Origin of the sequence: [Scytonema hofmanni] UTEX 2349 (assembly GCF_000582685.1) — a bacterium.
Classification (GTDB): Bacteria; Cyanobacteriota; Cyanobacteriia; order Cyanobacteriales; family Nostocaceae; genus Hassallia; species Hassallia hofmanni.
In genome coordinates this window covers 4,057,077-4,172,419 of sequence record NZ_KK073768.1, presented here as the reverse complement: position 1 = coordinate 4,172,419, position 115,343 = coordinate 4,057,077, and the positions used below count along the sequence as shown (strand labels likewise).

Annotated in this window: 91 protein-coding genes and 2 pseudogenes (1 of these 93 only partly in view); 55 read left to right on the top strand and 38 right to left on the bottom strand. The window is 40.3% G+C overall.

The window, feature by feature from the left end; all coding sequences use genetic code 11:
* Nucleotides 1-1,645, bottom strand: the 5' portion of a protein-coding gene (locus tag TOL9009_RS0123755) for an HDIG domain-containing metalloprotein (RefSeq protein WP_029635185.1). Its footprint begins 962 nt before the window's first position; the window shows 1,645 of its 2,607 coding nt (coding positions 1-1,645); it begins with the start codon at nt 1,643-1,645; its stop codon lies beyond the left edge, outside the window.
* Between TOL9009_RS0123755 and TOL9009_RS47680 the strand changes: the two genes are divergently transcribed.
* Complete coding sequence (locus TOL9009_RS47680) at nt 1,630-1,794, top strand: hypothetical protein (protein ID WP_186227634.1); 165 nt, start codon at nt 1,630-1,632, stop codon at nt 1,792-1,794. The two genes, TOL9009_RS0123755 and TOL9009_RS47680, sit on opposite strands and share 16 nt — an antisense overlap.
* Nucleotides 1,795-1,937: 143 nt before the next feature.
* Here TOL9009_RS47680 and TOL9009_RS0123745 read toward each other — a convergent pair whose 3' ends face one another.
* The 4 genes from TOL9009_RS0123745 to topA all read right to left on the bottom strand — a co-directional run bounded on the left by TOL9009_RS0123745 (nt 1,938) and on the right by topA (nt 6,464).
* Complete coding sequence (locus TOL9009_RS0123745) at nt 1,938-2,882, bottom strand: ADP-ribosylglycohydrolase family protein (protein WP_313770074.1); 945 nt, start codon at nt 2,880-2,882, stop codon at nt 1,938-1,940.
* A 22-nt stretch (nt 2,883-2,904) separates the two neighbouring features.
* Complete coding sequence (aroQ, locus tag TOL9009_RS0123740) at nt 2,905-3,402, bottom strand: type II 3-dehydroquinate dehydratase (protein ID WP_084763294.1); 498 nt, start codon at nt 3,400-3,402, stop codon at nt 2,905-2,907.
* On the bottom strand, nt 3,380-3,517 hold the full coding sequence (locus tag TOL9009_RS47675) for a hypothetical protein (RefSeq protein ID WP_186227633.1): 138 nt from the start codon (nt 3,515-3,517) through the stop codon (nt 3,380-3,382). The genes aroQ and TOL9009_RS47675 overlap by 23 nt, the downstream gene beginning before the upstream one ends.
* Nucleotides 3,518-3,794: 277 nt before the next feature.
* Complete coding sequence (gene topA, locus TOL9009_RS0123735; protein WP_029635180.1) at nt 3,795-6,464, bottom strand: type I DNA topoisomerase; 2,670 nt, start codon at nt 6,462-6,464, stop codon at nt 3,795-3,797.
* Nucleotides 6,465-6,711: 247 nt separating this feature from the next.
* Between topA and TOL9009_RS47670 the strand changes: the two genes are divergently transcribed.
* From TOL9009_RS47670 to TOL9009_RS0123700, 7 genes are all read left to right on the top strand, one after another.
* Nucleotides 6,712-6,960: a hypothetical protein gene (locus TOL9009_RS47670; protein WP_186227632.1), complete on the top strand. Its 249-nt coding sequence runs from the start codon at nt 6,712-6,714 to the stop codon at nt 6,958-6,960.
* The gene (locus TOL9009_RS0123730) at nt 6,861-7,301 is read left to right on the top strand and encodes a hypothetical protein (RefSeq protein WP_260675984.1); all 441 of its coding nucleotides are present in this window, start codon (nt 6,861-6,863) and stop codon (nt 7,299-7,301) included. Before TOL9009_RS47670 ends, TOL9009_RS0123730 begins: the two co-directional genes overlap by 100 nt.
* Nucleotides 7,267-8,307, top strand: coding sequence for a DUF6745 domain-containing protein (locus TOL9009_RS0123725; protein WP_242055120.1), 1,041 nt, complete (start codon nt 7,267-7,269; stop codon nt 8,305-8,307). Before TOL9009_RS0123730 ends, TOL9009_RS0123725 begins: the two co-directional genes overlap by 35 nt.
* 225 nt (nt 8,308-8,532) lie before the next feature.
* On the top strand, nt 8,533-8,838 hold the full coding sequence (locus TOL9009_RS0123720; RefSeq protein ID WP_029635175.1) for an RNA recognition motif domain-containing protein: 306 nt from the start codon (nt 8,533-8,535) through the stop codon (nt 8,836-8,838).
* A gap of 339 nt (nt 8,839-9,177) precedes the next feature.
* The gene (locus tag TOL9009_RS0123715) at nt 9,178-10,740 is read left to right on the top strand and encodes an NAD(P)H-quinone oxidoreductase subunit N (protein ID WP_029635173.1); all 1,563 of its coding nucleotides are present in this window, start codon (nt 9,178-9,180) and stop codon (nt 10,738-10,740) included.
* Between the two features lie 1,620 nt (nt 10,741-12,360).
* Entirely contained in the window at nt 12,361-13,365 is a 1,005-nt protein-coding gene (locus TOL9009_RS40275; RefSeq protein ID WP_051503008.1) for a terpene synthase family protein, read from the top strand.
* Between the two features lie 276 nt (nt 13,366-13,641).
* Entirely contained in the window at nt 13,642-15,030 is a 1,389-nt protein-coding gene (locus TOL9009_RS0123700) for a cytochrome P450 (protein ID WP_029635169.1), read from the top strand.
* On the opposite strand, the gene TOL9009_RS0123695 is transcribed toward TOL9009_RS0123700, so the two are convergent.
* Together TOL9009_RS0123695 and TOL9009_RS0123690 are read right to left on the bottom strand one after the other, a co-directional pair.
* Entirely contained in the window at nt 15,019-20,658 is a 5,640-nt protein-coding gene (locus TOL9009_RS0123695; RefSeq protein WP_029635167.1) for a trifunctional serine/threonine-protein kinase/ATP-binding protein/sensor histidine kinase, read from the bottom strand. The genes TOL9009_RS0123700 and TOL9009_RS0123695 overlap by 12 nt on opposite strands.
* Nucleotides 20,659-21,096: 438 nt before the next feature.
* Nucleotides 21,097-21,687, bottom strand: a complete 591-nt coding sequence (locus TOL9009_RS0123690) for a response regulator (protein ID WP_029635165.1) — start codon at nt 21,685-21,687, stop codon at nt 21,097-21,099.
* Nucleotides 21,688-21,995: 308 nt separating this feature from the next.
* On the opposite strand from TOL9009_RS0123690, the gene lipA reads away from it, so the two are divergent.
* Nucleotides 21,996-22,901, top strand: a complete 906-nt coding sequence (gene lipA / locus TOL9009_RS0123685) for a lipoyl synthase (RefSeq protein ID WP_029635163.1) — start codon at nt 21,996-21,998, stop codon at nt 22,899-22,901.
* 228 nt (nt 22,902-23,129) lie between these two features.
* Entirely contained in the window at nt 23,130-23,291 is a 162-nt protein-coding gene (gene psaX / locus TOL9009_RS0123680; RefSeq protein ID WP_029635161.1) for a photosystem I protein PsaX, read from the top strand.
* A gap of 100 nt (nt 23,292-23,391) precedes the next feature.
* Here the strand turns inward: psaX and TOL9009_RS0123675 are convergent, their stop codons facing one another.
* Nucleotides 23,392-24,264, bottom strand: coding sequence for a branched-chain amino acid ABC transporter permease (locus TOL9009_RS0123675; RefSeq protein WP_029635159.1), 873 nt, complete (start codon nt 24,262-24,264; stop codon nt 23,392-23,394).
* Nucleotides 24,265-24,659: 395 nt separating this feature from the next.
* Here TOL9009_RS0123675 and hrmK point away from each other — a divergent pair, with 395 nt between their 5' ends.
* Nucleotides 24,660-26,423 carry a hybrid histidine kinase/response regulator HrmK gene (gene hrmK / locus TOL9009_RS0123670; RefSeq protein ID WP_029635157.1) on the top strand — a complete coding sequence of 588 codons (1,764 nt, stop codon included), beginning with the start codon at nt 24,660-24,662 and terminating at the stop codon, nt 26,421-26,423.
* On the opposite strand, the gene TOL9009_RS47665 is transcribed toward hrmK, so the two are convergent.
* Entirely contained in the window at nt 26,376-26,519 is a 144-nt protein-coding gene (locus TOL9009_RS47665) for a hypothetical protein (RefSeq protein WP_186227631.1), read from the bottom strand. The two genes, hrmK and TOL9009_RS47665, sit on opposite strands and share 48 nt — an antisense overlap.
* Before the next feature lie 155 nt (nt 26,520-26,674).
* Between TOL9009_RS47665 and larE the strand changes: the two genes are divergently transcribed.
* Nucleotides 26,675-27,505, top strand: coding sequence for an ATP-dependent sacrificial sulfur transferase LarE (larE, locus tag TOL9009_RS0123660; protein ID WP_029635156.1), 831 nt, complete (start codon nt 26,675-26,677; stop codon nt 27,503-27,505).
* A 59-nt stretch (nt 27,506-27,564) separates the two neighbouring features.
* On the opposite strand, the gene TOL9009_RS0123655 is transcribed toward larE, so the two are convergent.
* Together TOL9009_RS0123655 and TOL9009_RS0123650 are read right to left on the bottom strand one after the other, a co-directional pair.
* The gene (locus TOL9009_RS0123655; RefSeq protein ID WP_029635155.1) at nt 27,565-28,131 is read right to left on the bottom strand and encodes a Uma2 family endonuclease; all 567 of its coding nucleotides are present in this window, start codon (nt 28,129-28,131) and stop codon (nt 27,565-27,567) included.
* 19 nt (nt 28,132-28,150) lie between these two features.
* Nucleotides 28,151-29,284, bottom strand: coding sequence for an SGNH/GDSL hydrolase family protein (locus TOL9009_RS0123650; protein ID WP_029635154.1), 1,134 nt, complete (start codon nt 29,282-29,284; stop codon nt 28,151-28,153).
* Nucleotides 29,285-29,466: 182 nt separating this feature from the next.
* Here TOL9009_RS0123650 and TOL9009_RS0123645 point away from each other — a divergent pair, with 182 nt between their 5' ends.
* The 6 genes from TOL9009_RS0123645 (at nt 29,467) to TOL9009_RS0123615 (ending at nt 38,626) form a co-directional block, all read left to right on the top strand.
* Nucleotides 29,467-29,709, top strand: coding sequence for a hypothetical protein (locus TOL9009_RS0123645; RefSeq protein ID WP_144238320.1), 243 nt, complete (start codon nt 29,467-29,469; stop codon nt 29,707-29,709).
* A gap of 69 nt (nt 29,710-29,778) precedes the next feature.
* Nucleotides 29,779-30,138 carry a hypothetical protein gene (locus tag TOL9009_RS0123640; RefSeq protein WP_144238319.1) on the top strand — a complete coding sequence of 120 codons (360 nt, stop codon included), beginning with the start codon at nt 29,779-29,781 and terminating at the stop codon, nt 30,136-30,138.
* 170 nt (nt 30,139-30,308) lie between these two features.
* Nucleotides 30,309-31,058: a DUF928 domain-containing protein gene (locus TOL9009_RS40270; protein ID WP_051503007.1), complete on the top strand. Its 750-nt coding sequence runs from the start codon at nt 30,309-30,311 to the stop codon at nt 31,056-31,058.
* Nucleotides 31,059-32,114: 1,056 nt separating this feature from the next.
* Nucleotides 32,115-32,813, top strand: coding sequence for a tetratricopeptide repeat protein (locus tag TOL9009_RS42285; protein WP_029635150.1), 699 nt, complete (start codon nt 32,115-32,117; stop codon nt 32,811-32,813).
* Nucleotides 32,814-33,750: 937 nt separating this feature from the next.
* On the top strand, nt 33,751-35,667 hold the full coding sequence (locus TOL9009_RS0123620) for a ShlB/FhaC/HecB family hemolysin secretion/activation protein (protein WP_084763290.1): 1,917 nt from the start codon (nt 33,751-33,753) through the stop codon (nt 35,665-35,667).
* Nucleotides 35,668-35,797: 130 nt separating this feature from the next.
* Nucleotides 35,798-38,626: a CHAT domain-containing protein gene (locus TOL9009_RS0123615; protein ID WP_029635147.1), complete on the top strand. Its 2,829-nt coding sequence runs from the start codon at nt 35,798-35,800 to the stop codon at nt 38,624-38,626.
* On the opposite strand, the pseudogene TOL9009_RS50580 reads toward TOL9009_RS0123615, so the two are convergent.
* The 9 genes and pseudogenes from TOL9009_RS50580 to TOL9009_RS40260 form a co-directional block, all read right to left on the bottom strand.
* Nucleotides 38,620-38,748, bottom strand: a pseudogene (locus TOL9009_RS50580) (EndoU domain-containing protein); the annotation flags it as partial. The gene TOL9009_RS0123615 and the pseudogene TOL9009_RS50580 sit on opposite strands and share 7 nt — an antisense overlap.
* 92 nt (nt 38,749-38,840) lie before the next feature.
* Entirely contained in the window at nt 38,841-39,011 is a 171-nt protein-coding gene (locus TOL9009_RS47660) for a hypothetical protein (protein ID WP_186227630.1), read from the bottom strand.
* A 234-nt stretch (nt 39,012-39,245) separates the two neighbouring features.
* Nucleotides 39,246-39,446 (bottom strand): DUF6887 family protein, encoded by a 201-nt coding sequence (locus TOL9009_RS0123600; RefSeq protein WP_029635146.1) that lies wholly within the window; start codon nt 39,444-39,446, stop codon nt 39,246-39,248.
* Nucleotides 39,447-39,547: 101 nt separating this feature from the next.
* Nucleotides 39,548-39,715 (bottom strand): DUF6888 family protein, encoded by a 168-nt coding sequence (locus tag TOL9009_RS50575; protein ID WP_398344913.1) that lies wholly within the window; start codon nt 39,713-39,715, stop codon nt 39,548-39,550.
* Between the two features lie 176 nt (nt 39,716-39,891).
* Nucleotides 39,892-40,209, bottom strand: a complete 318-nt coding sequence (locus TOL9009_RS0123595) for a Txe/YoeB family addiction module toxin (protein WP_029635145.1) — start codon at nt 40,207-40,209, stop codon at nt 39,892-39,894.
* A complete protein-coding gene (locus tag TOL9009_RS0123590) occupies nt 40,181-40,486 on the bottom strand; it encodes a type II toxin-antitoxin system Phd/YefM family antitoxin (protein WP_029635144.1) in 306 nt (101 codons plus the stop codon). Before TOL9009_RS0123590 ends, TOL9009_RS0123595 begins: the two co-directional genes overlap by 29 nt.
* Nucleotides 40,487-40,859: 373 nt before the next feature.
* Nucleotides 40,860-41,855: a ketol-acid reductoisomerase gene (gene ilvC / locus TOL9009_RS0123585; RefSeq protein WP_029635143.1), complete on the bottom strand. Its 996-nt coding sequence runs from the start codon at nt 41,853-41,855 to the stop codon at nt 40,860-40,862.
* A gap of 233 nt (nt 41,856-42,088) precedes the next feature.
* Nucleotides 42,089-42,955 carry an aldo/keto reductase gene (locus tag TOL9009_RS0123580; protein WP_029635141.1) on the bottom strand — a complete coding sequence of 289 codons (867 nt, stop codon included), beginning with the start codon at nt 42,953-42,955 and terminating at the stop codon, nt 42,089-42,091.
* Nucleotides 42,956-43,042: 87 nt separating this feature from the next.
* The gene (locus TOL9009_RS40260; RefSeq protein WP_038296551.1) at nt 43,043-43,378 is read right to left on the bottom strand and encodes a DUF1493 family protein; all 336 of its coding nucleotides are present in this window, start codon (nt 43,376-43,378) and stop codon (nt 43,043-43,045) included.
* Nucleotides 43,379-43,571: 193 nt separating this feature from the next.
* On the opposite strand from TOL9009_RS40260, the gene TOL9009_RS0123570 reads away from it, so the two are divergent.
* Complete coding sequence (locus TOL9009_RS0123570; protein ID WP_029634498.1) at nt 43,572-44,456, top strand: DUF4349 domain-containing protein; 885 nt, start codon at nt 43,572-43,574, stop codon at nt 44,454-44,456.
* Nucleotides 44,457-44,717: 261 nt separating this feature from the next.
* Nucleotides 44,718-46,250, top strand: coding sequence for a SagB/ThcOx family dehydrogenase (locus tag TOL9009_RS0123565; protein ID WP_029635139.1), 1,533 nt, complete (start codon nt 44,718-44,720; stop codon nt 46,248-46,250).
* Between the two features lie 128 nt (nt 46,251-46,378).
* On the opposite strand, the gene TOL9009_RS0123560 is transcribed toward TOL9009_RS0123565, so the two are convergent.
* From TOL9009_RS0123560 to TOL9009_RS0123545, 4 genes are all read right to left on the bottom strand, one after another.
* On the bottom strand, nt 46,379-48,085 hold the full coding sequence (locus TOL9009_RS0123560; protein ID WP_029635137.1) for an iron uptake porin: 1,707 nt from the start codon (nt 48,083-48,085) through the stop codon (nt 46,379-46,381).
* A gap of 111 nt (nt 48,086-48,196) precedes the next feature.
* The gene (locus tag TOL9009_RS0123555) at nt 48,197-49,210 is read right to left on the bottom strand and encodes a substrate-binding domain-containing protein (protein ID WP_038296549.1); all 1,014 of its coding nucleotides are present in this window, start codon (nt 49,208-49,210) and stop codon (nt 48,197-48,199) included.
* Between the two features lie 76 nt (nt 49,211-49,286).
* On the bottom strand, nt 49,287-50,870 hold the full coding sequence (locus TOL9009_RS0123550) for a mechanosensitive ion channel family protein (protein ID WP_029635133.1): 1,584 nt from the start codon (nt 50,868-50,870) through the stop codon (nt 49,287-49,289).
* A 106-nt stretch (nt 50,871-50,976) separates the two neighbouring features.
* A complete protein-coding gene (locus TOL9009_RS0123545) occupies nt 50,977-51,525 on the bottom strand; it encodes a hypothetical protein (RefSeq protein WP_144238318.1) in 549 nt (182 codons plus the stop codon).
* A gap of 334 nt (nt 51,526-51,859) precedes the next feature.
* Between TOL9009_RS0123545 and TOL9009_RS0123540 the strand changes: the two genes are divergently transcribed.
* Nucleotides 51,860-53,245: a lysophospholipid acyltransferase family protein gene (locus TOL9009_RS0123540; RefSeq protein WP_029635129.1), complete on the top strand. Its 1,386-nt coding sequence runs from the start codon at nt 51,860-51,862 to the stop codon at nt 53,243-53,245.
* A 309-nt stretch (nt 53,246-53,554) separates the two neighbouring features.
* On the opposite strand, the gene TOL9009_RS0123535 is transcribed toward TOL9009_RS0123540, so the two are convergent.
* Complete coding sequence (locus TOL9009_RS0123535; protein WP_029635127.1) at nt 53,555-54,319, bottom strand: SDR family NAD(P)-dependent oxidoreductase; 765 nt, start codon at nt 54,317-54,319, stop codon at nt 53,555-53,557.
* A gap of 61 nt (nt 54,320-54,380) precedes the next feature.
* On the bottom strand, nt 54,381-55,769 hold the full coding sequence (mnmE, locus tag TOL9009_RS0123530) for a tRNA uridine-5-carboxymethylaminomethyl(34) synthesis GTPase MnmE (protein WP_029635125.1): 1,389 nt from the start codon (nt 55,767-55,769) through the stop codon (nt 54,381-54,383).
* Nucleotides 55,770-56,073: 304 nt separating this feature from the next.
* On the opposite strand from mnmE, the gene TOL9009_RS0123525 reads away from it, so the two are divergent.
* Both TOL9009_RS0123525 and TOL9009_RS0123520 read left to right on the top strand, forming a co-directional pair.
* On the top strand, nt 56,074-56,274 hold the full coding sequence (locus TOL9009_RS0123525; RefSeq protein ID WP_029635123.1) for a hypothetical protein: 201 nt from the start codon (nt 56,074-56,076) through the stop codon (nt 56,272-56,274).
* Between the two features lie 160 nt (nt 56,275-56,434).
* Complete coding sequence (locus TOL9009_RS0123520; protein ID WP_029635121.1) at nt 56,435-56,803, top strand: Crp/Fnr family transcriptional regulator; 369 nt, start codon at nt 56,435-56,437, stop codon at nt 56,801-56,803.
* A gap of 414 nt (nt 56,804-57,217) precedes the next feature.
* On the opposite strand, the gene TOL9009_RS0123515 is transcribed toward TOL9009_RS0123520, so the two are convergent.
* From TOL9009_RS0123515 to TOL9009_RS0123490, 6 genes are all read right to left on the bottom strand, one after another.
* A complete protein-coding gene (locus tag TOL9009_RS0123515; protein ID WP_029635119.1) occupies nt 57,218-57,907 on the bottom strand; it encodes a Uma2 family endonuclease in 690 nt (229 codons plus the stop codon).
* A gap of 196 nt (nt 57,908-58,103) precedes the next feature.
* The gene (locus TOL9009_RS49605; RefSeq protein ID WP_260675933.1) at nt 58,104-58,937 is read right to left on the bottom strand and encodes a CHAT domain-containing protein; all 834 of its coding nucleotides are present in this window, start codon (nt 58,935-58,937) and stop codon (nt 58,104-58,106) included.
* Nucleotides 58,938-59,350: 413 nt separating this feature from the next.
* Nucleotides 59,351-59,575, bottom strand: a complete 225-nt coding sequence (locus tag TOL9009_RS0123505) for a hypothetical protein (protein ID WP_038296546.1) — start codon at nt 59,573-59,575, stop codon at nt 59,351-59,353.
* 49 nt (nt 59,576-59,624) lie between these two features.
* Complete coding sequence (gene panB, locus TOL9009_RS0123500; RefSeq protein WP_029635116.1) at nt 59,625-60,398, bottom strand: 3-methyl-2-oxobutanoate hydroxymethyltransferase; 774 nt, start codon at nt 60,396-60,398, stop codon at nt 59,625-59,627.
* Nucleotides 60,399-60,521: 123 nt separating this feature from the next.
* The gene (locus TOL9009_RS0123495) at nt 60,522-61,652 is read right to left on the bottom strand and encodes a ligand-binding sensor domain-containing protein (RefSeq protein WP_029635114.1); all 1,131 of its coding nucleotides are present in this window, start codon (nt 61,650-61,652) and stop codon (nt 60,522-60,524) included.
* A gap of 56 nt (nt 61,653-61,708) precedes the next feature.
* A complete protein-coding gene (locus TOL9009_RS0123490) occupies nt 61,709-62,263 on the bottom strand; it encodes a GNAT family N-acetyltransferase (protein WP_029635112.1) in 555 nt (184 codons plus the stop codon).
* 798 nt (nt 62,264-63,061) lie between these two features.
* On the opposite strand from TOL9009_RS0123490, the gene TOL9009_RS0123485 reads away from it, so the two are divergent.
* The 3 genes from TOL9009_RS0123485 (at nt 63,062) to TOL9009_RS0123475 (ending at nt 65,484) form a co-directional block, all read left to right on the top strand.
* Nucleotides 63,062-64,492, top strand: a complete 1,431-nt coding sequence (locus TOL9009_RS0123485) for a form I ribulose bisphosphate carboxylase large subunit (protein WP_029635110.1) — start codon at nt 63,062-63,064, stop codon at nt 64,490-64,492.
* A 93-nt stretch (nt 64,493-64,585) separates the two neighbouring features.
* Nucleotides 64,586-64,990 (top strand): RuBisCO chaperone RbcX, encoded by a 405-nt coding sequence (rcbX, locus tag TOL9009_RS0123480; RefSeq protein WP_029635108.1) that lies wholly within the window; start codon nt 64,586-64,588, stop codon nt 64,988-64,990.
* Nucleotides 64,991-65,148: 158 nt separating this feature from the next.
* Nucleotides 65,149-65,484 carry a ribulose bisphosphate carboxylase small subunit gene (locus TOL9009_RS0123475; protein WP_029635106.1) on the top strand — a complete coding sequence of 112 codons (336 nt, stop codon included), beginning with the start codon at nt 65,149-65,151 and terminating at the stop codon, nt 65,482-65,484.
* 371 nt (nt 65,485-65,855) lie between these two features.
* Here TOL9009_RS0123475 and dpdE read toward each other — a convergent pair whose 3' ends face one another.
* Nucleotides 65,856-69,158: a protein DpdE gene (dpdE, locus tag TOL9009_RS0123470; protein ID WP_029635104.1), complete on the bottom strand. Its 3,303-nt coding sequence runs from the start codon at nt 69,156-69,158 to the stop codon at nt 65,856-65,858.
* 301 nt (nt 69,159-69,459) lie between these two features.
* Nucleotides 69,460-70,470 carry an NAD(P)/FAD-dependent oxidoreductase gene (locus tag TOL9009_RS0123465; RefSeq protein ID WP_029635102.1) on the bottom strand — a complete coding sequence of 337 codons (1,011 nt, stop codon included), beginning with the start codon at nt 70,468-70,470 and terminating at the stop codon, nt 69,460-69,462.
* A gap of 532 nt (nt 70,471-71,002) precedes the next feature.
* On the opposite strand from TOL9009_RS0123465, the gene TOL9009_RS0123460 reads away from it, so the two are divergent.
* Both TOL9009_RS0123460 and glsA read left to right on the top strand, forming a co-directional pair.
* Nucleotides 71,003-71,260: a UPF0175 family protein gene (locus tag TOL9009_RS0123460; RefSeq protein WP_029635100.1), complete on the top strand. Its 258-nt coding sequence runs from the start codon at nt 71,003-71,005 to the stop codon at nt 71,258-71,260.
* Between the two features lie 94 nt (nt 71,261-71,354).
* Nucleotides 71,355-72,263, top strand: a complete 909-nt coding sequence (gene glsA, locus TOL9009_RS0123455) for a glutaminase A (RefSeq protein WP_029635098.1) — start codon at nt 71,355-71,357, stop codon at nt 72,261-72,263.
* 121 nt (nt 72,264-72,384) lie between these two features.
* Here glsA and TOL9009_RS40250 read toward each other — a convergent pair whose 3' ends face one another.
* Nucleotides 72,385-73,779, bottom strand: a complete 1,395-nt coding sequence (locus TOL9009_RS40250; protein ID WP_051503006.1) for a hypothetical protein — start codon at nt 73,777-73,779, stop codon at nt 72,385-72,387.
* 553 nt (nt 73,780-74,332) lie between these two features.
* Here TOL9009_RS40250 and psaA point away from each other — a divergent pair.
* From psaA to TOL9009_RS40245, 8 genes and pseudogenes are all read left to right on the top strand, one after another.
* The gene (gene psaA / locus TOL9009_RS0123445; RefSeq protein ID WP_029635097.1) at nt 74,333-76,591 is read left to right on the top strand and encodes a photosystem I core protein PsaA; all 2,259 of its coding nucleotides are present in this window, start codon (nt 74,333-74,335) and stop codon (nt 76,589-76,591) included.
* Between the two features lie 137 nt (nt 76,592-76,728).
* A complete protein-coding gene (gene psaB, locus TOL9009_RS0123440; protein WP_029635095.1) occupies nt 76,729-78,954 on the top strand; it encodes a photosystem I core protein PsaB in 2,226 nt (741 codons plus the stop codon).
* A 400-nt stretch (nt 78,955-79,354) separates the two neighbouring features.
* Entirely contained in the window at nt 79,355-81,061 is a 1,707-nt protein-coding gene (locus TOL9009_RS0123435) for a GMC oxidoreductase (protein WP_029635093.1), read from the top strand.
* A gap of 255 nt (nt 81,062-81,316) precedes the next feature.
* Nucleotides 81,317-82,498 carry a GAF domain-containing protein gene (locus tag TOL9009_RS0123430; protein WP_038296544.1) on the top strand — a complete coding sequence of 394 codons (1,182 nt, stop codon included), beginning with the start codon at nt 81,317-81,319 and terminating at the stop codon, nt 82,496-82,498.
* A 316-nt stretch (nt 82,499-82,814) separates the two neighbouring features.
* Complete coding sequence (locus tag TOL9009_RS0123425) at nt 82,815-83,048, top strand: hypothetical protein (protein ID WP_144238317.1); 234 nt, start codon at nt 82,815-82,817, stop codon at nt 83,046-83,048.
* 513 nt (nt 83,049-83,561) lie between these two features.
* A complete protein-coding gene (locus tag TOL9009_RS0123420; RefSeq protein ID WP_029635087.1) occupies nt 83,562-85,970 on the top strand; it encodes a sucrose synthase in 2,409 nt (802 codons plus the stop codon).
* Between the two features lie 171 nt (nt 85,971-86,141).
* Nucleotides 86,142-89,153, top strand: coding sequence for a beta-phosphoglucomutase (gene pgmB, locus TOL9009_RS0123415; RefSeq protein WP_029635085.1), 3,012 nt, complete (start codon nt 86,142-86,144; stop codon nt 89,151-89,153).
* A gap of 339 nt (nt 89,154-89,492) precedes the next feature.
* Nucleotides 89,493-89,708 (top strand): annotated as a pseudogene (locus TOL9009_RS40245) (KGG domain-containing protein); the annotation flags it as partial.
* Between the two features lie 363 nt (nt 89,709-90,071).
* Here TOL9009_RS40245 and TOL9009_RS0123400 read toward each other — a convergent pair.
* Complete coding sequence (locus TOL9009_RS0123400) at nt 90,072-90,887, bottom strand: carbonic anhydrase (RefSeq protein ID WP_029635082.1); 816 nt, start codon at nt 90,885-90,887, stop codon at nt 90,072-90,074.
* Nucleotides 90,888-91,133: 246 nt separating this feature from the next.
* Nucleotides 91,134-92,684, bottom strand: a complete 1,551-nt coding sequence (locus tag TOL9009_RS0123395) for a YcjF family protein (protein ID WP_029635080.1) — start codon at nt 92,682-92,684, stop codon at nt 91,134-91,136.
* A 302-nt stretch (nt 92,685-92,986) separates the two neighbouring features.
* Here TOL9009_RS0123395 and TOL9009_RS0123390 point away from each other — a divergent pair, with 302 nt between their 5' ends.
* From TOL9009_RS0123390 to TOL9009_RS0123380, 3 genes are all read left to right on the top strand, one after another.
* On the top strand, nt 92,987-93,511 hold the full coding sequence (locus TOL9009_RS0123390; protein WP_029635078.1) for a DUF937 domain-containing protein: 525 nt from the start codon (nt 92,987-92,989) through the stop codon (nt 93,509-93,511).
* A gap of 151 nt (nt 93,512-93,662) precedes the next feature.
* Nucleotides 93,663-93,950 (top strand): hypothetical protein, encoded by a 288-nt coding sequence (locus TOL9009_RS0123385; RefSeq protein ID WP_029635076.1) that lies wholly within the window; start codon nt 93,663-93,665, stop codon nt 93,948-93,950.
* Between the two features lie 297 nt (nt 93,951-94,247).
* Nucleotides 94,248-94,472, top strand: coding sequence for a hypothetical protein (locus TOL9009_RS0123380; RefSeq protein WP_029635075.1), 225 nt, complete (start codon nt 94,248-94,250; stop codon nt 94,470-94,472).
* A 32-nt stretch (nt 94,473-94,504) separates the two neighbouring features.
* On the opposite strand, the gene TOL9009_RS0123375 is transcribed toward TOL9009_RS0123380, so the two are convergent.
* Entirely contained in the window at nt 94,505-97,276 is a 2,772-nt protein-coding gene (locus tag TOL9009_RS0123375) for a CHASE2 domain-containing protein (protein WP_029635073.1), read from the bottom strand.
* An 840-nt stretch (nt 97,277-98,116) separates the two neighbouring features.
* Here TOL9009_RS0123375 and TOL9009_RS0123370 point away from each other — a divergent pair.
* From TOL9009_RS0123370 to TOL9009_RS49600, 16 genes are all read left to right on the top strand, one after another.
* Nucleotides 98,117-98,539 carry a hypothetical protein gene (locus tag TOL9009_RS0123370; RefSeq protein WP_029635071.1) on the top strand — a complete coding sequence of 141 codons (423 nt, stop codon included), beginning with the start codon at nt 98,117-98,119 and terminating at the stop codon, nt 98,537-98,539.
* A 102-nt stretch (nt 98,540-98,641) separates the two neighbouring features.
* Nucleotides 98,642-100,822 carry a GumC family protein gene (locus TOL9009_RS0123365; protein WP_029635069.1) on the top strand — a complete coding sequence of 727 codons (2,181 nt, stop codon included), beginning with the start codon at nt 98,642-98,644 and terminating at the stop codon, nt 100,820-100,822.
* 45 nt (nt 100,823-100,867) lie between these two features.
* The gene (locus tag TOL9009_RS0123360) at nt 100,868-101,434 is read left to right on the top strand and encodes a serine O-acetyltransferase (RefSeq protein ID WP_029635067.1); all 567 of its coding nucleotides are present in this window, start codon (nt 100,868-100,870) and stop codon (nt 101,432-101,434) included.
* Between the two features lie 54 nt (nt 101,435-101,488).
* The gene (locus tag TOL9009_RS0123355) at nt 101,489-102,703 is read left to right on the top strand and encodes a glycosyltransferase family 2 protein (protein WP_029635065.1); all 1,215 of its coding nucleotides are present in this window, start codon (nt 101,489-101,491) and stop codon (nt 102,701-102,703) included.
* 21 nt (nt 102,704-102,724) lie between these two features.
* Nucleotides 102,725-103,648, top strand: a complete 924-nt coding sequence (locus TOL9009_RS40240) for a glycosyltransferase family 2 protein (RefSeq protein WP_051503005.1) — start codon at nt 102,725-102,727, stop codon at nt 103,646-103,648.
* Between the two features lie 264 nt (nt 103,649-103,912).
* Nucleotides 103,913-105,115 carry an O-antigen ligase family protein gene (locus tag TOL9009_RS40235; RefSeq protein ID WP_051503004.1) on the top strand — a complete coding sequence of 401 codons (1,203 nt, stop codon included), beginning with the start codon at nt 103,913-103,915 and terminating at the stop codon, nt 105,113-105,115.
* 5 nt (nt 105,116-105,120) lie between these two features.
* Nucleotides 105,121-106,173 (top strand): Gfo/Idh/MocA family protein, encoded by a 1,053-nt coding sequence (locus TOL9009_RS0123340; RefSeq protein ID WP_029635064.1) that lies wholly within the window; start codon nt 105,121-105,123, stop codon nt 106,171-106,173.
* Nucleotides 106,170-107,213, top strand: a complete 1,044-nt coding sequence (locus tag TOL9009_RS0123335) for an NAD-dependent epimerase/dehydratase family protein (RefSeq protein WP_029635063.1) — start codon at nt 106,170-106,172, stop codon at nt 107,211-107,213. Before TOL9009_RS0123340 ends, TOL9009_RS0123335 begins: the two co-directional genes overlap by 4 nt.
* A 4-nt stretch (nt 107,214-107,217) precedes the next feature.
* The gene (locus tag TOL9009_RS0123330) at nt 107,218-108,357 is read left to right on the top strand and encodes an acyltransferase family protein (protein WP_029635062.1); all 1,140 of its coding nucleotides are present in this window, start codon (nt 107,218-107,220) and stop codon (nt 108,355-108,357) included.
* A gap of 53 nt (nt 108,358-108,410) precedes the next feature.
* On the top strand, nt 108,411-108,569 hold the full coding sequence (locus TOL9009_RS47655; protein WP_186227629.1) for a hypothetical protein: 159 nt from the start codon (nt 108,411-108,413) through the stop codon (nt 108,567-108,569).
* 87 nt (nt 108,570-108,656) lie between these two features.
* Complete coding sequence (locus TOL9009_RS0123325; RefSeq protein ID WP_029635060.1) at nt 108,657-109,922, top strand: glycosyltransferase; 1,266 nt, start codon at nt 108,657-108,659, stop codon at nt 109,920-109,922.
* Between the two features lie 66 nt (nt 109,923-109,988).
* Nucleotides 109,989-111,329 carry an oligosaccharide flippase family protein gene (locus tag TOL9009_RS0123320; protein WP_029635058.1) on the top strand — a complete coding sequence of 447 codons (1,341 nt, stop codon included), beginning with the start codon at nt 109,989-109,991 and terminating at the stop codon, nt 111,327-111,329.
* A 43-nt stretch (nt 111,330-111,372) separates the two neighbouring features.
* Nucleotides 111,373-112,494 (top strand): glycosyltransferase family 4 protein, encoded by a 1,122-nt coding sequence (locus TOL9009_RS0123315; protein ID WP_029635056.1) that lies wholly within the window; start codon nt 111,373-111,375, stop codon nt 112,492-112,494.
* A gap of 137 nt (nt 112,495-112,631) precedes the next feature.
* Nucleotides 112,632-113,423, top strand: coding sequence for a WecB/TagA/CpsF family glycosyltransferase (locus TOL9009_RS0123310; protein ID WP_084763288.1), 792 nt, complete (start codon nt 112,632-112,634; stop codon nt 113,421-113,423).
* 128 nt (nt 113,424-113,551) lie between these two features.
* Entirely contained in the window at nt 113,552-114,979 is a 1,428-nt protein-coding gene (locus TOL9009_RS0123305) for a sugar transferase (RefSeq protein WP_029635052.1), read from the top strand.
* Between the two features lie 204 nt (nt 114,980-115,183).
* A complete protein-coding gene (locus tag TOL9009_RS49600; protein WP_260675932.1) occupies nt 115,184-115,309 on the top strand; it encodes a hypothetical protein in 126 nt (41 codons plus the stop codon).
* Nucleotides 115,310-115,343 lie beyond the last annotated feature (34 nt).

Here is a 115,343-nt window from a genome sequence, read left to right as displayed (position 1 = left end):
TACCTAATATTCCCCCAGCAGCACCACTCCAAAGCACAATCCTACTGATTTCCAGGCTAAATGGTAACTGTAAAGCCAGCAATCCGATAACTGTTATACCTAAATTAGCTCCGTAGAAGCTACCCAACAATAAACCAATGGCGCTCCAGGTCGTATATTGTGTGCCAGCTAGCACTCCAGGCACACTTGTAGCCAGCAACAATATTAACAGGCGATCGCGTTGCCGCGTTTTTGTTTTAATTCGCCGTTCCACTAAACCAAAAATGCCAATAGATGCGCTAACAAAGCCTGCCAGCTTCGTCAAACCCAGCCAGTTAATCTCCCGGCGGATTAAATGATAATGGTCTAGCACCTCAAAGTCCCAAGCAGTAATCGTCTCACCTTTTTTGACAATTACCTCACCTTGCCGCATCGACACCATCACAGGCTTTACACCAGCAGCAGCTTGTACGCCACTTTTTTTGCTTTGTTCTTCATCTTTCTTCAGATTCGGTTTAAGTACAAAGAGCAAAAGTTTCGTTGCTAAAGGCTCCGCTTCTTGTGGTACTGATGTCTGCACTTGTAGCCTCACGGCATCTTGTAAAATATTTGGCGGCAGTCCCGGTGGGATACCTTGGGCGAGAATCCGCTCTACACTTTGTTGAATTCCCGTTTCTGTTTTTCCCCAGTCGTCATCTGATAAGTTTAAAATAAAAGTGTCATTATATACTGTTTCCGGGTTGACAGCGTTAAGCTGTAACAGTTTGGCGTTTGCCTGAGCGTATGCTTTGCGGGCTTGGGAGATTTGATTGGTGAGTGAAGACAAGTTTTGCTCTGAAGTCGTCAAGCGGTAAGTTTCTAATTCTGCCACTGCTTGAGCAAAGTCAGGTTTTTGGGAAGTATTATCAAGTTTGACACCCACAGTCTGTATGGGCATTATATTTTTTTGCGCTAGTGAATCCCCAGTTTTAATTATGGTAATTTTACTGCTTTGCTTTTGAGTCTTGAGTGCAAACTTCGGCTGGATGTTATTATTCTCTAAGGCTTTTAGCAGGGTTTGCCATTCAGAATTAGAACAAGAACGCAGATAACGCTGGGTAGAAAGGGGTAAAACTAAAGTGTCAAAAAAAGGAAAATATCCGGCAGTTGTACGAATTTCGTTACCCGTATCCAGAAATTGTTGCAAATCTTTAACGATTTTTTCGTTAACTTGTGCATCAACCATTAAGACTAATAGGGAACTTTTAGTAGCGTATGAGCGCTGTTGCTGGGTTTTTTTCTTATCTTCGATGTTAGCTGAGTAGGGAGCTTTCATCGTTTGTGGGGCAATAGTCCCTGCTTTTAGCTTTGTCGTGTTGTATAATTTATGTCCCATCACGCCTGTGAGGGAGACTAATGCGATCGCAAAAATAACCGGGGTACGCTGGAAAATATAGCCCAATCTGCTTACACAAGTGCCTCTGTTAGTCTTATAGGCTGCCATCGATCTGGAAGTTCTTAGTTTTTGCCGATCGCATTTATCGCTTGTTTTGAATAATGAGAGCAGAAAATTCTTAATAACACCTCGTGCCCCAAGCAAGTGTCCTTTATGGCACAGCGTCTTGTAACGTTGCCTGAAGTGGGTCAATTTCTTGGTCATGGAGTAAAAAAATGACTGCGTTTTCATTACCTATGACCGCAATTACTTACTTTGATAGCTTAAAACAAGATACCCTGACATTCATGCGATCGCACTCTTCTATCCATAGAAACTTCACTCGCGATAATCAAATTGAAGCCGATTTGCCACAATGGCTATCTAAAGATAAGCTTTAGCGTTTCCCCTACAGTACTTATATAAAATATCACTAAAATTTTCAGGTTGGGGGAATTTGGAGAGGGGGGAGGGGGAAATAAGGGAGATGAGGCAAATAGCTCTTTTTTCCCAATGCCCGATGCCCAATGCCCAATTCTGATGACTAACGCAACCGAATGACGCGAGGAGCTGCACTGACGCATAGCGTACCCTGTTTGTCAGACATTGCACATCCCTCTTGCTGTAAATATAAAGCATATGGGGTAAGGTCATAGGCTCCTGACCATACAGCCACCAGTACATCGGCTAATTCTATCATCTGCTTGCGGTTGCTTAGTCTTGATGTTGCTAAATGTGGTGAAGATAACTTCATCTGCCAACTTACGGGAATGCTGGTTAAACTATTGTAAGCTCCTGATAAAGCACCAGTAATTGCACCTGTAGCGGGCGAGAGTGCATCGCTGTTGTCAGTAGCACGCAAAATTGACAAACGGAAGTCTTCTAAGGTACTCATAAAGCAGTAGAACGCCATAGCAACAGCTTTACTTAGCTTTTCTTCTCGGCTTAATGACTGTTGTACTCTTTCTAATCCAGCACCCTCAAGTAATAAACTATTGACTTTTAATAAACTTTGTGGTATTTTAGTTGGCGTTTCACCAATAAAGTCAATTATTTGGGGTATGAGGGTTTTTATATCTAGTTTTTCTGTCAATGATTTCGCGATCGCATAGCTGACTGCTAGTGTTCCATCTCGCACTACTAAGTCCCGTTCCCAGATTGCGATCGCACAAATCAAGTTTTGTCTTAGCTTAACTGGATCGTCAAAGTAAAACAGCGTTACTGGCAAAGTCGCAATAATCGCTTTTAAGGAAACACCATCCCTAGTATCTAAATGAGGAAATTCTCTTTGCTGACGGCAAATCCAATCATCTAAATTCAGTTGCGAAGTCGTTATTAAACTTTCCACACCTAAAAGCGCAATTTCATGCCAAATTTTCGGCTGTTCTTTACTCCCAGAGGCTAAACCCCCAAGAAACGCCCCGATTATTGTACCTCTAAACCGACTTTCCAGAGAATAGCGCATGAAGGAGGGGCGGGGTTTTCCCACCCATATTCAATAGTCTTAAATTTTAAGTTTTATTTCTGAAATGATGCACTAACGCTTGTAAACCTAGTAAATAGCTTTGGACACCAAAACCACTTATTTGTCCGATCGCCACTGGTGCAATATATGAATTATGGCGAAATTCTTCCCTACGGTAGATGTTACTTAAATGTACTTCTACTGTAGGTAAATTAACAGCAGCGATCGCATCTCGCAATGCCACACTTGTATGAGTATACGCCCCGGCGTTAATTAAAATTCCTTCATGTTGCCCTAACGCCCCATGAATCGCATCTACCAAAACTCCTTCATGATTTGACTGCAAGGGAAAAACTTTCGCCTGTAGTTTTTTTCCTTCTTCTTCTAACAGGCGATTAATTTCCGCCAAACTGAGTGAACCATAAATTCCTGGTTCTCGCTGTCCTAGTAAATTTAGGTTTGGTCCATGTAGTACCAGAACGCTTAAATATTCTAATGTCAATACAACCACTTTTAAGCTTTTAGCGACGACGCGATCGGTCATTTACAGGAATCGGAATTAGTTCCGGTTCTGCCTCAGCCTCTGGACCTAGCAGGGCTTCAATGAGCTTTCGTGCCAATTCTTTCAGCTTCTCCAGTATGTTATCTATATAGTCCATTTAACTGAGCGCTCCTGAGATACTTCCTTAATATTTGATTCACAGTTAAGCAGAAATTGGCGTTATTTCGCTCCTCTGGTTTGAAACTGGATTGATACACATCACTTTATTTTAGGCATAAGCCATTGGTCAAATTTTGTGTTGTGATCCCCCATACTTACTACACTATCACATCAGCAACCTATAGGGTTGCATCATACCAAGGAAACGTATTGTATCACAATCAAATAGAAAATAGGGAATTTTGTTGAGGGGGAAAGGGGAATTAGGTACTTCGTTATTCTCCCTTTCGCTCATTTTTTTTCGCAGTTGTGGTAGACGACTTAGCCGTTGACTTAGCTTTAGTAGTGGTTGATTTGGTTGTAGCTTTACTCGTTGTCTTACGTGTGGATTTAGCCGAAGATGCTTTACTTGCTAACAACTCCAGTGCTGTGGAAAGCGTCACATTTTCCACCGATTGACCTTCGGGGATACTCACGTTTGTTTTGGCGTGCTTGATGTAAGGTCCATAAGGTCCATCGTAGATGTTGATTGGTTCGCCGTCTTCTGGATGTGCGCCCAATTCGCGTAAAGCAGCTTTAGATTTACTGTTGGTGCTACTGCGTCCTTTTTTCGGTTCAGATAACAATTCCAAAGCCCTTTCTAAAGAAATTGTTAAGACATTATCGCTAGCTTTTAAAGAGCGATAATCTTTGCCTTCTTTACCTTGGTCATGAACAACATAAGGACCAAAACGTCCTAAACTTGTTTGAATTTTGCCACCTGTATCCGGATGAACTCCCAATGTCCGGGGTAGTGCTAAAAGACCAACAGCCATTTCCAGAGTGACATTTTCGGGAGTAACACCTTTAGGTAAAGAAGCTTGTTTGGGTTTGGCGTTTTCTTCGGTCTTGTCGCCCAACTGAACGTAAGGACCGTAAGCGCCAATTTTCACATAAATCGGTTCGCCAGTTTCTGGATGGCGCCCTACTTGGTCGGGACCTTCAGTTTTTTGCCGCAGTAAGACTTCTACCTTTTTCGGGTCGAGGTCAGCGGGGGTGAGGTCTTTGGGAATTGAAGCAGTAACAACGCCGTTACCATTTTCGACTTCGATGTAAGGACCGTATTTACCAATGCGGACTTTAGCATCGAGATTTTCTAGTTCTACTGTCCTAGCTTTGGTAGCATCAATTTGGCTGTCTTGTTCTCTAACCAGAGTTTCTAGACCTTTCTCTCCCAAATAGAATTCCCGCAGATAGGGTAGCCATTTAGCTTCGCCGGTAGCAATATCATCTAAAGTTTGCTCCATTTTGGAAGTAAAGCTAGGATCTACGATGTCGGGAAAGTGTTTTTCTAGCAAGTCGGTGACGGCAAAAGCGGTGAAAGTCGGAATCAAAGCGTTACTTACCAATTGGGCGTAACCTTTATCAAGGATGGTGCCGATAATGCTGGCGTAGGTACTGGGACGACCGATACCTTCACTTTCTAAAGTTTTCACCAAAGTAGCTTCAGTGTATCTAGCTGGTGGTTGAGTTTCGTGATCAACTGCCTCTAAGTTGGTGCAATTGGGATGATCCCCCACTTTCATCGGCGGTAAAATTACTTCTTGGTCTTCCAACGCAGCTTCGGGATCGTCTGAACCTTCGACGTAAGCGCGTAAATAACCGGGAAAATCAATTCGCTTCCCAGAAGAACGAAAACCCGCATCCTCAACTTGCAACTGTACGGTAATTTGCGTTTGGCGAGAGTCAGCCATTTGACAGGCTACGGTGCGCTTCCAAATCAAGTCATACAGCGCCAGTTCTCGACCGCCTAAACCAGTTTCTTGGGGCGTGCGGAAGCTGCTACCCGCCGGACGTATGGCTTCGTGTGCTTCTTGTGCGCCTTTGGATTTGGTGGTGTATTGCCTTGGTTGGGGGCTGAGATACGATTTGCCGTAAAGCTTTTCTACACAATCACGGGCGGCGGAAATTGCTTGATCTGACAAATGCACCGAATCTGTACGCATGTAGGTAATATACCCTTGTTCGTACAAATTTTGAGCAATTCGCATCGTATCCCGTGCCGAAAGGCGCAATTTCCGGTTAGATTCTTGTTGCAGGGTCGAGGTGGTAAACGGTGGTGCGGGTTTGCGTGTTACCGGGCGTTCTTCAATTTCTGTAACTGTCCAGGGTTTACCTGTCAGGCGTTCTTTGAGGGCTAATGCTTCTTCTTCACTAAGCAGCACGACTTTGCGCCCAACAATAATTTGACCTGTCGCTGGGTCAAAATCGCTGCCTGTTGCTACTTTGGTTCCTCCCACCGTCACTAACTGTGAGGTGAAAGCAGCTTTTTGATGCTCCAAGTAAGCCTTCAAATCCCAATATGTACCTTCATGGAAAGCGCGACGTTGGCGTTCCCGTTTCACCAAAACCCGCACAGCAACCGATTGCACCCGTCCCGCAGATAATCCCCAAGCGATTTTTTTCCACAGTAGTGGTGACAGCGTATAGCCCACCAGCCGATCTAAAATTCGCCGCGTTTCTTGAGCGCGAACCAACTGCTCATCAATATTGCGGCAGTTTTTCAACGCTTTTTTAATTGCCTCGGAGGTAATTTCGTGAAATACCATCCGCTTGGTCGGAACTTTCGGTTTGAGTAGTTGATATAAATGCCAACTTATGCTTTCACCTTCCCGGTCTTCGTCCGTTGCCAGAATCAGTTCAGTTACGCCTTTCATGGCTTCTTTGAGCTGGGTGACAATTTTCTTTTTGTCTTTGGGGACGATATACAGCGGTTCAAAGTCGGCATCTACATTTACCCCTAGTTGCGCCCATTTTTCCCCTTTGACATTAGCGGGAATATCTGTAGCCGACTGGGGAAGGTCACGTACATGACCCATAGACGCTTCCACTCGATAGTCCTTCGGCAGGTAATTGCGAATGGTACGAGCTTTGGTTGGAGATTCGACGATGACGAGAGTTGACATGGAAATTTCAAAAAAAATAATAGCTGCAAAGCTAGACAGTCAAGTTAACATTACTTCGACGAAAGGATGTGATTTCATCCTCACACAAACTGTCCGTTCAAGATAAAATCTCTGCAAATTCGCTCTTGAGAGCGTAGCCCTTCCCGTAGGATAGTCCTTTTTTGAGGATGTGCCAGGGAAAGCAGAAGTGTAAATTTAGTGTTATCTCAATGATTAACTTATATCTTGCATAATTGACGACTACAGTTTGGAAAAGGAGGAGGGGAGGGGGACAAGGGGACAAGGGGACAAGGGGACAAGGGGACAAGAGGACAAGGGGACAAGGGGACAAGGGGGAGAAATATTTCTTCTTTCTTGCCCAATGCCCGATGCCCAATGCCCAATGCCCAATGCCCAATGCCCGATGCCCGATGCCCGATGCCCAATGCCCAATGCCCAATGCCCGATGCCCAATGCCCATTCCAAAAAGATTGTGCCAAAATTAAAGCAAATTTGAGAGCAACAGCAAAGTGGGATTTTACCTACATTTATAGAGGGAAATCTATGCAACCGATTCGACAAGGTGATGTTATCTTACTGCCTGTGCCGCAAGTTGAAGGAGAAAAGATACCTCACTTGACTTTGGCAGAAGGTGAAGTAACCGGACACAAACACCGCATTACTGTAGGTGAGGCGGAATTATTCAAAAAAAATGACACTCTTTATCTGCGTGTTTTTTCAGATAAGGCGTTGTTGGCACATGAGGAACATAAGCCAATTTCGATTCCTCAAGGTAGCTGGATGGTGCGAATTCAGCGAGAATATGAGCCTGAAGGCTGGCGTTATGTGGCTGATTGAAAAGTTAACGCCTGAACAAGAGGCTTTGATTCCAGTTTATCGCCAGAAGTGGAGGGCGATCGCGCTTTCAACAGAGAAGATAAATAAGAAAAAAGCTGTAAAATCGGTAAATAAAGTCTACGCTTTAAATGATTTAGCTAAACCTGAAATTATATTTATTGATAGTCCTGCTGCTATATCCTCAATCTCGTTTAATGTATGGATAGAACCAAGAGGAGAACTAGATAACTACCTTTCAAGTCAGTTTCGCAATCAACTTGAAAAATCTCTTTGGAACCTAATTTCGGCAAACCTTTTTTGTGCTATCAACACTGACCAAAAAATATTAAGAGATTTATATTCTTCACTAGAATATTTTATTGTACAACAAAGATTTCAAGTAGATGGATATAAAAATTTTGAACCAAAATACTGGTTGGCTTATAGCTGTTTATTTGATTTTTGTATTTCTGTTTTAAATTGTGCTTATCCAGCAAGACATTTGCAAGCTGTGCAGGATGTAGCTGAATATTGTGGCTTAATTTTTTGTTCAGAAAGTCTAGTAGTTATCTGCGATCGCCCTACCAAACTCCACTTCGACAACGAAAATCGCCTGCACGCTGAAGGTAAACCCGCAATAGAATTTGCTGACGGATATAGCCTCTACTCTTATCACGGTGTAACCTTACCGGAAAAATACGGCAAAATCCACCCCCACGCTTGGGAATCTCAATGGCTTTTATCAGAAAATAATGCCGAATTGCGACGAGTGCTAATTCAAGGTATTGGTTACGATCGCATAGCCAAGGAGTTACAAGCGATAGAATTAGATGCTTGGGCTGAATACACTTTGTTAAAAATTGATGCAGATGTTGATGATGAGCCAATTCATTTATTAAAAATGACCTGCCCTAGCACGGGATTCATTCATGCTTTGCGTGTTCCACCTGATACAGAATCAGCACGGGAAGCGATTCGTTGGGTAAATTGGGGAATCGATCCAGAGGAATTTCAGCAGCAAACTTGATTTTGAGCAAGTGAATAATATAAAAAAATTATAAATTTAGTTACTTATAATACATTTTACTAAAAGTTAACATAAATGGGCAAATATACCCTTTCTTATAAAGAACTTATGTTAGGATAAAATCGAAAATGAAGTGAGTTCGGCGATACGGATCTTGTTTTTAGCAATAATTGCAGGCGCCTCTCCGAATGAACATATCTGCATCAATGGATCTTGGAGAATTTCATGTCAATTTACGTAGGGAACCTGTCCTACAGCGTCACAGAAGACGACCTTAGTAAGGTATTTGCAGAGTACGGCACCGTCAGCCGGGTTCAATTACCCACAGATAGAGAAACAGGTCGCGCACGCGGCTTTGGTTTTGTAGAAATGGAATCATCAGCCGCAGAAGATGCCGCGATCGCAGCTCTCGATGGTGCAGAATGGATGGGGCGGGCAATGAAAGTTAACAAAGCAAGACCACGCGAGGAAAAAGGTTCTCGCTCAGGCGGTGGCGGTGGCAATTGGGAGAGAGGCAACAGACGGTATTAAGTCTTCAAGTCAATAAGAGCAATATTGCTGAAAGCATTTATATGCTTTTGTCAAGCCTAATTTAGTCTAAAACAAGCAGTTCAGTAGATAACTGAACTGCTTATTGTTATTTTTATTTTTGAATTACCAAAGGCAAATTTCAACATAATTTAATTAGAGAGCATAGTGCGATGTCTATCGTAGAGACGTTCCGTCGGAACGTCTCTACAATATGTCAAATTTACTAACGTCTATTGTCAAATCTGTAATGCCCCTATTTTTTATGCAACTTTGGGGAATAAAATTGCTAGAGTGAACAGAGTTAGCCTGAATATCTAATCGCCACAACCTATACATATCATGGATTTTGCTAATCTTGCATCCCAGTTGAATGCTGGAACAATTCTGCCAGAGGGGATTGTGATTATCACCCTTATGACGGTTTTGATTGTTGATTTGATTTTGGGGCGTACATCCGCACGCTGGATTGGATATCTGGCGATCGCAGGTTTATTTAGCTCCATTGTCGCTCTATACTTTCAATGGGATAATGTCAATCCCATCTCCTTTAGCGGTGGCTTTAACGGCGACGATCTCAGCATCGTCTTTCGCGGGATCATTGCTTTGTCTGCGATCTCTACCATTCTGATGTCTATTCGCTACGTTGAGCAGAGTGGCACCCCTTTAGCAGAATTCATCGCTATTTTGCTCACAGCTAGTCTAGGAGGGATGTTCCTCTCTGGGGCAAATGAGTTGGTGATGACTTTCATCTCCTTAGAAACCCTGAGTATTTCCTCTTATTTGCTTACAGGTTATACCAAACGTGACCCCCGCTCAAATGAAGCGGCGCTAAAATACCTGTTGATTGGAGCCTCAAGTACAGCAATATTTTTGTATGGTGTTTCACTGCTGTATGGGTTATCGGGTGGACAAACAGAATTTAGTGCGATCGCCGAAGGTATTGCCACAGCCAACCTTGGTCAATCTTTAGGTTTGGTGATGTCGCTGGTTTTCGTAATCGCAGGTATTGGCTTCAAAATCTCTGCCGCACCCTTCCACCAGTGGACACCAGACGTTTATGAAGGCGCTCCCACACCTGTGATTGCCTTTTTATCTGTCGGTTCCAAAGCCGCCGGATTTGCCTTAGCCATGCGCTTGCTAACAACAGTCTTCCCTCTAGCTGTGGACGAGTGGAGATTCGTCTTCATCGCCCTCGCCGTTCTGAGTATGATATTGGGTAACGTAGTCGCCCTCGCCCAAACCAGCATGAAACGGATGCTAGCTTATTCATCTATTGCCCAAGCTGGGTTTGTGATGATTGGCTTGATTTCTGGCACGCAAGCAGGATATTCCAGTATGATTTTTTACATGCTGGTTTACCTGTTTATGAACTTGTGCGGCTTTACTTGCGTAATTCTCTTCTCCCTGCGGACAGGAACCGACCAGATCGCCGAATACTCAGGCTTGTATCAAAAAGATTCACTACTGACTCTGGGATTAAGTGTTTCCCTACTTTCCTTGGGTGGTATTCCACCGCTAGCGGGATTCTTTGGCAAAATTTATTTATTCTGGGCTGGTTGGCAAGCTGGGCTTTATTGGCTAGTCTTGCTAGGCTTAGTTACCAGCGTTGTTTCCATCTATTACTACATTCGCGTAGTCAAAATGATGGTAGTCAAAGAACCTCAAGAAATGTCCGACGCGGTGAAGAATTATCCCGAAGTGCGTTGGGATTTGCCTGGATTTAGACCTTTACAAGTAGGTTTGATAGTAACTTTAATCGCGACTTCTATCGCAGGTATTTTGTCAAATCCCTTGTTTACTTTGGCGAATAATTCCGTTGCTAATACTCCTTTTTTACAACCAGGAATGGTTGTTAAAGCTCAGGTAAGTGCTGTTAATCCTGAGCAGCCAGAAAAGTTGTAAATAGGTAATGGGGAATAGGGAATGAAAAATCGTGTTCTCATTCCCTATTTTTGAGTGTTTCAACAGGTCGCCAAGATTGTTTCCCGGACGGAGAGCGCAGCAAGTCTAACAGAGGAATGGCGCTCCGGGACTGGGGAAAAGGCACTTCCGTTTTCTTTAAAACTCGTGTGTGAGTCCCAATCCTATAAGCAAGTAAGGAAAGTGTCCCTAGTCCCTTTTTCAATGCGTTACATAGAATTGGTATAAGGTATTGCACACTGCGATCGCCCAAAGTAAAAATTCCTCTAGAGCGGGTCATGGGGGAAATCTCCCCCAACACTCATGGAAGAAACTTGCGATCGCCAAAATCAAAAAGTACGATTTTATACGCGTGGAGAGCGCAAGTTTTTTAGAAGACGTTAAATATAACGTCTCTACATTGTCAAATAGCTGAGTTTTGAGCGCAACTAAGAACTGTATTGACTTAAAGGTTGTGCGATCGCGCATTATTTAGCTTGTAATTAATGATCTACTTAAAATTGGTTGATTTGTCATCACCAATTAGAATTATCTTTGGTTATTTTTCATTTCATACTTGCTTGATGTAAAATTTATTACTTTAGGTGTATAACATCGCTTTGCATCTGCTAGTAGGTAGAAAATTTCTAAATCTTAGGTTACATATTCTCTGCTTTTGTTAGATACGAAGAGATTTTGTTATCCTATTTGTCAGGGAACTTTAACTTTTAAGTAAAAATACTTTATTAAAAGTTAAAATCTTTACCATTCTTTTAAATTATCAACTTTCAAGTTGCCGTTTTCAATTGTTGTAAACAGTCCTAACTATTTGAATTCAAGCTTTTTAAGTCAAAAAAATTTTACAACCCTGTTTTTTCTGAAACAAATAGCAGTAGTCTGAGAAAACTTGTGATATTTTATATCAAGTACTATCTTTGAGTATATGTCTTTAATATAACGTTGTATATTTAAATGCAAAATTACATTTACAATTAAGCTTAATTACTGATACGATTTCTAATTAAAACATTAGAATTAAACCAAGGAACTTTTGACATTCAAACACCACATTTAGCACGATAAACACTCCGTTTACGCGCTCACAAAATGCGGCGTAGTTGTTTGACGTCAAAATTAAAATATTGAGCAATAAACCTAAAACAAACCCTCTGATTCAGTGAGAACAAGAGGTAATAGTTTGCCCTATTCTATTACCTAAAATTTGACAATACAAAAACATAAATCTAAAAAGATTAGCTTGTCTTCTCTGCGTTTCTTTATTGCAATGAGTTTCGCACCAGATGAACAAATATTTCTTTTAATTAGGTTCAGTTTTTGTGAACTTCTGTTGTGGCTAAGGAAGATCGTGCATTGCCACGGTTTCAATTTTGGAGATCCACAATTGATAATGCCAGTTTTTAGGATTTTCAATTGTAAAGAGCAAATTACCATCTACCAAGGATTAACAATAAGTTAATTTATTGTGTTTCCCTTCCTAGTATAGGTCGAAAGAAAATCAAGCAACCATTTAAAATCGTTCAAAAGCTTGACTTATAAGCTTTTTGAATGCGTGACTTCCGTCTTGCGGTACTAGTGTGTTTACCTTTGACTCCTGGAGTTTTTATGAACGAATTCATTCTGCCTGAATTATACTGCCCATTTCCATCTCAAATCAATAAGTATGCTGATGTTTTGGAAGACTATAGCCTCGAATGGGTGTTGCGCTTCAACCTATTGGCAAATGATTCATCATATCGGCATTTTTGTAAGTCAAAATTTTTTTTGTTAACTGCGTCTGCCTACCCTAACTGCCAAATTGAAGAATTGAAAATTATCAATGACTGGATAAGCTGGCTGTTTATTTGGGATGACCAATGCGATATGTCAGATTTAGGAAAACAACCGGAAGTGCTGGAGAATTTTCACAAGAGATTTCTAGAAATATTAAACGGATCAGAAATTAAAAGCAACGATATACCGCTTGGTCGTGCCTTAAACGACCTACGAAAGCAGATGCTTGAAAGAGGAAGTGCAGAATGGTTCCATTACTTTGTCCGGTCAGTTGAAAGCTACTTTAATGGATGTGTTCGAGAAGCAAACAATCGCATACAGGGAATTGTACCTGATATTGAAAGTTATGCAATGATACGTAGATTAAGCGGGGCAATGTATTCGGTTTTCGACTTAATTGAATTTTCCAATCAGTGGATACTTCCTAGTTATCTCCGAGAACACAACATTGTGAAAAACCTAAAGTACATGGCAAATAACATTGTTTGCTGGTCTAATGATCTAGTATCAGTATCTAAGGAAATGGCAAGAGGTGATGTTCATAATTTAGTATTGGTACTGTATTATCAACAGCATATCTCTCTGGAGAAAGCGATTAAACGCGCAGTAGAAATTCATAATAATGAGCTACTAGCAATGATTAATTTAGAAGCATCTATTCCCTTTTATGGAGAAGAAGTAGATACACAATTTGCCAAATATATATCCGGAATACATGCCTGGATAAGTGGCAACTACAATTGGGGTTCTCAATCTGCTCGCTATCAGACTGTACAAAAGCTGGAGCTAGTACCGCAAGGCGGAAGTCAAAAGTCAAAAGTCAAAAGTCAAAAGTAATATGGAATAAGCTTTTTAGCGATTGAGAATGGTTGGTTTATTTACGCGCCCGCTGTACTAGTTAAATCTTAAGTATAGTATAGCAAAGTAAGTATCAAATCAGAAAATCCTATCCCGTGCTTCTGATTAAGAGTTATACTCACCGATTATTTGCCACACACGAAAAAAGCAATTGCCCTTAATAAGGGTGATTGCAGGTAACTGGAATTTTGCGCTTTCTTGAAAGCGAAGTGGGATCACTTGAGAAACAGTAAAATGAAAGCAAGAGAAAATGAGATGCTATTACCTAACACTCTGAAAACTCCCCCTTTTCTTCAAAAATTTCAGTGGACTGCTGACCCTATTCAATATATGGAAAAAGCAGCTCGGCAATATCCTGACATTTTTACTGCTGAGGTGATTGGTTTTGGGGATACCGTAGTATTTGTGAATCATCCTCAGGGAATCCAAGAAATTTTTACCAACGATAAAAAAAAATTTGCTGCCCTTGGTAAACTAAATGGAATTTTACATCCCTTAATAGGGGACAATTCCCTATTCATGCTGGACGGCGATCGCCACAAACAGCATCGACAAATTTTAATGCCCCCCTTTCATGGAGAGCGGATGCGAACTTATGGTGAGCTAATTCCTAATCTCACCGAAAAAGTCTTTAGCCAATTACCAATAAACCAGCCGTTCTTGGCTCTTACTGCCATGCAGGAGATTTCCCTGCAAGTTATTTTACAGGCTGTCTTCGGCTTGTATGAGGGAGAACGTTGCCAACAACTCAAGCATCTATTTCTGGTATTTATCTCGAATGTGTTTCGCTCACCACTCACGTCTAGCTTACTGTTGTTTTCTTTCTTGCAAAAAGATTTAGGAGCTTGGAGTCCTTGGGGAAAGTTTTTGCGTCAACGGCAGGAAGTTGATAAATTGCTCTATGCTGAAATTGCTGAACGTCGGCAGCAACCCGATCCAGATCGCACTGATATTTTATCCTTGCTAATGTCATGTCGGGACGAAGCAGGGAACCTCATGACCGATCGAGAGTTGCGCGATGAGTTGATCACCCTGATGCTTGCGGGATATGAAACCACGGCAACGGCAATGACTTGGGGATTGTATTGGATTCACCATTTGCCTCAAGTTCGTGAAAAACTGCTTCAAGAATTGGATGTTCTTGGTGATTCTCCTGACCCTATGAGCATTTTTCGACTGCCTTATCTCACCGCTATTTGTAATGAAACCTTGCGGATTAATCCCGTATCGATGTTCACTTTGCCTAGGGTAGTGCAAGAATCTGTTGAACTACTAGGACATACTTTAGAGCCTGGTACGGTAATGCAAGGCTGCATTTATCTTACTCATCGTCGTGAGGACTTATATTCAGAACCTGAGCAGTTTAAGCCAGAGCGCTTTCTAGAACGCCAATTTTCTCCCTATGAATTTATACCGTTTGGTGGTGGTGTTCGTGGCTGTATTGGTCAAGCTTTAAGTATGTTTGAAATGAAGCTAGCATTGGCAAAAATCGTGTCAGGCTATCAATTAGCGCTGGTAGATCGGCTGCCAGAGAAACTTCAGCGTCGAGGTTTTACACTTGCGCCTGCCAATGGAGTCAAGATGGTAATTACAGAGCAACGTATGCGGCAAAAATCAAGAGCGACTACCATCTCACTGTTTTAGCGGAATCTCAATTACAAACTCAGTTCCCTTTCCGGGAGTGGAATCACAAGTTAACTTACCTTTATGTTTTTCCACAACAACCTGATAGCTAATTGACAAACCCAACCCCGTACCACTTCCTACTGGTTTAGTGGTAAAAAAGGGGTCAAAGATTTTCTGACGCACCTTGTCACTCATACCGCAACCATTGTCAGCAATTTGAATTTTCAAGGTATTAGAATCTACTAAAGATGTGCGAATGCGAATTTGTCCCACCTTGGGGAAAGTGGCGATCGCATCTATTTCATTTGACTCTTGTAAAGTATCAATTGCATTACTGAGAATATTCATAAAAGCCTGATTGAGTTGACCGGCATAACAACTAACCAACGGTAGTTCTCCATATTCTTTAATTACTTCAATTTCCGGATGATTGCTCTTTTCCTTCAGTCGGTGCTGCAAAATCATCAAGGTATTATCAATTCCCTCATGAATATCTACAGGTTTCATTTCCGATTCATCTAAACGAGAGAAATTGCGTAAGCTCAACACAATATTCCTAATACGGGAACTACCAATTCTCATTGAATCTAGAAGCTTTGGCAAGTCTTTTATGAGGAAATCTAGGTCTAATTCTTCTACTTTTTCTTCAATAACAGGGGAGGGATTAGGATATTCCTGCTGATAGATAGCAACCAAATCTAGTAAGTCTTCAACATAACTACTAGCGTGAGAAATATTGCCATTAATAAAGTTAATTGGGTTATTGATTTCATGAGCAATTCCTGCTACCATTTGTCCCAAACTCGACATTTTTTCAGTTTGGATCAAGTGGGTTTGGGTATTTTGTAACTCTGAAAGCGCTTGTTGCAAACTTTGATTGATTTTACTTAGTTCTTGCGTTCTTTCCTCTACTTTTTCCTCTAAAGTATGGCTGTATTCCTCCAAGCTTTCATTTGCCTTTGCCAAATTTTTATAGAGGATGGCATTCTCTAGAGAAATTGCGGCTTGGGTGGTGAGGAGTTTGAGAATTTCTACGCGATCGCGTGTAAATGCTCCCGTTGTTAAATTATTTTCTAGATAAAGAATCCCCAGTAACTTGCCTTGATTGATAATTGGGATACACAAAAGGCTCTTGGGTTGCTGACGAACAATGTAGCGATCGCCTACTAAAAAGTCAACAGTCTTAGCATCATCAATGACAAAGATTTCTAGAGTGCGTTTGACGTAGTTAATTAAAGTAACTGGAATGTCATTACTAGACTCTAAATGAACTGATGGAAACTTTGTAGAAATAGGTGCTTCATTTGAACTAGAACCGACTGCGGTAACACTTAACTCTAAATTATCTCCTTCGTTCAAAATCAGACCACACTTAGAGGCTCCTGCATTCTCCATCACAACTGCCATTAATGTAGAAAGCAGTTGCTCTAGCTCAATTTCCCCAGAGAGTGCTTGAGAAGCTTTAATGATAGACCCGAAATCTAGCATTTGTGAGATGCTGGTATTAGAGCTAATAAAAGTTTCTTTAGTGTTAGGGGCAGATAATGATATGCCAATAGAAGCAGTGCTTTTTTCGTTGAGATGAAAGCTAAGTTTTTCTTGCTGGATAATCGGAGCAAGTAATTGAAAATACCGTTTTTGCAAGTCTTTAACTTTAGCTAATGCTCCCCAGCGGACGTAGCAATAGTAGGCATCAGTAAGGTAGCTTTGGGCAATCTTGTCTTTGCCCCATTCTAAATAAAATTTAGCAGCAAGTTCGTGAGCGAGAGCTTCTTCATTGATGTATCCGTTTTCTTTGGCATTGGCGATCGCGCGATCGTAATCATCCATTGCTTCTAGATATTCACCAAAAACCCGATGTCTTTCTGCCTCTACCAAATAAAATTTATGCAGATAATTCATAGGAGCATGATCTGCCCAGTGCTGCATCTTTTCCTGATTAATTTGTACTCTATCAAGAATGCATTTTTTCTCAGACAAAATTACATTAGAATACACTGCTAGCTGTGCCAGAGAATCATAAAAATTGAAAAAAGGAACAATCGGTTGTCCTGTAGAGCCATCTAAATACTTTTCTGCCAAGCTGGCATTTTCAACCGCTTGATGATAATCCTCAAATAGGTAACACAGATGTAGTTTGCCGAAATATAAATTTAAAAGACTGACTGCATCCTTGCTTTCAATATGAACCAACAACATTTTTTCTTCGTCGTATGCTTCACCGATTAAACAACAGGGATTTTCCCTAGTTTCTAGCAAGTTCAAGACCATCTGTCGGTATATTTCATGCCAGTGATATACTCTTTCTTGCTTGATTTGACTGATGGCAGTGCTATAAATTGTCATCTCAGTTTTTAGCCCTGTTAGTTCTCTACCGATCAAATATGAAAAGTAGGAATAAGTGTAAAGAGAATAAGCCGCAAATTCTAAATCTCCCGTTTCCAGTCCGGTAGAGTAAAGCGCTAGCAAATGCTTTAATATCTCCCTAATATGTTCCTTCCAATGTTGGATAACCCCATGAAATGCAATCCTAATTTTAGGTTTAACTTCTTTAGTATTGAACTTATCCAACATACTCGAAGCCAAGTTGCCAAATTGATAGCCAGACTCAATGTCTCCCACCATACAGCAAAGGATTACTCCGTAATTAACGTATGCATAGGCAGACAACGGAGCATTACCATGTTTGAACGATAAGTTGATTTGTTTAAAAATAATCAGTGGGAATAGTTGAGGAAAACTTTGATAGGCAGGGCTAATTGTACTCGTGAGGATACGCATAGTTGCTAACGGTCGAGCTTCTGTCATCTCCGGTAGATTAACTAAGTCTTCAATGCTCCTTTGTGTCAATAAAGAGGCTATTTCTGCCATTCCTAACTGAACATCAGACTGACTCGGATTCTCAGGAAACTCTACCCCCAATTGCTTAAGAACTTTTAGCCCAGTATTGACTGCTTTTAATGCTTGATTTTGCGCTCCATAAGCTTGAATTTTCACTTCATAAACTTTTATTTTCTCTAGTAATGTTTTGGCTCGTGTCAACACTACCTCTGCTAATTGCTCTGTTTGTTCAAAGTCTCCACCCAAGTACGCTGCCTCTGCTGCTTTCTCATACAAACCTAGACTTAGCTCATATTTTCTCTCCCAACTATCATCTGTTAATAGTTGAATTCCAGTAGTTAAATATTTAACCGCAGCTGGATAAGCTGTTGATACCAAAGCTTTACGTCCAGCAATCAAATTCATTCTTGCCAATCTATCACGTTCAGCCGGAAGACTAATTAATGGCAGTGCCATATTAAATTGATTGACTAAATTAAAAATCTTTTCTTCCTGTTCAGCTAGTGGGATATTCCTTAACAGTAGTTCTCCAATTTTTAAGTGAATTGATTGCTTTTTATCTTCCGGTATCAAAGAATAAGCCGCTTGCTGTACACGGTCGTGTACAAATTTATATTTAGGTAAGCTTAATTCTTTGTCCTGATTTATTCTCTCGTGATTATTAGCATCTTTGTCAAAAAATTTATAAAATTCAGCTTGAGGAAAAACTAGTCCTTCAATTAATGCTTGCCACAAGTCTGACGCTGTATCTACGGCAGATTCTTCATTTATAATAGTCAGAGTTTTTAAATCAAATTCGTTACCAATACAAGCAGCGAGCTTCAAGACTTTTTGAGTATGTGATGGCAACTTCATTAGTTGTAGTGCCATAAATTCTACTACATCATCTGTGAGAGCTAATGCTTTTACCTTAGAAATATCGCACTGCCAATAACCGAGTTCAAAGTGAAATTCAATTAGTCCATCACCATGCAGGCTCTTGAGAAATTGATTGGTAAAAAATGGATTACCTTTGGTTTTAGCAAATACCATTTGCGTGAGAGGGATAGCAAGCTCTTCTTCACAACGCATGGTATCAGCAATCAATAGATTTAAATCACGCTGATTTAACGGCTCTAGAGTTATAGTATTAATAATTGCTTTTTCAAGTTTAATTTCTTTGATTGTCAACTCAAGCGGATGTGCTTTGTCAACTTCATTATCCCGATAAGCACCAATGAGCATTAGACCGCCATCCTTTTCTCTGTCTTTATTTGTTTCATCTAAAAGGAGACAAGAGAAAGAAGGATTTGGATTAATTGTTGTGGTTTCACTCATTAATAATTTAATAAAATTCAAAGAGGCAGTATCTGCCCATTGTAAATCATCTAGAAAAATTACTAAAGGATGGTCTTTTGTCCTAAAGACACGGATAAATTTTTGAAAGAATAAATTGAAACGATTTTGAATAGCATTGCCAGAAAGTTCAGTAACTGGCTGTTGCCTACCAATAATGCTTTCGAGTTCGGGAATTACATCAGTAATGACTTGAGCTTGTTCACCCAGTGCTGAGAGAATTTTAATTTTCCAGGATTCAATTTGGGTATCAGTTTCACTTAGCAATTGACCGATTAAATCGCGAAAGGCTTGCACTAATGCTGATAAGGGAATGTCTCGTTGAAACTGGTCAAATTTGCCTTTAATAAAGTAACTGCGCTGCCGGACTATAGGTTTATGAACTTCGTTGACAACAGCGGTTTTGCCAATACCAGAGGAACCCGCGACTAATATCATTTCCGTGGTTCCACTTGTTATGCGATCAATTGCAGCGAGTAGAGTTTCAACTTCATGTTGACGACCATAGAGTTTTTCTCTTATGAGGAAGCGATCGCAAATGTCCTGTTGTGCTAACTCGAAAAATGCTATATTTCCTGTCTCTTGCCATTGCTTTCTACACAGTTCTAAGTCATGCTTTAATCCCAAAGCACTCTGATAGCGATCTTCGGCATTTTTTGCCATTAGCTTCATGACGATATTTGAAAGAACTTTGGGAATCTCCTGCTTTTCACCTTCTAAAGAAGGTGGTTGTTTGGCAATGTGACAATAAACTAACTCCATTGAGTCATCGGTGATAAAAGGTAATTTGCCTGTGAGGAGTTCAAAAAAGGTGACACCAAGGGAATAAAAGTCACTCCGATAATCTATACCTCGGTTCATTCGTCCGGTTTGTTCAGGAGAAATGTAAGCCAAGGTGCCTTCTAGAACGTTGGGATTGGTGAGAAATTGAATTTCTCTTGGCAAAAGTGAGGCTATACTAAAGTCGATGAGTTTTACTTCTAAAGTGGTTGGATTAATTAGGATATTGGCAGGTTTGATATCTTTATGAATGACGCGATGTTTAGCGATAACCCCATCCGGTTGTACGCGATGCATTCCTTCAAGAGTGGAAGTAATTTCTATAGCGATATGAAAAAACTGATCGAGAAAATTTGGTTTTTTTCTCTCTTCAGATTTAAACAATAACGCATCTTTAAGGGAAATACCGCCAAAATCTTCTAATATTAAGGCATAGCCGTTGCGGTAGGTTTCCAATCCATAAGGTTTAACTATACCAGGAAGGTTAAGGTTTTTGCTGATGGTGTATTGATTGCGGAATTGGGCAATTTCATGGAACGTAGGATATTCATTCCGCATCATTTTGATAATGACTGACTTTTGGTCTTCTTCTCTGATCCCACGACAAACTATAGTTTTACTGCCTGAGTAGATTTGCTCAGTGAAGCTATAGCCAGTTAAGGGAAATAATGTATCTAATAATGCCAGCATCGTAGCTTATTCTCCTTGTTTTGTTTATATGTATTAGTCTTCCCACTTTAGGGCTGTTATTATCAATTTTTCGCCTAAAAATTTTTATATTTTGCATGTTTTCATAGTTAATAACTAATGTATTAATAAGAGTTTTATTTATTTAAATAACTTTATATTTTAAATTTATTAAAAATTAAGTAATTGAGAGGTAGATATAACAATACTAAATAATTTTTCAGAAGTAATATACTTGACTAGTTATTGTTTAAATTTTTACCAATTAATTAAAATTGGTATAACTTATTTTTGTCATCTAAACAATAAAAAGCCTACCTTTACCTTTTACTTAAGGGTATCGGTAGACTTAATAAATTTAAAAGTGAATTTTAAATTTTACTAAATCGCAACAAAAGATGAAAGTCTTAGCTACGGAGGTTTTGAGAAAAGAAACGATCGCTATTTTATTTTCTGTTTAATAAAAGTCACAACTTGAGTTAATTGTTTCTTTAAACCATCAATTTCCGCTTGCATCTTGACAAGTTTTTCATTTAATGCAGCAATTTCGTCACTAGGAGCGATGGTCAAAGACCCGCCCGGAGCGATCGCACTAGAATCTACAACTCCATTTTTCGCAGCAACAGCTGCTACTGAGACTGGTTCCGGACGCGGCTGTTTAGCTTTTGTCATCGCCAACTTAATTGAGGCAATTAGTTGCTTTTGGTCAAAAGGCTTTCCGAGAAACTCAAAATATTCAAAGGGTTCGGGAATTTTCTCCGTCACCTCTTCTTTCCGACCAGACATAAGAACTAAGGGAATCTTTCTTAGTTCTGGTTGAGCTTGAATCTGCTGGAAAACTTCCCAGCCACTCATTTTCGGCAAAAGGAAATCCAACATAATCAGGCTGAGTTTTTCCTGAAGAATGAAATTTAATCCTTCTAAGCCGTCTTTTGCTTCCAGTACTTCAAAATTGCCCGGAGGCAACATTTCCCGTACTTTCACCCTGACAACTGTAGTGTCATCGATAACTAGAATCTTGTTACTTGCCACGACTAATTACTCTAACAGAAACTTTAGGTTGAGATGGCGGCTTTGCCAATTAAGGTTGAGAATCCTCCTACTATATATGACATTTATATTGATTGGGGGATAGTAATTTCTGGGAGATGCGACAATAATTTAGGTATCTTACAGAGCGTATACTGATATTTCGTGAGATTTATGTAAATGTGATCTTTAAATCACAGGGCATAGGGCATTGGTAATAATTCTTTCCCATGAGTCCCTTTCACGGCAGATGCTCCACTTGGGGAAACCTTTCCCCTTCTTCAAAAAGCCCCTTTTCCCTTGAATTATTTATGACCTCTTCGCAACCAGCGCAACTCAAATCAGAGATTATGGCAATGCCAACGTGGTTACGTCGTCCGATTGGCAAAGCTAGTGAACTCTCGACGGTACAACGTATTATTAAGCAGCGTCAAATCCACACGATTTGCGAAGAAGGACGTTGCCCCAATCGCGGAGAATGCTACTCCCAAAAAACAGCAACTTTTTTACTCATGGGTCCCACATGTACGCGGTCTTGCGCCTTTTGTCAAGTAGATAAAGGTCATGCACCTATGCCTGTGGACTCCTCAGAACCGCTGCATGTGGCAGAATCAGTGCAGCTTTTGGGATTACGTTATGTGGTATTGACTTCTGTCGCTCGTGATGACTTACCAGATCAAGGAGCGGGTCATTTTGTCAAGACGATGGAAACTATCCGCGCTTTGAACCCAGAAGCCCAAATCGAAGTGCTGACACCTGACTTTTGGAGTGGTGGGGGTACTGGTGAAGAAGGTCAACGCCAACGGATAGAAATGGTTGTGAAAGCGCACCCTGCTTGTTACAACCACAATATTGAGACGGTGCGACGGTTGCAAGGTCCTGTGCGCCGAGGTGCGAAGTACGATCGCTCCCTAAGGGTACTTTCTCTAGTCAAACAGATTCAGCCCATAATTCCCACCAAATCAGGTTTAATGCTGGGACACGGTGAAACCATTGATGAAGTCATCGAAACAATGGCGGATCTGAGGACTGTAGGATGCGATCGCCTGACTATCGGTCAGTATATGCGTCCTTCTTTAGAACATCTGCCAGTACAAAAATATTGGACACCCAAAGAATTTGATGAGCTTGGAACCATAGCAGAAGAAATGGGATTTAGCCACGTTCGTTCTGCTCCTCTAGTTCGCAGTTCCTACCACGCCGGCGAAAGCCCTTGATCAAGTACAACCCGTCTAGAGAATGGAAGATCGGGGGATGGGGGGACGTTTTAGAATCCATTGCCCATTGCCCCATGCCCATTGCCCATTGCCCAATGCCCTATAATACATTTTGTTGACTGGTGCTGTTTTAGGGTACAAAATCCACAAAAATATTTTTGATGAGTGTCGCTAAATATGACGACTCTTTGCTATTTGTTAAGAAGATTGTAATTAGGATAGGAAACTATGACAGCTCAAGCCAAGAAACCTACAAATCCAAAAGTCGGCGCAGAAGTTGCTCAAACGGGCGCTAAAGCTCCTTTTCCCTTTCGCACCGGAATCAGTTTATTTCTCCTAGCTGGTAATTTCCTGATAGCAGCAATTTACTTCCATCTGGTTAACTTTTAGTTGCTAGGCTCCAGTTAAGAGTCCAAGAGTCAACAGTCCAAAAGTCAAAATTTTGACCATTGACCATTGACTTTTGACTCTTAATTAGATTTGGTGTTGCTCAAATCGTACCTTTGAACAAACCTTTGGGACGAATTAGCAGCACCAAAATCATAATGAATAGCGCCACACCTTGTTTATACTGAGAACCCAGTCCAGGGATGATGGTGCTGACTTCTTGAACGATACCGATGATAAAAGCTGCTGCGATCGCTCCATAAGGATTGCCAATTCCCCCCAGAATCACTGAGGCAAACATCGGTAAAATCAAAAACCATCCCATATTCGGGCGCACCGCTGTAATTAACCCGTACATACTGCCTCCCAAAGATGTGAGCGTCCCGGCAATTATCCAAGTCCAAAGAACTACAGAGTCAACATTAATACCAGAAACTCTCGCCAAATCCAAATCGTCCGCAACGGCTCGCATAGCTTTGCCAATTTTGGTATTTTGTAAAAGATAATGTAGCGCCAAAATTACCAACATCGCTAAGAACAAAACCAGCAATTGATTTTGCGGCACTTTTAAACCCGCAATGTCTAAAGCAGGGGTAATCGGCAAATTGTAATTTTGGTTACTACCACCCCAAATCAAGATAATGGCATTGCGAAGAAATAATGCCAGTCCAATGGACATAATAATCAGAGTCGTAGAACTAGCACGGATAGAGCGCATCCTTGACCACAGCAGCTTTTCCGACAACACCATCACCGCTACCGTTCCCACTCCTGCTAGTACCATCGACAGCCAAATATTTATCCCAAGAGAATTTAAGAGCCATGTAAAATAAGCTCCCAATGTGAGAAAATCACCGTGGGCAAAGTTAGATAACCGTAAAATCCCATAGGTTAAAGTCAGTCCAACGGCTGCCAGAGCAATAATGCTCCCTACAGCAATTCCATTAACAATTAATTGAGCTAGTTGTGCATTCATAGTAATGGGGAAAGGGGAAAGGGGAAAGGGGAAAGGGAAAAGGGGGAAAATTTTTATTTCTTTACCTCATGAAATTCCCTAATTCCCAGTCTTTCTTGTAAAAAAAAAGCCATTTTGTCGATTTATGTGTTACAACCACATGAGTGACTTGTGTGGATGCCTGTTATAAGCGACCGTGTGCTTCTGGTATTTCCAGGATTGTATCGGTTCACTAAAGCCAGTTTGTTTTGTTATCGCTATTTTTTAGTGTTTTCTACTAATGTCATTTATGCATATCGTTACACTAGACACTACTAGTTATGAGTTATAAATAAAAAGGATTTGTATGCCAATATACATAAAGCCTTCTTCACACCTTGATCGAAACTAATATTTGTTCAGGGGTCTAGTTGACCATGCAGCAGTATTCAAGCTTACCAGAACGGAACTCTCAGGTAGATATAAGTACAAAACTTTTGATCTCAATTGAGCAACTTCGCGCCGATTTGTGGCTCGAATGCACTTTAAATAAGTTGCAAAGTCGCCTCAACGATTGTCTGCTTTCTAGTTGTACTACAGAAGCAGAAATTTTCCAGATAGTTGTAAACGAACTCAATAGTGCTTTAAATGCCGGTGAAGTGGCGATCGCTTTGTTTCAACCACAAGAAACAGTTGGCAAAATAGCTTATGCTTCTGAGTCCTCATCTAGACTGATTTCCAACACCGTAAAAAAGCTGCAATTTAGCTTGCAACGAGCAATAGACATTGAAGATTTACAAAAATTAGAAAACCAACAACCGCCGAATGCTTGGCGGTTAGCTGAGGATTTTGACGGTGTTGCGAGCTGGTTAATTATCGTCACAGAATTACAAGAACCTAGTAGCGAATCACTAAAAGCAGCACAAGTTAAACTTACATCAAATTTGATGGCTCGCGCCGCCAATCAATGTGCGGTAGCTTTGGCACAACTGCAACAAATAAAATCTTTGCAGGAATCTTCTCAACATCTAGAAAGCTTTAATCAGCAACTAGAGCGCACTAATCAACTAAAAAACCTGTTTCTCGCAAATACCAGCCACGAAATTCGCACACCACTTAGTTCTATTATCGGTTTCACTCAGCTACTCTTAGCCCAAGGCTACGATCCTACAAGAGAACGTCACCAAGAGTATTTAAATATTATTCAGTCTAGCGGCAAGCACCTGCTAGCTTTAATTAACGATATTTTGGATCTCTCAAAAATTGAAGCAAATCAGCTAGAGGTACAATGGGAAACCGTAAATGTACCAACACTATGTAACAATGTTTTCGCTTTACTGAAAGAAAAAGCCGCTAATAAAAATTTGAACCTGCGGCTAGAGGTAGATGCGAAGATCACAACTCTCGTAGCCGATTCTTTGCGACTCAAGCAAATGCTATTAAATTTGCTGTTCAATGCTCTCAAGTTTACAACCACAGGAAGCGTTGGGTTAAAGGTAGCCGTTAAACGTGAATTTATGTATTTTACAGTTTGGGACACTGGTGCTGGCATCTCCAAACAAGACCAAACTGAACTTTTTCAACCTTATTTCCAAATACCCAATGCTGTTACCGCTCGTGATGAAGGTACTGGTTTAGGATTAGCACTAACTCGGAAACTCGTCGAAATTCACAGTGGGTGGTTGAAAGTAGAATCTAAGGTTAATCAAGGTTCGCGTTTTACCATCGTACTTCCCCTGACGCAGAAAAAGGGGGTAGAGACGTTCCGGCGGAACGTCTCTAGGTCAGATAAGGGAAATGGGGTTAATTTAAATAATACCTCATCATCAGAAATTTTGCTAGTGGAAGATGATTTCTCTAATGCCAAACTTATAAAAACTTATTTAGAAAAATTGGGTTATCAAGTAACTTGGGTAAAAAATGCTGCCGAAATGTGGCAATCTCTCATAGAGTTGCAGCCTGCGGTGATTTTAATGGATGTCTATTTACCAGATGAAAATGGCTTGAAATTAGTAGAGCAACTACGAGACAAACAGCAGTATAAAACGATTCCGATAATAGCCCAAACAGCAATGGCAATGAAAGGCGATCGCGAAATCTGTCTCACTGCTGGAGTTAATGGCTATATTTCTAAACCGATTGATTTGCCTCTTTTAGCAACTTTGGTAGCAAAATATAGCAAAATAGGGCATGGGGCATAGGGCATGGGGCATAGGGCATGGGGCATAGGGCATGGGGCATGGGGCATGGGGCATGGGGCATGGGGCATGGGGCAGGAAAGAATTGTATTTATTCACGCACTTGCTTTATTGAACTTCTTTAATTCTCACTGCGATCGTGCCCATTGCCCATTGCCCATTGCCCATTGCCCATTGCCCAATCCCCCATCTTTCGTACCACATGCCTACAATAGAATTTGTTAGGTTGAATACGGTTTTGGGTGGATCTGCAAATGATGCTGACAGAGAAACTTGAGCAACTAAGAACTTTGTTTAGAGAAATGGAGCAGGCTTTAATTGCCTACTCTGGTGGGATTGATAGCACTTTGGTTGCTAAGATTGCTTATGATGTTTTAGGCGATCGCGCTTTGGCAGTGACGGCTGTTTCTCCGAGTCTTTTGCCAGAGGAGTTGGAAGACGCGATTCTTCAAGCGGCAACTATTGGGATTTCTCATCAAATCGTTCAAACGCACGAGATGGAAAACCCTAATTACACATCCAACCCTGTCAACCGCTGTTATTTTTGTAAAAGTGAACTGCACGACACTCTCAAACCTTTAGCTTTGAAGTTGGGTTATCCCTATGTTGTGGATGGTGTGAATGCTGATGATTTACATGATTATCGTCCAGGAATTCGTGCCGCAAAAGAAAGAGGTGCGCGATCGCCTTTAGCAGAAGTTAATATTTCTAAAGTTGAAGTTCGTCAACTTTCGCAACAACTAAGTTTACCTTGGTGGGATAAACCTGCTCAACCTTGTCTGAGTTCCCGTTTTCCCTATGGTGAAGAAATTACTGTTGCTAAGTTACAACGAGTAGGAAGAGCGGAAATTTATCTGCGGAAATTGGGTTTAAATAATTTGCGAGTGCGTTCTGATGGAGATACCGCACGCATTGAGTTACCACCAGAACAAATCAAAGAGTTTGTGTTAACCACAGATTTACCAACAATTGTTTCTGCATTTCAAAAGTTAGGATTTATCTACGTAACTTTGGATTTAGAAGGTTATCGTAGCGGTAAGTTAAATCAAGTTTTAAATCGCGAAACTTTGAGTCTTAAAGTCTAGTTTTTTTGGTAGTAAGCACTTTAGTGCTTATTTCAAGCACTGAAGTGCTTACTACGAAATCAATTAAGTTTTAGCCAGCTAAATATATCTGCTGCTCGTATCTGCCAATCTGCTAAAACATCGACAACAGGTAATTTATCATTATCATATTTCACTGCTGGCAATTGATTAGGTTGAAATACCATCACTGATTTATCATTAATATCAATGAACCAACCTAGTTTTGTTCCCTGGTTAATACAGAAAATAATTTTATTAATGACCCGGTTAGGATATTGGTCAGGTGATAAAATTTCAATTGCCCAATCTGGATAGCTTTCAAACCTGTTGGCAATCTCTCCATTTTCATCAGTTGGGATGCGTGACCATTCAAATACAGTAATATCTGGAACTAAAGAACGTTCCCCAAATGTGCAGCGTAACTCGGTTAATGCTAACGCTAGCTTTTTTGATTTACCTATCTGATTGATAGCAGATGATAACTCAGTTTGGATTATGCTATGTTTACCCTGACCCATTGGTTTTTGGTAGATTTTCCCGTCAACATATTCGCTAGCTGGTTTGGTTTCTGGCAATTGAAGAAATTCTTCTAACGAAAGTTTGGATGATAACTGAGTTGATACCATTAGTAGTTTTTTAATAAACTTACTTAAGCTGACGCTTACTTCTGTTAGCTGTCATTTTAGTTTCTACTTGCTGTAGTGCCCATCGCCAAACATCATATCCACGGGTTGACAAATGTAATCCATCTGTGGTCAAATCTTCTCGTAAATTCCCTTCAGAATCTGTAAACCAATTATGGATATTCAGATAATTTACATGTTGTTCTTTGGCAATTTGGGCAAGTTGCTCGTTAATATGACGAATTCGGCTATTAGGGATTTTCGCCTGACGAGTAGGCAAAATTGATTGGATAATTATTAAACTTTCTGGGTGACTTTGCTTGAGTGTACGAATAATTCGGCGATGATTACGCAAAATTGTTTCATCACTAACACCATTGCGTAAATCGTTGATTCCCGCCATGACGTAAATCACATCAGGTCGCGTTTTAGAAAAGAAAGATAATCTTTTTAATACACCACTGGAAGTATCTCCAGATATTCCTTGATTCAGCCATAATTTCCCGGTAGGCAATTTTCGAGTGGGAAACCACATACTCAAAGAATCACCAACTAAAACATTGAGATGATTTGTTCCTTGACCTTGAGCGATCGCTTTCGCTTCTAAGGCTAATAAAGTTTTCCAGTCTTCATAAGTTAGTTGATGTTTGCTTCTTGATCGGACAACCGATTGACCTGACAGCGATCGCTTGTCTGCGACACGCTCCGCGACGAACGCTTCACGCACGTTGTCATCATCGAAGCGCGTGTAAATCTGACCTATTTTCAGAGCACTTAATCTTTGGTAATAAAGTTGTTTCCCCGATACCAGCATGGGATCTACTGGTTCGGAATCTACTTTAAATGATGACTCTATTGGCGCCGACAATACTTGATTGCTGAATTCTGGTGAGGAGATTTCCGCACTAGGGGCGATTTTCTCCTCTACAGTTCGTGGCAAACTCTCTAAGTAAGGCGATAACGGGTTGCTGAATTCTGGTAAGGAGATTTCCACACTAGGTATAATTTTCTCACCTACACTTGGCAGTGAACCTTGTTTTAAATTCCACAGCACTGGATGATTTTCTAGTTGAATCATCGATAACTGTGGAACAGCCGATGCTGGTATTGCCAATCCTGTCAACAAGCTTGCTGCCAAAAGATAAGAATCCCTCATCCTTTTTATCTCTCCTCTAGTCGCTGCTTTTGTTTAAGACAATCAGTAAATGCTGTCTTCAGGATAATTTTAGTTTTATTAAGAAACAATTGTACAGCGGTAGACAAGCTTTATTTGTCCCAATCGGGCTTACCCTAAGCAACCCGTTTATTAACTACAACATCTCAAAATCTACAGTTTTTGTGCAACCCTGTCAATATAGCCGCATCAGCGCTCAAGCAAATGGCACAGCCACAGGTGGTAATATCACCATTAATGTAAATAAAGGTTTTGTAATTGCCCTATTTGGAAAAAATAGTGATATAATATTAAGTGGATTTTTGGGAAGAGGCGGTAATATTACAATCAACACTCAAAGGCTTTTTGGCTTCTTTAAAGGTCGAGCCATTCCGGGAAAGGGTACTAACAATATTGATGCAAGCTGAGAATTTAACAATGCAGGTACGGTAGATATTAACACCCTGGATATAGACCCCCGCCGTGGTTTGTTAGAATTGCCTACAAGTGTAGTTGAAGTTTCAAGACTGATTGCTTCTAACTGTGGTGCTTTAGCTGGCAAAGATGGTAGTAGCTTCACTTATACCGGATGTAGTGGTTTACCGGATAGTCCTGATGATCCCCTGATTAGTGATGTAGTCTGGTCAGATACACGGCTAACCAATATCCGCAGTGGAGAGATGTATAACACACCTACTTCAAAGCCTTTCAAACAAACAGCAGAGGGCATTGCGATCGTACCTGTCATTGGTTGGGTATTCAATAACAAAGGTGAAGTTACCTTAATTGCATCACAAAGCGAAACAGCCAGCTGTATTGATACCCCTACTAACTGCCAAAGGAAAACTGAACATTAGTAGCGCAAAATTAACGAATTGCCTCTACGGAAATTGATATAAATTTTGCGAAAATTTACCATTTTAATTTATAATAACTCAGAGAGATACGCACAATTTTGTCAACTAAGTATGGAGAGGGCGGCTGTTAGTCCAATAACTAATGGGGTTTTAGTCGCACCTTTATTTGAATGAAATCACTTTACAAACAAAGATTGTGGTCAAAACTATTATTTGTAGTTTTCGGGTTGTCTTTCCTGATTCCTTTTACAACCGCAGAAGCTCGAATAACATTTAAAGCACCAGAAGGTCTAGAAGTACCTGGTAGACGCGCAGCAGGTGGATCGCGAGCTCCGGAAGAGAAAAATTGCTCTTCGGGGCAAAATCCTTTAACTGCTGTAGTCCCCAACTCTAACATAGGGTTAACAACACAAGTAAATCCTACTTTCTTTTTCTACGTTCCGCAAACTTCTGCAACATTAGAGCTTGTATTTAAGGATCAAGATAAAGAATACAAGCAAATCTATAAATCAAGTGAAAAAAGTGGAATAGTCAGTATTCCTTTTAATAAAGTTTCACTAGAAGTAGATAAGGTGTATCGTTGGTCGTTCTCAATAATTTGCAACCCTAAAGAACGCTCTAAAGACAAGTTTGTCGAAGGTGCGATCATGCGTGTTAAAACAGAACCTCAACTAGCAAGTAAGTTAGTAACAGCAAGTCCTCAAGAGCGTGCTAATCTTTACGCAGAAGCCGGCATTTGGCAAGATAGCCTTGCTAGTTTAGCACAGTCGCTTTCCTCCAATCCCACTAGCGAGGAATTAAAAGCAGAGTGGAAGGCATTGCTAACCTCAAAGAGTGTAGGTTTGGATAATTTGGTCAGTGAACCCTTGCTTCCAGGTTCCCAAAAACCTCAAGTGATTACAACCAATCCAAGCAATTAAAAAGCAAAAATGTTTGTAAAGCTATTTTGAATAATCAATTGAAAACAGACAGTTATTTTTCTAAGCTGTCTTTTTTTTGCGCTGCTGAACAGAGGTCAATTGCGTTCTCTTGTCAACCAATCCTAAGAATTTGACGATTTAATCTAGCTCCTAACCTCTTGCAACCATACACACTCGCAGCGGATGAACCACAACTGGTTAGGCATTGGTGACATTTTCAGGCAAAATTATTTTTGTCAACAGTAGTTGCGTTATAAGCTATAGTATTAATTAGGTGTTAGATTAAAAAAATATACGGTTATTTCAGATAACGCGTAGCTGTAGCAGCAGTTTAGATAAAGGTGAGATTTAGAAAGTTTATAAAAATTTACAAAAATTTATTTTATATTTGCCCTTATTTTTGATACTTTCAGAATATGGTGGGTTTCACTGGTGTTAGACACTTATAGGAATGCGCCTTCTATATAAACAGTCTGTGATGCCTCATAAATATTCCAAAATAAGCCTGTCCATTTTTGGCTCTTGTTTAACCTAAGGGTGAGGTTATTTTATTAGAAGTATTTATCACGGACTTGAGATAACTTGCGTTCACTGGTGGCTGAGACTTATGGCTTTATCATCAATAAACCTTAAGACTCATTCGAGAAATGCATGGAAAGTTTATACCCTTTGCCCTTTGGGAGTGCAAGTAGTCTAGTATTGCTTAATTGTTGCCTATTACGCGATCGCCCGCACTTCTATGGTGCTTTAAAACATAACCCTTTATTTATTTAATTATTTCTCCATGAGAAATGTAGTTTTTCTATCAAATGGGGGTTACGTAATACTTTATTATGTAGTAGTCGTTTTACTTTTGGTCTAGTTCTATTTACAGAAGTCAAAAGTGAGTTACTCTGGCAAAATTAGATACTATAAATATCTTTTGTTGGAAAATTTTGGTTAAATATCAACTTGAATCTAACCACCTTAATTTAGCTGACAGAGATATTAACTTTAATTATGTTGTTTTTGATTTGCAATATAAAAGGACTGTGTCATGTGTAAAGGAACTAGATTATGAAGAGGAAAATCCTTGGCGTTGCATCACTGCTAACCACCACTTGTGTGGTCAGTCAAGCTAGAATTAAACCAGGACAAGCCATTCAGGTTTCCGGTAATTCGCTCAGCAAAGATATTCAAACCTATGAAAATAGTCCTAACAATGCCGAGACTACCCTGTTGGTGATTGTTATTTTAGTTGGAATTAGCTTAGTTTTTGCCTCCACAGGTAATTTAGTTTATAAAGCCCTGAATTCGGTCAAGCCTAAAGCAACAACAGCAGATTCTCTGCCTACACCAAAAAAAGAGCATCAAATTGAGGCTACTGTTGGTGTAGCATCTGAAACTAAACAGAGCCATAGTGCTACATACGTTGAACAAGCTCGTACCTTTTTTAAACAAGGAGATACGAATAAAGCGATCGCTCTATTTGGTCATGCAATTCGTACTCGTCCTAATGATGCTTATCTTTACACTGAACGCGCTAACTTGCGTCGCCAAAATCTAGAAGATAAAGACGGAGCACTTGAAGATTACACTCAAGCCATTAATCTTCATCCAGACAACCCCCTGTTTTACCTTTGGCGCAGTCAGCTTTATTATGAGATCGGCGATAAGTTTAAAGCAATGACTGATTATAACACAGCTATTCGTCTTGCTCCTGAAGATACAATGTATCACTCTTTTGAGACAAAGGGAAACTCATCAAGAGGGTGAATCTAATTAAAATAGGCGATCGCATTCACTCACTACAGCTTGATTTAACAATAAACATAAAGTTACATTAATATTCCGTGCATCTCATTATCGTGCGCGAAATTTGTGCTCTTAACGTAAAAGTTGGATAAACAATACCCATTATTCTCATTTTTAGGGAAATAAATTGCCTTGTTCTGTTTTTCATCCCTAGACTGCTGAACTTTAGTATTTCATTATTTTTAACAATAAAGAAAACTTTCTGGAAATAAACCTCGTCCATGTTGAAACCTGGAGTTTATAATTTTTCAGATGTGTACCTATCGACGTAAGGAAGCAATCTCAAAGTCTTGGCAGAAAACTACGGTTTTCAAGGTAGACGAGGTTTATACTGTCAGTAGTGATTAATTCGTAGTGAGCGGTTTACCGCTCAGATGTTCAATTTTAAGGACTGAAGTCCTTACTACGTATAAAAAGTGAAATAACAGATAGTAGGACTGAGGCTCTATGATTGGAAACTGGAGAAACGGTTGCTAGCAGTTGGGGTTAGTAATGGTTTTGGAAGTCCAAGGACGTAAAGCGTGGAACGTCTCTACGATTCATCCCAGAGATTATCTTTTTTAACGCAGAGAGACGCAGGGACAGCGCAAAGGTGAATCAGTCGGCAAAGTCGGTTTCCGTCCCGTCGAACTGATGTTAGCAAAGCGTTAGCGACGCAGGAGCGTCACCCGAAGGGTACGCAGAGAAAGACAAGAATGCAAGCAATAAGATGCAATCTATAGGTTTATTAACATGCGATCGCCCTCCAAAAGTATGATTTTTTAGAAAATTTAACAAAAAATTCTTTTGTAAAGGAATATACTGTGAATGTCGATTTAGAGATTGCTAGTACAAAACCGGAGCAAGTGAAAGCAATACGTGAAATTATAGAAGCACTTTTAGAGAGAGGTAACTCTCAATGACCGACAGTTGGAAACAGCTATGTATTCGATTGGGATTATTGATAATTTTGGGGGAGGTAAAAGCTTTATCTGTAGCAAACAGTGCTTTGGCAGATACTAGCACGCTATCTGCCCAAAATACTCAGGTTTTATCTGGGCAGATTTTAGAGTTAGATGCAATTTCTGTGCAGTTTCCACCAGAATCAGCAAATACGGCTCAACTTCTCCAGCCAATTGAAGCTGCCCAAAACCCACCACCAAATAGTAACCAGAATAATCCCACGGTTCCCCCAAGTATACTCCGCCGAGAAGACGAGAACAATCCCCCACTACCAGAAAAGATTCCAACTCTCCCACCTCCAGAAGAGTTGTTTCCTTCACCTGTACCACCTTCGACGACTCCGGAAGTACCTCCCAATCAGTTTTCGGGAACTATCAGAGTTGATCGCTTTAACGTAGTTGGTAGTAGTGTATTTAGCCCTCAAGAATTAGCGGAAGTTACCAAAGACTTTGTTAATAAATCGATTACTTTTGCTCAACTACTACAAGCATCGGAAGCAGTTAGTAAACTATACCGCGATAAAGGTTACATAACCTCCGGCGCATTTATCCCCGCTAACCAAACCTTTAAAAGTAGGGGAAGTAACATCACCATTCAAGTTGTGGAAGGTGGTTTGGAAAGCATTGAAGTTAGTGGTTTAAAGCGACTTAATCCTAATTATGTCCGCAGTCGTCTTGCTGTAGCGACTGGCAAACCCCTGAACGTAAATAAACTTTTACAAGCGCTGCAAGTGCTTCAACTCAATCCACTAATTAAAAATATCTCTGCGGAACTGGCAACTGGGGCAAATGCAGGTAGTAGTATATTAGTTGTCAAAGCAAGTGAAGCAAAGACATTCAAAGCTGAAATTAGCTTAGATAATAATCGTTCTCCGAGTATTGGCAGCTTTCAGCGGCAAATTCAACTCAACCAAGCTAACTTGTCGGGATTGGGAGATAGTTTAAATGTTGCTTACTCTAACACTGATGGTAGCAACGATGTTGAGGCAAGTTACACCCTGCCGATAAATGCTTATAATGGAACGTTGCAATTTAGCTACAATTACACAAATAGCCGTGTAATTGAAGAACCGTTCGACGCTTTAGATATCCAGGGAATATCACAAGATTTTTCCATCACATTGCGTCAACCAATAGTGCAAACCCCCAACGAAGAATTTGCTTTGGGACTAACTGCATCTCGTCGGGAAAGTGATGTTGGTTTTTTAGAATCTGTTATCGGTGAACGATTAGCATTTCCTTCTCCCGGTGCTAGGAATGGACAGACGCGCTTATCAATATTACGCTTTTTTCAAGATTGGACTAAACGCAATAGCCGACAAGTATTGGCAGGGCGATCGCAATTTAGTTTTGGCATAGATGCTTTCGATGCTACGATTAATCCAAATGCACCCGATGGTCAATTTTTCTCTTGGCGAGGACAAGGACAGTGGGTCAGGCTTTTAGCTCCAGATACATTACTCTTAGTTCGTGCCGATGCTCAATTATCAGACAGACCATTAGTGCCTTTAGAGCAGTTTGGTTTAGGAGGTCAACGCACTGTGCGCGGTTATCGTCAAGATTTGCTGTTAGTTGATAAAGCCTTTTTAGCTTCTATCGAATTAAGATATCCAATTTTGCGCGTTCCACAAGTGGGAGGTGTGCTACAAATTACCCCATTTTTTGATTTTGGTACTGGTTCGGGTGGTACTAGTACAGGGGTTGCCAATGCTCCTAATAACCTCACTTCAACTGGGTTGGGGTTATTGTGGCAAAGCGATAGAATTAATGCTCGTTTTGATTGGGGTATTCCTTTGGTTTCTGTAGATTCACGTAATAATTCTTTGCAAGAAGATGGTTTCTATTTTTCTGTGGTTTATACGCAACCATTTTGATTTTTGTAAATCAAGTTTTTGAGAAAAGTTATCTTAAAAGTAGTAAGAGCTTCAGCCCTTAAAATTATTCATATGAGCGCTGAAGCGCTCACTACGGTAGAGTATTTTACGTTTTTTAATATTATAATTTATGTTGAAAGTTATTATTCTCACCTTTGCTCAAATAGGAGTCGTTACTAGCACATTTATTTTAACGGCTGATGCAGCTTCTAAACCTCAGATTCCAATTGAGATTAGTCAAGAAATTCAGCAGTCTGGTAATGGGAAACAACTGTTGCAGCAAGGTTTGAAATTATATCAAACAGAACAGTTTTCTCCAGCGGTGGAAATTTTACAACAGGCAGTTCAAGCCTTTAAAAGTCAGGGGGATGGTTTAAATCAAGCTTTTGCGTTAAATTATCTCGCATTAGCGTATCAGCAACAAGGTGATTTATCTCAGGCAAGTAAAGCGATCGCCGAAAGTTTGCTGCTATTATCAAAAAATCAAAGAAATTCTCCAGAATATTTTTCAGTACATGCCCAAGCATTTAATACTCAAGGTCAGATACAACTAGCTCAAGGGCAATCTAATAAAGCTCTTGCCAGTTGGGAAAAAGCAACTGTTATTTATAGTAGAAATAACGATAATGCAGGTAAAATTGGTAGCCAAATTAACCAAGCTCAGGCATTGCAAACCTTGGGACTTTATCGACGCGCTTTGATTACTTTAGATCAGGTAAATCAACAGTTGCAACAACAACCCGACTCTCTGCTCAAAGCAAATGGATTATTGAGCTTGGGTAATGCTTTACGAGTGGTGGGAGTTTTAGATCAGAACAGAGAAACTACTAGCATAAATAGCCTTGGGACTGGGCAAGCTATATTGCAAAGATTAGAAGAAAAAGATTCAAAGACAATGCAATTTAGCCGGGTAGGTTCGCTACAAGCTTTAGAGCAAAGTTTGATAGTAGCCCAAAAACTTAATTCTCCAGAATTGGTGGCACAAATTCAGCTAAATTTAGGAAACACTGCTCAAGCGCTGCGAAATACTACTGAAGATAAGGAAAATTATACAACTCTTGCGTTGCAATATTATCAAAAAGCTGCTGCGACTGCTGTCTCACCGACGACGCAACTGCAAGCACAACTGAATCAACTGCGCTTATCGACACAAACAAACAAACCAATTCCTTCCCAAGTTTCTTGGAGGCAAATTCAATCTCAGCTTGCCACTTTAGCGCCTAGTCGCAAGATTATTTATGCGAGGATTAACCTTACCCAAAGTCTAACTTGTCTGAAACTGAAAACAGTTCCAAACGCAACGGTAACGAATTTACCTTGCCTCAGTCCAGATATTCAGGAAAAATTAGCACAAACCAGTGATAAAAGCAAGACTACGCCAATTATTAGTGCTGAAACATCGGAAGCTCCCGAATGGCTAGAGATTGCTCAGATCGCAAAAACAGCCGTAGATCAAGCCAAAAATTTAGGAGACAAGCGTGCTGAAGCTTATGCTTTAGGTACTTTGGGAGGGATATATGAACAAACTAACCAGTTAGCGATCGCTCAAACACAAACTCAACAAGCTCTGGCAATAGCTGAAAGTATTGAAGCAGCAGATATCGGCTATCGTTGGCAATGGCAGTTAGGACGAATATTGAATGCTAGAGGAGAGAAAGAAGGAGCGATCGCTGCATATACTAAAGCTGTTGACAATCTCAAGTCTATACGTGGTGATTTAGTTACTATTAATCCGGATGTGCAATATTCTTTTAAACAGGGAGTTGAGCCAGTATTTCGCCAACTTGTCAGCTTATTATTAGAATCTAAAGAACCTAGTCAAGACAATCTCAAATCAGCCAGAAATGTAATTGAGTCACTGCGATTAGCTGAACTAGATAACTACTTTCGTTTAGCTTGTATTAACGCGCAACCGGTCGAAATTGATAAAGTGGATCGGACAGCAGCAGTGATTTATCCAGTAATTTTGAGCGATCGCTTGGAACTAATCGTTTCCCTACCTTCTGATTCATCTAACCAGAAAGCCAAGCAAACGTTTATTCATCGGACAAAAAATCTCACCAAGGATGAAGTTAAAAAAACTGTCGATCAACTGCGACAAAATTTAGAAACTCGCTCTACTAATGAGTTTAAAAAACAGTCCCAAGAAGTATACAATTGGATAATTGCCCCAATCGCATCTGAATTAGAAAAGCACAAAATCGAAAACTTAGTATTTGTCTTAGACGATCCACTAGGAAATATTCCGATGAGTGCTTTATATGATGGTAAACAATATCTGATCGAGAAATATAACGTTGCTATTACACCAGGTTTAGAACTGCTTAACCCGAAACCTCTAGCACGTAAAGGTCTGCGAATTATTGCAGGTGGACTAACCGAAGCTAGCAAGAACTTTCCAGCGTTGCCCAACGTGCAAGTTGAACTGGATGCCATCAAATCAAAAGTTACCGACACTCGTGTGCTGCTCAATAGGCAATTTACCAAAAATGCGATCGAAGATGCTGTGCAGTCGTTAAGTGTGCCTGTAGTTCACTTAGCAACTCATGGTCAATTTAGTTCCAAAGCAGAAGATACATTTATTTTGACTTATAGCGATCAAGTCATCAATGTTAGAGATTTGAATGGTTTACTCCAAAGCAGAGAAACCAAGCAACGGGGTGCAGTTGAGCTACTTGTTCTTAGTGCTTGCTCAACAGCTACAGGAGACACACGATCTGACTTAGGAATTGCTGGAGTTGCTGTGCGTTCTGGAGCACGTAGTACATTGGCATCGCTTTGGACTGTAGACGATGAAGGAACTTCTATTCTCATGAGTGAATTTTACACACAGTTAAAAAAAGGTAATATTACTAAAGCAAAGGCGATTAGAAACGCTCAAGTTAGCCTGTTAAAAAATCCTCTCTATGAGCATCCATATTACTGGGCGCCCTTTGTTTTGGTAGGTAATTGGCTATAAATTACACCAGGAATAACTTCCTCTCTTTGAGAGTCATTCGGCAATCTTCCGGCTATTCCTTGATTTTGTAATTGTAAATATGTGTCAGAAAAATGCAACCCACCAATATCATTTTCGTTATAATCAATTCTCGCAGACGTGTAAGAAAGGTAGGATAAGGTGGGTAATTTTTATTTAGGATAGGCAAAAATACTTCTTTTAAAAGATGAAGAATTTAATCTTTGGAAGTCGCCCTAAACAATCCTATTAAAGCAGAGATCATAGCCACTATAGATACTACCCCGTCCTTATTATTTATGTTTGTTGTTGCCAATGTGATTGAAAGCAATAAGTAAGCAATACCTGTTAGCTTTCGATTTATCTTTTTTAATTCTTCATCATTCATGAAAGTATCCTTTTTAAAGTTAAATTGCTTCAACGGAAAGAAGAAAAAGTATCGTAGACTACAAAATTTTTCAGCGATCGCTTTAGTGAGAAAAGTTTATGATTTACTGGTAATAGGTTTTACATAAGTTAAGCGGTTATCTTCCACTTTTATAAGTACTGTAGAAGTCATTACAAAACTATCACCAGTAAACACTTGACGTTTATCACGCTTAATTTTTATGGTCATTAGAATTTATGGTTGGTGTTTTGACTCTGCCTGTATTCTCTTTTGAAATTCAATTACAGCTTGCTCTTCCGTGCTAACTACAACTCTACCCGGTTTTGCTCGCATAATAGCAAGGTAGTGTTGAAAAGCGTCTTCATCTTCAGGATGTTGTTTAATATAATTTCTCAGTTCAATTTCTGTTAATTGTTGATAGTTAGTGTTACTCATTGAATTATTTCCTCTCCATTACTCAAAATTTCTATAGGACTTACGCAAAAATAATTGAAAAGCCTATTATTCCGTAGCGGTAATTCATGAATTACCGCTACTTACGACATCGGATTGCGTAAGTCCTGTTCTACTTGAATTTCTTGACCTATTAAAACAACGATTCGCTGTGAGCGTGTATCGTATCTTGTTAATTCAATATTCCTTAATAGATTACTTGCCCGTACACATATACGGAAAAAGGTTTTTAGCTGTTCTGTAGTAGGCACTACTTTTAAGTTTCCTCCTTATTGTTAGCGTTAGTCATTGCTTATACCTCTGTTTTTAAATTATTTGCAATAGTTTTATATTTTGCTGTGATTGTGCTTGAACAAAGTTCTGCAACCACAAGGAAGAAGTTATCATCAGCAAAGTGAAGAAACTCACTAAACGTAACATAAATGCATTATTCGTAGTGATAACGACAAGCTAAAAAATCAATTTGAGTGTTTCCTACCCTATATACTAGGCGATGCTCTAAATCAATTCGCCGTGACCAAATATTTGCGTCCATATACTTCAATACTTCTGGTTTACCAATTCCTTCAAATGGGTTTTGCATGACTGCCGTGACTAAATCCAAAATTTTCGATGCTTTTGCAAAATCTTGTTTGAACCACCAAGCTAAATCTTCTTTGAATCTAGAACTAAAACCAGGACTTCGATTAATTATAACTGGCTTAATTTCCTCTGATTCAGCTTTCTTTTTCTTCTTCTTGCTCAATCCCCAACTCCTGCCGAAGTTCTGCGATAGTTTGAGATTGGATCTTTCCTGTTTTCGACTCTTCTATTGCATCAAGTAAGCGACGTGCATTTTCAGGCGATCGCAATAAATAAACTGTCTCAACCAAACTTACTAAATCTGACTCAGCAATCAAAGCTACATTTTCAGCATCGCGACGGTTGATAATATACACCTGATGATTTTCTACTACCAGGTCTAACAAATTAAAAAAGTCATTTCTGGCATCGGTTGGAGATGTGATTTTGTAGGAAAACATCCGTTTATGTACACAAATATGTACATATATTATAAAACAGTCTTAATTATTTAGGGAAAATTTACCAAGAATTAAATTAAAGGTGTTGGTGATTGAGGGTATGAAAGCTTTGTGCAAACAAATTCCCAGGTTATATCATGTCCAAAAAATCACATATATTATAGAGACGTTCTATCAGAACGTCTTTACGACAGTTGCAATGTTTTTGTTAATGTCAGGACTTACGCAAAAATTCTCTCAAACTCTTATTCCTCTGTTTCCTCTGCGCTCTCTGCGGTTCGTTTTTTGGTCTTTTTGCGTAAGTCCTAAATGTTAATTAAGCGGACATAATCTTACACCTGGGAACAAGTTTAATCCCAAATTTTAAAGAATATTACGCTTTCTTCAACCAGCTAAACATAGCGCGTAAATCTTTACCGACTTCTTCAATTTTGTGTTCGGCTTCTTGACGACGCATGGCAGTAAATCCTGGTTTACCAGATTGATTTTCTAAGACAAATTCTCGTGCAAATTGCCCAGATTGAATTTCACTGAGAATCTTCTTCATTTCTGCTTTAGTTTGCTCAGTGACGATTCGCGGTCCGCGAGTATAATCACCATATTCAGCGGTGTTAGAAATGCTATCGCGCATTTTTGCCAAACCACCTTCTACAACCAAATCAACAATTAATTTGACTTCGTGCAGACATTCAAAATAAGCTAATTCTGGTTGATAACCGGCTTCTACTAAAGTTTCAAATCCAGCTTTGATTAAGGCACTCAAACCACCGCACAATACAGCTTGTTCACCGAATAAATCTGTCTCAGTTTCTTCGCGGAAAGTTGTTTCCAAAACACCGGCGCGGGTTCCACCGATACCTCTAGCATATGCCATAGCGCGATCGCGTGCCTGACCGCTGGCATCCTGATACACTGCAAACAGCGCCGGTACACCTTGTCCTTGTTCATAAGTCCGCCGCACCAAATGCCCAGGTCCTTTAGGTGCTACCATCACGACATCAACGTTTGCCGGCGGTACAACTTGCCCAAAGTGAATATTAAATCCGTGGGCAAAAGCTATCACATTTCCTTCTTGCAGATTTGGTTCAATTTCATTTATATAAATCGTTTTTTGCACTTCATCAGGCAACAAAATCATGATGAAGTCAGCTGCATTCACTGCATCTGCAACATTTTTCACGGTTAATCCAGCAGCTTCGGCTTTAGAAGTTGACTTGCTGCCCGGATATAACCCGACAATTACATTCATGCCACTATCTTTAAGATTAAGCGCGTGGGCATGACCTTGGGAACCATAACCAATGATGGCAATGGTTTTCTGTGCTAAAAGGTCTAAATTGGCATCTTCGTCGTAGTACATCCGGGTCATAGAAGCATCTCCTGTCAGCAAGAGCGTCATTAATTGGCAAGTTTCTGATTGTACCTTAAATTGTGTAACTACAGATATGTGTTTTGATTTTGGGGGAGCGATATCATGTCCGACAAATCAGATATATTGTAGAGACGTAGCATTGCTACGTCTCTACGACAGTTGCCATATTTTTATTAATCTTAATTAAACGGACATGATATCAGGGAGTGGGGGAATTATCAATGCCCAATTTAAGTTTCCCGGTCAATTCTTTGCACTTCGTCATCTGAGAGTTTGACATCAACAGCACGCACAGAGTCTTCGATGCTGGAAACTTTGGTTGCACCGGGAATGGGTAGGATGCTGGGTGACTTGGAACGCAACCACGCCAAAACTATACAATACACTGATACGCCTTTATCTGAAGCTAATTGCGCGATCGCTTTTATATCTTGCAAGTCACTATGCCGACGACTACCACCGAAGGGACTCCAAGGTAAAAAGGTTAATTGTTCTTGTTCACAATACTCTAATACTCCGTCTTTCTCTGGCTGTCGAGACCAAGGGCTATATTGATTTTGCACCGAAACAATTTCTACAACATCTTGCGCTTGCTTGATTTGTTCTACAGAAAAGTTAGAAACTCCCACAAAGCGAATCAAACCGGATTCTACTGCTTCTTTGGCAGGTTTTAGGGCTTGTTCAATGGTATAGTTAGAATCTGGGGCGTGGTATTGCCAAACATCGATGGGTTTATTACCGCCTAAGGCTTCAAAGCTTTCGCGAATCGTTTTGCGTAAATGTTCAGGATTGCCGTTGCGAGTCCAGCTGCCATTTGGACGCATCAAACCGCCTTTAGTAGCGACAACTACATTGCTGGCATCACGATTATATGTTTGCAAAGCTTTATGAATGAGTTTCTCGTTGTGGTGCTTATCTGACTCATCTTTGCAGTAAGAGTCGGCGGTGTCAATGAAAGTAACGCCTAAATCTAAAGCTCGATGAATAACTTTGATAGATTCAGATTCGGGAGGTCGTGAACTTAACGACATTGGCATACCACCCAAAGCGATCGCACTTACATATATACCGGATTTTCCTAGCTGTTTCGTTTCCATGTTTCTGCTTCTTTCACTTATATACCAGCTACTCACAGCGATTTCACTAATTCATCCATCCTTAGACTTATCTCTTGTACTAATTTTTCATGAATTATGAATAATATTTATCCGCCTAGTTTCAGCAACAGCTATTAAATCTTTAATAAGAATAGATTTATATCTTTTTTTTCGCAACAAGCGTAAAATAAATATGAATGGATCTAATAAAGTTGGTTCAGGTGGAAAATATTCATCAAAATTGAATTCTAATAACTCAACTTGAAACTCGTGAGAGAATTTGATGAAAAACTCCTCTGCGTCATCACCATAAAGTCCTAAATCCTCTCTCAACCTCGTCTGTAAACAAAGTTTTCCAATGTCAACACATATTTGAGTTGCTACAAAAGTTTTAACCTTGTCTTCAAGAAAATTATTACTCATTAAATTAAGTCTAAATGCTTCAATAGTAACGGTTTTAGCCCACGTAGGTGGGCTTTGTACGCACAACGCCACACCCTTCTAGGGTGCAGGTGCATTCGGGTGAGTTCCTCCGTTACATAAACTGCAACAAAGCCATAAACCTGTTTTCGATTGAGCCATACTAGCCTTAACTTCAACTATCCGAGGGTAGGTTATGACTTTGACTAATGCGACACGAAAACCGACTTTACTTTTGACTGTAGTCATGGGAGGAGTAATTTTTACAAGTTGTGCTTCTGCACCTAACCTACCATCGGCTGCACTGAAGAATGAGACAACAGCAAGTCAACCCACAGGTGGTGCTGCGAGTGATACTGCAATATCTCAAACTGCTGAAACTGCCCAAGTACCTCGTTCCCGTCCGCAATTAATCAAAAAAGCGGCAATAAGTTTGATTGTTGATTCTGTAGATAAAAGTGTTAATGCCGTCTCCGAAATTATCAATAAACAGCAAGGAGATTTAATTAGTTTACAAGAACAACAACCGACAAAAACAAACGCCCCTCACACCGCATCAATACAGTTGCGAGTACCGCAAAACTTACTAAAACCTACTTTAGATGAATTAGCCAAATTGGGAACCGTAGAAAGTCGTAATATTAGCGCTGAAGATGTAGGCGATCGCTTAGTTGATTTTCAAGCAAGATTAACTAACTTGCGGAAAACAGAAGCCAATTTACAGAAAATTATGGATCGTGCTGGTTCTGTTCGGGATGTGTTAAGTGTTGCTCAAGAACTTAGTCAGGTGCGACAATCTATAGAACAAATTGATGCTCAATTAAAAAATTTAACTAATCAAGTTGCTTATTCAACTATTACTTTGAAATTAGAAGCCACAGTTTCTAGCAACGGAACACAACGCGCTTTGGGTTCACAACTTCAGGAAAGTTGGAATAAATCTACTAATTCTTTTGGTGATTTTACTGTTGGTTTGCTGAAATTGGGTATTTGGTTAATGGTTTACAGTCCTTATTTATTGGCTTTGGCAGCGATCGGTTATGGGTTTAATCGTTGGCGGAAAGGACATTACATGCCCTAAGAGGTTGTTTGAAAAGTGGTTAGCTGTGATTTTAGGCACTTATTGATCCCCCCTAACCCCCCTTAAAAAGGGGGGAACCGGAATCAAAGTCCCCCTTTTCAAGGGGGATTTAGGGGGATCTAGAAGGTTTTGATACTGACAAGAGGACTTTTCAAACATCCTCTAAGCATTAACTTTTCCATTCAGCATTTGTACTAATGAAGACGAAACTTATAGGCGCAGGAGTGCCAAGATAGGTAGTAGAAGGATATTAAAGCTCGTATGCCAGAACTACGCCAATCAATTGCCCAGCACTACCACGATCGCACTAAATACGATCCGCAAACTCTTGCCTCGAAAAGTCACAGTATTGACTGGGCAAAGCAGCCTGTGCCTTTTAAAGAGTACAAAATTGGCTCTTCCTTCGATCTCAAACCCTACATCCAAGAGAAACCAGGGGAATTTGCCGATAACCTAGATGCTCAATGGTGGCAAAGACTTTCGCGGCTGCTATTTTGTAGTTATGGGCTGACGGCGAAAATGCCTTCGATGGGAAGCACGATTTATCTACGATCTGCGCCGAGTGCAGGTGGACTGTATCCCGCTGAGGTATATGTAGTTTCTCGTGGTACGCCGTTGTTACCACCTGGATTATACAATTATCAGTGTCGCGATCATTCGCTGATGCATTATTGGGAAAGTGATGTTTGGCAAGCTTTGCAATCAGCTTGTTTGTGGCATCCGACATTAGAAAATACCCAATTGGCGATTATTATCACTGCGGTTTTCTATCGATCGCAGTGGCGTTATGAAGATAGAGCTTATCGCCGGATTTTCCTCGATTCTGGACACCTTTTAGGCAATATTGAGTTAGCTGGTGCAATTACAGATTATCGTCCCCACTTAATCGGCGGTTTTGTGGATGAAGCGGTGAACGAACTACTTTATCTCGATTCACAACAAGAAGGAGCAGTGGCTGTTTTGCCTCTGGCTGACTTATTGGATGTCAAACAAAATCTGCCTTTAGGGCGAACTGCTTTACCATCCCCCACGGAAGTTGATTATCCGCAAATACCCGATGGCGAACTGTTGAGATATTTCCATATTTCCACACAAATTTTACCAGGTACCACTGGCAAGCTCAATTTACCAGAGGTGAAACAAGAAAAATCTTTAGAAGATAAATACAACTTTCCTTTTTGTCAAAAAATTCCTATGGCTACCATACCCATCAACTGGGGAAACAAGCTAGAGGAACTGGAAACAAACATCCTGAAGCGACGTTCTACCCGTGCTTACAGCGGTAGCAATTTAACTTTTGATGAGCTGAAAGCCTTACTCAATTTTACTTACCAACCGAAAAGTTACATCGAACAAGGTTTAGATCCAGATCCAGACTACTTTGATTTGAATCTAATCGAAACATTTATTGCTGTTTCTGGAGTGAAAGGACTTGATGCAGGCTGTTATTATTACGCACCAAAAGCACAAGAATTAAGACAAATTCGCTTTAAAAATTTCCAGCGAGAATTACACTATCTCTGCTTGGGGCAAGAATTAGGGCGAGATGCCGCTGCGGTGCTTTTCCATACGGCAGATTTGAAAAATGCTGTGGCTCAATATGGCGATCGCGTTTACCGTTATTTACACATGGATGCCGGTCATTTGGGGCAGAGGCTGAATTTAGCCGCTATTCGCCTCAATTTGGGCGTCAGCGGTATCGGTGGCTTCTTCGACGATCATGTGAATGAAGTTTTAGGTATCCCTGCTGAGGAGGCAGTTCTTTATATTACAACTTTGGGAAGACCGAGGTAAAACAGAGGGGGAAAGGGGAAAGGGTAAGGGGTAAAGGAAAAAGAAAAAAGATTACCGGAGTAATCTAAATAACTCTTTATTTCCATACCTTTCCCCTTTCCCCTTTCCCCTTTTCCCCTCTTTTTTAATTAAAATGTAAATGTAGTTCGCATCAATCCAACCCAAACTGCATCATTGGCTGCATTATGTTCTGGATTTGTAATCATCAAAAATCCTGGAGTAATATAAATTCTGTCAGTCAGTGGATAGTTATAAGATAATTCAAAATGTAAGGAAGTATCTGGATCGCCGCGATCGCTAATATCATTGTTTGTCACTTTGGGAGGAATCCCAAAGACAAAACTTAATTGACTGCCTAATTTGCCCAAATCTGTTAACGATGCTGTAATTGCCCAACTCCAGATATCTGCGCGATCGCCTTGGGAGCCATTGACACCACTAACAGTCGGTGAACCCTCAGCTCGAGCGTTAAAGTAGCTAGTCCAACCGCCTAAAGTAAATTTATCGCTAAATTTATAGGTAAATTGTAAGCCAAAAGCATTGGAAGAAGTCGGTGTATCTGCACCAAATGGTAATTGAGCAAATTGACTACCCTTACTCCCCGTGACATTAATAGTTGCACCAGGTTGCGGAGCGTAATAGCGACCGTAGGTAAAAGCAATCCCGATTTTATCTGATGGAGTATAGGTAACTTGAGTTAAAGCAGTATATTGACCATTAAATATTCCTTGATTGGGAGCGTCACCAGAACTACTTAAATAAGCGATACCTCCGGCGATTTTGTCGGTGAATTGATAGTAACCGACTGCACCACTACCAAAAGCAAAGGAGTAGATAGGACTTTCTCCACCAAAATTGGAGATTGAGTTGACAGGATTAAGAGCCGGAAAAATGCGAGTGGGAAAGTCTGCTATCGGAGCAATGGCTAATATGCCGCGTTTGCCTATGGGAAATTCATAAAATAGCGAACCTAAATTGACATTATTACCAGTGTTTATTGCACCTGTCAAAAGAGTCATCTCTGTGCCAGTGACACTACTGCCAAAACTATTAAAATTCCCTGCTACGAGTTGGGTTCGCAATCTATCTTTCCCTGTAAAACTGGTATCAAGGGTCAAAATTGTTCGTTCTGACAGGGTGATATTTCTATTTATTTTTTCTGTAGAATTACTACCAGGAGAAACTGCTTTTTTATCACCAAAAGCGCTAATTAAGTTCAAGCTTACGTCACCCTTTAAAACTGTAGTAGTGCTAAACTGCTGCTCTTGAATCAAAGCTGTCTTGTCTTCTAAGCTACCTATTCTTGCCGTGACATTTTGCAGTTCTTGAGCAAATTCTTCTTGCAATTTTTTAAAAGTTGCCAAGTCTTCTTGGCTAGCAAATTTATTGCTCAAGCTGTAAATTGAGCGTCCAATTTTTAGTAAACAATTATTTAATGCATCTGCAAATTCATAACGGGTCATTGCCCGATTACCATGAAATTTTCCTTCACCAGAATCACTAATACATTGATATTTTTCTACTAAGTTACGCAGTGCTTCATAAGCCCAATGGTCAGGTGTAACATCTTGTAATTGATTGACATTGACGATTTCATCTAAATCAGGAGGAGCACTACTATATAGTTCTTCGCTTTGCGGTTGTGGTGTTTCCTTTGCCGGGATTTCTTCAACTTGAGGCTCGAAATTAGCAGTTGCAAACGTTAATTGATCTTGAGATGATAGTTCGGAAATATTTACATTTAAATTAGCTTGTGCTACGACTGGTGATGAAGTTAGTAAATTACCACTTAACATGAGTGAAGTAAGAGTAAAAGGCACATCCAATTTTTTCATAAACTTTGATTAATCACAAAAAATGTCTGATTTTTAGATTGAATTTTATATTCTAATTTAAGAATGCTGAATTTTTGGCTTATCCTAAATCTTTCAGCAGATAAATCAGTTTTAAAAAGGACGAATTTTCACTTCATTATTCACAGCTTCAATTACTTTGGTGTTAACATCATCAGGAATTTTGGTGTATCCTGATTTTTCATTAAATTGTTGTCCCTTGGTCGAAATCCAGATCAACAAGTTTTTAGTTTTTTGCAGAATATCTTGATTGGAATACTTTTTATGCACCAGCAGCCAAGTTAAACTTACCAAGGGATAACCATTTTCTGGATCTTGGATATCTTCTGTTGTGAAATCATCTTGAAATTTGATATTTGCTAGGGCTTTCTTGGTTGCTTCTAGAGTTGGTTTAACATAATTACCAGCTTGATTCTCAATACTCGCGATTGACAGATTGTTTGCTAGAGCAACGTTTGTTTGGACATAGCCAATAGCACCATCAATGCGTTCGACTTCTCCAGCGATTTGACTATCTTGGCTTAGAGCAGAGAATACCCGAAATCCCCAATCGGGGTTTCTACTAGCTAGTATTTTTCCCCCGCTAATTTGCCGTAAGTATTTAGTGAGAATAAAGCTAGTACCGCAATTGTCAGAGCAAACTACAACTTGGATTTTTTGATTAGGAAGACGGGGATTAATTTGTTGCCAGTTAGTAATTTGACCTGTAAAGATTTTTGCCAATTGCTGACGGGATAACTTGACATCGCTAGTGACTTCTTTGAGCTGATAAACAATAGCTAATGAACCTCCCCCCGTTGGCACCATCAACAAACCATCTTCCATTTGATTGATTTCAATGGGAGTGGGAATTAAAGTAGTAGCACCAAAATCTATAGAGTTTTTCGTAAATAACCGAATTGCACCACCACTGCCAATGGAGCTATATTTAAACTTTTCACCTGTTTCTCGTTCGTATTCTTGTCTATAGCGTTCTATCAAAGGTTGAGCAAAAGAATCACCAGCCCCTCTCAATGATTGGGCAGAAGCAGCATTGGTGGTCAAACTAATTGTTGTTGCAGCTACTAATGTGGCAGTTAAAATTTTCTGGATATTACTGATTTTCATGAGGATTTTGAGTAAATTTTGGTTAATTTATCTGAGCAATAAATATGCGTATTTGATATTCAAAAATAATGGCAAATTAATCATCGCCATTTTTAGTGGGAGCAGGAAGTAGAATACCTTCTTCCAGCAAGGTATCCATCAGAACTTTCCGCAGAACGCGCTGAATTTGAAGATGCTTTCCTGGCTTCACCTTCGTCAATGTTCGCAGGAATAAGTTAGACTCACCCAGACTTTCCACGCCATCTACTTGTGTGGCTTCGAGTACATCTGGATCATTTGCTTTTAACTGCTGTCCTACTTCTTCAATTACTTTGTAGACATGAACTAAGTTGGAATTATAAGGTACGCCAACTTCCACTACTGCAAATATGTATTGTTTGGAGTAATTGGTAATTGAGCCAATATCTCCATTGCGAATAATCTGCAATTGACCATTAGGATGTCTAACGCGGGTGGTTCTGAGTTCAATCGCCTCAACAATGCCCTCTACACTTTTCTCTTCGGCTTTTCCCGCATCAATATAGTCACCCACTAAATAGTAGTTTTCAAACAGAATAAAGAAGCCGCAAACAATATCATTGATCAGTGTCTGTGCGCCTAAACCTATAGCTATCCCAACAATACCCGCACCAGCCAGTATAGGAGTGGGATTAATGTCGAGGGTATAGAGAATGGAAATTATAACGGTGAAGTAAACTAAATATTGTAATAAACTCCGAAACAGAGGAATGAGTGTTAAACGTCTACTTCTTTGCGTCTCAGTCAAATTCTGATCTTTGAATAGCACCTCTTCAATAAGTAAGTAGATCACCTGAAAGAACACACGACTCATGAAGATGATGGTGATGATCTTGATAATTCGCAGACCCAAAGTGGCTACATTGCTTATTAACTGCACCTGCTGAACTACCAATGTTGCCATGCAGACGTAGATCACCAATTCCAGACACTGCTTTAAAAAGGGTATCAGGTATTGGAGGCGATTGTAAAATCTCAACAGGTTATTAGGGCTGGAATATCTGACGCTCATAGCATCTAGAGTATCAACAATCGCTGTGACTGCTTTGAGTATGAGCAATCCGACAGCAATGATTAGATAAATTCGCAGTGCGATGTACAGATATTCTGAAACTATTGCTGGTAATTTTAGAAACTGGGCACTGCAAATGATTACCCACAGCCAAGTTCCACCTCTAATTCTTTGATAAAGAGCGTTAAAAAAAGCATCAATGCTTTCATCGTCGGCGGTGTTTGTTTCTAAGTTCTTGGCGTAAGTACTAGCTACCTTCAGGCAATATTTGATAACTTTCAGTGCGATCGCCGCTACAATGAAAGTGCCAATGCTCTGAGCAATACCAATTCCTAGTGTTATCCAAAATCCTGTTGGGATACGGTTAATCAGATTTAATGTATATTGTTGCAGGTTTTCACCTCGATAGAGTAGAAAACCATTAGCACCTACAATCAAAATGCACAATATTAAGCAACTAATTAAGAAAAATTTTGTGATGTTCCGGCGCAGGATTTTGAGCTTTCTATCGTTTAGCTTTAGTATTGAGACTTTAATCAATAGCTTCGATAAATTGCCTACCAACCATGTTAATAATAAAAAACTAAAGATGACGATGCCGACTTCAGCAAAAATAATTAATATGTTCATTTGGGGAAAGAAAAATTAATTCTGTTTTAGAATTTAGATTTGGTTAGCTCTCAAATTTAAATTCTAAAACACCAAATTCAAAATTGCATAGTTTTCTCAATATTCTTTAAGTAATATTAACTTTTTTTCGATAAATCATAACTTTATTCCCATCAGTAGCAACTTCTAACCAAAAATCCTGAATGACAAATTGATAGTACAATTCCCCAAGACGGGTACTCCGCCAAATGCTGATAAGTTGGTCATTTGGTGCCCATCGTTTGAAAGCTTTCACAGCAATTTCCGGAACTGCACTGGAGTCTATTTGCTCATCAACTTGAATAATAGTGCCACTGGGAGTAACTTGTGCTTCAACTTGAAAGCCTTGTTGATTTTTTCCTCTCATAATATATATTAAGGAACCATCTGGCTTCAGTTCAATTCGGGCTTGGTCAAATTGAGCATTTGTCGCTGTTTTTGCCGCAGACATTGTTGTCAGTGGGACTTCTTCGAGGGGTATTTTTCGTACTATTCCCCCTAAATTTTGAGCTATTAAGATATTGTCTTTTTCCGCCAAAGATTGAGCCTGAACATTACAGGGATAAATCGAAGAGGTAGAAATTGCCATTCCCATAACGATTAATATTTTCTGCCAAGTATTTGTGTAAAACATCATGAATTTTTTAGTTGGGTTGTGTTTTTTGGGGTTATTTATTTCCATTTATATAAATGGTGGCTATTGACTGTTAACAGTTGACAGTCAACAGTCAATAGTCAGTTAACTTATGCCGTACTTTACACGCGGACAAAGACTATCATCTAGCTTAAGTCTTATCTGTACTATATTTTTGGAACTTTTGCAAGTTATTTCTATCGATAGATGTTAACAATGAAGTAAATAAGCACATTTCTGTCACAAAATTTCGACATTAGAGGGTAAAGTGTCATGCTCATTTTTTCGCTAAGTTAGAGATTCCCTACCTTAAAGCAACACAATCTGGAGATTTATCTTGCCGCATCCGATTGACCACGCTCAACCACGTCTAGAATTTATCCCACAGCGCTTTAATTTGCTTGTATACTATTTTGTGAAAGCGCTTTTGCCAGTGTTGCAGCGCTTTCGGCTTCGACCGTGGCTGCCTGCCGGTATCGCACAGATTGAAACCGTGAATGTGGAGATGTTAGTCAATCTCTACGAAAGATTTCAAAAGGGGAAAATTCGCTTTTTAATGGCTTTTCGTCACTCTGAGGTTGACGATCCTCTTTCGATGATGCATTTACTTTCCAAGGCTGTACCAAGGGTAGCGCGTCAACAGAATATTTCATTACAATACCCCGCTCATTCTTACTTTCTTTATGACCGGGGAATGACTTTATGGGCTGGAAAGTGGCTGGGTTGGATGTTGTCTAGTTTGGGAGGGTTATCGATTTATCGAGGTAAGCGGTTGGATCGAGTTGGTTTGCGTTCCTCGCGGGATTTATTTGCCAATGGCAAGTTCCCTATTAGTATAGCGCCAGAGGGAGGCACTAATGGACATAGTGAAATTGTCAGTCCTTTAGAACCTGGAGTTGCTCAGTTAGGCTTTTGGTGTGCAGAAGATTTGGCGAAAGCTAATCGTTCTGAGGAAGTTTTAATTGTGGCGATCGCTATTCAATATTTTTACATTAATCCAAGTTGGAAAAAACTGAATTCACTTTTGAGTAAGTTAGAAGCTGATAGCGGTTTATCTATACAGCCTATTACTGAATCAATTGAAATGGAAAAGTTATTTTCAGAGCGAATTTTGCGGCTTGGTGAACATGTGCTTTCCCAGATGGAACAATTTAGCGATCGCTTTTATCATCAAACACCATCTACTAACTCTAACCAAGATATTGATACTCGGCTGCAAGCGTTATTAAATAAAGGATTGCAAGCAGCAGAGCAATATTTTAATCTGGAAAGTGGGGGAACTGTAATTGAACGATGTCGCCGTATTGAGTCCGCCGGCTGGGAAGATATTTACCGAACAGATTTACCAGATTTTAATAATTTATCGCCTTTACATCGCGGCTTGGCAGATTGGATTGCCGAAGAAGCATCTCTGCGGATGCTTCATATGCGTTTAGCAGAAAGTTTTGTCGCGGTGAGAGAAAATTATGTGAAAGAAAAGCCTACTTTTGAAAGATTTGCCGAAACATCTTTAATTTTATTTGATTTAATTTCTCGCATTAAAGGAGATAAAAACCCTGCACGACCTCGTTTAGGTTGGCGAAAAACGCGGGTAACAATAGGTGAGCCAATTTCAGTTACAGAACGTTTTTCAAGTTATCAGAAAAATCGCGTTAGTGCCAGACAAGCAATTGATGATTTAAAGGGAGATTTACAAACAGCGTTAGAGAAGATGATTTCGTGATAACTCAAATTTTTATCATCTAAGATTGCTAATAATGTTAATAATTTGAAATACATGTTTAACGCAGAGTCACGCAGAGGAAAGCGCAAAACGTTTTCTTAACCTTGCTTTTCTCGAAATTTAACCTTAAAAATACATAAAATTTTTGGAAATCTTTATTATTTAATAATAAAGTAAAGACGTTCCGCCGGAACGTCTCTACTAGGGTTATGATGTAAAGACGTTCCGACGGAACGTCTCTACGATGGTTGTGATGTTTTTATTACTGTTAATTAAACTGACATAATATAACTACTTGATTGCCTATTTTTACCAAGGCAATCGGCTACCATCCCAGGAAAAAAACTGTCCGCTATCTTCTTGTTTAAGCTGTTCTATAACTGCTAGTAATTGGCTAACAGTTCGCTCGACTGAGAATAATTTTTCTGCTGGTACATTGCTCTGAAATGGACGAGAAAGACGGGTATCGGTTGTACCTGGGTGTAATGTCACAACTATAGTTTTCGGGCTATTTCTACCATACTCAATCGCCACTGTTCGCATAAACATATTCAATGCAGCTTTGGATGCTCGGTAGCCATACCATCCACCAAGTTGATTATCGCCAATACTACCAACTTTAGCAGAAATAGTCGCAAAAATGTTACGTTCTTGATGACGAAATAGGGGTAATAAATGTTTAGCAAGTAGCACAGATCCAATACTATTAACTTGGAAGTAACGCAGTAAATTATCTGAATTTATTTGTCTTAAGCTTTTTTCAGGTTGTATAGTTTCATCATGCAGTAAACCGACACAATTGATCGCAAAGTTGAGTTTATTGACTTCTGCCCGGATTTTTTGAACGGCTTCGATAATCTGCGATTCTTCCGTAATATCTATTTGCAAACAAGTTAGTTTTTCCGCGTTTTCGCTTTCAAGAGTGATTAATTCTGAGGCAGATTCTCTATAGGTTGCGTAGATTTTGGCTATTCTCTGATCTTGTAGGAATTTTTGGACAAAACCTAGACCAATACCTTGACTAGCTCCTACAATTAATACGTTAGCATCGGTAATTTGATTGAGAAAAGACATTGGTATTTGTAGTGAGGACTTTAGTCCTCTTATTATACTCGGAGGACGACTGAAGTCGTCACTACTTACCAATGCAAAATTTATGAAAAATCCGATCGAGAACGGATTCTGTAACTTCCTCTCCTGTAATTTCTCCTAATGCATAAATTGCACTTCTCAAGTCAATTGTCCAAAAATCGAATGGTAATTGTTGGGCAATTGTCCCCTGTACTTGTTCTAAAGATATTTTGGCTCTTGTTAATGCGGCGGCTTGTCTTTGATTAATTGCAAAATCCATATCAGCCGCTTGGACTTTTCCTGTTTGAACTATCTCTAAAATAGCTGTTTCTAAATCATCAATTCCTTGATTTTTAGCTGCTGCGGTTTGAACAACTAAACGAATACTTTTTGGATATTCAATAGATGCAATATACTGCGTTTTTACAAGGTCGATTTTATTGAGAACCAAAATTAACGGACGGTGTTGCACTTGAGAATAAATTTCTGCATCGCTTTTCGTCCAACCTGCGGCAGCGTCAATGGTAAGCAATACTAAATCAGCCGCACTTGCAGCACGACGCGATCGCTCGACGCCAATCTTTTCTACTTGGTCAACGGTATCGCGTATACCTGCTGTATCCAGCACTTGCACGGGTATTCCACCAACAACTAGCTGCGATTCAACTACATCGCGGGTGGTTCCGGGCAAGTCGGTAACAATAGCGCGATCGCTTTGGCTCCATGCATTCAACAAGCTCGATTTTCCCACATTCGGACGCCCGACAATCGCCACTTTTAAACCGGTGCGTAACAGTTCGCCTTTTTCTGATGTTGCTAATAACTTAATTATTTCTGCGCTAATTTTCTCAATTTCTGATATGATTACTTTATCATCCAGCGGAGGTAAGTCTTCCTCAAAGTCGATGCGAGCTTCGATTTCCGCTAAGATATCCAAGCAGTTGGCGCGTAACTGACGGATGGGATGAGCTAATTTCCCCTGCAAACCAGCTAATGCTGCTTGTGCAGCTTGAGGAGATTTCGCACCCACTAAATCAGCAATACTCTCAGCTTGAGTTAAATCTAATCGCCCATTCAAAAAGGCGCGGAGGGTAAATTCTCCGGGTTGAGCCAGTCTTGCACCATTTTCCAAACACAATTGCAACACTTGTTGCACGGCGATAATTCCCCCGTGGCAATGAAATTCTACCACATCTTCACGGGTGTAAGACCGGGGTGCGATCATTATCAGCAAGAGTGCTTCATCCACCAGTGCTGCGGAAAGCGGATGGCGAATGTAACCATAGAGAATGCGGTGAGATTCCCAAATTTGATGTCCAGGTGCATGAAAAAGAATTTGGGCAATTTGCAAAGCTTCTGAACCAGATAAGCGCACAATTCCCACACTACCTTGTTGGGGAACAACAGCAGTAGCGATCGCAGCGATGGTGCCAATTGTAGCAAATTCCGACATGAGCGCTCTTTCAACTAAGATTATTTCATCTATTGGCTAGGGTAGCAAGAGTGCGATCGCACTTTTGCGTTAGACATGTCCGAAAATTAATGTAGAGACGCGAAATTTTGCCTCTCTACAAGGGTTGTGGACAATGCATAGTTCATTTTCGGAGATGTCTATTAGATATACCAAATTGACAAGGTAAAATTTATCTGGAGGGTAAAAACTCTTTAACAAACACGTTTGCATAAAGTGAAGAGTTAGGAGCATAGAGTAAAAACTATAACTCATAACTGATTATTTTGAGATAAAGGAGTTGACTGTGGAGCAAAAGATTAATTGCGCTGAAGCCTGTGTTAACGGGTGTATTTTGGGTGATAAATGCCCTAATTTAGAGTTTAAAGAAGCGACATCACAATTTATCCAAGAGACTTCTTTAGATAAAATGTTGGAGATAGCGGAAGCTGCACGACTCAAAAAACTTACAGAACCTCCAAAATGGATTTTACCTGAAGATATCTAAAAGTTGCAAGTGAGGTAGAGATGTTCCGGTGGAACGTCTCTACGTTCAGCCAAATAGTTGAAAATTATTTTAACCAAATCTTAGCCATTTCTCAATCTGCTATTAATGTTGAAGGTGCGATTAAGCCTTAAACTTCCCTTGTAACTAGAGCAACAAATTCATGTTAACTGCTGTACAAACCATAACCATCTTCCAAAAGCAACCCGAACCTAAGGTATTTGCAACTGGTCAAGTCATTTTTGAGGAAGGACAACCTGGAGATGTGATGTACGGTGTTCTGGAAGGAGAAGTTGACATCTCCGTTAATGGCAAAATTGCTGAAACGATTAAAGCCGGAGAGGTGTTTGGTACTGGTGCCCTCGTCGGCATAAATAATAGAACTTATACAGCGACAGCTAAAACTAACTGCAAGCTGGGTTTTCTCAATGAGGAACGCTTTTTGTTTGCTGTTCAAGAAACACCAATGTTTGCCTTGGAAGTATTGCGAAGCTACTCCCAACGCTTAACTAGGTTGGAGCATCATTTATAAAAAGTAGCAACCTTAAGAATTCAGAAGGCAGAAGGCAGGAGGCAGAAGGCAGAAGGCAACCCACCCTTACTCATAGTGGGATTGAAACAAGGACGTTTTATACCGTCCGTGCAAGCCATCTTGAGTATAATTATTTGTTTCAACTGGGCTTTAAACCCACAAAGTAAGTTTTAATTGATACTCCTAACATAAGTGCCTTCTGCCCTCGAACTTCTGCCTTTCTTGTAAAAAGTAAGAAGTAAAAAGTAAAAAGATAATCCCCATAAAATCGCGGGGATTTAATAAGGAAGTATTATTTAAGAGTGCTACGCATCTCCATTGGGAATGTTTTTATTTTGTTCTATAAAGAAATTTAGGAGTTTGCGACCATTTTTATTTCTTTTGCCTTTTAACTTTTTACTTTTGCCTTGTTTACTAAATTAAATCTGGCTCAATATTTAATTCTGGCAGTTTTGCAGGCAAGCGATCGCTTGTTTCTTCAGCCAATTCTTTCTGCTGACGTTCGTGCTGCGCTTCTTCTTCTGATGTTGTAACCAGTTGTCCTTCAGAAGTGAAAAAGCGTAACTTTTCTTCATACACTCCCAAATATAACCCTAGCTGTTGACTCCACAACCAGTTTAGGGGATTTGGTTGCAATGGTTGATATTCACCACCTACCAAAATAAATCCAGCAAATTCTAAATTATTTGGATCAAACCAAAAGTAATCTGGTGTGCGAAAAGTATTTTGATAAATTTGTTTTTTTAAGCCTTTATCAGTTGCCGCTGTTGAATCGGAAAGAAGTTCTACAATCACATTGGGATATTTGCCGTCTTCTTCCCAAACAACCCAACTTTTGCGTGCAGCGGGGTAGGTTCCCAGTGCGACAAAAAAATCTGGTCCGCGAAAGTCTTCTGATTTGGGCTGGCGTGAACTATAGTAGACGGTGAGATTACCCGATGCATAGAAATCGTTGCGGTTTTGCCACAACCACTCAATAGACTGGATTAGCAGCGTCATTTGCAGGCGATGTAAGTCAGATTCTAAAGGCGGTTCATCACTATGTAAATCCCCGGTCGGAAATATAACATCTTTTGGCGTTTCAAAATCTTTGGGGACAGACATGGTGGCTAGTCTCTAACTGCTATAAGTTTAGCGTATCAGTGAGGCGGGATTGCTGTTGGTGAGAAAGTACATTTAAATTGTTAGGTTTCGCATTCGTTCAACCCAATGAATAAACTTTACTATCAAACCCTTTTGATATTAATAAAATGTTAAATACTTTCCGCCAAAAAGATAAACACTCCTATATAGTGCCACGTTAACTAATTGCTTGATAAAATGAGCTTCTCCCAGATTGTAAGTGAAAAAAAGCCCTCTCTCTATTTGCCACAACCTTAATAATATTCGTTGGTTGCGAATTAAGTACTGCTTTTCTGGTAGCTATAACTTGCACATCCTGAACAGGAATACCCAATATTTCATTAAGCTGCCCTTCTCTATACAGAGCTAAAATTTTCTCAAGCCCTTCTTGAGAACCTTCTAAAACTAGCTTTACACTGCCTGCTTCAATTTTCTGTAGTGTCAAGGTTGAGTCTCCTGAAATTTGACGCAAATGGGCAATAAGAGCTTCTGCTAGTGGTTTGTTAACCTCATCAAGAGTGGCGCTTAATACCATTATATATTTAGCTGGCTCTAGGTTATTTTTTATAGGCTTTGTTTTTTCGTAGAAAACTGGAGTTAAATGTTCTGGAATATTATGTATTTGAATTTCCGCACAGCCGAATTTGTAAGCTTTTTCAATTGAACGGTTTGCACCAAGCGCTTTATAAAATCCAACAGCAAATTCACTTGCTGCTTTATCACCAATTGCTTGGTTCATACCAATAACGAAATCAATATGCTGAGAAATTGCTTTTGCTTGAGTTTCTGAATAACAAGCATTCAAAACTACACAATAAACTTGTTCATTTACAAGTTCAAATAATGCAGCCAAAGCATCAGGTGTCACAGGCTGAATTTTTCCCAATTTATTCTCAAAATAAAGCTCCCCAGTATTTGTGCCATGACCGGAAAAATGTACAATATGAGGTTCAACATGGAGTATTGCATCACTGATATCTTCCGGACGCACACTCCACCGTTGCTCTAACACGAATTTATCTCGGTATTTAGCTACTTGCAGCCTTTGTTGAATACCTCGCAACTCTTGCCCCAAACGCAACCGAGAAGCATCACTGGGATCTGATGCTAAAAACAGGATTTTAATCAGGCGATCGCTATTCATGCACAAGGGTTGCACAAGTGTAATTGGTTACTAATATAGCTTCAAAGGCGCTATTCATGCACAAGTGTAATTGGTTACTAATATAGCTTCAAAGGCGCGATCGCCATTTATACGATAGATTTTAATTTTTGTCAATTAATGTTCAGCTAACTTGAATAAATATGATTAATAGCGATGTCATTAGGGTTGGTATTGGTATTTGCTAACCTTATGACAAGAGATTGGGCTTCTGTTCCTCCACGATCTAAAACACTGAGATGGTCGGTATCGAGAATGTACATCTAAATGTCTTCCGATTCTCCAGAATGCGATCGCTGAGATTCACGATATTCACGCCCTAGTTGCATGGCTTCATCATAAGCTGGATTATTGACAAATGTTCCCGCTATTTTTTCCCACCACGGTTTTGTCGTGGGAGGAGCAATTTTTAACTGATTTTTGAGAAATGCGACTTCTGCTTCTAGTATTTCTAATCGCTGTTCGACTGTTTCTGATTTGACTGACATCACTAAAAATTTTGTGGTTAATTCTATTTTATTGTGAATGAGCTCTTTCTTAATTATGCGGAAACTTCTTTTCTCGCACTTCCACAGAATAATCCTGCACAGCTTTGTTAATTGTCTCCCGCAGATTTGTATAAACTTTGGCAAAGGGAGGCTGTTTTTCTGAAAGTCCTAACACATCAGAAGTAACTAAAACTTGACCATCACAATGCACTCCCGCACCAATACCAATTGTGGGGATGCTCAATTTTTGTGTAATCTGCATTGCTAAATCTGCGGTGATATGCTCTAAAACGATCGCAAACACACCCGCTTGTTCGAGTGCGATCGCCTGATTTAAAATTCTCTCACTATCTTCTTGGGTCTTTCCCTGTTGACGCAAGCCGATTTGATGTATGGATTGCGGTGTCAAACCGACATGTCCCATCACCGGAATTCCCGCTTGCACCAAACGAGCGATCGTTTCAATCATTGCCGGATAGCCACCTTCCAATTTTACCGCTTGCGCTCCTGTTTCTTTCAACACTCTAACCGCTGAATTCATCGCTTGCTGAATATCTTGATACGTTCCAAATGGTAAATCTACCACCAGAAAAGCGCGTTTAACCGCACGTCGCACAGCTTTGGCGTGGTAGAGCATTTCATCCAAAGTAATAGGTAGTGTTGTTTCATACCCCAACACCACCGACATAGAGTCACCTACCAAAATTAAATCTACACCAGCTGCATCAAGAATTTGAGCGATCGCATAATCCCAAGCAGTCAAAGCCACAATTGAACGCTTTTGTTGTTTCCATTGAATTAATTGTTGGGTAGTGACTCGCATTTTGGATTGGTTAGTTGTTGGTGGTTGGTGGTTAACAGTCAATAGTCAACAGTCAATAGTCAATAGTCCACTCTCCACTCTCCACTATCCACTATCCAATAACCACTAACCACTAACTCTTCCCTATTTAACAGCGCGACTAAAAGCTAGATGAGTTTTTGCCTTTGGCATATTTGGCATTAACCAAGCTAAACCTTCACTAGTGCCGATCCATAGTTTATTGCCAATGTCAGGTGCAACGGCAAACACCCGACTAGAAGGAAGACCGGCAACTTCGTCTAACACCGATCCTGTATGTGGATTTAATCTTAACAAACCATTGTTAGTTCCGACCCAAACACTACCATCTTTGGCAAAGCTTACTGCTGTGACATTACGTCCGCGCAACCGAGTGACAGAACGCAACACTGCACCAGTTTTTGGGTTAATAACCAGCAAATTATTTGGCATTCCTGCCCAAATTAACCCTTCTGGACTAATTGCTAAAGCTTGGACTGTCGTTCCTGGTAAATTGTTGATCCACTTCATGACGTAAGCATTCTTCGTATTTACCCGCACTACTCCATCAAGCGTCCCAACCCAAAGTTGACCATCAGCATCTAAAGTTAAAGCGTTAGCGCTAACCCCAGGAAGGTCTTTAACTGTTGTCATAATCAAACCTTGGTCTGGGCTAATTAAGGCTAGACCATTATCAGTTCCCGTCCACAAATAGCCACGTTTGTCAATCAACAGCGATAAAACTCGTTTAGAAGGCAAAAATAAATTCTGTGCTGTGATTTCATTTGTGCGGGGGTCTACTCGTTGCAAGCCTTCGTAATTTCCCACCCACAAGCGTCCTACTTTGTCTTGAGCTAAAGCACCGATCGCCACATTCGGTAAACTAACTCTACCTAAAATCTTACCGGTGTTCGGGTCAATGTGCGACAATCCCCGCCAAGAACCCACCCAAAGATTACCTGTAACATCTCCCAACAAGTTACTCACACGATAATCAGTTTCTTTTAAACGTTCTTGCAGATCCCTGTCCTCAGGTAAAGGGTCTTTTCGCGGTGGTGGTGGTGAAGCGGGGTAAGAGGGAGTTAATTCTGATGAATCTACATCAGGAGTTATTTGTGGGGGAGAACTATTATTTTTTTGAGCATTAACTGGAATCGTTATTGAGATTACCAACCCCAGTAAAGCAGAACTGATTAATAAAAGAATGCGAATTCGATACAATATCACTGTTAAACTTCCTTTGGAAACATTTCCCATAGCCTTTGTCTGCAAAGGGTGCGGGTTAATTACAGTGTTCCCGTAGTTCGTATCTTTTAAACAGTTTTGTTGGGGTGAAGCGTAGAAATTTTGAAGTGCCAATCTTCTCGACTAATGCCGTAGATTACCGCTTCACTACCAAAAATCTCTGTTGTCCCTTCGAGTTTCTCACCTAACTTTTCTGCCACCCGTCTAGAAGCAAGATTCTCTGGACGAATCAAGCTAATTACATGAGACTGCTGCAACACTTCAAAAGCATAGTGCATTGCTGCTTTTGCCCCTTCGGTTGCCAAACCACGACCCCAATAATAAGATCGCAAACTCCAGCCAATCTCAAATCCAGTCCAGCCTTCGGGTTGCCAACAGCCTATCCTACCAATCATCTCACCATTGAAGCGTTCTTCTACAGCCCACATTCCATAGCCACGCAGTTGCCAATGACCAAGCATCATTGCCATGCTTTGCCAAGATTCCCAACGTGATAAAGGTTTCCCCGTACCGATGTAGCGCATAGCTTCGGGGTCGCTGCACATTTCGGCGTAAGCGTCAAGGTCTGATTCGGTAAATGCGCGTAAAATTAAACGCTGGGTTTGAAGTTGAGGAATTAACATTCTCGCTCCTCAGCTAAACAAAACTTTTACAATCTTAACTTAGAGGGCGATCGCCATCTTCTGCTGTGAAACTTGGTTTATACGTCAGTATTTCCATGCGATCGCATGGGTATTATCCTAAAAACTGAGTAACTTTGTCTAAGTTTTCACTTTCCTTGCTTCTAAAGCAGGTTTTTTGAATAATGCGATACTATTGTGACTTGTATTTTGTAAATATATCTTAATAAAATGTTAAATTCTGACATTAAATAATAAATTTAAATAAAAGAGTTAAGAAGATTAGAAGAATAACTTATCGAATTATTGATATATTGTGAAACAAGATACAAATTACGTGGTGTGCAATTTTTGTCTTTCGTTCAGGACTCTGCTAAATCCGCTCTGAAAAAAAGTTTCTCCTTGTCTGTTGCTCGGAAACGGGTCAAAGATATATGGGGTAAAGGAAGCGGTAATATATACAAGCCTTGCTTTACCAGTGAATTTACTTGAAGCGATCGCTCAATTGAGCTATTTTTAGTGGAGTGCGAAAAAGAGATAAAAAATAATTTACATTCGTGGGACGATGGAAGAGTATACGCGCATCTTGCGTTCATACCAATTGAATTGCACTGGTGAAGAAGATTACTAACTGAACTAAGTGTGAAACAAGAAACCGCTACCCATTGTTAAAAGCAACCCTTCAGAAAAAATTTCCTGAATCTTCCGCCTATTTGTTGGGGGGAAAAATCTGGGTGAGGGTAAATTGTACAGTACGTAATTTGCTTGTAAAAAAAGATTGACTTGTTGGAAGGATAAAGTATGTCTTACGCGCAAACGAAGACTCAGTCGAAATCTGGTTATCAGGCTGGGGTAAAAGATTACAGATTAACTTATTACACTCCAGACTACACACCTAAAGATACAGACCTTTTAGCAGCATTCCGGATGACTCCACAACCTGGAGTTCCTCCCGAAGAAGCTGGTGCAGCCGTAGCTGCTGAGTCTTCCACTGGTACTTGGACAACAGTATGGACTGACCTATTAACTGACCTTGACCGCTACAAAGGTCGTTGCTACGACATCGAACCAGTTCCTGGCGAAGACAATCAGTACATTTGCTACGTTGCTTATCCTCTAGACTTGTTTGAGGAAGGCTCTGTAACCAACATGTTGACCTCGATTGTAGGTAACGTGTTCGGTTTCAAAGCATTGCGTGCATTGCGTTTGGAAGACTTACGGATTCCTGTCGCTTATCTGAAGACTTTCCAAGGACCTCCTCACGGGATTCAAGTTGAACGTGACAAATTAAACAAATATGGTCGTCCCTTGTTGGGTTGTACCATCAAGCCCAAACTCGGTTTGTCCGCGAAGAACTACGGACGTGCCGTTTATGAGTGCTTGCGCGGTGGTTTGGACTTCACCAAAGACGACGAAAACATCAACTCAGCACCATTCCAAAGATGGCGCGATCGCTTTCTGTTTGTATCAGAAGCCATCCACAAAGCACAAGCTGAAACCGGTGAAATCAAAGGTCACTACCTCAACGTTACCGCTCCCACCTGCGAACAAATGTTGGAACGGGCTGAGTTCGCTAAAGAACTCAAAATGCCCATCATCATGCATGACTACCTGACAGCAGGTTTCACCGCTAACACCACCTTGGCTATCTGGTGTCGCAAGAACGGTCTATTGCTGCACATCCACCGCGCTATGCACGCTGTTATCGACCGTCAAAAGAACCACGGTATCCACTTCCGCGTATTGGCGAAGTGCTTGCGGATGTCTGGTGGCGATCACATCCACACCGGAACCGTTGTCGGTAAGCTGGAAGGTGAACGCGGTATTACAATGGGCTTCGTTGACTTGCTACGTGAAAACTACGTTGAACAAGACAAGTCACGCGGTATCTACTTTACCCAAGATTGGGCTTCCATGCCTGGTGTAATGGCAGTTGCTTCCGGTGGTATCCACGTATGGCACATGCCCGCACTAGTAGAAATCTTCGGCGACGACTCCGTACTACAATTTGGTGGTGGTACTCTCGGACACCCTTGGGGTAACGCTCCTGGCGCAACTGCTAACCGCGTCGCTTTAGAAGCTTGTATCCAAGCACGTAACGAAGGACGCAACCTCGCTCGCGAAGGTAACGATGTCATCCGCGAAGCTTGTAAGTGGTCCCCAGAATTGGCTGTTGCTTGCGAACTGTGGAAAGAAATCAAGTTCGAGTTCGAGGCAATGGATACCGTCTGATTTCAAGTTAGAAGTTAGAAGTTAGGAGTTAGGAGTTAAATTAAGTTATAACTCCTAACTTCTAACTCATAACTCTTTTGGGCTGGGTCAAGCATGGATTTAAAACAAATTGCAAAAGATACAGTTAAAACGCTTTCTAGCTACCTAACTTATCAAGCAGTGCGGACGGTGCTAACTCAACTTGGCGAAACAAATCCTCCCTTGGCGTTTTGGCTGCATAACTTCTCCGCCGACAAAATTCAGGATGGAGAAGCATACATCCAAAGTCTGTTTCGAGAAAAGCCAGATTTGGCTTTGCGGATCATGACTGTCAGGGAACATATCGCCAACGAAGTCAGCGAATTCTTACCGGAAATGATTCGTATTGGTATTCAACAAGCAAATACAGAACACCGTCGTCAGCATTTAGAGCGAATTACCCAATTAAATATGTCGATACCCAGCCCAGAATCAGAACAAGCAGCTTCAGATCCAAATTTGGATAACTCATCGAGTTAGTAGAGACGCGATTAATCGCGTCTGTACAATGTTGGTGGATAGTGGTTGGGGGATAGTAGTTATGAGTAATTTTTTACAACTAACAACTAACAACCAACAATTAACAATCAACAACCATCATTTTTGTAGTCAAAAATTGCCCTACTTTATTACCAACTATGCAAACCTTACCAAAAGAGCGTCGTTACGAAACCCTGTCTTATCTGCCCCCTCTGTCTGACGCTCAAATCGCCAAGCAAGTGCAGTACATCTTAGATCAAGGTTACATTCCGGCGATCGAATTTAACGAAAAATCCGAGCCAAACGAATTCTACTGGACAATGTGGAAGCTGCCTTTGTTCAACGCTAAATCAACACAAGAAGTGTTGAGCGAAGTTCAAGGTTGCCGTTCTCAATTTTCCACCAGCTTCATTCGGGTTGTGGGTTTTGACAACGTTAAGCAGTGCCAAATTCTCAGCTTTATTGTTCACAAACCCGGCACCAGCAGATACTAAAAAGGTAAAAGTAAGAATTACCTTTTAAATTGACTTGAGATAGAGAGGTAGAATTATCTATCTCTCTTCTTTACGTAGTAACGACTTCAGTCGTTATCTTATAGCACAATACCGTTCAGTTAAGCCCGAAATACGAGAGACGCGAAATTGAACTTCGTCCCGCTTCGCTAACGCGTCTCTACAGGTCTAAAATCAGTACCAAAAATTCTTAACACCAAGCCTATTGTCTTATAGCAGATTTTAGGTAAATGAGGTACATTCCTAAAACCTAAAACCCGCTCACAAGACTATTCTGTGCTACGTCTCTACGTGTATTTAATAACAACGCAATCTGCTGTAATTAGAAGAGGACTTCAGTCCTCACTACGAATTTACGAATAATCACCTTCTTCATCAGATTGAGTCGGAGGACATCCAGAAACGACAATAAAACCAACAGAATCAAGGCGAATAGAAGGATGGCGAATTCCTTCTATTATTAGTTGTATTAAGTCAGTTTCTGTTTCAATTTCTTCTGCTAGCTCAGAATTTGACCTTTCTTTGTTTTCAACAAGTTGATTAAGCCGCAGTTGTAATTGTTCAACCCGCTTATTTAATTTATCTTCAGCAATTTTCGCCTGCTTTTCACACAATTCCCGAAAATCAGGACGCTGCTGGAGTAATTCCAAAGAACTTTGACGCGCTTGATAACAAAAATCTTGCCATTTATTAGCTTCAACAAAGTTATCAATTATTGATAATCGAGTTTTGGCTAAATTATAATCACGGTATTGAATGCCACCTTTACCTCTATAAGGACGCTGCAAAATAGTTAATAATTCTTCATTTTGCACTATAGACATAGGCTCAACTGCATCAACGAAAATAGACTCGACTATTGGTGGAAATAAGCCATCAGCGCGACGCTTGAGAATCTGATATTTGGTGTCATCCTTAAGGTAAGTTAAATTGGCTTCAATTATATAATTGAATCTAAAACCAAACCATTCTTTACCTTCACTCTTATCCCAAGATTTATCAAAACGCCATAGTGCAAAAGCTTGACCTCTATCATCCCAGTGGATATAGGATGCTAATGATTCCAGAAACTCTTCACCAATTCTATAGAGATTGATATCAGAATTTTGATTTGCTAATTGGCGGTTAAAAGTACCAAATGTCTCTGCAAAAGTGTTGAAGTAAGTTCTCAATTCATCTACTGGAAGCAAGGTACGCATTGTTGGTTGGTAGCGCTGTATTCCAGTGAAATCGGTTTTATAAACTTGCTTAAATTCTAAAGCATCACAAATCCATCCTTCTACACATCGCTGTATTTCTTGATATTGAGCATCATAATTATCTAATGCTGTAAAATACTGGGTAGCATCTTCATCCAGAATATCAATCTCGTCTAAAACGTTTTGCTGGCTCAGTTTGATTTTTTCTACGGCGATTTCATCTTGGATTTGTTCTATAATTTCTACTAGTCCATTTCCTCCTGTTTCAAACAGCTTTGCTTCGAGTTGCGGCAATTTTTTATCTAGATAAAACTGAAAATTGGTAATTGATTGCCGAAAGATTGTTAAACCTTCTTTTAACAGACGATACCAAGCATCGTGGGGACTATCTTCTAAATCTGCACCTGCAAATACTGTTAACTCACTTTTCTGTGTAATGTAGATGCTGTCTATCCTACTGATTCTTTTTTCCAGGCTATTTGGCGACCAAGGAATGTCAAAATGAATCATCCAGTCGGCAAATTGTAAACTACGACCTTCTTCGCCGGCAGAATCACAAACAAGAATAAAACACTTTGGATCGTTTTTGAATTGTTTAAGATTCTTTTCAACTTCAGCACGAGTTTGTCCGACTTGATGAGTAGCGACAGTTGCTTTACCAAAACTGCTTCTCAAACAACGAACGATTTCTGCACCAACTAGTGCAAAACTGGTAAATACAACTATTTTTGGGAGTGTATCACCTGGTATTGGTCTTATAATCCGTCGCTGTACTTGTTCGAGTAATTTGCTGAGATTTGACCGATAAGATTGCAGATTAAAGCGTTCGCTGAGGTGGTAAAGTAATACTGTTTTGAGTAATTCGATGCGATCGCCATCTTCTGACGGTTGTCGAACAATTTTCAGCAAAGACTCTAAAATCTCTTCTTCAGAAGCAAATTTCGGAGTGTCGGTAAGCATGGAAATGCTTTCATCACCAAAATCTTGAATTAACTCTTTGCCAGCTACGTTCTTTAAGCGTGCGGTGATAATCTGTTCTAAAAGACCAAACCAAGTACCAGAACCCAGAAATAAAAGCAAAAATATCCGCTGATACTCTTTTTCATTGGAAGCAACGCCACGCCACTTTTCAATTAATTCGTGAATGTCTATGGAACGCTCATCTAAATCATACTCGGCTTTGGGTGTAATATTTCTCTCAAGAATTACATCTTCTACCGAAGCAAGACGATTGCGGAGAATTCGTCTATGAAGTCGATGTGTGTCGCTGATGTGGGTGCGAATTGCTTTGATGATTTTATCTTGGTCGGTGGCTGTTTGTAAATCTTCTAGCTGGTCTGCTAAATGCTGTAAATAAGTATCTTTGGGAAAAAGCTTTTGGAGTTGATTTAAGTTGTCTTTCAAACCAACAGAATCTGCATTTTCCAAAGAAACTAAAATTTTACCAATTGCGTCGCGGTTTTGCACTTTGGCGCGAAATGAAGTCAAATCATCCATCCGATAGATGTCAGGATCTAACAGATGTAGCATCGCCAGATAATCGCGCTCGTGGTTTAATAGTGGAGTACCAGTAAGTAAAAGTAGGCGATCGCATTTATGAGCTATGTGTTTGTAAATCGCAAAACTCTGGCGTTGTGAAGCGTCAAATGAGTACGCCATTGCCGCAATTTTGTCAGCTTGATCTAAAATTACAAAATTTATATCTGCATTGCGGTTAATTTTCTGCACATCTTCCACCGCTACCACTTTCACTCTATCAGGAAAATGAGAGATATAAAATTTATTTTCTAACTCTTGATGCCATTGTTCAAGTAAATATTGCGGTACTACTACTAAAGCTGTTCCCTGGGGTTCATCTAACAAATATTGGCGAAGAATAACACCCGCTTCAATCGTTTTTCCCAAACCTTCATCATCAGCTAATAAGTAGCGTTGAATTGGGTCTTCTAAAACTCTGCGGATAACTTCAACTTGGTGGGGATAAAGCTTAATGTTAGCAGAAAGTAAGCCTGTCATGCCCCGACTGACAGCGCGTTGCGACATCAAACAATTAACTAAAGCAAGTCGTCTTTCGTGGAAGTACGGCGTTTCTTGACCCTTCATCGCTAAAATATCAATTGGGTCTTCAATTGGTAAATCGCAACGCACGTAAACTTCTTCTTCAGGTACTAATACCGTCTTTTTATCTGGTAAATCAATTTGATATAAATCGTTATCTTCATCCCATGCGAAAATTCTACCGATTCCCCATCTGTCTTCATTTTCTAATTTGATATAACAGCGAGTTTGACGCTGAATTCTCACTTGAGACAGGGAAATTAAAGGTAACGTATTTTGAATTTGCTTTCCTAAGGAGCAAAAATATTCTACAACTACCGATTGTTCGGATATTTGAGTAACTTTGCCTATTCCCAGATTGTTATTGCGCGATCGCACCAATGAACCAATTTGAATCATTTCCACAGTCTCATAATTTCATCACCGTCAACCGCTTTGATAAATTTACTCAAAGCAGCAAATTCACACTTTTCGCCAAACTTAATAATAGTTTGTATATCTGATAGCGCAACATAATCAGGTTATACGCTCTTTGAATAGGGCTTTTGAGGTTCGCCTTTAATTGATACGTAAGTGCGATTGCCTAGCTTACCATAACTTACTTCTAATATCACGCACCAACGGGTTTAAATTAGTGGATATCTTAACTTTTCGTCATTGCACACAAAATCCACACAAAAGACGTTCCACTGGAACGTCTCTACAGAAATTCTAAAAAATTTAAGCCGCTTAAAGGTAGATTTCTCATCTTACTATTAATTTCCTCCGCAGCGGCTAATCCCGAAAGCATGGCACCTTTAACAAGTTTGCCACCACACCAATCACCACAGCACACTAAAGGTAAAAAACTTTCCGCAGATAAAAAAGCTTTGTCCCAAGGATTGCGAGGAAAAGCATAACGCCAGCGATGTACTTGCGTCCATTCGGGAGTAGCCAGCCAAGAAAGTTGCACAGACTCACTTGCACTTTGCAACATTTGCTGTGCCGCTGGGTGTAAATCAGGAGATTCTAAATAACGTTGGGCAAAATCAGCACTACTTTGGATGACAAAAAGCGGTTGCTGCGAATTGTGACGCTTGCTGCTATCTAAACCAATCCAAGCCAAATCAGGATTGTCAACAAAAGTTAAGGCTTTCCACTCCGGAAGTGGCTGCGAATCGGCGGGATACCCAGCCATAACAGTCAGACTGGGGTAAAATTCTATAGAATGCAAGTTATCTAGAAAAGCTTTATTGACTAAATCGCCCAAAGGTGATAATAACGTGAAAGCTTGGGGTGCGGGAATAGCGACAACTACTGATGCAGCGGTTAATTTTTCATTGCTGGATTCAAAGGTCAAACGCCATTTCTTATCGATAGGGGTGATAGCTGCCACACGTTGATTGAGGGATATTTCTAAACCTTGAGCGAGAAATTTAGCGATCGCACTCATTCCCTCTGGTGCAATGTAATTTGCATCTGGCTCATTTGTCCACACTTCTAGGATATGATGACGGCTCAACAACTCAACAAAACGCCTTAACAATTCACCCTTCGGCTTCAAATAACACACCCCATGATCCGCGCAAGTATTATGTAAACGCCGTGTAGCAACTCTTCCCCCCAAACCACGGGACTTTTCCACCACTGTTACTGAGTATCCAGCTTGACTTAACTGCTGGGCGCATACTAAACCTGCCATCCCAGCACCAATTACAGCAACATCAGTCATAATTCTTTATTTGCGCTTTTGCTACGAGTGCGTGAGATGATCATATTATATTAAAATGAACCACGTTCGCGCAGCGTCTCCGACAGGAAAAGACGCCAAGAACACCAAGTTATAAGAGTTTAGAGAGTTTTAACTGGGGGTTACTTAATAACTAACCAATCCTGATCTTGCTTTTTTATTACTTTTTCAGCAACCCCTATTTATGTCCATTATGGAAAATCCCCCAGAACTTCAACTAAACCAGAAAACGGCAATCAAAAAATATCGAGATAAATATGGAAAATGAATATAAATTCAACTCTCATTGCATCCCATTTTAAATGATTTACACAATAACTTTTATTTTGATGAAAAAGATTTAAAATAATTTATATAATTATTTTATCATTTAATACCAATTTTATATGAGGCTGCACAGAATCATGAAATCCATTAATTCATCCGCGTTTATCTGCGTTTATCTGCGGTCAATAATTCTTTAAATCTGATTCTATGCAGCTTCATCTTAATTTGGTATAACAATAACCGCATTATGAAAACCGTATCTATGGAATTTACAGAAAGCGTCTTTTCTGCTCTCAGAAAAAATCCTGATGAGTTTGCCAAAGAAATGAGGATAACTGCTGCTGTCAAATGGTACGAAATGGGAGAAATATCTCAAGGAAAAGCAGCAGAAATCGCTGGATTAAACAGGACAGAATTTATTAATATTCTCGCTCGTTATCAAGTTTCTCCCTTTCAATATACTACTCAAGAATTAGTGGAAGAACTTGCTGCTTTAGATGAATAAAATTGTAATTAACACGGACGTACATAAAATATCTGTATTAGTAATTCGCTATTGGTAATTATCCCCATTCGCTATTCCGAACCCGATATAAATTTTGAAAAAACTGGATTCTTTAAATACCACCGAGTTAGCCATCTGGGTACAAGAAGCTAAAACTCAAGCGAATCAAGGACTAGTTGCTAACCGCATTCCTAAATTGGCTGTTGTCGATCCTCATTGCTTTGCGGTTCACATTTGTTGTAAATCAGGACAAACTTACAGTACAGGGGATACAAACTTTGTTTTTCCCTTGATGAGCGCGATTAAGCCGTTTTCGCTATTATATCTGCTAGAACATCTGGGATTGGAAACAGTTTTTCAGTGGGTTGGGGTTCAGCCATCAGATGCTCCGTTTAATTCTCTCACGCAACTGGTTAGCGATCGCGGTTTTCCTCGCAACCCGATGATTAATAGTGGTGCAATTACCCTTGCTGATAAACTACCAGGAAAAAATCCTCTTCGTCGCACGCAAAAATTTTGTCAATGGTTGAATCAATTAGCTGGTTGTAACTTAAAGCTGGATGAAGCGATGTTAGCTTCAGTACGTTCAGTTAATTCTCAAACCAATCAAGCGATCGCTCAATATCTTGCCGAAGCTGGATATATAGATGATGTGAATACTGCCATAGACACTTACGAGCAAATTTGCTGTCTTTCTGGCACAGTTGAAGATTTAGCTTGTCTAGGAAAGATTTTATCTTTTGTCGAAGTTATCTTACCACAAAATCGCCGTTGCGTCAATGCCCTGATGTTAACTTGTGGATTGTATGAAGCATCTGCCAAATATAGCATCCGGATTGGATTACCGATGAAATCAGGAATTAGCGGTGCCCTTTTAACGATAGTACCAAAACAGGGAGCGATCGCCACCTACAGTCCCGCCTTAGACAGTGTAGGTAATTCCGTAGCCGGACTTGCCTTTATCGAAACATTATCTGAAAATTTAAACTTAAGTCTACTGTAGTTAGCGCTTCAGCGCTAAATTCACCAGCGCGGACTAGAAAAATTATAGCCCGCGTAGGCGGGCTTTGTTTGTAGAGCCAGCGGCTTCTAGCCTGAGGGCTATACAAATTCCCAAACACGCTTTATCCCCTATCTTGCGGCTGATTAAGCGGTAAATTCAAAGATGGAGAAGCACCATTAAAACCTCCCTTTAATTCCAATTCTTGCGAATTGGGAGCGATTTTTTCTGGTAAAATAGTTGATTCCGGAGTTGGCGTTACCTCTAATTGCGGTTCAGGTTTTGGCTCGATAATCTCTGGTAATGTTGGCGATACACTTGGAGATGGTGTCGCAGGTGGTTGTAAAGTGGGAATCTTAGGTGTCGGATTATTGAAAAAATCGCCTGATTTTGGTTTTGCGGGTTGCGGAGATTGTTCTGGTATCGTTGACTTTGGCGTTTCCTCTAATTGAGGTTCAACTTGTTTTGGCTGGCTTGATTCAGATTTAGTAAGAGGTTCCTCTACCTTAGTTTCCGGTGTTTTTTCAACTGTTGGTGCCGGTATTGGTTCAGCCGTTGTCGGTTTAGCAGTATAATTTGGGTCTATAATTGCTCGAAGTTGCTCTGCTGAAAGTTCACCTCTAACGATTTTAGAAAGAGTGTCTTTACCCTTTGGTTCGTAGGTAATCAGCCTGATTGTGCTGTTGAAGACATTTTTCACAACATTTCCTTGATCGTCGAGAAATTCCAGCTTGACCCAGTTCTTACCAGGTTTAAAGCCTTTGAGATAAATAGCCTGCCAGCGATCGAGAACAAAGCTTTCACCATTAATTGTGCAACGAATGCGCCAATCAGCAATTTGATTGCTGGGATTGGATGAAGCGACGAGGTGTAAAGGCGCATTAGTTAAATAAAAGTCTAGTAGAATTGGTTCTGCCCCGTAGATGCCTTGAGGACGGTTGTAGGTTATCAGGGGTAGTGCCGGATCGGGATTATTATCGTCGGTTTTCGTAAAGATGTGAAATGTTGTCTGAGCGTAAGCACCTTCATTTTTAAAGCTTTCATCCCAAGGACGAGAAGCAAAGACGCGCAAAGTATGAGTACCTGGGGACAAGTCTGATAAAATCAGCGGTTGATTGAGATCGTAAATACTTTTGTAGGGTTCATTATCAAGAATTACATTTAAATGTAGCCCTAGATTTAGTTTTGGGTCTTGAAATATTGGTAAATCTTTAACTTGCAAACGGACTGTAACTTTGTCGTCTTGGAGAACTTCATCAGCTTGGGGAGTAACTATTGTTACTTGTGGTTGATAAACTTCTAACGACGATCGCAGTTCTTGAATTGCCGCTGGTGGGGAAACTTCAGAGAATTGCCGAGAAATCTGTTGCGGCTTTTCTTTGGATTCAATGGATACTTCTTGACTTACGGCTTTTTCGCCACAACTAGTAATAGTCAATACCAGTAACAAAATTATTAGCCGCCTGAGGATAGCGATCGTAGGTTGGATTTTCGCTATTGCTGTTGTCTGCCACTTCATGACTTACACCTAGTTTTAGTCTTCAACAACTGATTTTGGCGCAAATCATGCATTCGGAACCATAGCCCAAAAGGTGAAATTTTCTGTAAATCTGATTTTTTTCAGGTCTTTATCAGTTATTTCTCAGAATTAGTCATATTGATCACAAATATTTATTAATAGCAATTTACGCAAAATATGGTAGTCGCCGTAATCTAATACAAATAAAAGCCGAACAGAGCCAAAATGCTTACTGCGTCTGAATATGGGATAAAATTTACGAATTGTTATCGTTTGTAAATTAAATAAATTAGCTATTGACTTTTGTCCAAGTTGCTTTCCGGGAAAAAGCAGATTCCACAAATACTCCAGGGATTTTTAATTATTGTTAACTTGTGTTCAACAATGTGGGAGATAAGACTTTATAATTCAACAGAAGAAAGCAATCTCCACGTGAGGTCTTCACCGCTGCTATCAGATATTTCTGGAGCATCGGACTAAGCACAACTTAGTCAAGAAAACAACAAGTGGTTTAAATGATTCCTCACATCCTTGTTAAGAGAGGAGGGTCTGAATGACGATAAGTCCTCCAGAGCGAGAGGAGAAAAAGGCAAGAGTAATAGTCGATAACGACCCAGTTCCCACCTCATTTGAAAGATGGGCGACCCCAGGTCACTTCGACAGGAACCTTGCTAAAGGTCCAAAAACCACCACCTGGATTTGGAACCTTCACGCTCTCGCCCACGACTTTGATACACATACCAGTGATTTAGAAGACATATCCCGCAAAATATTTGCAGCACACTTCGGGCACCTAGCCGTAGTGTTCATCTGGTTGAGCGGGATGATATTCCACGGCGCGAAGTTTTCCAACTACGAAGCCTGGTTAAGCGACCCATTGAACATTAAGCCAAGTGCTCAGGTCGTTTGGTCCATTGTGGGACAAGATATTTTGAATGGTGATGTCGGTGGTGGCTTCCACGGTATCCAAATCACCTCAGGCTTGTTTCAAATCTGGCGTGGCTGGGGTATTACAAACTCCTTCCAGTTGTACTGCACTGCCATTGGCGGCTTAGTGATGGCAGCGTTAATGCTGTTTGCTGGCTGGTTCCACTACCACAAACGCGCTCCCAAACTGGAATGGTTCCAGAATGTAGAGTCGATGCTGAATCACCACTTAGCAGTATTGCTGGGTTGCGGTTCTTTGGGATGGGCAGGTCACATCATCCACGTATCAGCGCCGATTAATAAGCTTTTGGATGCAGGTGTGTCGGTAAAAGACGTACCATTGCCCCACGAGTTCATCCTGAACAAAGACTTATTGATCGAGTTGTTCCCCAGCTTTGCCAATGGTTTAACGCCATTTTTTACATTGAACTGGGGTCAGTATGCGGACTTCTTGACCTTCAAAGGCGGTCTGAACCCCGTAACTGGCGGCTTGTGGATGAGTGATATTGCTCATCACCATTTAGCGATCGCTGTTCTCTTCATCATTGCTGGTCACCAGTACCGCACCAACTGGGGTATAGGTCACAGCATCAAAGAGATCCTCGAAAACCATAAAGGTCCCTTCACAGGCGATGGTCACAGAGGTCTCTACGAAAACATGACCACATCGTGGCACGCTCAGTTAGGAACAAACCTCGCAATGCTAGGTTCCCTAACGATCATCGTGGCACACCACATGTACGCAATGCCTCCGTATCCCTACTTGGCAACCGACTACGCTACACAGTTGTGTATCTTCACCCACCACATGTGGATTGGAGCCTTCTGTATCGTTGGCGGTGCGGCTCACGCTACCATCTTCATGGTGCGGGATTACGATCCTGTAGTGAACCGAAACAACGTTTTGGATCGGGTGCTTCGTCACCGAGATGCAATCATCTCTCACTTAAACTGGGTTTGTATGTTCCTCGGCTTCCACAGCTTTGGATTGTACATTCACAACGACACGATGCGTGCCTTGGGTCGTCCCCAAGACATGTTCTCAGATTCAGCAATTCAATTGCAGCCAGTATTTGCTCAGTGGGTACAAAACATACACACATTAGCTCCTGGCGGCACCGCTCCCAATGCTCTAGAACCTGTTAGCTATGCTTTCGGTGGCGGAATTTTGGCTGTAGGCGGTAAAGTGGCAATGATGCCGATCGCGCTGGGTACGGCGGACTTCATGATCCACCACATTCACGCATTCCAAATTCATGTCACAGTCCTAATTCTGTTAAAAGGATTTCTGTTTGCTCGCGGTTCTCGTCTGATTCCAGACAAAGCAAACCTCGGCTTCCGCTTTCCTTGCGATGGTCCAGGTCGTGGGGGTACTTGTCAGGTATCCGGTTGGGATCACGTATTCCTCGGTTTATTCTGGATGTACAACACCATTTCGATCGTAATTTTCCACTTTAGTTGGAAAATGCAATCAGATGTCTGGGGGACAGTAGACAGCGATGGAGTTGTGTCTCACCTCACCGGTGGTAACTTCGCCGAAAGTGCAATCACAATCAACGGCTGGTTGCGTGACTTCTTGTGGGCACAAGCTGTACAAGTGATCAACTCCTACGGCAGTGCGCTGTCAGCTTATGGTCTACTTTTCTTAGGCGGTCACTTTGTTTGGGCATTCAGCTTGATGTTCTTGTTCAGCGGTCGCGGCTACTGGCAAGAACTGATTGAGTCCATCGTTTGGGCGCATAATAAATTGAAAGTAGCGCCATCAATTCAACCTCGCGCTTTGAGTATTATTCAAGGTCGTGCTGTTGGGGTGGCTCACTATCTCTTAGGAGGAATTGTTACCACCTGGGCATTCTTCCACGCACACATACTTTCAATAGGCTAACAAGCAAGAGTTAAGAGTGATGAGTTAAGAGTTAAGAGTTAAGAATAACTTTTAACTTCTAACTCCCCTCCTCCTAACTACTACTTACTCCTAACTCCAGTAGCTGATGGCTAAAGGTCAGAGGATTTATCACACCTATGGCAACAAAATTTCCAAAATTTAGCCAGGATCTCGCACAAGACCCGACTACACGTCGGATCTGGTATGCGATGGCTATGGGAAATGATTTTGAAAGCCACGATGGCATGACAGAAGAAAATCTTTACCAAAAGATTTTTGCTACGCACTTCGGTCATTTGGCAATCATTTTCCTATGGGCTTCGAGCCTTTTATTTCACGTCGCTTGGCAAGGTAATTTTGAACAGTGGATTACAGATCCCCTTCATATCCGCCCGATCGCTCATGCGATTTGGGACCCACACTTTGGTAAACCAGCTATCGAAGCTTTTACCCAAGGTGGTGCCAGCAATCCAGTTAACATAGCTTACTCAGGTGTTTACCACTGGTGGTACACCATCGGGATGCGGACGAACAATGACCTATATATGGGTTCAGTGTTCCTCCTCATATTGTCAGCAGTATTTCTGTTTGCAGGTTGGTTGCACTTGCAGCCCAAGTTCCGTCCCAGCCTCTCTTGGTTTAAGAGTGCTGAACCTCGCCTAAACCACCACTTAGCTGGTTTGTTTGGTGTTAGTTCCTTGGCTTGGACAGGTCACTTAGTTCACGTTGCGATCCCCGAATCTCGCGGACAGCACGTGGGTTGGGATAACTTTTTATCCACCCTGCCTCACCCAGAAGGTTTAACACCCTTCTTTACAGGAAACTGGGGTGCTTATGCTGCTAACCCCGACACAGCACAGCATTTGTTTGGTACATCAACTGGTTCAGGGACTGCGATTTTAACTTTCTTGGGTGGTTTCCATCCTCAGACTGAATCGCTGTGGTTGACCGATATGGCTCACCACCATTTAGCGATCGCTGTCATTTTCATCGTCGCCGGTCACATGTACCGCACTAACTTTGGTATTGGTCACAGCATCAAAGAAATGCTGAACGCCAAGAACTTCTTTGGTGTGGAAACTGAAGGTCCGTTCAACCTGCCTCACCAAGGGTTGTACGACACCATGAACAACTCCCTGCACTTCCAATTATCTTTCGCTTTGGCAGCGTTGGGAACCATCACCTCCTTGGTGGCGCAGCACATGTACGCCATGCCTCCTTACGCGTTTATCGCTAAGGATTACACAACACAGGCAGCGCTTTACACCCATCACCAATACATTGCTGTATTCTTGATGACAGGTGCTTTTGCTCACGCCGCCATCTTCTGGGTACGTGACTACGACCCCGAACAAAACAAAGGCAACGTACTTGACCGCGTGCTGAAGCACAAAGAAGCGATTATCTCCCACCTCAGCTGGGTATCTCTCTTCTTAGGCTTCCACACCCTCAGCTTGTACGTACACAACGACGTAGTAGTAGCTTTTGGAACTCCTGAGAAGCAAATTTTGATTGAACCGGTATTTGCCCAGTTCATCCAAGCTTCTCACGGGAAAGTGCTTTACGGCTTAAACACCTTGCTGTCTAACCCGGATAGCATTGCTTCTACAGCTTGGCCCAACTACGGTAACGTCTGGCTACCAGGATGGTTGGATGCAGTTAATAATACCACCAACTCCCTGTTCTTAACCATCGGTCCTGGTGACTTCTTAGTACACCACGCCTTTGCGTTGGCTATCCACACCACTGTTTTGATTTTGGTCAAAGGTGCTTTGGATGCCCGTGGTTCTAAGCTGATGCCCGATAAAAAGGACTTCGGCTATGCCTTCCCTTGCGACGGTCCAGGTCGTGGCGGTACTTGCGATATCTCTGGTTGGGATTCGTTCTACCTCGCTTTATTCTGGTCATTGAACACCGTTGGTTGGGTCACGTTCTACTGGCACTGGAAACATCTAGGTATCTGGCAAGGCAACGTTGCTCAGTTTAATGAGTCTTCTACGTACCTGATGGGCTGGTTCCGTGATTATCTGTGGGCTAACTCCGCTCAGTTGATTAACGGATACAACCCTTATGGCATGAATAACCTGTCTGTCTGGGCTTGGATGTTCCTCTTCGGACATTTAGTTTGGGCTACCGGTTTCATGTTCCTCATCTCTTGGAGAGGTTACTGGCAAGAGTTGATTGAAACTTTGGTTTGGGCACACGAGCGCACTCCTTTAGCGAACCTAGTTCGCTGGAAAGACAAGCCCGTTGCTATGTCCATCGTTCAAGGTCGTGTGGTTGGTCTAGCTCACTTCACAGTTGGCTACGTCCTAACCTATGCAGCCTTCCTCATTGCCTCTACTGCTGGTAAGTTTGGTTAATTCAGCTTTCATGAGTAGTGTTGTAGGTAGATAATTAAAATCCCCCGCCATCTGGTGGGGGATTTTTTTGTCTCATTCTGACCGATCCGTACTGAATACAAATTCATCCTGGGGAGAGATGAAACTTCGAGATATCTTTACAAAAATAAGGCTATTTTTTTGATTTCTATATATAGGATGAGGAAATTAACCTATAAACTTGATACAAATCAGCATTTATACAAGGGTGGATCATTTGACAATATAAAGCCGTCCTATAAGAACGGGGTTTCTACCCATTTTTCCGATGACTTATAGTTATCAATAATATGTATTATTGGATACTAATTGTTTTACAAAAAGTATCCCAATCGTTATCCACGCTATAGGTCGCTAGAAAATACCAAAGGAAATTAAATTGATGTTAATTGATAGCCGTAACTTACCAGCAGATGAAGTTATTGAAACAGAAGTTTGTATTGTTGGTGCTGGACCTGCGGGTATTACGCTGGCGCGAGAATTGATTGGGCAAGACTTTCGAGTATGCTTACTAGAAAGTGGCGATTTAGAATTTAATCAAGAGACGCAATCTTTAAGTGAAGGTGAAACTGTTGGTGAGCCTTTTTCAAACTTACAAGATATGCGTCATCGTCAGTTTGGTGGACACGCTAACGTCTGGAATATTGAAATTAATAAGCCGCAACTTGGTCTGAGACATATGGCGTTGCACGCGATAGACTTTGAAAAACGCGATTGTGTACCATACAGTGGCTGGGCTTTTAGTAAATCTCACCTAGATCCTTTTTACGAGCGTGCTCACACAGTCTGCAAACTCGGTTCTTTTACTTATGAAGCGTCAGCTTGGGAGGATGCGAAATCTCCTCAGCTACCCTTCATCGGCGATCGCGTGACTACCGAGATGTTTCAGTTCGGACCTCGCGATATTTTCACCAACGAATATCGAAAAGAAATCAGCCAATCTCCGAATGTCACTACTTATCTAAATGCCAACGTCGTAGAGATTGAGACTGACGAAACAGCTAAGAATGTAAAGAGTGTACGTTTAGCTTGTCTGCAAGGTAATAAATTTTCCGTAGTCGCCAAAATATTTATCTTAGCCACAAATGGCATAGAAAACGCACGTTTGTTACTGCTATCCAACCAAACTCAAAAGACAGGATTAGCCAATCAAAACGATGTCGTCGGCAGGTTCTTTATGGACCATCCCTTAATCCGTAGCGGTATGTTTTATCCCTCTACTCGAAAAATCTTCAACTCAACAGCTTTATATGACTTACGCCGGGTGAATAATGTACCAGTTATGGGTAAACTTCGCTTAAGTGAGGAAGTAATGCGCCGTGAGCAATTACTCAATATGAGTTTTATGCTGTTCCCCAGAGATGATAAACATAGATCGCCGGCAAAAGCTTCTATGAAAACTTTGGTCTCTTCAATTCGGCAGAAAAAGATTCCCAAAAATGTTTTTCAACATTTGGGTAATGTAATAATGAATGTTGATGATCTTGTGGTCGATTGGTATAAGTATCATCTAAAAAAGCAATATTTATTTCCTGATTTAAGTCATGGCGGATGGTCGGATCGCAAAGGTAACGAAGACAAATATGTAAAGTTTGAACTCGTGAGCCAAACCGAACAAGTCCCAAATCCCGATAATCGAGTGACACTTGGTACTAAAATTGACAAGCTTGGTTGTCCTCAAGCAAAGCTAATTTACCACTGGAGCGAAATAGACACTTCCAGCATCAAGCGATCGCAAGCAATCTTGGCAGAAGAAATTGCTCGTTCAGGACTAGGTGAATTGCAAATTGAACGCGATGGAGAGCTTCCTGACGTTATGTCTTTTAGTACTCACCATAATATGGGAACAACGCGGATGCATATTGATCCCAAACAGGGAGTTGTCGATGCAAATTGTCAAGTTCACGGCATATCGAATTTATTCATCACGGGTACCTCTGTTTTCACAACAGGAGGCTACGGTAATCCCACCCTCACTGTTATCGCTTTGGCAATCCGACTGGCAGATCGTGTGAAAACCCAGTTTGCTGCTAAGTCAGAGAATGTTACAACCAACGTAATTCAGACATCCACTGTAACTAACAAGTAGTTGTTGGCGATCGCCAAAATTAACAGCGCAAATGCTATTAGCAGCATTTGCGCTTTTGGGGTATCCAAATTTAAATTCAAACGCGATCGCATGAAAATACTCAATCGGGATGATAGATAAAAATCAATACAGCCATAGGATAGATGTATGGCAAAAAGTTTTATTTTATTATAAGATGATAATTATTAATGTTAATATTATAACGCGCCTGAATAATTGAATAGTGAAAATTATAGGGATTTAAAATAAATTGAAATGATTATCTATAAGTTTCTTTTGAGCTTGCGCTGTTTGCTGGCTCACGTTCAAAATACGAATCAGCGCCAAGTTAAGTATTACGACTCACAAGTTCTGCCTTCTGAAGAAAGCCGCTTGCTTCATAGGCTTAACTGCATTAGTCTTAACGAAAATGAGTCTAAGTGTCTGAATGCTCATCTAACAACAATCCTAGAGGAGCGCAATCAGGATAAAACCTCTGCGATCGCCTCAGATTGCATGGTACTTGAAATGAGTGAAGAAGAATTCCAGAAGTTTTCCAACTACTTAGGAGAAAATAGTACCTGCCAGTTCCGAGCCATAGTTCAGTCTGACAACAACCAGACTCAAGTAAAAAAACTGAGGATTATTGGTAATCATGGTCTGCGTTTATTTAATGTGATAGTCAAAAGTCACAATAGCAAGGAACTAGATCGGCAATACACTTACAAAGATAACAGTCGTCTTTCTATTCCCCTTAATGCAGCTCTTACCGAGGTTCACAAGACTGCCCAAATAAACTATCAGCGTCTCCAAAGTGCCAAGGACGTGTCTATTGATTTGGTTATTGGAAACCTGCTGCGTGCGGTGTTTGAAACCATCCGTCAATTAATGAGTGTAGACACTGTTACAGTTCTCTTGCCAACCGAAAATGGGCAGCAATTAGCTGTGTGTGCCACTATTGGACTAGAGGAGGAAATTTTAGAAAATATCAGAATTCCCCTTAATTGTGGTTTTGCAGGTCACATCGCTGCTAGTGGCAAGCATATGATTGTAGACGACTTATCAAAAATACAAGTAGTCAGTCCGATTCTGCGTAACAAAGGAATCCGATCAATGCTTGGTGTTCCCCTCCCGCTTAAAGACCAAGTAAACGGTGTCTTCCATGTTGGCACTTTACGTTCTCGGCAATTCACCAAAGATGAGGTACAGCAACTACAACTTGTCGCTAACCGTATTGGGTTAGTGATTGAACCCCTATTAAAATATTGTAAAATTACAACCCCAAACGAAGCTCAACTTGGTCATGTTTCCAACAAACAAGCTCTTGTGAGAAAAGAACAGTCTGTTAGAATACGGATTAACAAGAAGACACTATTAATACAAGTAACGCAATCATTGAAAAGCTTAATTTATATAAATTTCACCCAACAACATATTTTATGGCACAGGGGGTTTTAGAATTTTTTATTATGGTTGATTTGCACTCCCCATATGAGTACTCCATAAATACAGCAGCCTATCGCTAAACATCGAATATACTTAATAGACGTAGCAGTGCTACGTCTCTACAAGGCTTTGGGTTTTATATATGTACTTGATTTATGTAAAATATGCTGTAGCTTTTTATAGGAAACAGCAGTATTAATGCTTAATAGTGATTTTGACAATTAGCGTAAATTACGTATTTTCCTCATTTTAATTACAGCTTATGTTGTTGTTCAATTAAAAGCGAATATTTCTTTTGATGGGTGTAGGCTACAACTGGTTTTACTTTATGATTAAACACTTAAAAGTCGATTTGAGTAAACAACAAGAAAACTTTCTTGTTGTGGCAAAAGATGATAGTGATAAAAGTTACTTTATCATCCGAGATGGAGAAGAAACAACAGATGACTTTTTCTGGTGTAAAGCTAATAGACCATTGAAGCTAAGAGAAGTGGTTACTGGTTACTTGCATTCAGATACGTATTCGCATCTTAATAAAATGCACCAGCTAATAATTCAATAGACATCGACCGCTCTTTTAATATGCGTTACCATAAACCCAAGAGAAGTTACATGTAACGTCTCTACATTATTAGCAATTCACAGAATCAAGCAGCCAAAGCAACTTCTTGGCTGCTATTTTTATCAAAAGCAATATAAAGACGTTCCGGTGGAACGTCTCTACAAAGATTGTGATATTTTTATTAATCTTATTAAGAGATAATATAACTTAACTAGTTTGTAAATAAATAATCAATAATTGCAACAAAAATATACATTTTCATCATTTCACACCTTAGCTAGAAGCGATAAACTTTGACTTTCATTTATAATATGAGAATTAAACAAACACTTGAGGAACTGTATTAATGAAGGATAAAGGATAAAGTCTGAAAGCAATAAATTATATCAGACAATAAAAACTATGAAACGTAAATCATGTGTAAAGTCCTAACTTTATCCTTCTCCTCCACTCCTAGACTATGCGAACACACTTCATCCTTCAGTTGACAACCGCTAGGTTCAGGAATTCGCCATGCATGAACTATTTCAAGCTGTTTTAAACAGTGATGAGAAAACAGCTTTACGTCAGTTGGTCTTTGCATTAAATGTCTCAGGGAAGCGATACTTCTTGAGAAATGAAATTCTTTTAGCATTTGCAGAGTACTGTCAAGACTCGCAAAAACCTGCGTATTTTTACCATTCTTCCTCTTTAGGCAAGTTAATTCACTACACCCATGAAATAATTATCGAAGAAGAAAATACTTGGTTTCTTGTCCGACCGAAAATCGCTAGCCAAGAAATTTGGCGACTTGAAGCAAACATGAATTACGAGCTTCAAGAGCCAAAAGCATTGTTAGATGTGCGCGATCGCTTGGTTAACCGTTACCAACCAAACATCCTAGAAATAGACACCCATCCCTTTTATGAAGGTTCACCAAATGTCAGCGATCCGAGAAACATTGGTCAAGGTCTAACATTCCTCAACCGTTATTTATGCAATCAAGTATTAACCGATCGCCAGTACTGGTTAGATGTATTGTATGATGTTTTAGAAAGACGCGAACATGACGGCATCCCGTTGTTAATTAACGATCGCATTCATTCCGGTTCGGAATTATCTCAACAACTAAACGAAGCAATCAAATTAGTTAGCGATCGCCAACCTGATGAAGCATACGACAAATTTCACCTAGACTTTCAACAAATCGGCTTTGAACCAGGTTGGGGGAACACCGCTTCTCGCGTCAAAGAAACCCTCGAACTCCTCGAACGACTCTTTGAAAACCCAGAACCACCCATCCTCGAAGCTTTCGTTTCCCGGATTCCCGCAATTTTTCGCGTCGTCCTCGTTTCTATACACGGATGGGTTGGTCAAGAAGACGTTTTAGGAAGACCAGAGACAATGGGTCAAGTCGTCTACGTCTTAGAACAAGCTCGCAGCTTAGAAAATAAACTGCAAGCAGAAATTAAACTTGCCGGACTCGACCTGCTAAACATTAAACCCCAAGTTATTATTCTTACGCGTCTGATCCCCAACTGCCAAGGAACCCAGTGCGCCTTACGCGTAGAAAAACTTTTAGGAACAGAAAACGGCTGGATTTTGCGCGTTCCTTTCGGTGAATTTAATCCCGAAGTTACTCAAAACTGGATTTCCAAATATGAAATTTGGCCCTATTTAGAAACATTTGCCAATGACGCAGAAAAAGAACTGTTAGCTCAATTTAAGGGAACCCCTAATCTAATTATTGGCAACTACAGCGACGGCAACTTAGTAGCCTTCCTTCTCGCTCGTCGTCTTAAAGCCACTCATTGTCACATTGCCCACTCCTTAGAAAAACCCAAACATTTATTTAGCAACCTTTATTGGCAAGACTTAGAGAAACAATATCATTTTTCCGCGCAATATACCGCCGATATCATTAGCATGAATGCTGCCGATTTTATCGTCACCTCATCCTACCAAGAAATTGTCGGCACACCCGATAGTATAGGGCAGTATGAGTCCTACAAGTGCTTTACCATGCCGGAATTGTATCATGTGATTAATGGAATTGATTTGTTTAGTCCCAAATTCAACATGGTTGCACCCGGAGTAAACGAGAACATATTCTTTCCCTATAGCCAAGTTGAAGACCGAGAACAAAGCGTTATTACACGAGTTAAGGAGCTATTATTTGACCGTAAAGACCCGCAACTATTTGGTAATTTAGAAGACCCAAACAAACGAATAATTCTTGCAGTTGCTCCAATGACAGGAGTGAAAAACCTCACCGGTTTGGCAGAATGTTTTGGTAAAAGCCAGGAATTACAAGCGCGTTGTAACTTGATTATCCTTACCAGCAACCTACATGCTTCCGCTACTACCAACCAAGCAGAAGCCGTAGAAATTGAAAAACTCCAAGAGATTATTAAACAGTATAATTTAAGTGGGAAAATCCGCTGGTTGGGAATGCGCCTTAAAAGCATTGACCTCGCCGAAGCTTATAGAGCGATCGCTGATCGGCAAGGGATTTTTGTCCACTTTGCTCACTTTGAAGCCTTCGGACTCACAATTCTCGAAGCAATGATTTCCGGCTTACCAACATTCGCAACTCAATTTGGCGGAGCCGCAGAAATTGTCGGCGATCGCGACGATGAATTTCAAATCAATCCTACCGACTTAGAAGGGACAGCAGCGCGAATCTTGAACTTTATTGACCAATGTGAAACGAATCCCGAATATTGGCATAAAATCTCTGAGTGGGTCATCCAACGAGTTCGTAACAACTACAACTGGCATTTACACAGCAATCAGTTGTTATTATTAGCTAAAATATATACATTCTGGAGCTTTGTATCCCGTGAAAATCGTGAATCTCTGCTTCGCTATATGGAAACTCTATTCCATTTAGTTTATAAGCCAAGAGCCGAAGCAATCTTAGACGAGCATATGCATCGGTAAAAAAGAGGGGGAAGGGGGAAAGGGGAAAGGGGAAGGGGGAAAGGGGGAAGGGTACTGAGAAGATATGATCAGAATTCAGACCCCATCCATATGTTCAAGAGTCCCTAATCCCCAGTCCAACCGGTCCCTAGTCCCCTAATTTTGAATAGTCCTTCAACCAAGGCAGTTGTAATGGATACAACAGTTCACTCTCCAGATTTTATTTATACAGACTGGACATTAATCGAAACCAAAGTTGATTTTAACAAGTTTCCCCACAGAGAAACAGTTTTCACCATCGGCAACGGTTATTTAGGAACACGCGGCACTTTTGAAGAAGGCTATACACAAGCATCACCTGCTACATTAATTCACGGTGTTTACGACAGTGTGCCAGTAGTTTACACTGAACTTGTAAATTGCCCCGACTGGCTACCACTGATAGTAATTGTTGATGGCGATCGCTTTCGTCTCGATCAAGGAGAAATATTAACTTACGATCGCCAGCTTGACTTGCTCCGGGGACTTATTAGCCGGACAATACGTTGGCGCACTCCTACAGGAAAAACCATAGACTTGAGTTTTCAACGCTTTGCTAGTTATGCCGATCAACATGTCTTAGCCCAGCGTTGCCAAATCACCCCAGTCGATTTTGATGGATTAATCGAAATTCAAGGTAGTATTAACGGTTATCCAGAAAATCAAGGCTTCAACCATTGGGAAGCACTCGATCAAGGAAACATCGACAACGGAATTTGGTTGTATCGTCGCACTCGCAACTCCCGCATCGAAATCAGTCTCGCAGCGCGGATGACACTATCTGGGGCAGATGCGTCTATGCTTGTTACCAGCGCACCGGGTTATCCTACGTTAAATACCAAATTCCAGGCGATCGCCCAACAAACAGTCACCTTAGAAAAGATAGTTACAGTTTTTACCTCGCGAGAAGTAGCGCATCCCATCGCAGCAGCTCAAGAAAAACTTGCTCAATTGCCTTCTTACTCCAAGTTGCTCGATGCTCACGAAAAAGCCTGGGATGAAGTTTGGCAACAAAATGACATTGTAATTGAGGGAGACAGTAGAGCGCAATTCGCAGTCCGCTACAATATCTTTCAGATGCTCATCGCCGCTCCCCGATACGACGATAAAGTGAGTATTCCCGCGAAAACACTTTCAGGATTTGGTTATCGGGGTCATGTATTTTGGGATACGGAGATTTTTCTGTTACCATTTTTTACTTACACCCAGCCGCACATCGCCCGTAACTTGCTATCATACCGCTACCACACCTTAAATGGAGCCAGACGCAAAGCATCTCATGATGGGTATAAAGGAGCAATGTTTGCTTGGGAAAGTGCCGATACTGGTGATGAAGTTACCCCACGTTGGGCATTACCTAACGATCCTTACGGTGAAGACGTGCGAATTTGGTGCCGCGATCGCGAAATTCACATCAGTGCAGATATCGCCTACGCCGTGTGGTACTATTGGCAAGCCACAGGTGACGACGAGTGGATGGAAGACTACGGCGCCGAGATTATTTTAGACACCGCCATATTTTGGGCTAGCCGAGTTGAGTACAACACAAAGGATGAAAGATACGAAATTCGCGGGGTAATAGGCGCCGATGAATATCACGAATTCGTCCATAACAACGCCTTTACCAATCGGATGGTACAATGGCATTTGGAAAAAGCCATTATAGTTCAAGATTGGCTGCGTCAAAATAAGAGCGATCGCGCCACTGAATTAGAAGAGAAATTAAAATTAACCCCAGGTAGGCGATCGCGTTGGCAAGATATCATTACAAATATCTGGATACCCTACGACGCATCAACCAAGTTAATTGAGCAATGCGAAGGATTTTTTCAATTAGAAGATATTAACTTGCAAGAATACGAACCGCGCACTCGGTCTATGCAAACTATTTTAACCATCGAAGGCGCTAATAAACGGCAAGTCCTCAAACAGCCAGATGTCTTAATGCTCCTTTATTTAATGCGGCAATCACAGGAATTTCCCTACAACCAAGAAAATTTAGAGAAAAACTGGGATTACTACGCACCTCGCACAGACATTACTTATGGTTCATCCCTTGGTCCTGCCATTCACGGTATCTTAGCCTCAGACTTAGGCAAAACAGCCGAAGCTTACCAAAGATTTATGCAAGCAGCAATGGTAGACTTAGAAGATGTGCGCGGCAACGCGGCTGAGGGAATTCATGGTGCCAGTGCTGGTGGAGTTTGGCAAGCCGTAGTTTTCGGCTTTGGTGGTATCCAACTCCACGAAAATCAACCCGTAGCCAACCCCCACCTAGTTCCAGGTTGGACACGCTTAAAATTCAAGCTTCAATGGCGTGGAAAATCGCACGAATTCGACTTACAGCCGGTAATGGGACAAGGAGACATGGGGACAAGGGGACAAGAGGGACAAGGAGACATGGGGACAAGGGGACAAGGGGACAAGGGAGATAAGGGAGCAATATCTTCCTCATCCCCCCCTCTCCCCCTCCCCCACTTCCCCACTTCCTCATCCCCCCTCGACATCCGAGGATTCATCTTTGACTTAGATGGTGTGCTGACGGATACGGCAGAATTTCACTATTTAGCTTGGCAGAAATTGGCAGATGAAGAGGGTTTACCTTTTACCCGCGAAGCTAACGAATTTTTGCGAGGTGTGTCGCGTCGCGAATCGTTGCTGCTGATAATCGGAAATCATAAAAAGTATTCAGAAGCCGAAATACAGGAGATGATGGAGCGTAAGAACCGCTATTATGTAGAATCCATTGAAAACATCTCCCCAGCAGATTTATTGCCGGGAGCGCTGCCATTTTTGGATGAACTGCGACAAGCGGGAATTAAAATCGCTTTAGGTTCTGCGAGTAAGAATGCTCGATCAGTTATCGAACGATTGGCAATTGCGAGTAAAATAGATGCGATCGCTGACGGTTACAGTGTAGAAAAACCCAAACCAGCACCCGATTTATTTCTGTTTGCGGCACAACAATTAGGACTTCAACCAGCGCAATGTGTAGTTGTCGAAGATGCAGGTGCAGGTATTGAAGCAGCTTTAGCAGCAAGTATGTGGGCGATCGGACTCGGACCAGTTGAGCGAGTTGGTGCAGCTCACATAGTTTTACCAAGTTTAGCATATGCCGCTTGGTCAGATATCCGCGCTAAATTGGAGAATGTTGTTAGAAAATAGCGGTGAAATTCGTAGTAAGCGTTTTAACGCTTAATTGAGCAGTTTACTGCTCACTACGAGTTTTCAAATCACAAGTATGTTTTTTAACGCTTCCGAAGGGCATTAAAATACAGCTTGGTTTCTCAGCTTTGGGAGAAGATTTCATGTTTTGTAACTATAACTTCGGTTATATATCTGAAGTTAAAATTCAATCTTAAATCTTTCTTCCAAAAGACACATGAATACTGCTGACTATGAGAGCTAACTTTATACAGTAAATCAGCCAAAATAAAAAGCCAACAAAATTTATTCTCGGCTGAAAAACCAAAAAGTTTAATTACTTTCAAGCGGTAGTATATCATGTCAGATACAAGCAACCGTGGTTTTGCTTCGATGGATGATGAGAAGCAACGTGAAATTGCCAGCAAGGGTGGACACGCTGCCCATGAGAAAGGCACTGCTCACGAATTTACATCTGAAGAAGCTCGTGAAGCTGGACGCAAGGGTGGCGAAACTACTAGTCAAGATAGAGAGCATATGTCTGAAATCGGTCGCGAGGGTGGCAAAAATTACCATAGCGGCGGTGGCAAACAAGACTCATAATAGTACGTCACCCTTGCCGCTGCTGCTGACAGTGAAAAAATAATTTTTAGTAAGCGTTGAAACGCTTATAGGACTTATATCATGTCCGATAAATTACCCCTAATGTAGAGAGACGTTCCACCGAAACGTCTCTACGACGGTTGCGACGTTTTTGTTACTTCAGTTCCTTTTCTTCCACGGCGTCAACTTTATCTTGCAACGGCTTGACTACTCGTGCGATCGCGTTCGCGGAGCGTCTGCTGAAGCAGATCGCTCCGAGAGATGAGGAAGTAAAACGCCATCGCGCGTGGTAACGCGAGTGCGAATACTTCTGGCATGTTCGCTCTTATTGAGTTATCAGTTTGCCGCTGAACCTCGATAAATTCGTTCTGCCTGCTCTTTTGATAGTCGTGTTATTGGAAACTTTTGCGCGTTAAAGATAACTTCTTGAGGCTGTTCAACTGGCATTTGTTTTTGGGAGATGGTTTTGATTAAATTGCCATTTAATAACTCTTCAGTAACTCGGATCTCATCGATTTCATCAGTTTGAAGCTGGTTTTGAGGCAAGACATAAGCATGACTTTCTGCATCGAAGGCTAAAACTTCTCCTTTCTCAATGTTGTAAATCCATGCGTAAATATTTAGTTGCCCAGCGTACAGCTTAGAGCGAATAACTGGATAAGTCCGCAAATTTTCAATTTGAGTCAGTACATTTTCAGCAATTACAATTTCTAATAGTTCTTCCCCTTCGTATTGGCTGTAATGGTCTTTTACCAATCGTCGGGTTGCCTCTGCATACTTTAACCAATCATGCACAAGCGGCATTTCCTCTCGCAAGGTGTGTAACTTCATCAGCCCTTTCATTGCACCGCAATGCGAGTGACCGCAGACAATAATTTGTCCAATATCTAAAGCTTGCACAGCGTATTCAATTGTGGCACCTTCACCGCCGTTGGTTGCTCCAAATGGCGGAATAATGTTGCCAGCATTGCGGATAACAAACAATTCACCTAAGTTAGCTTGCGTAATTAGGTTTGGGTCTATACGCGAATCTGAACAAGTAATAAACAACACTCTAGGTTTTTGACCAAGAGATAGTTGTTCAAAGAGTTCTTGATGTGTGCTAACATAATTAGCCTTGAACTGGCGCAGACCTTTAATTAATTTTTTCATTACTTTTAACTTTGACAGGACTTACGCAACTGGCATATATCTTTGTGTCAAGAGTCAAGTGGTGTTCACGCATTCAAGGTTTTTGGACTTTGGAATGAATGACTTGGGACGATTTTAAAGGACAAATATGACATTTGCGTAAGTCCTATTTTACTTATAGTTGCAGCGCTTGTGGGATTGGGGTAGCTACGATCGCGCTCTTCGTCCGAAATAAGTTAGTTTAAAATGAGTACCTCAAATAAACCGTTAATCTCCAGTCTCCAGTTCCTTTTCTTCCACGGCGTCAACTTTATCTTGCAACGGCTTGACTACTCGTGCGATCGCTTGTTGAATAAAAGCCTTCACAAATTCATCGCGTCGGTTAATTTGAAACTGTCGCTGTACTACCTCCGTCATCCCCCCATCACCCCAATCTTGATCGTGACGGAAATACTCAATAAAACTCTTACCAGCAATCCGAGTTAAATAAGCCGCTGTCACACCTTGAATTGCCCGACCGACAATAAATGTGGCAACATTAAGTTGCAATGCAGTTGAAAGTAATTGAATCGCTCCCTTGACAATACCCAAACTGGCAAGAGTTTTCGCCAAAGACAATGCTAACTCTCGTCCGCGCTCCAAATTCAACTCACAGCCGTAGATTTTACCAATTTCCACAACCATTTGCGCGTTGACGGCGGCTGTAGCTAGCAAATCCACCATCGGTAAAGGCGTTACCGAAACTACACCAGCACCAATCCACTGAAACCGATCAACAATTTTATCAGCTTGACGGCGACGTTGAGCATCGATGAGTTTGCGGGCTTCTTCTCCCAATCGCATTGATTGCAGCAAAATATTATCTGCCACTAAATCTTCACCTTCTGCCCGCAATATTGCAGCCATTCGCCGCAATAATGGTAAAATATCTGCTTCAGGCTGATAGATTTCGCCATTTTCTAATTGTGCAGCTTCAGGATTAGCAGCGATCGCCACAACATCAGTTGCGGCAATAAATCCCCGCACTCGTTGGCGCAACCGTGCGAGAATAGCTTCTTTATCTTCTTCGGTGTACATATCGATTTTGTTGAGAACCAAAAGCGATCGCTTACCAATTTCCGCCAAAGTCCGCAACGGTTCATATTCAGAGCGCCGTAAATCATTATCCACCACAAACAACAGCAAATCAGCTTCAGTCGCCAGTTCTCGCGCTAACTGTTCGCGTTCGGTTCCCGCTACCCCCGCTTCTAAAATCCCCGGCGTATCCGTAATTAAAATCTTACGTTCTAATCCCTTCAACCGCAAACAATAAGTTTCCCCTACCTGAGTAGTTCCCATTGGTGCATCGACACGTCCCACCATGCGTCCCATTACCCCATTTACCAAAGAAGTTTTACCCGCACTTCCTGTGCCAAATACGACTACTTGAATTTCGCGACGTGCTAAATTTGCCTCAATTTCACGCGATCGACTCAGTAAAGCTTGCTTTTGCACTTCATCTTGAATTATTGATACTTGTTGCCGCACAGCTTGTAATGTAGAAGAAGCCGCTTCAGATTTGACAGCAGGAATTTCCGCCGCAGTCACACGACGTTTGCGTTGCCGCTTCTCACTTTTTTGAATTACCAACACATAGTAGACAAAAGCGGCAATTAATGCTCCAATCAAAACAACTAGCAGCATCAACAGCAAATTGCCCAAAAGCGGCGAATAAGACAACTGCCAATAAAGGCGTGATAGCGAATCAATCAGCCACAGGCTTAGTCCTAAAATCAGGATGAGACCAACAATCAGCGTTACTATGCGCGACAGAGGCATGGATGGCATAGATTAGTGGGTAAAGCAGATGATGCTTTTTATCTTAATCTTAATGGTTTGATATTGTAGCTGGGGGAAGATGGCGATTTTTCCACCGCTATGTTTTTGTACAAGCGAAGACAATGCAGCTCTTAATATCAAGGTAATTAAAAGTTAATTTCATCACACTTGCAATTTTAGTGGCACTCAACATGTGAAAATTTGCATTAGACATCTTCTAGAGACGTAGCAATGCTACGTCTGTTGGGGTTTAAAAGAGCGATCGATGTCTAGTACCCTCAAAACAAAAGGAGAAAAAAGGTATGGGACTTTTTGAACAAATTATTGGTGCTGTTGCTAATCCCAATCAACAAGGCAACATCGGACAAATAGGTAATATCATCAACACCGTACAGCAACTGAGTAATACCACTGGGGCAGATTCTGGCACCATGCAGACGGTTTTCTCAATTGTCGGTGGACAAGTACGTTCTGCTTTACAACAAAAGCGAGAAACAGATGGTAATGAGGCAGCAGAAGCTGTAGTAAATCAATTTGGTGGTACTTCTGCCAACTATGACGCCGTTGCTTCGCTCTTCTCACCTGGGATGCAGCAACAATTAGCTGAAACTGTTGCCCAACGTACTGGATTAGATGCAAATATGATTCAACAACTACTACCGATGCTAGTTCCGGTAGTGTTGAATGTGTTGAAATCTGGAGCGAACACTCAAAATCCACTAGGGGGAGGAAATCCGGTGCTGAATTCTTTCTTGGATGCTGATAACGATGGGGATGTTGATATTGCAGACGCGATGCAAATGGCTAATCGCTATATGGGAAGGTAAATAAGGAACGTTGTTAGTTGTTAGTGGATAGTATTTGTAGGGTGTGTTACGCGATCGCGCTAACGCACCATTCTCGACGGTACGAAGCGTCTCGGTGTTCGTATTAAAACACCTCGGAGCAATGTTAATAAAAAGAGTTAGCGGGACTGATATGGAAACGATGAAGTTACGAGCGCATATTGGAGCAGATGGTATATTGCAAATCCAAACACCCACTGATTTAAAAGATATTTCTGTTGAGGTGGTGCTGGTTGTACAGCCGTTACCCAATGTAGAAGTTGCAATATCCTCAGAACCCCAACCGCGTCATAACGCTTGGGGAAAGCCCACTACTAAAAAATCGATAAGTAATGCGATCGCTCTTATGGAACAACTACGAAAAGAAGTAGCGTTGGATAAAACCTCAATCCGCTCCATGATTGAAGAAGGGCGAAGATAATAAGATGCAGTTTGTTAAATATAGGACTTACGCAACTGGCACATATATCGATCTTCAAGAGTCAAAGGTCATTCATTCGGTGATTTTTGAACTGTTGACCTTTGACTCTTGACAACCTCTACGAAAAAAATATGACACTTGCGTAAGTCCTAAAATAATAGAACTTAAAGACCTTCATCAACTCTTTAAGTATTAAAAATAACTTCTTGCCTAAGTCTTTACTCGTGCTTTATCTAACTTTACAGTTACTCTTACTATAATTTTAGCTGTTGAGTTTCAGAAAAAACACTTACATAAATGAAGCACGCCGATAAAACAACTACATTATTAGTTTCTCTACAAATCTTACTAAGCCTAGGTTTAACTACTCAGGTTAAGTCAGAATTAGAAACCAGGAGTACTTTTTTAGCAGAAAAAATCATTTTTACCGAGAATTTTGACCCACCAGGTAAAGGTAAACCAAAAGATACCTTTGGTGCAGGTTCTCGCGGTAGGTTAAAGTGTCACCAAAAAGACAGTTAGATACAGGTTATCACTCCTACACCCCTTCGACCTCAAGGATAATATAAATGTTCAAAGGAATCTGATATTATCTGCTCAATAAATATTTGATTTTCTTCGCTCTCTGCTTGCTTGAGATATTCAATAGCAATTTGTCCGGCAGTTGGTTGCTCTTTGGAAATAGCCACTAGCAACTCCACAGTCTGACAAAGTTTAATTTTTTCTAAGTGCTTAATCGTAACAATTGGCAGAATAATAGCACTCATTACTAACCCGATAGTTGAGGGTACAAGAGGAATCCACCAACCATGTAGAAAAGTAACGTAAGCAATTACAGATACTCCAGAAGCGGCAATAATAATAATAACGACTAGGGATTTCAGTGACTTCATCTGCCAACTTAACGCCGCTCCGACAAGGCAGCAAAGCAAAATCCACAGGCACTCAACACCTTTAGACCAGACTCGTAGCATCGGGCGCCCATGTAGCGCTGCACTCAAAATTTGGCTGGTAATATTAGCGTGAATTGTCACTCCTGCCATTCGTTTTGGGGAGCCAAAGATGCGACTGCTGTAGGGAGTTTGAAACAAGTCGTTGAGGCTCTCAGCCGTTGCACCAATCAGAACTATGCGATCGCGCACTTTCTCTTCTGGTATCTTATTTTGCAACAAATCTGCGAACGAAAAAGTCTGAAACTGTTCCTGAGTTCCGTGAAAGTTGAGTAAAATTTGATAGCCACCGACATCAGCTCGGACATACCCACCATCCCAAGCAGCAAAAGGAGAAATCACCGCTTTCCCTAATTGAATTTGCTTGCTGAGGGGGTCAGTTTGGGGAGTAATCTTTTGGGCTTCTAAATAGCGTAGTGCTAATTTTAAGCCCAGATTTAAGCGTAATTCCCCATTATCGAGTCGAACTGAAAGCAAGGCTCGACGCAGCTTGCCATCTCCATCCAAAACCTGATCGGCAAGTCCCACTTGACCCAATTGAGCTAAAACTGGGGGTGGGGGAATTTGGTTATTTACTGCCTTTTCAATGCCAATCAAATTCGGAGTAGTTTTAAATAAACTGACTAATTTTTCATAACCTGGTTCTACAGGGAAATCTCGATATAAATCCAGCCCGATTGATGACGGTTTGTAGCTTTTTAATCTTTGGATGGCTTGAGCTAACATATCATCCGATAGAGGATACTCACCCATTTGCTTAAAAGCCGTCTCATCAATCGCAATAATGGTAATACGAGGGTCAATTTCTGCTTTGGGACGTGCTTGAAAAAAGCGATCCAGCATCGTCAACTCCATACCCTGTAGTATTCCAGTCAAACGCACAAGAATAACCAAACCGGCAACTAACAGAGCAATGCTGCCAATCCAACCTTTGCCCAAACGTATTTTTTTAGCATATCTTCGTGCGGTTTTTCGTGCATCTACCAGAATTTGATTTGCTTGCTTTGCCGCTTGCAGAGCAAATTGTGCTTTTTCTCTTTCAATTTGTCGCTCACGTTTTTCTGCCGCTAAATCGCTTTCAATTCTTCTTTTAGCAAGTTCTTGACTTGCAGCTAAAAAGCGATAATCTAAGTCACTAAGTTTTTTATCTTTTGCCCAAATTAATGCTTGATGCAACGTTATACCTACCAAAAGCTGTGACTCGTCCTTCTGTTTCGAAGCAATCCAAGCTTTAAAGCTTTGCGCGTAAGGACGCATATTGTCCAATTGCTTGGCAATCCATTCTGAGTTAAACACAGCTTGATAAATGGGGTTTTTTATCTTTAGGTATCCCTGGTCATTAACAACTAAACCTGATAAAAGAAGTTCAATTTGTTCTCGACTGTCATCAGTTGGTACTTCCTCATCTAAAATCCGCTGACATATTCCTAGTATCCGTCCAGCAATTTTCTCATTGCTTAACAAGCGATCGCGAATTGTCCGCAAATGCTCCGGTTCATCCTGAAATTCCCACTTATGGATGATGCGTGACCTGACAATACTTTCCACCCAAAATGCTTCAGTTCCAGGGGGAATAGTCAGTCTTTCATTCACCCTATCTTGACTCAAATTCACAACTAACTGACATAGCTTTTGTGTCAAAAACGGTTGTCCATTTGTCCAAGCTAAGATTTCTTTGACAATTGCTTGAGCGTTATCAACTTTAACTTCTAATCCCTTAACTAATGGCTGGATTTCATCTAAATTTAAGCCATGCAATTCTATGGCTTTACCAATATTAAAAGGGGTGCGGTTTAAATCTTGAATTAAATCTGATGGTGTTGTTACTCCAAAAAGCACAAACGTAATGCGGTTGTATTCTGGATCGATCGCTCGCTGATTATAACAAAATCGAATTAAAGCAAAAAAATCATCTACAGAAAAATCAAGACTTTTGATACTATCAACTTCATCTATAAAAATAAACATTTTTTTATTCGGAAATTGAACTAACAGTACTTCGGAAATAAATCGGCTCACTCTTTGAAGTAAAGGAATATCTTCATGCTCTTGCCACCAAGCTTTTAAGTTAATTTTTCCTAACAGCTTAAAACCAGACCATAACTCACCAACTACTCCCTTGTACCATTGGTCTGGAGTAATATTTTCACAGCCAACATTTGTCAGATCAACCGAAGCGCAGATAAAGCCTTCTTGTTGCAAGCGATATCGAGTTTTTACTAGTAAAGAGGATTTACCAGTTTGCCGTGAGTTGAGGACGTAGCAAAACTCACCCTCGTGCAATGCTTCATACAGTTGCGAATCAGCTTGTCTTTGTACATAGCTTGGAGCATTACTGGTTAGACATCCACCGACTTGGTATTTATAACAGGTCATTTGAGCGTTTGATTGATAATTTAACAATCTCCGAGTTTTAAGTTGAAAGTGTAGTATATCTTGGAGTAATTTCCAACACACATCCTTTCAATCTTTGTATTTGCCTTACTCTTGAGAATGGTGCGTTAGGGACGAAAGTACAGCACCTGACAAATACCTAATTTTCTTCAAAAATAAAATTCGATTTCTATATTGAATATATTTTCACCGGAGATAAATCTACTTATTTATATAGACTTCAATAACTTGGCTCAAAGCCCTTGTTATTATCCATATATTACATTTGCCTGCAATTGAATTTTACCCTTAATTAAAGCCTTTTTGCCAAAAGAGTGCAATCATATTTTTTACTCATAAGTGTATAATACGTCAGCTATCACGTATGTAGAGTAAACAGTTCAAAGATTATTTTTGTGACATAGTTAGGAGCTTTGACCCACCTTTCTTACCTTTCCCACCTTTTATGTCCTTTCAAGAGAGGTGTTTATACATATGCAGTCGGTTTGATTTTACCTACTTTTCCCACCTTCTTATTTTTGAATATATTGTATGATAATTTACAGATAACCTAAGTTATCAAAATAACATTATTAAAATAAAAACAACTTGATCGGGCAAATTAGTGATGTATTTTTTTACCTTGTATATTTTTGTTCTAATTGAATAAATGAAGACGAAAGTCTTTGATTTGTATAATTTAAAAACAAAAAAATACAAATTTTGTCTATCAATGTGTATACAATTCAATAATTGATTTTTGTCAATAGGAGTTGGGCTTTGATGGTCTTTTTGATCTCAGTCCCTCCAGCATTACCTTCTTTATATGGAATGTTTTTATCAATGATAGAGGTAAAATTACACAAAAGGTGTGACCAAAATCGAAAACGTTCAAAGCGACGGTCTATTTACTGTCCAATTGATGGATGCTATCTCCATAGTGTGAGTCAAAAGTATTCATTGTTTGCCAACGTCGATTTACTCAAGCAAAAAAAACTCAGCCGAAAAAAGACGAATTTAGCTACTCAAAGCACAGTTAACCTAAAAGGTGAATGGTTAGAAGCATTTTGGTGCGATCGCTGTCAAAAAACCCAGTGGTATCATGTTCAAAAACTGAATGATTATACATACAAAGTGTCTGTAGCACCAGCACAAATTTGGCAGCAAGCCGTAGGAGTAGCTCATACCGAAGGCAATCCCAGCGTTAGCGAATTTACTCGGAAAAATGCAAGTGGTTCCCCAAATGCAGTAAAAACTTACTATTAACAAGATAACTAACTAAAAGAAACGTTGTTTCGTTAAAGTCATCCTTAGTCATTTGCGTTTTTCACTAATAACTAAGGACTATTGTACAATCAGGTAACTCACATGCAAACTAAAGACAATCAAGAAGAAATAGACATTCAACAATATTGGCTAGTTTTAAAACGTCGCTGGAGAGTTGTAGTGGCAGTTTTTCTTGCTTCAGTAGGATTAACAGGTTTTGCGATCTTTAAGCAAAAACCTAAATACGAGGCAAGTGGAATGATACTTTTTAAATCAGATCGAATCTCTTCCCTAACAAAAGCAGGTGAAAAAATAGGTGATTTAGAATCTTTAGTGCGTGAAGTTAATCCTTTAACAACACAAGCTGTAATTTTAAAATCTAAACCTCTTTTAAAAGCAGCTATCAAGACTGTCGGTATAGTAGATAAAAAAGGTAAACTCCAAGAACCAGAGTTACTTGACCTCAAAGTTGAACCAATTGTTGGCACAGATGTACTAAAAGTTTCCTACACATCAAAAAATGCGAAAAAGTCAGCATCACTAGTTAATGAGTTGATGCAATCTTATATTAAAAATAATATTCAATCTAATACTTCTCAAGTCTTGGCAGCTGGTGAATTTATTAAAGAACAACTACAGTTGTCTCAACAAGAATTAGACCGGACAGCAGAGGCACTACGTCAATTTAAAAACAAAAATCAAATTATCGAACTTCCAGAGGAAGCAAGTACCGCTATTAAAAATATTGCCCAGCTAGATGGGGAAATAAATCAATCTAAAGCAATGCTTACAGATGTGAGTGCTCAAGAAGCACAAATAGGTAAGCAATTAAATTTGCAAAGACAGCAAACTCTAAAAATTACTTCCCTCAGTCAAATAGCTGGTGTACAGGATGCTTTAGGTGAGTTACAAAAATTACAAACTAAGCTAGCAACTGAAAAAACACGTTACACCGACGATCATCCATTTATCATTGCCTTACAAAATCAAGAAAGAAGTTTAAAATTGTTATTACAGCAGCGGGTCGATCAAGCAACAGGAAGTAAAGAAAATGTTTCCGTTGGCAATTTGCAAATAGGAAAGATTAAGGAAGATTTAGCAACTAAATATTTACAATTACAAGTGGAACGACAGGGTTTAGAGAAAAAAATACAAACTTTGTCTAATATCCGGGGAACTTATCAGCAGAAATTGGCTATTATGCCAAATTTAGAAAAGCAGCAAGGAGATTTAGAGCGAAAATTGACTGTTGCCCAAACTAATGTCGAAACCCTTGTAACCAGACAAAAAGACATTCAAATAGCAGAAAAGCAAAGTATTGGAACTGCCAGAATAATTGAACTTGCAGAAGTTCCGGAAAAACCAATTTTATCTAAACTAACACTGATGTTAGCAGGAGGTAGTGTATTTGCCGGTTTGTTATTTGGTGTAAGTGCTGCATTTTTTGTAGATTTAATTGATAAATCCTTAAAAACAGTTAAGGAAATCGAGATATTTTTTGGCTACAGTTTAGTCGGGTTAATTCCCAAGTTTGAATCAAATAGTAAATCTATTTATATTAACTTGTTTGAAGATGCGATCGCACCTTCTACTCCTAGCTTAATGATTCATCAAGCATATCAAATGCTTCAGGCAAATTTAAAATTTATTAGCCATAAAAAAGTCCGCACCATTGTAGTCACCAGTTCTCTGACGGAAGAGGGAAAATCAGAAGTTTGTGCAAATTTATGTGGAGCGATCGCTCAAGCAGGACGACGAGTTTTACTAGTTGATGCAGACATGCATTCTCCATCACAACATCATTTGTGGGGTTTAATAAACTCAGTCGGTTTAAGTAATATTATTGTTGGTCAAGATGAATTTCCCCAAGCTATACGAGTAGTCACAAAATATTTATCTGTCCTCACAGCGGGAGTCCAACCTCCTAACCCCTTAGCTTTAATTGATTCCGATCGCATGACTTCTTTGATTGATAAATTCTCGCAAAGCTATGACTACATCGTATTTGATACTCCTCCTTTAGTTAACACAGTTGATGCAGCAGTTCTGGGAAAAATGGTGGATGGAGTTTTATTAGTAGCTCAACCTGGTGTTTTAGATTTAGCTAGCGCTAAAGCTGCTAAGTCGCTGCTAGAACGTTCCGAAGCTCACGTTTTGGGCATTATTGGCAATGGTGTCGATGTCAAGCAGGAACCTGACAGCTATTTTTATTACTCCAAACGTCGAGTTGGGCAGAGTATCACACAAACTGAAAGAGAAATTGAACCGTTGATGTACAAATAAGTCAAACTCAGCAGTGTTTTCAAGTTCCTTAAGGAGTAATAAATAATGAGTGTAAAAATTGACTTGAGAGCAAATAAAAATCAAGTATCTACTTCTTATATAAGTTTTTGGCAGCAAATTAAAGAAGACTGGATTGCTCATGGACGTGATTGGACTAAACCAGGATTTAGAGCAGTTGCGGTTCACCGTTTTGGAGTCTGGAGGATGAAAATTCAACCGAAACTACTTCGTGCACCCTTCAGCATTCTATATCGAATGTTGTTTCGCAAAATTCGCAACACTTATGGAATTGAACTACCTTACACTGTCGAACTTGGTCGTCGGGTAATTATTGAACACCAAGGAGCAATTGTTATTCATGGAAATTGTTCGATTGGTGATGACAGTATTATTCGTCAAGCTGTTACTTTAGGAAACCGTCATTTAGATCGTCTCTTTGATGCACCAAAATTAGGTAAACGTGTCAATGTTGGTGCGGGAGCGAAAATTTTTGGTAACGTCACTATTGGAGATGGTGCAAATATTGGTGCTAATGCTGTAGTTCTCTACGATGTTCCCGCAGGAGCAACGGCAGTTGGCATACCTGCAAAAATTATTTCTGCAAAACTTTAAATTATCTAATTGCCAAAAGTGGTGACTCAAGTAATTAATTGAGGTAACAATGCTATGTCTATTAGCCATTTCCTGGCTTTATTTCTTAATGCTGCTCTGACATTGAGCGCATTATTTTTATTTGTTATTTGCTTATTTTTTCTGATTGAATGTATTGCATCTCTGTTTCAAACGGCTAATGTTGCTGATAAAAATAATTGGCAAGATACCAAAGTTACTGTTTTAGTACCAGCACACAATGAAGAAGTTGTAATTGGTTCAACATTAGAAAAATTGACCCCAGCTTTAAAAAAACAAGACCGCTTGGTAGTGGTTGCTGATAATTGTCATGATGCAACAGCTGAGATTGCCCGTACAATGGGTGCAACAGTTATTGAACGTCACGATATTCAGCGCAAAGGTAAGGGATACGCTTTAGATTATGGCTTACAGTTCATTGAGTCAGATCCTCCTGATGTAGTTGTAATAATTGATGCTGATTGTACAGTTTATGAAGATGCGATCGCTCAATTATCTCAGCGTGCGATCGCTCTGATGCGACCAATCCAAGCTACCTACTTGATGGTAAGACCAAAAAACTCTCAGTCGTCAAAAGACTTTGTTTCCCAATTTTCCATCATCGTCAAGAACTTAGTTCGTCCCCGTGGAACAGCCTACTTGGGACTGCCCTGCTCCTTACTGGGTACAGGTATGGCTTTCCCTTGGTCAATCATTCGCACTTGTGATTTAGCCAACGATCAACTGGTTGAAGACTTAAAACTAGGCTTGGATTTAACCATAGCTGGACACGCACCAGTATTTTGTCAAGAAGCAAAAGTAACAGGGTATTTGCCACAGCAATTGGAAGCTGCAAAAAGTCAAAGAACTCGTTGGGAACACGGTCATTTCCAAAATATGCAGACTTATGTCCCCATTTTGCTCAAAGAAGCAGTGAAGCAAAAAAGGTTTGACTTGTTATTAAGTGTCCTAGATTTGTGTGTACCTCCTTTAGCTTTACTTGTTGTTATCTGGTTATTGCTGATGATAGTTTCTCTAGTGTTTGTAATTTTCACAACATCATGGATACCAGCAGCAATTGTAGCGACAGCGGGATTTTGTTTTCTGATGGCAATTCTTATCGCTTGGGGTAAATTCGCTCGTCAAGAGTTACCTATAGACAAACTTTTAACCATTCCTTTTTACGTTTTCTGGAAGATACCAGTTTATCTTCAATTTTTAGTAAAACCTCAAAGTGGGTGGGTTCGTACACAAAGAGACAAAATATCGTAAAACTTGGCGAGGAATCATAAAATGTTGGTTAGTATTCTCATAAACAATTACAATTACGAACGCTTTTTACCACAAGCGATCGCTAGTGCTTTAAATCAGACAGCTTTCCCCACAGAAGTTGTTGTTGTCGATGATGGTTCCACCGATAATTCACGAGCAATTATTGAGAGTTATGGGGAGAAAATCGTCACTGTGTTTAAAGAAAATGGTGGACAAGCCTCAGCTTTTAATGCAGGTTTTCAAGCCAGTAAAGGAGAAATCATTTGTTTCCTAGACGCTGATGATTATTGCGCTTTAAATAAATTAAGTCGAATTATCGAACTTTTTAATAAGCATAAGAGTGCTGGTTGGATTTTTCATACCCTGGATGATGTTGATGTAAATGGGCATTCTTTGGAAGTAGAAAGAAATCAAGATGTATCTGAGCTTTTGTTAGCTGACTTTCGCGAAGATATTTTAAGAGGGCAAAATCTGCCAGCTTTTCCAGCTACCAGTGGTTTATGTTTTAAGCGTGATTTATTATCACAATTTTTACCAATGCCAGAGCAATTCAAAATATCGGCTGACAACTTTTTACGGTTAGCAGCAATTTATCTAGCTCCTGGGATATTATTACCAGAAAAGCTTGCCGTTCATCGAATTCATGGCTCAAATTTATTTGAATTTAGACCAGATGCTGAAATTCTTCACGCCGATACAAATATTAAAACCTCCTACTATTTAAAAGAGCGGTTTCCCCAGACAGAAAATTTTACCAACAAACTTTACTCTCATGCTTTCGGAAAACTTGCAGGAAAAGCCAGTTTAAATAAGGCATTACAAATACCTGAAACCAAAGAGTATATAAAAAACTTTTCTGTCGGCTCTTGGTTACGGTGCGCTCCTCGAATTATTTATAACTATGCCAAGGCAGTTATGGCTAATCGAGAGCGCTTTGCTAGGTAGATTGATTAGGTGAGACATTAGCTATTTCCAAAAATCAATTCACCAATCTGGGAGGGGGAAAGGGGAAAGGAAAAAAGGGGTTCATGTTAAGAAGTTATTCGCAACACGCTAACAGTTTTTTTCTTATATGACCCCCTATACGGGTTTGAAGCCCCTCCCTTAAAGGCGTGTCAATTTTGTTTGGTTCTTCAATCCTCGGACAAAATTTCTTCCCTTTCCCCTTTCCCCTTTCCCCTTTCCCCCTATAAGTGAATATATACAGTTGTGACTAAATTTATCCGACTCGCTGAGAAAATTTTTATCATTTTAGGTTTAAGTTTCTTCTCAGGGATCTTTGGTGTAGAGTCTCTAGGTCTTGTGGTAGCACAACCCGTCATCACATTAATCAGATTTCTTGTTTGGGGAATGTCAAGCATTCTGATTTGTGCCTCGTGGAAAAGTACAATAATCACAGTTCGTCGAAATAACTTAGTCAGTATATTAACTGGATTATTATTTTTCTCGTTTATCTGGTCAGAATTTCCAGATTTTACCTTATTTAATGCCAGAGATATCTGGATGATGACTTCATTTGGGTTATATTTTGCTATACGATTTAACTTGAAAGAGCAGGTAAAACTCCTTGCCTTAAGTTTCTTTATCGGAATATTTCTGAGTATAATTGTTGCACTTGGATTCCCAGATATTGGGATACATGGAGCAGATGTAATAGAACTTCTAGGAGCGTGGAAAGGAGTATACGGACACAAAAATGTTCTGGGAAGTATGATGGTTTTAAGTTCATTAACATTTTTATTACTTCCGAAAAATACATCATTTTTATATAAATGGACTGGGTTTATTTTATCGGTAGTATTAATCGTACTATCAACTTCCAAAACTTCTCTTGTTATTTCTTTTCTGCTTATATTAACGGTGAATTTCTATAAAAACTTTCGCTGGCAGGGAAAAATAAGCATAGTTTTCGCAAACATTGGAATTATGATTTTGGCATGTCTTGCCGTATTAGTTTTAACTTATTGGATTGAACTGTTAACTGGTTTAGGAAAAGATCCAAGTTTAACTGGACGAACCCCCCTATGGGGTTATGCACTAATTAGATTAGTGGAAAGACCATTATTAGGTTATGGGCGTGGTGCATTTTGGGCACCTAACAGTCAATATGCAGCTCAAATCGGTGAAACAATATTGCCTGGTTGGATTCCACCTTACGCCCACAATGGCTTTATTGATTTAGCCCTTGATGTTGGCTTGATTGGCTTATCACTTTTTTTAATTAGTTATTTCAGAAGTTTTTTTTCGGCATTAAAACAAGCTTATGCAACTAAAAATCCCGAAAAACTTTGGTCATTTGTTTATCTTGTATTTCTAGCATTGAATAATGTAACAGAAAGTGTTTTGCTGTATGGTGCTAACCTGTATTGGGTTTTGTTTATCACAGTTGTTTTTACTCGAGAGGAAAAATAGTATTAATGGTAACTAAATTAAAATCAGCAGTAATTGGGACAGGGGCAATTTCCAAAGAGCATTTAAGTTTTCTATCTGAATGCGATCGCGTGCAATTGAAGAGTGTTTGTGACCTTTCCAAAGCATCTGCTTCTTATGCAGCAAAACGATTTGGCGCTGAGTCAATTTACACCGACTTTCGCCAAATGTTAGATGAAATAAAGCCTGATGTTGTCCACATTCTCACTCCACCTCATACCCACAAACTAATTGCATCATCCTGCTTAGAAGCCGGCGCGCATGTATTTTGTGAAAAGCCAATTACACCTACCTACGATGAATTTCAAGAACTTTGGGCTTTAGCCAAATCTCATAACCGCTGGCTGATTGAAAACCAAAATTATTGCTTTAATGAAAGAATCCTTGCAATTGAGAAATTAGTTGCAGATGGCATTCTCGGTGAAATCCAAGAAGTTGAAGTCAGAATAGCGCTTCCTGTTCGCGATGGTGGAGTATTCGCAGACGAAAACTTACCTAATCCGATTCATAAAATGCCCGCAGGAGTAATTCATGATTTCATTACCCATTTGTGTTCCTTGGTAGTGCGCTTTATACCCGATTTCGATCGCGTTAGTGCTGCATGGAGCAATCACGGTGGTGGAGATTTATTTAAGTATGATGATCTAGATGCGATCGCTATCTCCGGTTCTAGTCATGCTCGAATTCGATTCAGCGCTCACACCCCACCCAAAGCTTTCAACGTCATAGTACGCGGTTCCAAAGGTTATGCCGAAACTGATTTGTTTCAACCTTACCTACGTTGCGTCATTCCCCGCGCTGGTGAATTGCTATCTCCCCTCATAAACCATTTTGTCAACGGTTGCGATTTGGTTGGAGCATCATTTACTAACTTTCGTAACAAGATTATGCAAAAAACACCTTATGAAGGGATGCATCGGCTTTTAGACCAAACTTATCAAGCCCTAATTGATGGGAAAGCCCCACCAATTAGTTTTGCAGATATAGAACGGACAAATAGATTAGTTAATGCCCTACTATCGGAGGCGAATCGAGTATGAAGTTATTAATAACAGGTGCGTCCGGTTTCTTGGGAAAATACGTAGTTGCCGAAGCACTACGACGAGGACACCAAGTCCGTGCAGTTGTGCGACCATCTAGTAATGAAAAACGCTTAACTTGGCACAATCACCCAAATATAGAGCTAATCCGTCTAGATTTGCGCCGCAAAGATGGTATTGTCGATGCTGTCCGGGGGACGGATGCAGTCATTCATCTGGCTGCCGCTAAAGAAGGTGACTTTTACACGCGATTTGCTGGCACAGTCATCGCTACCGAAAACTTGCTTGATGGGATGGTTGCCGCAGATGTGTTGCGACTAGTTGATATTAGTACCTTTTCGGTGTATGACTATCAGGGTATTTCATCTGGTGAAACAATTACCGAAGATTCGCTGATTGAAAGTAATCCTTTGGAGCGAGATGAATACGCTCAAACCAAGTTGCTACAAGAAGAACTTGTCCGCGAATTTGAGCAGAATCACAACGCACAAGTGACGATTGTTCGACCCGGATTGATATATGGACGAGATAACCTCTGGAGTACTTTGCTGGGGGGTAAATTGACAGACAATCTGTGGTTGCGAATCGGTCTTTATGCAACGATGCCATTGACATATGTCGAAAATTGTGCAGAAGCAATTGTTAGTGCTGTATGCGATGAAGCGATCGCTGAAACTTTGAATATCGTTGATGACAACTTACCCACCCAAAGAAGCTATCTCAAAAAGCTCAAGCAACACTCCTATTCTATGCCCCGTCTGATTCCTGTCAATTGGACATTCATGCGCTTCATAGCCTGGATTATGTGGACGTACAACCAACTAGTATTGAAGGGAAAAGCAAGGCTACCTGGCATCTTTATTCCTAGAGTGCTAGATGCTAGATTTAAGCATTTTCGCTTCACTAACCACAGGGCAAAACAAATTTTAAATTGGCAGCCAAGATATTCACTCGACACCGCACTAGAGCGCAGTTCTAGCAATGTTGAATTGTTAGAAGTATCTTCTAAAACACCTGCTTTGCAACCTTTAGGAAGCTGAATGTATGAACCTCAAAGCCTCATCGACAACTTCAGTAACTTCAGTCGTTAAGCCACCCAAAATCCATTTCTATTTTGTGGATGCGCTACGTGGCATTGCAGTCTTATGGGTAGTTTTGTTTCATGCTCCCTTAGATGGGCGTCTTGATTTATTAACTAGCATCTTACCCGATTGGGTTGTAACTGTTGTGTTCAACTGGGGTACCTTCGGTGTACCCATTTTCTTTGTCCTCAGTGGTTTTGTGATTGCCCATTCCCTACGTGAGGCTCGTATTAACTTAGCCTATTTTGGGCGTTTCAGTCTGCGTCGTCTTGCCCGACTCACTCCACCATATTACGTCTCAATAGTCGTAACTTTAGCTTTTGCACTTTTATCTTCGTACATCAAAAGTGAAGCGTTTGCCCCAGGTAAAGAGCCTCTAACTTTTGGGAGGTTGTTAGCACATCTATTTTATTTACAAGACATTTTTCGACTCGGACATATCTGTGACGTTTACTGGACGTTGTGCATAGAAATACAGTTCTATTTAGTCTTTTGTGCGCTATTAGGACTAGCACAGTGGCTCAGTTATTCGCGGAATTTGCACTTTAGTCGAGTAGTTGTGTTTGTTCCTGCTGCCCTAGTCGCCGCTCTGTTTCCTATCGGAGTGTTTGAAGATACTGGCAGACCGATGATGTTTTTGCCGTTGTGGTATGCATTTCTGTTAGGAGTCTTTGCTTATTGGTCATGGTGCGATAAGTTGAAGCCAATCTACTTTTACTTTTATTCGGCGATCTTGGTGACTGCTGGAGCGGTAAATTCAACAACATTTTCAATCGTCAGTGTGATTGTCGCCATACTTCTATTACAAGCTGGACGAGCCAATTGCATGGGAGTTTGGTTAAAGTGGCGATCGCTACAATTTATCGGTAAGATTTCTTACAGTCTTTATCTGCTCCATACTCCCATCTATGGAGCAGTATTTTTCCTGGGGATTAAGCTGCTTAAACCTAATGCTTTAAGTGAAGCGTTTTGCTTACTACTAGGAATCTTTGTCTGTGTCGGCTTTGCCGCTCTAATGTGGCAATTGGTAGAGAAACCATCTATCCAATTGAGTCAAAAGGTCAAGCTTGTAAAGAACATAGACCCTATTCATATAAGTTAAGAGCCAGGAGTTATGTCAGGTTCGTTAGTGCCGCTTGTGTAAGGCAATTGGCAATGGTAATAGGACTTACGCAAGATGACCAAAAAACGAACCGCACTACTATCGCACAGAAGCCAGCGCGTTGCGTATTTTCCCAAGGCACGTTTTCGGGGGAAGCTTCCCCCGAAAAGCTGCCGCCCCGTTGTAGCGACTGGCGCGACACAGAGGAATAAGAGGAGCGATCTTGGTTTTTGCGTAAGTCCTGAGGAATATTCTTTCCCCATGCCCTATGCCCTATGCCCCATTACCAATTCTTTTTTATGCGTATTGCCTACCTAACTGGAGAATATCCCAGAGCGACAGATACTTTCATTCAGCGAGAAGTAACAACTTTGCGGCAAATGGGTGTGGACGTACACACATTTTCAGTTCGCTGTCCAGGGGATGAACATATGGTTGGAGTGGAACAGAAACAAGAGCGCGATCGCACTTTCTACATTCTTCCTCCCAATCTCATCAACTTACTACTAGCTCACCTCAGTTTACTGCTTGCTTCTCCCAAAAGATATCTACAAACAATCAAGCTTGCATGGTCAACCAGCCAACCAGGGTTTTGGGGTTTGGTATATCAATTGTTTTATTTTATTGAAGCAGGTATTCTTGCCCAACAAATCAAACAAAGGGAGATAGTACATTTACATAACCACATTGCCGAAGCTAGCGGTACTGTGGCGATGTTAGCCGCTACTATTGGAGGTTTTAGTTATAGCTTCACCTTGCACGGACCCTATATATTTTTTCGAGCGTATCAATGGCAACTAGAAGAGAAAATCAAGCGATCGCTATTTGTTTCTTGTATTAGCAACTATGCTCGCAGTCAAGGAATGATATTTGCACCCCTTGAAAAGTGGAATCAAATGCATATCATTCATTGCGGTATTGACCCAGCTTTATTTAATGTTGTTTCTCACAACAAAGAAGGAAAACGCTTGCTTTTTGTCGGTCGATTGGCTGTAGCCAAAGGTTTACCAATCTTACTAGAAAGTTTAGCGATCTTAAAAAAAGCACATCCAGATATTCTCTTAACAGTTGTCGGTGACGGTCCCGACCGAGAAAAGTTGAAACAAATAACTACTCAATGGAAATTAACTGAAAATGTAAATTACGTTGGTTATAAATCCCAAACTGAAGTACGGGAATATTTTCAGCAAACCGATATTTTTGTGATGTCCAGCTTTGCTGAAGGAATACCAGTAGTGTTGATGGAAGCAATGGCAGCTGGTGTACCAGTAGTAGCCACCCAAATTGCCGGGGTAAGCGAATTAGTAGAAAATAACGTGAATGGTTATTTAGTTCCACCCGCAGATGTTATTTCCTTAGTTAATTGCATCGAAAAATTGCTGACTGACTATAAACTTCGTGCAGAATTTGGCACAGCAGGTAGAGCCAAAGTAGAGAAAGATTTCAACATACATTATGAAGTTGCACGACTGCATCGTCTAATGACAAGTGCCTTGAAAGGTAATGTTGAATCTATTCCGACAAATCACACATATTGTAGAGAAGTTCTGGTGGAACGTCTCTAGGACGGTTGAAATGTTTTTCTTAATGTTAATTAAGCGGACACGATATTACCCATTACCCATTCCCAAATGTCAACTTTAAAAAAGCTAGCCATCCGTGGCGCAATTTGGACAATTATTGGTTTCGGAGGTATTCAAATCCTCCGGTTTGGCAATAATCTAATTTTGACTCGCTTGTTAAAACCAGAGTATTTTGGTTTGATGGCATTAGTAACTACCTTGAGAGTTGGTTTAGAACTCTTTTCTGACATTGGTATTGCTCAAAATATAATCAATAGTAAGCGAGGTGATGAACCTGCTTTCTTAAATACTGCTTGGACTTTACAAATAATTCGTGGTGTAGTCATTTGGATTATTTGCTTACTTCTGAGCTTTCCCGCTGCAAAGTTCTATAACGATGAACGTTTAGTATTGCTAATTCCTATTGCTATATTTTTCTCTGTTGTTGATGGATTTAGTTCTACTAGTGTACATACTCTCCATCGTCGCATGGAACTAGGTAAGCTTTCTCTATATGAATTAGCGTTGCAAGCTTGTTATTTGTCTACATTATGTATATTAGTTTGGTTCTATCCAAATATCTGGACTTTAGCGTTTGGCTCGGTAATAGGAGCAATATATAAATTAGTTAGTAGCTATTGGTTAATACCAAAATATACCCACCGCTTTACATGGGAACCCGATGCTGTTAAAGAAATTCTCTCCTTCGGTAAATGGATGTTTATCGCATCCACACTGATGTTTGCTGCTGAACAAGCAGATCGCCTGGTTTTAGCTAAAATTCTCTCATTTAAAATGTTAGGCGTTTACACAGTGGCTTATACCTTAGCAAGCATACCGAGAGAAGTAATTAAACAACTTAGTTATAAAGTTATTTTTCCTACAATTTCTCAGGAAGCTGACTTACCAAGAGCAACTTTAAGAGAAAAAATTCTTCATCAACGATGGTTCATATTGTTAGGAACTGCAATTATATTAGCAATTTTGACTACAATTGGCGATTTCATTGTCGCTTTGCTGTACGACAAAAGATATGCTGATGCGACTTGGATGATGCCAATTTTATGCAGTGGCATTTGGTTTTCTTTGTTATTTTATACTATCAGTCCTGCTCTTTTAGCTATTAGCAAACCCTTATATTCAGCACAAAGTAATTTTGCTCGATTTGGCGTCATTATTTTGGGTGTACCTCTGGCATATTACAGGTTTGGAACATTAGGAGCAATTATCGTGATTGCATTCAGCGATTTACCTTTGTACATAGTGAATCTTTATGGACTCTGGCAAGAAAAACTTTTTTGTTTTACCCAAGATGTTCAAGCCACTGTTTTTTTTACGGTCGTACTTACTTTATGTTTATTGATTCGCTATAGTTTAGGATTTGGTCTACCAATTCAAACACTACTTTAAATAATCAAAAAATAACTATTTTTTTTTAAATAAGGAGAATGCCTTGAAATACCACATAGCTTTAAATACACCATTTGATTTAAAAGCTATTGCCCAAAATGCTCAAGCAGGAAAATGTCCCTCACACATAATGTGGGAAATGAGTCAGCTTTTAGAGGCAAAAATTCATCAACCGAGAGCAGATTTAGTTCTGCCCACAGATAAAATGCTTGCCAAAATTATAGGTCATCCCGAACACTGGGCTTTAGCACACAAGCTATCGTTGGAGCTTCAGGAGGATGATGTCATATATTGTGATGGTGAAAACCTGGGTTTTGCAATTGCTACAGCTTGTGGCGTTAAACACAATCGACCTAAAATTGTTGTATTTATTCACAATCTCAACCGTCCTCGTGGTCGTTTAGCGTTGAAGCTATTTGACGTGGCAAATCGGATTGATTTATTTGTGACAGGTTTTACTTCGCAAGCTGAATTTCTTCGCAACCACTTAGGCTTACCAGAGAACCGTATTTATCTACTTTCGGCACCACCTATAGACACATCTTTCTTTACACCTGGACTTCCCTCAAATAAAAAGTTGCGTCCGATGATTGCAAGTGGAGGTATGGAAAAGCGAGATTATCGAACTTTGGCTGCTGCTACTCAAGATTTGAATGTTGATGTGAAGATTTGCGCTTTTTCTCGTAATGCGATCGCTCAAAAGAAGACATTCCCGGAAATCATACCTGCGAACATGTCACATGGTTTTTACGACTGGTGTGAATTGTTGCAGCTTTATCGCGATTCCGACTTAGTTGTCATCACGATGTTTGAGAATAACTATCAAGCTGGACTAACCACAATGCTTGAAGCTATGGCTTGTCATCGACCTGTAGTCATAACTCGTTCGTCAGGAATTATTGGTGAACTGATTAACTTGGGTATCGTTACTGGTGTTAATATCGGTGATTCTAATGGGTTAAAGCAAACAATTGTCAAACTCTTAAACGACCCTCAAAAAACTGAAATCCAGGCACAGCGAGGTTATGAATTTGTACTTAAACGATTCAATCATAATAGTTTCATTCAAGCTTTGGTTTCAAAACTAGTTTCTACATTTGACAAAGAAAAAACAAATAATTTGGTTTATCTTCAACCTCAAATAAATGAAAAAGCTAATTTTTAGCTGACACATACAAAAGATACAAGTTCATAAAATCTGTGTAAATATACATGTTTTTTATAAGGGAATACCGCATTCCTATAAATAGACCTGTGTCTACATAGTTTCTTTTCCTAACTAATTTCACCACTAGAGAACATATGCCAAAAAATAAATTTGAAGAAATAGTCTTACTTGGAACTAAATTTCATAAATTAAAAGTTTCCGAGTTAATACAGTATGTTGTCAAAGCAGCAAAACTCGAAAAAAAGACAACTATTTCTAACGTAAATGTTAGGGCAATGAACTTTGCATACGATCTGCCTTGGTATAAAGATTTCATCAATAAATCCGATTTAGTATTCTGTGATGGATTTGGTGTTTTACTAGGGGCAAAATTTATGGGTTGCTGTGTAGACTCAGGAAATCGCATGACTTGCCCAGACTATATAGAGGATCTCGCATTAACTTGTGAACGAGAAAATGTTTCATTATTTCTGCTTGCGGGTAAACCTGGTACAGTAGATAAAGCAATTACAAAGCTGAAAATAGTTGCACCAAATTTAAAGGTGAAAGGACATCACGGTTATTTTCAGAAGTCTGGTCAAGAAAATGAATTTGTGATTCAAAAAATCAATAAATTTAAACCAGACATCTTGTATATAGGCTTTGGTATGCCATTGCAAGAAGATTGGGTTTTAAGAAATATAGACCAAATAGACGCAAAAGTATTTCTGCCTTTGGGTGCATGTCTTGATTTTTATACTGGCAATGTATACAGAGGTCCACGCTGGATGACTAATTACGGACTGGAGTGGTTAACACGATTAGTCACAGAACCGGGACGCTTGTGGGAACGATACGTTATTGGAAATCCGTTGTTTTTTTATCGTGTATTACAAGAACGAATTAGAAACCGTTTCCAAAAGCGTTCCAAATCATCACCATACTAATTCACAAACGTTCTGCAAAACTAACTGAAACGATTATATTCAGCTAATTTAGGAAATACTATTTAGCTGTAATTACAGATACTCTCAAAAATCTATTGAATGGAAAAAATACAATGGCAACAAAAAATATGTCTTCAAAAACTCTACCTGTTGTAAATTTACAACCAGACTTAAGGTCAGCAAGAGGCACAAGAATACAGAGAGGATTATCTACAAGTTTAATCAGGGTAATAACACTTATCTTGCTAGATATTATTTTTGTAAGCTTGGCATGGAAGTTAGCTGTATTTTATGGAACTCCATTGCCATCTCCTTGGACACAAAAAACATCTTTTTTATTGCTAATTATCACAATTGAAATAGGCGTCATTGTAGCTAAAGGACTTTATCACCCAGGTAAACATCGTCGTGATTATCTTGGTCTTATTCAAGCAATGTCCCTGTCAGAATGCTTACTTTTGCTAGTTGCTTTTCTCTACGAACCAGAGAGTTATGTTTCGCGCTCAACTTTTTTAATTTTTTGGGTTTTATCTATAGTATTCGTCTGTCTATCTCGGTTAGTGATTGATGTTGCTATTAAAATAGTTCGTGAAAAAGGAGCAGTTCGTTGTCCTGTTTTTGTGATTGCTGATGTCGGAGAAAAAGAAGAATTTGTTAAGTTAATAGAAAAAGAAAAATGCTATGCTGTACAAGGAATATCTGACTCTAGCTGTCTAGATAGATCCAACAGAGAGGCAACATTTCAATATCTTCGCGAACAGGGTATAGTCGAAGCTTTTGTTTCTTGGAATGCAATCAAGAATCGTTTATATGTTTGCTGGCATTTTCATAGTGCTGGGATTATTCTACAGATACTTTCCCCAAAGACTGAATTTCATCATCCAAAATCAGTTTTTTCGATGATAGGTGAAGCCCCATGTATGAGAATTCCAGCACCAATTATTACAGGCAGTGATTTTTGGATAAAGCGATGTTTTGACCTTTTTTGTGCGATTATTTTGATAATTCTACTTTCACCAATCTATGTGTTTATTGCCATCCTAATTAAGCTTGATTCTCCAGGTCCTGTCTTCTTCCGACAAAATAGAATTGGTCTGCATTGTAAAAAGTTCCGGATGTGGAAATTCCGGACAATGGTTGTAAATGCGGAAAAGTTACAAGCAGAGTTAGAAGCGAAGAATGAGATTAAGGATGGTGTTTTATTTAAACTCAAAAATGATCCTCGCATCACACGAGTAGGTAAATTCCTACGTCTTTACAGTTTGGATGAATTGCCACAACTGTTTAATGTTTTACTTGGAGAAATGAGTTTAGTTGGTCCTCGTCCTCTTCCTCTTAGAGATGTAGAGAGGTTTGAAACTATGCATTTTATCCGACAAGAAGTTCTGCCCGGTATCACTGGATTGTGGCAAGTTTCTGGTCGTTCGGATATCGAAAATTTTGAAGATGGAGTGAAGTTAGATATTGCTTACATTGAGAATTGGGCACTTTGGCTGGATCTGAAAATTTTGCTGAAAACTGTTAGGGTTGTGCTGCAAAAAACAGGTGCCTATTAAAAGGTTATCTGGGTGAGTCCTTCTGCGCTTACACAAAGTTAGATTTCCGACAAATGAATGCGAATACGGTTGACAAATACTAGGTGTGACCCATCATTTTACTAAAAACGTAAAGACGTTCCGGCGGAACGTCTCTACAGGTCAGAAATCACCTTAATACCAAACGTATTCGATATCCAGAAGATTTTCAGGATATTGAGTCAGGTGCTTGATGAGTTTATGCCGAAAGACTGCGAACTGATTGTCGTAGACGATGGAGCGATCGCTAATTTTTACAAGAAAGGCAGAAGTTCGAGGGCAGAAGGCACTTATGTTAGGAGTATCAATTAAAACTTACTTTGTGGGTTTAAAGCCCAGTTGAAAC

Coding starts and splice junctions, on each gene's coding strand:
- TOL9009_RS47680 (WP_186227634.1), top strand. CDS start 1,630: ATGACTGCGTTTTCATTACCTATGACCGCAATTACTTACTTTGATAGC.
- aroQ (WP_084763294.1), bottom strand. CDS start 3,402: ATGACCGATCGCGTCGTCGCTAAAAGCTTAAAAGTGGTTGTATTGACA.
- TOL9009_RS47675 (WP_186227633.1), bottom strand. CDS start 3,517: ATGGACTATATAGATAACATACTGGAGAAGCTGAAAGAATTGGCACGA.
- topA (WP_029635180.1), bottom strand. CDS start 6,464: ATGTCAACTCTCGTCATCGTCGAATCTCCAACCAAAGCTCGTACCATT.
- TOL9009_RS0123730 (WP_260675984.1), top strand. CDS start 6,861: ATGCCCGATGCCCGATGCCCGATGCCCAATGCCCAATGCCCAATGCCC.
- TOL9009_RS0123725 (WP_242055120.1), top strand. CDS start 7,267: ATGAGCCTGAAGGCTGGCGTTATGTGGCTGATTGAAAAGTTAACGCCT.
- TOL9009_RS0123720 (WP_029635175.1), top strand. CDS start 8,533: ATGTCAATTTACGTAGGGAACCTGTCCTACAGCGTCACAGAAGACGAC.
- TOL9009_RS0123715 (WP_029635173.1), top strand. CDS start 9,178: ATGGATTTTGCTAATCTTGCATCCCAGTTGAATGCTGGAACAATTCTG.
- TOL9009_RS40275 (WP_051503008.1), top strand. CDS start 12,361: ATGAACGAATTCATTCTGCCTGAATTATACTGCCCATTTCCATCTCAA.
- TOL9009_RS0123700 (WP_029635169.1), top strand. CDS start 13,642: ATGCTATTACCTAACACTCTGAAAACTCCCCCTTTTCTTCAAAAATTT.
- TOL9009_RS0123695 (WP_029635167.1), bottom strand. CDS start 20,658: ATGCTGGCATTATTAGATACATTATTTCCCTTAACTGGCTATAGCTTC.
- lipA (WP_029635163.1), top strand. CDS start 21,996: ATGACCTCTTCGCAACCAGCGCAACTCAAATCAGAGATTATGGCAATG.
- psaX (WP_029635161.1), top strand. CDS start 23,130: ATGACAGCTCAAGCCAAGAAACCTACAAATCCAAAAGTCGGCGCAGAA.
- TOL9009_RS0123675 (WP_029635159.1), bottom strand. CDS start 24,264: ATGAATGCACAACTAGCTCAATTAATTGTTAATGGAATTGCTGTAGGG.
- hrmK (WP_029635157.1), top strand. CDS start 24,660: ATGCAGCAGTATTCAAGCTTACCAGAACGGAACTCTCAGGTAGATATA.
- larE (WP_029635156.1), top strand. CDS start 26,675: ATGATGCTGACAGAGAAACTTGAGCAACTAAGAACTTTGTTTAGAGAA.
- TOL9009_RS0123655 (WP_029635155.1), bottom strand. CDS start 28,131: ATGGTATCAACTCAGTTATCATCCAAACTTTCGTTAGAAGAATTTCTT.
- TOL9009_RS0123650 (WP_029635154.1), bottom strand. CDS start 29,284: ATGAGGGATTCTTATCTTTTGGCAGCAAGCTTGTTGACAGGATTGGCA.
- TOL9009_RS40270 (WP_051503007.1), top strand. CDS start 30,309: ATGAAATCACTTTACAAACAAAGATTGTGGTCAAAACTATTATTTGTA.
- TOL9009_RS42285 (WP_029635150.1), top strand. CDS start 32,115: ATGAAGAGGAAAATCCTTGGCGTTGCATCACTGCTAACCACCACTTGT.
- TOL9009_RS0123620 (WP_084763290.1), top strand. CDS start 33,751: ATGACCGACAGTTGGAAACAGCTATGTATTCGATTGGGATTATTGATA.
- TOL9009_RS0123615 (WP_029635147.1), top strand. CDS start 35,798: ATGTTGAAAGTTATTATTCTCACCTTTGCTCAAATAGGAGTCGTTACT.
- TOL9009_RS47660 (WP_186227630.1), bottom strand. CDS start 39,011: ATGAATGATGAAGAATTAAAAAAGATAAATCGAAAGCTAACAGGTATT.
- TOL9009_RS0123600 (WP_029635146.1), bottom strand. CDS start 39,446: ATGAGTAACACTAACTATCAACAATTAACAGAAATTGAACTGAGAAAT.
- TOL9009_RS0123590 (WP_029635144.1), bottom strand. CDS start 40,486: ATGTTTTCCTACAAAATCACATCTCCAACCGATGCCAGAAATGACTTT.
- ilvC (WP_029635143.1), bottom strand. CDS start 41,855: ATGACCCGGATGTACTACGACGAAGATGCCAATTTAGACCTTTTAGCA.
- TOL9009_RS0123580 (WP_029635141.1), bottom strand. CDS start 42,955: ATGGAAACGAAACAGCTAGGAAAATCCGGTATATATGTAAGTGCGATC.
- TOL9009_RS40260 (WP_038296551.1), bottom strand. CDS start 43,378: ATGAGTAATAATTTTCTTGAAGACAAGGTTAAAACTTTTGTAGCAACT.
- TOL9009_RS0123570 (WP_029634498.1), top strand. CDS start 43,572: ATGACTTTGACTAATGCGACACGAAAACCGACTTTACTTTTGACTGTA.
- TOL9009_RS0123565 (WP_029635139.1), top strand. CDS start 44,718: ATGCCAGAACTACGCCAATCAATTGCCCAGCACTACCACGATCGCACT.
- TOL9009_RS0123560 (WP_029635137.1), bottom strand. CDS start 48,085: ATGAAAAAATTGGATGTGCCTTTTACTCTTACTTCACTCATGTTAAGT.
- TOL9009_RS0123555 (WP_038296549.1), bottom strand. CDS start 49,210: ATGAAAATCAGTAATATCCAGAAAATTTTAACTGCCACATTAGTAGCT.
- TOL9009_RS0123550 (WP_029635133.1), bottom strand. CDS start 50,870: ATGAACATATTAATTATTTTTGCTGAAGTCGGCATCGTCATCTTTAGT.
- TOL9009_RS0123545 (WP_144238318.1), bottom strand. CDS start 51,525: ATGATGTTTTACACAAATACTTGGCAGAAAATATTAATCGTTATGGGA.
- TOL9009_RS0123535 (WP_029635127.1), bottom strand. CDS start 54,319: ATGTCTTTTCTCAATCAAATTACCGATGCTAACGTATTAATTGTAGGA.
- mnmE (WP_029635125.1), bottom strand. CDS start 55,769: ATGTCGGAATTTGCTACAATTGGCACCATCGCTGCGATCGCTACTGCT.
- TOL9009_RS0123520 (WP_029635121.1), top strand. CDS start 56,435: ATGTTAACTGCTGTACAAACCATAACCATCTTCCAAAAGCAACCCGAA.
- TOL9009_RS0123515 (WP_029635119.1), bottom strand. CDS start 57,907: ATGTCTGTCCCCAAAGATTTTGAAACGCCAAAAGATGTTATATTTCCG.
- TOL9009_RS0123505 (WP_038296546.1), bottom strand. CDS start 59,575: ATGTCAGTCAAATCAGAAACAGTCGAACAGCGATTAGAAATACTAGAA.
- panB (WP_029635116.1), bottom strand. CDS start 60,398: ATGCGAGTCACTACCCAACAATTAATTCAATGGAAACAACAAAAGCGT.
- TOL9009_RS0123495 (WP_029635114.1), bottom strand. CDS start 61,652: ATGGGAAATGTTTCCAAAGGAAGTTTAACAGTGATATTGTATCGAATT.
- TOL9009_RS0123490 (WP_029635112.1), bottom strand. CDS start 62,263: ATGTTAATTCCTCAACTTCAAACCCAGCGTTTAATTTTACGCGCATTT.
- TOL9009_RS0123485 (WP_029635110.1), top strand. CDS start 63,062: ATGTCTTACGCGCAAACGAAGACTCAGTCGAAATCTGGTTATCAGGCT.
- rcbX (WP_029635108.1), top strand. CDS start 64,586: ATGGATTTAAAACAAATTGCAAAAGATACAGTTAAAACGCTTTCTAGC.
- TOL9009_RS0123475 (WP_029635106.1), top strand. CDS start 65,149: ATGCAAACCTTACCAAAAGAGCGTCGTTACGAAACCCTGTCTTATCTG.
- dpdE (WP_029635104.1), bottom strand. CDS start 69,158: ATGATTCAAATTGGTTCATTGGTGCGATCGCGCAATAACAATCTGGGA.
- TOL9009_RS0123465 (WP_029635102.1), bottom strand. CDS start 70,470: ATGACTGATGTTGCTGTAATTGGTGCTGGGATGGCAGGTTTAGTATGC.
- TOL9009_RS0123460 (WP_029635100.1), top strand. CDS start 71,003: ATGAAAACCGTATCTATGGAATTTACAGAAAGCGTCTTTTCTGCTCTC.
- TOL9009_RS40250 (WP_051503006.1), bottom strand. CDS start 73,779: ATGAAGTGGCAGACAACAGCAATAGCGAAAATCCAACCTACGATCGCT.
- psaA (WP_029635097.1), top strand. CDS start 74,333: ATGACGATAAGTCCTCCAGAGCGAGAGGAGAAAAAGGCAAGAGTAATA.
- psaB (WP_029635095.1), top strand. CDS start 76,729: ATGGCAACAAAATTTCCAAAATTTAGCCAGGATCTCGCACAAGACCCG.
- TOL9009_RS0123435 (WP_029635093.1), top strand. CDS start 79,355: ATGTTAATTGATAGCCGTAACTTACCAGCAGATGAAGTTATTGAAACA.
- TOL9009_RS0123430 (WP_038296544.1), top strand. CDS start 81,317: ATGATTATCTATAAGTTTCTTTTGAGCTTGCGCTGTTTGCTGGCTCAC.
- TOL9009_RS0123425 (WP_144238317.1), top strand. CDS start 82,815: ATGATTAAACACTTAAAAGTCGATTTGAGTAAACAACAAGAAAACTTT.
- TOL9009_RS0123420 (WP_029635087.1), top strand. CDS start 83,562: ATGCATGAACTATTTCAAGCTGTTTTAAACAGTGATGAGAAAACAGCT.
- pgmB (WP_029635085.1), top strand. CDS start 86,142: ATGGATACAACAGTTCACTCTCCAGATTTTATTTATACAGACTGGACA.
- TOL9009_RS0123400 (WP_029635082.1), bottom strand. CDS start 90,887: ATGAAAAAATTAATTAAAGGTCTGCGCCAGTTCAAGGCTAATTATGTT.
- TOL9009_RS0123395 (WP_029635080.1), bottom strand. CDS start 92,684: ATGCCTCTGTCGCGCATAGTAACGCTGATTGTTGGTCTCATCCTGATT.
- TOL9009_RS0123390 (WP_029635078.1), top strand. CDS start 92,987: ATGGGACTTTTTGAACAAATTATTGGTGCTGTTGCTAATCCCAATCAA.
- TOL9009_RS0123385 (WP_029635076.1), top strand. CDS start 93,663: ATGGAAACGATGAAGTTACGAGCGCATATTGGAGCAGATGGTATATTG.
- TOL9009_RS0123380 (WP_029635075.1), top strand. CDS start 94,248: ATGAAGCACGCCGATAAAACAACTACATTATTAGTTTCTCTACAAATC.
- TOL9009_RS0123375 (WP_029635073.1), bottom strand. CDS start 97,276: ATGACCTGTTATAAATACCAAGTCGGTGGATGTCTAACCAGTAATGCT.
- TOL9009_RS0123370 (WP_029635071.1), top strand. CDS start 98,117: ATGATAGAGGTAAAATTACACAAAAGGTGTGACCAAAATCGAAAACGT.
- TOL9009_RS0123365 (WP_029635069.1), top strand. CDS start 98,642: ATGCAAACTAAAGACAATCAAGAAGAAATAGACATTCAACAATATTGG.
- TOL9009_RS0123360 (WP_029635067.1), top strand. CDS start 100,868: ATGAGTGTAAAAATTGACTTGAGAGCAAATAAAAATCAAGTATCTACT.
- TOL9009_RS0123355 (WP_029635065.1), top strand. CDS start 101,489: ATGTCTATTAGCCATTTCCTGGCTTTATTTCTTAATGCTGCTCTGACA.
- TOL9009_RS40240 (WP_051503005.1), top strand. CDS start 102,725: ATGTTGGTTAGTATTCTCATAAACAATTACAATTACGAACGCTTTTTA.
- TOL9009_RS0123340 (WP_029635064.1), top strand. CDS start 105,121: ATGGTAACTAAATTAAAATCAGCAGTAATTGGGACAGGGGCAATTTCC.
- TOL9009_RS0123335 (WP_029635063.1), top strand. CDS start 106,170: ATGAAGTTATTAATAACAGGTGCGTCCGGTTTCTTGGGAAAATACGTA.
- TOL9009_RS0123330 (WP_029635062.1), top strand. CDS start 107,218: ATGAACCTCAAAGCCTCATCGACAACTTCAGTAACTTCAGTCGTTAAG.
- TOL9009_RS47655 (WP_186227629.1), top strand. CDS start 108,411: ATGGTAATAGGACTTACGCAAGATGACCAAAAAACGAACCGCACTACT.
- TOL9009_RS0123325 (WP_029635060.1), top strand. CDS start 108,657: ATGCGTATTGCCTACCTAACTGGAGAATATCCCAGAGCGACAGATACT.
- TOL9009_RS0123320 (WP_029635058.1), top strand. CDS start 109,989: ATGTCAACTTTAAAAAAGCTAGCCATCCGTGGCGCAATTTGGACAATT.
- TOL9009_RS0123310 (WP_084763288.1), top strand. CDS start 112,632: ATGCCAAAAAATAAATTTGAAGAAATAGTCTTACTTGGAACTAAATTT.
- TOL9009_RS0123305 (WP_029635052.1), top strand. CDS start 113,552: ATGTCTTCAAAAACTCTACCTGTTGTAAATTTACAACCAGACTTAAGG.